Here is a 115,343-nt window from a genome sequence, read left to right on the forward strand (position 1 = left end):
AACTCGCCATACAACACCTACCTGTACAAAGGTTTGCCGCCGGGCCCTATCATGATGCCTTCTATAGCGGCTATTGATGCGGTATTGAACTATGAACACAACGACTACATTTACATGGTAGCGAAAGAAGACTTCTCGGGCCATCATAATTTTGCAAAAGATGAGGCCGGCCACAAAGAGAATGCCCGTAAGTATCATGAAGCACTTAACCAAAGGAATATTAAACGCTAATGTTCCAGAACGATACTAAGATTAGGGTGCGCTACGGCGAAACCGACCAGATGGGTTATATGTACTACGGCAATTATGCCGAGTTTTTTGAAGTTGGCCGTGTAGAGGTATTCCGCGCATTGGGCCTTACCTACGCAAGCATGGAAGAACAGGGCGTAATGATGCCCGTGCTGGAGATGAAGTGTAAATACCTTAAGCCCGCCCGTTACGACGAGGAGATCACTGTAAAGGTCACCATGGATAAAATGCCCGGCGTTAAGATCCATTTCCGCTATGATCTGTATAACGAGCGCGATGAGCTGATACACGTTGGCGAAACGCTGCTGGCCTTCATTAACATGAAAACCAACAGGCCATGCCTGCCACCTGTCGAATTTCTTGAAAAATTAAAGCCTTTTTTTGAGTAGTTTTAAGGCTGATGAAATGGCTGCATCGCTTTTTATTGCACTTTAAATTTTACCAATACCTTACCGACTGGACCAAAACGGTTTACATCCCCGGTTTCAGGCCATTGCCCCTGCATACAGTTATGGTATTTTTTGTGTCGGAGATCCAAAAAACATCGCTCACCAATCGGGCGGCTGCTTTGGCGTATAACTTTATGCTGGCGCTTTTCCCTGCCATTATCTTTTTATTTACGCTGATAGCCTATATACCGATAAAAGATTTCCAGGACTACCTGCTTAACCTGATAGAGCTGATATTGCCTAATAATGCTTATAATGCTTTTGAAGCTACTCTTAAAGATATTATTAAGATCCAGCATGGTCAGTTATTATCCATCGGTGTGATAACGGCATTGTACTTTGCAACAAACGGTGTAAGTAACCTCATGCAAGCCTTCAATAAATCATCATTGGTATTGGAGACGCGCAGTTGGGTTAAACGCAGGTTAGTGGCGATCCTGTTAACCGTTGTGATAAGCGTTGCGCTACTCATTGCTATCATCATTATGATAGCCGGGCAGGCAGTTATCCATTACATACAACGCAAGCTGCATAGCGATGCACATTTCTGGTTCTATTTAATAGCCTTCTCCAGGTGGATAATTATCCTGGCCATATTCTTTATCAGCATAAGTATTTTATATCGCTACGGGCCGGCAAATAAGAACCGCTGGAAGTTTGTTAACCCCGGATCGATACTGGCTACTTCGCTGGCTATTCTCACCTCTATCGGGTTTACTTACTACACCAACAACTTTTCATCATACAACAGTGTTTACGGTGCCATCGGAACTTTAATAGTGGTAATGATATGGCTTTACCTAAACTCGATGATTTTGCTCATCGGATTCGAATTAAACGCGTCCGTGGACCTTTCCAAACGCACAATTCGCATCGCAAAACCGCGGTTTAACACGTTTAAAGCCAAAAAATCCAACCCTAACGACTAATAATAATTTGGCTATCAATAGCTTACAATTATTTTAAAAAAAGTTAACATCGAATTTGCCAATTCGCTCCGGATTTGTACTTTTGTCCCCGGAGAGCTGGCAGAGTGGTCGATTGCGGCAGTCTTGAAAACTGTTGACTGTAACAGGTCCGGGGGTTCGAATCCCTCGCTCTCCGCAAGACATTAAAAAGCCTCTAAATCATCTGATTTAGAGGCTTTTTTGCGTTTAACACCATTCAACTTTATTACTTCGCTGCAGCTCTAACCTGCCAACTCGGGTTTCTTCAAATACATCAACGTAAAAATTCTGTATACAAATTTCATAACTGAGGTAAAAGCTTAGTTTTGCCAAACAGACAATCATTTATCTACCGGCAATATGTTAAGATCTTTCAAAAGATATAAATGCTCTCTTTTAACCTTCGCCCTTTTAACCTTTGCATTTGCGGGGCTCGCCCAACAGCATACGAGTATTGAACCCGGTGGCGTATGGACAGATAACCGTGGCAAACACATACAGGCGCATGGCGGTGGCATTATCAAATACAAAAACCATTATTATTGGTACGGCGAAGAAAGAGCGCAGGGCCTTGACACAGCTAAACGCTATGTAAGTTGTTACGAATCTACCGACCTGATGAATTGGACGTTTAAAGGTGATGCATTGCAACAAGCAGATCCCGAAAATCTTGGCAGCCATTGGGTGTTAGAAAGGCCTAAGGTGTTTTACAACAACAAAACCAAAAAATTTGTGATGTACTTTCATCTCGACGACCGCTCTTATAAGGTGGCCAGCGTTGGTATAGCTGTTAGCGACAAACCAGATGGCCCCTATCGGTATGTTAAAAGTTTCCGCCCGCTGGGGCACGAGAGCCGGGATATAGGCCAGTTTATTGATGACGATGGCACAGCCTACCTGGTTTTTGAAGATCGCCCCTATGGTTTCAGGATAGCGAAACTATCTGCCGATTACATGAACGTTGAAGAAGAAATGAGCCTTATACCTAAACACATGGAAGGTGGCGCTATAGTGCATTATAAAGGCCTGGATTATGCAATTGGTTCGGCCCTTACCGGCTGGGACCCCAACCCTAACTTGTATGCAACTGCGCCGTCGCTTAAGGGGCCATGGTCGGAGTTTAAAGACATTGCTCCACCAGCAGAAAGAACATACGGCTCGCAATCTACCATGATGCTGAAGGTTACAGGCACAAAAACAACTACCGTATTATTTATGGGCGATATATGGAAACCCAAAACACAATGGGATTCCCGTTACTTATGGATGCCCCTGGAGATAGGTGAAGGGAAACTTTGGCTACCATCACCACAATCATTCAGCATTGATGTAAAAACAGGTGAATCAAAAATAGTATCACAGAAATAAACCTGATGATTAAAAGAAGTCTTTGATGTAATGATCAAAGGCTTCTTTTAGGTTTTTACTCTACCTCGCTGGGTAATATGCCGAAATACTTTTTAAAGGCATCTGTAAGGTGTGTTTGATGGCGATAGCCAACCTCGGCCGAGATTTGACCGATGGTTTTATTTTTCTCAAGGATAAGGCGACGGGCCATCTCCATCCTTAAACGGGTTACATACTTGTAAACCGTGATGCTGAAATATTCTTTAAAGCCGCCTTTCAGTTTAAACTCGTTAAGGCCTACCATGCGTGATAGTTCTTTAAGCGTTGGTGGGTCATTAAAACGCTTATCAAGAATAGCGCGGGCTTCTTCAACCTTCTTCAGGTCATCGGGTTTCAACTGAAAGGTTTCTTCTTTATCAGCAAATTGGATCTGCTCTAACTGCAGCATCAGGAGTTCTAAAACTTTCGATTCGGTAAACAGGCGCTTCAGATCGCCGGAGCGTTTGCAGAGCAGGATATCATCAATAACACGGCGCATTTCATAGGTAACGGCCATATCTTCAACCGCCATTGAGGTGTAGCGGCCCTTGTCTATTTCCTTCACAAAATCGGCATGCAACATGGAGTGATGGTTAACCAGGTGAAAATAATACTCTTTAGAAAGCACCATTAAAAAGTAGTTATATCGCGTGCCCCGTGTAACTTCATGGGTCGATTTTATGGCCGGGATGTACCTTATGTTGTGCCTGTTATGCCCGTGGTGTACCACTTTGGTTGACTTCTTAGCATCGATAGGTTTCTCGGCAAAGATGAACTGCGAGGTAATGGTTTCCCCAGACACTTCTGAGAAGATCTTTACGGCTTCCTCAAAATGCATTTCGGCGTACATCAGAAACAACCCGCCCGAGCATACCTGGTAACTGTTCAATTGCACCGGATGCTTTTTTATGGCGATGCGTTTCTCAGACAATGGCCGCTCTACCGAATAGCGCGAGGGCACTTCCTCAATAAACAGCCACTCGTCAGATCCTTCTATTTTTGATGCAATGCGCATGCTCATAACAATTCTATTTTAGGTTAAACCTGTTTTCTGTCATCTCCCCTGTTAATGCCTTACTGCTTATCAGTTTCAAAGGCTGTGTGCCGGTTACTGCTCTTGTTCTTAAAGCTGTAATTGAGGCACTTTGGCCGCTGATAAGTGCCAGCGCTGTTGCCAGGCAGGCTTCCTGTGTATCGCCAAAGTTGTGGGTAACATCATCATACACCTCGTTGGTAGCAGGCATACCACTGTAATAGTCACCTTCTCCACTGGCATTTTTAATCTGAAAATTACTGAGGTAAAGCGAGTAGCTGTCAATGCTGAGAGGGAAAAAGCCCACCGGCTTGCCATAAGTAGTAGTGCCGATGAGTTTGACATCGAAATAAGGCTTAAAAATATTGATCAGTAACTCGGCGGCCGAGGCCGTGTTGGGCGATACGATAAAGTACAGTTGCTTTACACTTTGCAGGCTGCCTTTTTTATTAAAGGTGTGGGTGTTGGCCTTCACCGAAAAATCCACATCGGCGTAGGTTACCATTTTACCGTTGCTGTAAACCGGTTTGCCGTTACTATCTCTATAAGGCTGATTTTTGAGGATAGTTGCCTGCCCCTGCTGCATTTGGGTGTTAAAATGTTCGGCATAGCTTACTTTGCCCTGCAATGATGCGGGGGCTATCAGATCCGCCAGATATTCCGCCGATTCTACATATCCGCCGCCATTGTACCGCAGATCGACAATAAGCGAACTTACACTCTCCTTTTCAAAATTCTGAAAACTGGCTGTCACCGCGCTTTGCATCTGGCTCAGTACCGAAAAGCGCGCCAGCGCCAAATAGCCAACCTTAGCATTACCCTCAGTAAATATCGCATCCTTCAATACCGGCGAGCTTGCGTAAGTTGCCTTACTTAAATTCACCAAATGGTTTCCATTAGTTGCCTGCAAACCTAACTGGATGGCATTTGCATTAAGTGCCTGGTTCAAAGTGTTAGTCCCGGTGGTAACACTTGTGCCGTTTACCGTTAAAATGCGGTCGCCCCTTTGCATCCCGGCAGCAGCGGCCGGCGAGCCGGGGCTCACCATCGCCACGCGGACGTCGTTGGTACCGTATTCGGCTAAAAGCAGACCATAGTCGTCACCTGTATCATTAAGTGAAACGGCTGCCTGTTGTGCGCCGTTTTCAATGGCATTGGTAATGTATGAGTATTTGGCAACGTTGTTTAAGCCCCCTTTTTCATAAGGCATGCCCGTTGCAGGGTTTATCTTTAATTGGGAGATGGCAAGCACCTCTTTAGCGTATCCCGCTAAAGGCGCCGACGCGTTTTTGTATTGCTGCGTGTTAAATGCTTTAATGTCTGGCAGTGCATCGTTCCACAGATAAATTTGTTGCGCATAAAGGTATATCGAGTCAAGCGTGAGAACTTGCCTTTCATCGGCGGTAAGAACCTTTGGCGTGTTATCCTTTTTGCAGGAAAACAATACCAGCAGCGCTGCCATTACATATATACCTTTATGCCAACGCATTTATTAATCTGTAATGGTTAAAGGCGCAAATGAGCGTACGTAGCCCGCTATTTCATCCTCAAACGTAGCGTTGAAAGAACGCAATTCAAAAATGTAATGGTTGCCCAACTCAAAGTCGGCGGGTATTTTAACCTGTACGCCGGTTCCGTCGGCTGTAGGGCCAACAACTTCAAGTTCGCGGCCATCTATCATTACTCTTGTGGGTGTATTCTCCGGGCAACTTCTTATAGGCAATGTTATGGTAGTTCCGCGCTTGCCTGTCCAAGCTGCGGGGCCGGGGTTAAAAATGTAAGCTCCTTTAAAAAAGGGTTCCATGATATTAACAAAGGCGGTTTGGCTGGTCACTTTTTTATCACCGCTTATCACTTTTACTTTATACTTGCCCGGCGTAAGTGTAACAGAAGCATCAGCAGCATCAGGATAAGCGGTAATGCCAATTCGCGAAACATTCATTAACGGAAGTTGTATTTCTTTACCTGCAGCGTCAACAAGATAAACTTTAGTACGATCAAAATCTGGTATAATGTAATTCATCATACCGTTTAAATTCAATTCGATGTATGGGTAAACTTCAAGTTCCTGTTCGCTGGTAAATTGGGGCGGGGCCTGGTTATTTATAACATTTAAAGTATAGGTAACAGTTGTACCGTCCTGCGCTTTTACAGTGTAGGTAAGGCCATCTTTTAACGCTACTTTTTTGCCTGATGCAGGTGTGATGGTTGCTTTGTCTGATATTTTTATTACCGGTGTAATACTATCAGGCAAAGCAGATGTACCCGGCCAGTAAAGCGTAAGTGTACTATTATCAATGGCAATACCAAGGCTATCGCTACCGGCAACAGGCACGGTAAAAGATTTTATTTGTGTGAAAGGATAAGGTATTTCACGCGTTTCTTTTTTACAGGCAAAAAGGCAAAGAGACATCAACAAGGCGCCTATTCCCTTTATGTATATATTTCTTTTCATTTTTTCTTATTGTTGGGTAATTGTGATCTTGATAGGGTTTTTAAGACTTACAGTTTTGCTGTAAAAACGCACCTTCACCTTGTAAGTGCCTGAATTTAATCCCGGCGCTGCACTGCTGCTTAATACGAAGTACACAAAGTTTGTCCCGGCAAATAACTTAGCGCCCCTATTGTTATCAATTACGTATTCAGAACCATCCTGGGCAGTAAGTGTAATTTTAATAAGCTGCCTGTCAAGTTCCGTGTTGCCTGAAGGAAAATCGCCGCTAACAGAGAGATAAAGATCAGCAGATCCATTTTTTGTTCCGTAAGTTAGCTCGGTTATTTCTGTAGCGCTTGGGCTCAGTTCTTCTAATTCAAAGTTGCCCTGCTGTACAATCAGTTGCAAGGTGTAGGTGGCTTTAGTGCCATCCTTAGCTGTCACATTATATTTTATATCGCGCCCGTTATCAAAAACATCAAGCAGGTCATCTACAATAGTGCCGGTTGCAGGAGTTATCGTGGCGCCTTCTGATACTTTTATCTCAGGCTCAAGAGCAGTAAGGTAGTAGTAGTAAGGCAGGTAAACCTTAATGGTTTTAGCATCGTCGTTCACAACACCTTCAATAGGGTTGCCTTGTACGTTGGTTATCTTATAACTCAGTATCCTGTTTTGCGCCTGGGCAGGTACCGGCACCTCTGTTACTTTTTTGCACGATGCCATTATTGCTATAAAGCACATACAGCCCAATATTTTGAGTAGAAGTTTATTGTTCATGGTTTAGTATTTATCAATAGCATTAAATATTTAAAATAGCCGCCGGGCAAAATTTACCCGGCAGCTATAGTTCAATCAATCATATATCGCGGGTTTAACTACAGCGCCTGGTAATCTAAGCTGTAGTAAGGGTAATTAGCTGCAGGGCTGCCCACAGGTGTAGCATTGTAGTAAATGCTGTTGATCCTGATCTTGTATTTTGCAACACCTGTTTTGTTGGTAAGGATAATGGTACGGTTAGCTACAGCACTAACCTCGTGGGTTAAAATGTTGTAGTTATACCAGCCTGGTGTTAGGCTATTGTAACCAAATACGCCGCTTGATACAGCAGTTTTTGAAGTAGAAGCCGTTACCGAGCCAAATGCAACATCGGCATAGTACAGATTGTATTTAGTGGTATTGATCACAAAATCGCCGGTTGCGCGGCCTTCAAACCTGAAATCATAGCTGCTTGAAGTACCGCCATCGCTGTTGGCAATGTTGTAGTAGTAAGTGCTTGAGCGGGTTGCCCATTTAGTGGTATCGGTAAGATCTGCTACCGTACCCTGGTGAAAGTTACGTACATTGTATACGCCTGATACTAATGCAATAGTACCTTTGGTAGATGGCTCAACAAAGTTTGTAGGGGTGCTTGTTACCGGTGATACTGCTACAGTTTGTGTGTTTGCAGCAGGTGCTACGCCGTTCTCTTTTTGGCAAGATGCCATCAGGCCAAGCATGGCTACGCCGGCTGCTAAGCTTAAAATGTTAAATTTTTTCATTTTCGATGTAATTTTGCCACCTTTGACGCTTTAACGGTCATTAGTGGCGGTTAAAAAATAATTGAATTTGCATAAGCGGGTTCCGTGGCATAATCTTCATTTAGCGGTGTAGTTATGCGTTGGTGCTTGTTTATGCATTTTTTGTTTGGTGATATATGATGATTTAGTTGAACTCTTGTTATTTGATATCGAGGTTCTTGCTGCCATCTTTCTGGATAGCATATTTAAAGGTTAAATAACCGGCCTGGTTAGCTCTCGACGGATCTACCGGTGCATCTTTATACAAGCTGTAGATGATCATTTTTGCATAATGTCCTTTAGCGGTTTTCACGATGATAGTTCTTGGCATAGCATAAGCAACATGCTGCTTTGAATCGCCGGGAGCATTAGGGAACAAGTTTCCGTAGAAATCATACCATGCCCAGCCATCATCAGGGGTATTAAAGTGATCTAATACAAGGCTGCCGTTTGCAGTAAGCTGGTCATCAGTGAATGGAACGGTAGTTACCGCGTTAAATGCCTGATCGAACAAGTCTCTTGCCGGTACCGATTTTAGCTCATGTTTGGCATTATCGTAATAGTTAGCATCGATGGTTGAGTTGATAACCATGCTGATACCGCCTTTACCCGGCCCGCCGTAACCCAACGAGTTTTTGTTGGTACCGTTGTTTGGCGATATGCTGCTGTTATAAGTGCTGTAAAAAGCAATATCCCAATTGCTGGTAGAGCGCTGCGACTCGGGGATCTCTTTGTTCTCCTCTAAACTGTAGTAAAAAGTTTTAGCCGTAGTGTTACCGTTCGTACCAGGATCCATAGCTATGCTGGCTATGCTGTACACGCCCGTAGCCACACCTGTAGGTGTCTCCGTATCGGGCTTGGTAGGATCTACCGGCTTTACTTCATTTGATGAGTTTTTTGAGCAGCTGGCCAGCAGCAAAAATGCCGATGCCGTAGATAGCAATGTGATACGTTTTAGGCTGATGATATTCTTAAGGTACATGACTGTAATTTTGTATGATGTAAATGTTATTTGCTTGTTCGTAAGTTGCGGCTGCCATCCTGCTGCACAAAGTAGCGGAACGTGAAATATGGCGCAGGCCAGTTAAGATCTGTAATGGTTGGTGGCGCACCCTGGTACATGCTTATCAGCTCCAGTTTGGCATACTTGCCTGCGGCTGTTTTCAGCACGAACGTGCGGTTTTTAATAGGCTGTGCGATGTGGGTTGTGAGTGTATAGAAATACCAGCCCATGTTTGATAGTTGCGGATATTTATCCATCCCCACAAATGTGAGGTTGTCCTGCTCCATGGCCTCTGCTGTTGGAGCTTCGTTCACCTGGTCATAAGGGGTATCAATGCCTACGATTACGCCTTGCCCCTGCCCGCCAAAGCCGGGGCTTTTAGGATTAGTACCGCTGTTGATATAAACGAAAGAATTGTAGATGCCTGTAAAAGCGATATCCCAGTTAAGGGTGGTTTTATTGGCCGCGGTATCAGTTATCTGCAGTTTTTTATCAAAATTGTAATAGAAATCGCGGAAAGGCCTGTTCTCTTTACCCGGAACGCTGCCACCAACAGAAGCACCAATATCGCCCTGAAGGTCTTTGATCACGGTGCTCACACCATCCTCGCCCAAAGGGTTGGTCTGGTCTTTTTTACAGGCTGATGCAAACAGCACGGTAACGCATGCAGCTATTGCCATGATGCGTTGTGCCGGTTTAATTGTAGAAGTAATGTATTTCATAGGTAGATGGATCAATTAAAAATCTGTTTTAAAGAACCGCCAGGTAACTCCTGCAAGTATTTGCCTGCCCGGCTGCCCCGGCATCAGCATATCGGTATAATCAAATAAGTTATCTGCCGTGATTTGCACAGAGAGGTGTTTGTTGAACAGCACTTTTTCCACCGTGGCATAAGTAAGCACATAGCCGCCGATGAATATGTCGTACTCATCCAGAAAGCCGTTGTTATTGGCATCTGTATAACCGCTTTTGCTGCGGTAATTGGCACGTAGCGATGCATTGATACCTGCTTTTTCCCATTGATAAAACAGGCGGATGTTGGCCATGTGGCGCGATCGGTTTTCCAGCCCGTAATAGTCTGATACTTTAGAAGGGCGGGTTTCGCCGGTGGCCGAGTTGCGGATCTTATCATACGGCGCTACACCATCGCGGATATTGCGCTCAACGCCTTTATCTTTTGCGTAAAGCAACTGGTAACCGGCATTAACGGTAAGGTTTTTAACGGGCTTCCAATTGATGCTTGTCTCTAAACCGCTTAACGCGCTGCGATCTACATTGATGTATGAGAATACCTGTTGCCCGTTACTTTTGGTAGCTACCTGTACCGAGTTAATGAGGTTATGTACATCGTTATAATAGCCGCTGATGTTAAATGTAAAAACAGGGCTTGGTGCATAATTTAAACTCAGATTGTACGATACCGAGTTCTCGGCTTTAAGATTATTGGCTACCCTATCGGCAATGGGCCAAACCTGCGCCAGCTGACCGCCATCTCTTAATTGCTGCAATCCCTGCTGAAGCGCCTCTGCCCCTATCACCGTATAACCCGCCTGCGGGTTGGTAAAGATTTGGAAACGCTGTTTATAATCCGGTGTTTTATAGCCCGTGCCAATAGCTGCCTTAAAGGTTAAGCTGTTAACCGGTTTGTAGCTTAAGGCAAGTGATGGGTTTAAACGCGTACCGTAAGTATCGTGGTAATCCAGCCTCGAGCCGGCAATTACACCTATTTTTTGGTTCAGTTGCCAGTCGGTCTGGGCGTAGATGAAGGCTGCCCTCATCTGCTTATCGCCGGTAAAACCGCTGTTGTCCATGGTCTCCAGGTTGCCGCCTATGCCGCCGGTCATATTCAGGTTTTGGCCGTACTGTTTGGCAGCCTGCACCTCGGCACGGTGGAAATATTGGGTAAAGCGGGTATGCTCTACAGCGTAGTTATTTACGTTGGTGATACCCTGATCTGAGAAGTAGCGGGTAAGGTAGTATTGCGATTTTAGCTTCAGTCCGCTATCAAAATTGGTATTGAGGATAACCGAGCCGTTAAGGTCACGGTCGTCCAGCACATCGCTGAGGCGGGTATTTGTATTTGAACCGTAGACCTGGTTATTGGTTGAGGTACGCGATGCGTAGCGGCCCGATAAGCTCAACCAGTTATGATCATTCAACTGATAGCGGCCTCTTGCCTGTAGGGCTAAATTGGCATAAGGGGGCACCGTTGTACCGGCCGACTGGTATGGGTTTACATTAAAGCCATCCGTTCGGTAATAATTGGCCGTTACATCTGCCGAGCCGCGTTTGCCGGCGAATGGTGTTTCGCCCTGCAGGGTAGCATCGATAATGTTTTGCGTACCGTATCTTAACGTTGCCAGGCCCTGTGCATCCTGCACTGTGCGGCGGGTTACTATGTTTACCACACCGCCCATTGCCTCGCTTCCAAACAGGCAAGATGATGCCCCTTTAATGATCTCTATACGTTCGATGTTGGATACCGAAATGCGTGACAAGTCGAAATTGCCCGAGTTACGGCCTATCATGGGCTGCCCGTCAACCAGTATCATTACGTAGCCCGAGCCAAAGCCCTGCATCTGCAAGCCCACGGCACGCGAACCGTTACCGATATCATTCACTATAGCCAAACCCGTTTGCTCGCGCAGCACCTCGTCCAGCCTGCGGCTGCCCATTTGTTCAATGGTTTGGCGGCTGATGATCGTAGTTTGCATCGGCGTGCGCTGCATATCTATCAGGTTATCGGGATTATATTTTTTGGCTGATACGTTGACATCATTAAGGGCATTGGTAGATGTGATGAGCTTAACGGTGACGTCATTACTGCCGTTCTCTTTTATCTCCACATTTCCGCTGTGTGATTGGTAACCTATCGCCGTTACTGAGATGGCATAACTACCATAGTAAAGACCATTTACGGTAAACCTGCCCGACTTAGAACTGATAGCTCCGCGGTGATCGGGCTCGAGTGTTATGGTAGCTCCTTGCAGGGGTTTATCATGCTCATCATACACCACACCGGTTAACCTGGCTTTCGACTGGCCAAGCAACTGATTAACGAAAAGTGTAAAGATAACCGACATGTAAAATATCCTCATTAAGTAACGCTTCACTTATTTTTAATTAGTCTAAATAAAGTGTACAAATATGGATACTTTTTTTGGTTTCACATTAACGCAATCGGGATTTTGTTTAACTGTATTGGTATTTTATTTAACGAAAAACCGAAAAATTCTGCGTAAAAATATGGCAAAATGGTACATGATATAACTACGTAATAATTTAAAAATCAAATACTTATTACATAATAACCACATTCTTAAAATTGATTTATAATGAATACATAACATTTTATCAACAGTAATTATTATTTGTAATTAGTTTAAATAAACGTTTGTTTTGTACCGTCAAAGGATGCTTGCAAGGCACCATCCGGTAGCCTTCTGTCGCCTTTAAGCCGTTTAATTTTTACTATTTATTACAAATTCCGAATGAAAAACTCACTGTGGGTTATTGTTATACTAACCCTTTTCTCCCTCAATACATACGCGGCACCGTCGCGCATTATATGCCTTAACGGCGCCCTTACCGAAACGGTAGATGCCCTCGGTTTTGGCAAGCAGATAGTAGCCGTTGATGTAACCAGCACCTACCCTGCTTATGTAAACCAGTTGCCAAAAGTGAGCAAGAACCGTTCGGTATCCGCCGAAGGTCTGCTCTCCTTCTCTCCCGATCTGATACTGGCGCCCGAGAACACCGTATCAAAAGAAATTGAATACCAGTTGCAATCTGCCGGGGTTAAACTGGTGGTGTTTAAGCAGCAATACTCCTACCCCGGTTCAATAGCATTCATCAAAGCGGTATCCGTTGCGCTTGGCGTTCCTGAAAAAGGAAATGCGTTGGCCAAAGAGCAGGAAACCAAAGTGAATGCAGCGCTGAACAAGGTGAAACAACATCCCACCAATGCCAAAGTATTATTCATTTACGCACGCGGCACAGGCGTAATGATGGTGGCCGGTAAAAACACCAGTCTGGATGCTATTATTAACCTTGCTGGTGCCAAAAACGCGGTAAGCGAGTTCAGCGAATTTAAACCCTACACTACCGAGGCATTGGTAAAAGCCAATCCTGATGCTATACTGATGTTTGATTTTGGGTTCAGCAGTTTGGGTGGATTAGATGCCATATTGAAACTGCCGGGCATGCAGCAAACTAATGCGGGCAAGAATAAGAAGATCATCCAGATGGATGGCGACCTGCTTACCAACTTCAGCACCCGTTTAGATAAAGCCATCACCGACCTAAACGCCAAACTGTGAGGAACTGGATCTATCCTATTTTAATTATCGGACTAATTGCAGCGATCTGCTTTTCGCTGGGCCTGGGGGCTATGAAGATCCCTGTTGGCGAGGTGGTAAGCATCCTGCTCCAAAAAATGGGCCTGCTTAAAGATACCGGCGCATCGCCACAAAATGCTACGGTAATATTTGTGGTACGCTTGCCGCGCGTGGTACTTGGTGTATTGGTTGGCGCGGCTTTGGGTATCTCGGGCGCAGCTATTCAGGGTGTATTCCGCAACCCGCTTGCCGAACCGGGGCTGATAGGTATTTCGGCAGGTGCATCGTTGATGGCTGTGGTAATTATCGCTTTAGAAGCTGCCGTGTTTGTTGGCCTGAGCAATTTGCTTGGATATTATTTACTGGCGTTCGGCGCATTTACAGGAGCCTGCGTCGCGGCACTCTTAGTGTATCAGATCTCTAAAACAGATGGCAAGCCCAACGTGGCTACCATGTTGCTGGCGGGTATTGCTATCAATGCATTGGCAGGCGCGTTAACCGGCCTCATTACCTACATGGCCAACGATCAGCAATTGCGCAACATTACCTTTTGGCTGTTGGGCAGTTTGGGCGGCGCCACCTGGCAAACGGTTACTGTTTTATTGCCGTTTGTGTTGCTGCCACTGGTATTGCTGCCGCTTACCGGCAAAGCACTCAACACCTTCGCCCTTGGTGAGGTACAGGCAGAGCATCTGGGTATTAACACTGCTGCCGTAAAACGCAATGTAGTGATACTGGCTACTATGGCAGTTGGTGCATGTGTGGCGGTAACGGGTATTATCAGTTTTGTTGGGCTGCTGGTTCCGCATACCATCCGTTTGCTGATCGGGGTGGATAACAGGAAACTGATACCGGCATCTGCCCTGTTAGGCGGGTTGGTGCTTACCCTTGCCGATATGATATCGCGCACGCTCATCGCCCCTATCGAGCTACCCATCGGCGTGGTGACGGCCATACTGGGTACACCGGTGTTCCTCTACATTTTAATTAAGGATAAAAAGAAACTATCGCTGTAATGTTCATTGCTGAAAAAATAACCTATGAAACTGCCGGCCGCGAGCTGATCAAAGATTTTTCGATGAGCATGCACAAAGGCGAGCTAATTGCTGTGCTGGGCGCAAACGGAGCCGGTAAATCAACCCTGCTGCGTATGCTGGGCGGCGAAAAGCATCCCTCAAAAGGTGTGATACAACTGCACGGCCGTCCGCTTAAGCAGTATCGTGCTAAAGAACTGGCACTCGCCCGCGCGGTGCTGGTTCAGCATAATGTCATCAACCTGTCTTTCACGGTCGAAGAGATTGTAGCCATGGGTCGTTACCCGCATAACGGGCAATCAACGGCATTAAGCAACGGCAGGGTGATACAGGAAGTAATGGAGATAACCGGTATTGAGCATCTGGCTGAGCGCTCGTATTTATCCCTCTCCGGCGGCGAGCAACAGCGTGTGCATCTGGCGCGTACCCTTGCGCAATTGTGGGATATCCCCAATGCCTTATTGCTGATGGATGAGCCGGTTAACAGTATGGATATCCAGTACCAGCACCAAACTTTAGCCATTGCCCATGCGCTGGCACAAAAAGGGTTTATGGTAATCTGCGTGCTGCATGATATTAACCTGGCGGCACAATACGCAAGCCGCATCATCATGCTCAAAAACGGTCGCAAATGGTACGATGGCACACCTGCAGAAGTATTGAGCACCAAACAACTGTACGACATTTTTGAGATAGATGCCGATGTGTACACCAACCCCAAAACATTAAAACCTTACAGCCTGGCCAAACAGGTGATCATAAATTATAACATCATAAACAATACGATAATGGAAAATAACACACAGATGAGCCTTAAACAGCAATACCTCACATACAAACAAGAAAACCCTAAAAAGCGCATCCGCGAAGCCGCGCAGGACCTGAAAGTAAGCGAAGCCGAACTGTTAATGACCGGGCTCGGCGAAACGGTTACCAAACTGAAGGCCCTTTTGAAGACATCCTGAGCGACATCCCAAACCTGGGCCATGTAATGGCGCTTACCCGTAACGAGTATTGCGTTAACGAGCGCAAGGGTACTTATGAGAACATCTCGTTTAATCCGCATGCGGGTTTGGTTTTGGGCGAGGATATCGATCTGCGCCTGTTTATGAAATACTGGAAACACGCCTTCGCCGTAAACGAGAACGACAGGTTGAGCATCCAGTTCTTTGATGGTGCCGGTACCGCATTACACAAAATTTATCTGACAGATAAAAGCAACCACGCCGCTTACGACCAACTGGTAGCCAAATTCAAAGCCGACGATCAGCAAACTGCTACCGACATCAACCCTAATGCAACCCCACGTAAATCACCGGAGATACCCGATAGCGAAGTAAACCTTACCGAGTTCCACACCGCGTGGAACGAGATGAAAGACAGCCACGAGTTTTTTGGTATCCTCAGGAAATTTGCATTGGGGCGTACCCAGGCTTTACGCTTAGCGCCCGAAGGCCGCGCTACCCAAACCGATTTTGCCGCTTTCAGAAAAGTATTTGAGGCTTGTTCTGCAGATCAGATCCCTGTGATGGTTTTCACCGGTAACCATGCCTGTATCCAGATCCACAGCGGCTACGTGAACAAACTGGTTGACCACGGCCCCTGGTTCAATGTTTTAGATAGCGAATTTAACCTGCACCTGCGCGAGGATGCCGTTGCACAGGTATGGCGCGTAACCAAACCATCAACCGATGGTGATGTAACCTCGCTTGAACTTTATGACGCCGATGGCGAAATGATAGTACAGGTATTTGGCAAACGCAAGCCGGGCATCCCCGAATTGGAAACCTGGCGCCAGTTGGTTAATGCCGATCTGCAAAACGCTTAACTATCACCCCCCTTTCAAAAAATTCAAACACTATATAACAAACCGTTCTAATGAAACACACCACAAAAAAATCTGTATTCGTATTATTGATAGCTGCGCTTTCTTTTGCATCTTGCAGTAAAGACAAAACCGAGACCGTGACACCAGAAACACCAGCAACCGTAACAGTAAAAAATGATATCGATGCATCAGCCGGTATTGTTTATTATAACCTTACAACCGGAACCGTTGTAGATGCGGCAGACGCAGCAACCACCAAATGGGATGTAGCTTTCACCGGTACAAATAATATGCCTGTTATCACCGCTAACAAAACATCAGGCAGCGCTCAAATTGTAGCTTCTGCTTTTGATGATGTGAAAGAAGCCCCTGCTGACGGCTACCAGGCCGCAGGAACTGCTCTTGCTGATTTCCAAACATGGGCCACCTATACAGCCATGACTGCACCTATGCATGCTGTGCTGGCTAAAACCGATGCAACCATCGTTATCAAAACACCTGATGGCAAATACGCTAAATTACAGGTGATCAACTTCTACAGCGGCCACCCGGATACAACTACCCCGGAGTTTGCTAACCTGCAAACTCGCCCTAAATTCGGTTTTTACAGCATCCGTTATGCTATCCAAACAAGCGGATCGCGTAAGTTTTAATAAAACCATAACATAATAAAAAAGCCTTTAGATTGATCTAAAGGCTTTTTTATTATGTAGATAACAGTTACCCTTGAGTTACACTCCAGGTACCATCAACGTTGCAAGTAGCTGTCATTCTATCCGAAGAGAAATCAACCGCTATTGCATTTCGTTGCATATCATCATTCACAAACTCTCCTTTTCCGGCGTTACCGATGGCTATGTAAAATGCCGGCTGAGGCCTGAAAGAATAGTTACTACTTGGTTGTGGCGAGGAAGCTACTATCGCAGCATCGTCACCAACAGCTATACCAAAGGCTACATCGCGTGAATCCCTTGAAAAACCGGCACTCGTTTTTATACCTAATCCATTCCCCCCGCCGCTTTCAATTTGCCCAAAACTCACTTGATTATTATAATTATCTAAGGTCACAGTCTGGCCAGCTGTTAAATTACCAGAAGATGCAGATGGCTCAAAACGATTTCCTGCTTTGCCAACAATAGCCTTGTACTCTTTCTGAAAATTGAATTGGCTGACGCTTCCCATTGGGAGAAATGAGCTTGCAAGCGATATTAGGCGTACGTTCTGTAATCCGTACATGTCATCAAATCTCTTAAACACACAAACACTTATTGTGCCGCCAGAATTGTTCTTTACTGTAAGTTGTTGATTTCCCATTGTTTGAGTTAATTAGGTTTAATTATTTTACTGATATACAGCCAATTATTTATTGGCTATGTCAAAGGTATACCGGCCTGTCAGTCAACAAAAGGGTAAATACAGCTTACCGGGGAGTTAATGGGGCTTATTATGGTTAACCGGTGGTCTGGCTATTCAATTCTTCCCAAATGGAGCGTAATTCTTTCAAGGCGCGGCCATATTTGCTTCGGATATGCCATTCGGTGATCAGGTAGGCCACCAAAAGGCTACAGATTGTGGTTAGCACCAACCAAATAAACAGGCGGGGATTACTGGCAGAATCCAGCGCTTTTAATAAAAACGGTGTTATCCATTTGCCGCAAAATATCAGCAAGGCCACAATAACCGCCAAAGGGGTTGCACATAAATTATATGCGCGATAAAGCTCGATATTCAATTGAAGATCAAATACTACCTTAGCTATGCTTTCCTTTAAGCTTAGATCGTACCTGCTCATGCTCTTATAAAACACATAAAAGCGGATAAAATAGTAAGTATTAAGCGTTAATAAGACGAACAGAAATATGCAGCTGATATTAAAAATTATCAATGGCCGCTCATCTCTAAAAAGCACCCAAAATATTACGATATAGGTAAATACGGCAGCAATAAGCTCTGCCTGCATCCCCCGCCTTATTTTAGCAATGGGCGATTTTGACCGGCTGCCTATTTGTTCAGGATCTGGCATTGCGCCATCCGGCTGGTCTTGTTTCCAGGCATCTTTTAAATCATCAATATTCATAATTCAATGTTTTTATAATTTCTTTTAATTTGGTTTTTGCCCTGTTCATTCTTGTGCGGGCACTGCCCTCGCTTATGCCAAGCGCAAGGGCTATCTCACTATAAGGCTGGTCTTCCATGTAGAGTATAACCAACGCCTTATCCAGTTTATCCAGTTGTTTTACGGCCTGATAAAAAATAGCAAGTTGTTGCTCGGGCGTATCATCAAAGCCAACATAAGCCGCATCAAATTGCTCGGGCATAGGTGAGCTGTCGGGCCGGCGTTTTTGCTTTTTAAAATACATGATAGCGGTATTCAGTGCCACCCGGTACAGCCAGGTGCCTAATGCACTTTCGCCACGGTAGGTATCAAAGGCAGTCCACAGTTGCAGCATTATTTCCTGCATCAGGTCTTCGCGGTCGGTTGCATCATCCTGGTAAATGCGGCATATTTTATGCAACATTCCCGCATTTGCAGCAACGGCGTGTTTAAACCTTGTTTCCTTTTGTGCCTTATCCATACTTTTCAGAAAGTTAGTATCGTTTTCTGCTAAATGTTACATCATCCATTTACTTTTATTTTTACCTGTTAAAATTTAACAGGGATTTAATACTATCGAAGTATTTTCGCTCTTATAAAGATCTATCTATGGACAGAAGAATTGCGCTTAAAAGTATAGGTGTTTCGTTGTTAGCGCCGACATTGGCTAAGGCTAACGTTAGCACAGCCGGTAAACCCGTAATGCGCATTGCACATATTACCGATGTGCATTTGAAAGATAAATTTGGCGCACCTGCAAAGTTTGAGCGCTGCCTGCATCACCTGCAAAAGCAATCGCCTAAAGTTGACCTGATATTGAACGGTGGCGATATTGTATTTGACATGAACAAGGAGCAGCAAAGTACCATTGATGCCCAGTGGAAGTTATACAACAACATCATCAAAAACGAGTGCAGCCTGCCGGTAAAATACTGCCTGGGCAACCACGATATATGGTGGCAGGAAGATAAAAAAGACTTAGCCATCTATGGCAAACAATACTCCATGGGCCAGTTGCAGTTAACCAAACCCTACTATAGCTTTACCCAAAACGGCTGGAAGTTTATTATCCTAGATAGTGTGCATTTGGATGTTGACGGTACCTGGTACATTGGCAAACTGGGCGACGAGCAATTTAACTGGCTGGCAAACGAGTTGCATCAAACCGACGCAAAAATGCCGGTGCTGGTAATGTCACACATCCCTATCCTTACAGCCACCAATTTAATTGAGGATGATATTGTAAACAAATGGGTAATGCTTGGCGGCGATATGCATACCGATACCTCAAAGATCATCTCCTTATTTTACAAGTATCCTAACGTGAAGTTATGCCTTAGCGGGCACATCCACCTGCGCGAAAAACTGGTGTACAATAACGTTACTTACATTTGTGATGGCGCCGTTAGCGGTGCCTGGTGGGAAGGTAATCGCCGCGAAACTTTCCCGGGCTACGGGCTTATTGACCTGTATGCCGATGGCAGCTTTGATGAAAAATACGTGATTTATTAAATTATAGCCAAATAAGCGGGCATCTGTTTAAAGCGGATGCCCTTTTATAAAACTCCCCGCCCTCTCTTTACCGCAATGCGGGTCAAATGTCTTATCTTACGCATTCTGTGGCATTTTATTAATAATTATTCATAACTTTAAGTTATTGATTATTACATTTATTGATAAAAAACCATGCGATATGGTGATTAATTTTGGATCATCAAACCGCACAAAATGGCAGACCCAAACAACGAGAAAGACGTACATCAAACCTTATTCGGCGTGTCAAAAGCATTAATATACACCTGCATATTATTAGCCGTTTTTATTGCGATAATGGCTATCGGTGTATTCAAGGCCGATAAGATCACTCCACAAAAAAGCGACTCTACTACTACTGTAGCCGTTGCTAAAGAATGGCAAGCCCCTGCCCCGTCATCCATCCCCGCAGGGAAAGAGGGCGACGAGATCCGTTACGGGCGCGAACTCATCAGTCATACAGCAAAATACCTTGGTCCCAAAGGCTCGGTAGCGGCTATAAGCAACGGCATGAACTGCCAGAACTGTCATCTGGATGGCGGCAGTCGTTTGTTGGCCAACAACTACTCGGGCTTTATAGCCGGTTATCCCAAATTAAGCAACCGCAGCGGGCATGTTGAACCGGCATCAGAACGTGTTACCGAATGCTTTGAACGCAGCCTTAACGGCAAGGCCCCTGCCGAAGATAGCCGCGAAATGAAAGCAATACTCGCCTACATGACCTGGGTGGGCAACGGCGTTAAAAAAGGACAAAAACCTAAAGGCACAGCTACCGAAAGGTTGCCTTATTTGAATATTGCCGCCAGCCCGGCTAAAGGTAAACCGGTTTACGTTGCCAAATGCCAGGTATGCCATGGTGCTAACGGCGAAGGTATGCTGGCCGCAGATAACAAAACCTATGTAAACCCGCCTTTATGGGGCAAAAACAGCTTTAACGATGGTGCAGGCATGCACCGCATAAGCAACCTGGCGGGCTACGTAAAAAACAATATGCCCTTTGGCGTAACCTACAAAAACCCGCAGCTGACCGATGAAGAAGCCTGGAACGTGGCGGCTTATATAGAATCGAAACCACGCCCGCACAAAGAGCAGGCTGATGATTGGGCTAACCTCGATAAAAAACCTATCGACCATCCGTTTGGCCCTTATAAAGATCAGTTTAGTGAAGAACAGCATAAATACGGCCCGTTTAAACCTATACTGGCCGCGCAAAGCAGATAACATTATAACATAACCCACCATGAAAAAACACACATTCGTTATCGCAATTTTAGCCTTACTGGCTTTTGCAAAAACATCGCAAGCGCAAGAGACAGATCCGGCTGCATTTACCGGCGCCGTTGCCAGGAAAAAGCATTATGATGCACTGTATATCATCAACTCAAACGATGAAAAACGTATAAAAGGCGCCCTGCGTAACATGAACAATGCACTCGAAGACCCCCGACTTAAAGGCAAGCTGCATTTAGAGCTGGTAGCCTTCGGCGATGGCGTAGCCGTGTTCATGAAAAACGGCCAGTATGAGCAGGCCCTGAAAGATCTGCAGGCCAAAGGCGTAACGCTTGCTCAGTGCAGCAATACCATCCGCGAGCGTAAGATAGATAAAAGCGAACTGTTCGATTTCATTTCCTATGTACCCAGCGGCAACGGCGAAATTATACTGCGACAGTACGAGGGATGGGCAACTGTGCATCCGTAACATCTAACTAACACCTGATATGAAGAATATTTTAAAAGCAGGACTATTTGCAGCCCTGTTATGGGCAAGTACTGCCCAAGCCCAGGATCATCAGTTTGATGCGCCATGGAATACCTCGCCAAAAAGTGCCGTGATGTTTACCGTGCCCGGCGTTGATAACATACCCGACCTTTTTGGCGATATTGTAGACCCGCAATTGGTTATCTTTTTTGCAGGCAACCAGTTTATGTGTGTGGATGACCTGATAGCTGAGTTTAAAAAGCAGCACCCGCAATACCAGCGCGTATTTGCCGAGACCCTGCCCCCCGGCATACTAGCTAAGCAAATAGCAGGCGGTTCAATCACTATCGGCAACCTGCGCATTACCCATAAGCCGGATGTGTATACCGCAGGCAAAAGCCGCACCGACCAGATGCCCGAATATTTTAGCCGTACCGAACCGTATGCTTACAATAAATTGGCTATAATGGTACAAAAAGGCAATCCGAAGAAAATAAAGGGGCTGAAAGATCTTGGCCGTGCCGATGTAAGGGTAGCAATGCCCAATCCCGCGTGGGAAGGCGTTGGTCAGCGTATTGAAGCTGCTTATGTAAAAGCCGGTGGGGAATCGCTTAAACAAACCATTATGGATAAAAAAGTGAAGAATAAGACCACCTATCTTACCCAGATCCATCATCGCCAAACACCTATGCGGGTAATGTATAACCAAAGCGATGCCGGACCCGTATGGTACAGCGAGGCTTATTACCAAAAAATGATCAACCACCCTACCGATATGGTTACCATCCCCGATAATGAAAATATCGATGCTACTTATGTGGCCGGGCAGCTAAAAGATGCGCCACATGCACAGGCCGCTAAAGATTTCATGGACTTTTTGGTAAGCGATACTGCCAAAGCCATTTATAAAAAATACGGTTTTATCACTAAATAGTACCATGTTAGATTTCCGCTTACAGGTTTTTTATACCGTTGCCCGCAGGCTAAGCTTCACCAAAGCTTCGGCAGAGCTTTTTATCAGTCAGCCGGCTGTTACCAAGCATATCCGCGAGCTGGAAACACATTTTAAAACCTCACTTTTTGAGCGCAGCGGCAATAAAAAGATCTCACTCACCCCCGCCGGCCAACTGCTGTTTGAATATGCTCAGCAAGTAGGTTCACTATATAATGAGCTTGATTTTGACATCAACCTGCTCTCTAAACAATACGCCGGCACCCTGCGCATTGGTGGCAGTAATACTGTTGCCCAATATGTTATCCCGCGCGTGCTGGCCGCTTTTCATCAAAAATTTAAGGACGTAAGGATAAACCTGGTTGCCGGCAATACCGAACAAACTGAAAAAGCACTTTTAAACAAAGAAATAGAACTGGGGATTGTGGAAGGTATCCACCGCAATTCCCAACTCAAATATTCTGTATTTGTTGATGATGAGCTGGTATTGGTTTGTAATGCGGCCAATCCGTTGGTGAAGAAACAAACTATTAAACCTGAGGACCTGAAGACCCTACCCTTTATTTTACGAGAACCCGGATCAGGCACCCTGGATGTTATTGCGCATGCGCTGAAACCTGTTGATATAGAGCTCTCAGATCTTAAACCGGAGATGCAACTGGGTGGAACAGAAAGCATTAAATCATATTTACTGCATAGCAATTGTTTTGCGTTTTTATCGGTGCAATCTATTATCAATGAACTTAAAACCGGTGCTTTGCGTATCATTGATATAAAAGGCCTTGTTATTGAGCGCCCGTTCTATTTTATACAGCCACATGGGCAGTTACCTGCGTTGGCCGAGCTTTTTATCAGGTTTGCCCAAAATTACAAGGAGTAAGTCTACCTGGCACGCAGTTCTATTTCCTCTAATTTTCGGGAAATTAACAATGCATTAAACTTTGCATTAAAATTTACATAATCGTATATTGTGTAACCTAAAGTTTATGAAAATATACCTAATCCTTATCATCCTATTATTTCCGCCGGCATTGTTTGCCCAAATATCTATTAGTGGCCGGGTTTTAAACCAAAATGATGCTAAACCCATTGCCAACGCCAGTATTTTTATAAGTAATGCAACAACCGGTAGCAGTACCGATGCCGAAGGTAAGTTTTCGCTCCAAAACATAAAGCCAGGTAAATATGAACTGGTTATATCTGCCGTAGGTTTTGAGACCGATACCCGACCTGTTAATGTTTCGGGCACAGATGTCAGCCTCGGCGATGTAAGATTATTTGTAAAAACTAATTCGCTGAAAGAGGTTGTGGTTACTGCCAAACGCGACCCGAACCGGCAGCGAAACTATGAACTTTTTAAAGATGAGTTTTTGGGTTCAACCCCGTTTGCTAAAGATTGCGAAATAACCAACCCACAGCAATTAGACCTTGACTATGATTACAAAACAAATATTTTAACTGCCAGTACTTTTGACGCGCTGGAGATAAAAAACAATGCCCTGGGCTATAGACTGCAATACATCCTTAAAAGCTTCACTCTTGATTTTTCTAACCCGGCAAACAGGTCATTCAGCTATGCAGGGTCGGTATTTTTTAAAGAGATGGAAGGTTCGCCATCGCAGGTAAAGCAATGGCAAAAAAACCGGCAATTGGTTTATGAGGGCTCGCAGATGCATTTCTTGCAGGCTTTACTTAACAACAAGCTCGATGACGAAGGGTTTAGAGTATTACGCTTACCTGTAAACATGGCCCGCCCAACAGAAGCTACCATTATCTCGAAAATAAATGCATTTAACATCCTTAAAGACGATGATAAAAAGTATCGCGACTCGTTAGCGCATTGGAAAAAACTGTATGAGATGCCACGCTTTCAGCAAAAGTTATCCGTATTTCCTTTAACCGCCAATGACCTGGTTAGAGCTACTAAAGAAACCGGAATTTTCTCTTTGGGTTGTAACCTTGATGCCTTATTTATTACTTACAACAAATACCACCGTTTCCCTAAAAACATTCCTGATAAGCTATCTGATCCATCCAATACCGATAATACCGTTTTGATATTTAATGAACCCGAAGTACAGTTTGATAGCAACGGATCGTTGATAAACCCTGATGCTTTAGTACTCGATGGTGTGTGGCTTCGGCCGCGCATAGCGGGTTTGCTGCCGTTAGACTATGAGCCACCAAAAAATGAGCAGTTGATAGCTACGCAAAAATTATTGCAAAGCCTTTCTGAGAAACTTAGCACGTATACCGCCGATAATGTTACCGAAAAAGCTTATCTGCACCTTGATAAACCTTATTATGCCGCAGGCGATACCATCTATTTTAAAGCTTATGTAACGCAGGGCGAACAGCATTTGCTGAGCCAGATGAGCGGCGTACTTAACGTTGACCTGGTAGGCCCCAATGGCGAAACAACCCGTTCAATGAAACTTAACCTTAATGATGGCCTGGCCTGGGGAGATATAGCCATCCCGGATTCGGTTAAGCAAGGCACTTACCACCTATTGGCTTATACCAATTACATGCGCAATACGGGCAGCGATCATATTTTTAACAAAACAGTTCCTGTGCTAAACTCCCCCGCTGCAGTTGGGGCAATTGCTGATACCAGGCACACCCCACCTACCAAACCGGTTAATGCTACGTCACCGGCCAGGCCAAAATTCGATATACAATTTTTTCCGGAGGGCGGTAATTTGCTGGTAAATACCAAAGCGGTTATAGCGGTTAAAGCCATTAACAGCAGCGGTATGGGTATAAAGGTTAAAGGAATTATAACCGATAGTAAAGGCAAAGAAATAGCCGGCTTTACCACCGGGCATGCCGGCCTGGGTAGTTTTACACTTAATGCAGAAGATAACAAGGTTTATACTGCTATGGTTAACCTGCCTGATGGCAGCAGCCGCGAGTTTGCCCTGCCAAAAGCAGAAAACAAGGGTTATAGTATTATTGTAGATAACAGCGATGAAAAAGAAATAAAAATAACGGCAAAAGCCGGCACAGACAGTCCTAAAGATGCATTGCTGGTTGCACAAGCCGCCGGCGTTGTTTATTACAGCTCCCCTATCCACGCAAATAAGCCGTTAACCATCTCTAATGATAAATTCCCTACCGGCATTGTTCAATACACGCTGTTTTCTGCTGCAGGCGAACCTATTAATGAACGATTAGCCTTTGTTAAACACAATAACAACCTTAAAATCGGGCTTTTATCACAGCAACAAAAATATACACCAAGGCAGGCAGTGGTTATAGATGTTAAAGCAGGCGATCAATCTGACGAGCCTGTATCAGGTAGTTTCTCGATGGCTGTTGTAGACGAGAACAAAGTACCCGTGAATGAATCGGCAGAGAGTACTATCTTGTCTAATTTATTATTAACCTCAGAACTTAAGGGATATATTGAAGAGCCGAATTATTATTTCGCGAACAACACCACAGAAACCCGCCGGGAACTTGATCTGCTGATGCTTACACAAGGTTATCGCAAGTTTGTATGGAAACAGGTGTTAAGTGGTACGCACCCGGCCAACGCATTAAAACCGCAAAACGGCTTACAAATAGCTGGCTACTTAAAAGACCTTAAAGATAACCCCGTAGCCAACGGAAAGGTGCGCCTGATGTTGAGAGATAAGGGTACTTTAATACTGGATACGCTGGCTGATAGCAAGGGATACTTTGTGTTTGATAACCTTGCCTTTACTGATACTGTGGGCGTGGTTTTGCAAGGTTACAAACCTAATGGTGGGCGCGACATCAAATTTATTCTGGATAATGCTTCAACGCCTGTCCACTTAGACCATCTATCGCCCGATACCGCTTTTACGGAAGCAGAACTTGCGTACCTGCAAACCAGCAAGCAATTTCATACCGAGCAGCAAAGAACAGGCATAAACAGCCAGGTAAAAATGCTTAAAGCGGTTACAGTAAAAGCTCAAAAAAAGGCTCCCGAGTTAGAGTTCTCGCAAAATAAAAATGGCGCAGGCAACGCCGATTTTATCATAACATCTAAACAAATAGAAAACTCCGGCATAAGAAACCTTTACCTGTTATTATCATCGCGTGTGCCTTTTGTGGAATTTACCTCAGGCGGCGAAGTTTATTCGAGAAGAGCAACAGTGGGCTTTCAAAATGACAGGATGCAAATGCTGGTTGTATTAGATGGCACAGCTATGCCTAATTCAAAAGGATTTAATTATTTAAGCCAGCTGTATACGGATGATATTGAAAGCGTTGAGGTTTTAAACGGTACACATCTTGGTGCTGTGTATGGCCCCCTTGCCGCAGGTGGCGTGTTTGTTGTGACAACAAAAAAGGCCAAAAAAGGCGTTTATGAAAAATATAAACCGGGTACGTTCAGCTACCGGATACCGGGTTTTTACAAAGCGCGTGAATTTTACTCACCGCGATACGATGCTCCTAACATCAACAAACAAAACAAAGATCTGCGCAGCACCATTTACTGGAACCCCAACATCCTTACCGATGCACAGGGCAAAGCAAGCGTATCTTTCTTTAATGCCGATACCCCGGGCAACTACCTGGTAATAATGGAAGGTATTGATGGTAACGGCAACATTGGCAGGCAACAGTACCGGTATAAGGTTGAGTAATGCCTATATTGCGTTGCTTAGTTTTTTATGGATAAGAAGAGATCACTATCATTTTTATACAACGGGTTATTTATAGCCGCGATATTGGTTATATTATTTGTACCGCCGGTAAAAATAATGCTGATACAAGGGCTGATGAAAATTGGCTTATTTAGGCCAAATGTGAGTACTGCCAAAGCAACGGGGCAGCTTCCGGCCATCACCCTTCAATACCCCGACGGCAGCAAGGCCGAGCTGCAAAACCTAAAGGGTAAGGTGATTTTTATAAACTTTTGGGCTACATGGTGCCCGCCCTGCGTGGCAGAGATGCCGTCCATAAATAATCTGCATCAACAACTAAAGGCTGATAGCAATATCGTTTTCCTGATGATAGATGTGGACCACGATTTTAATAGATCAGGGCCATTTATGCGTAAACATACTTTCGATCTGCCCTTGGTACAGGCCAATTCTTCTATCCCCGATGAGTTGTTTGGAACCGCTATCCCTACTACAGTTATATTCAACAAAGCAGGCAAAATGGTTTTCCGCCACGAGGGCATGGCCGATTATGGCGGGCAGGAAATGGCCGGATATCTTAAACAGTTGGCTAAAACCAAGTGATCAGCGTGGTACGATACCTATATCCAGCACATTAAATTGTATAGCTATTATTTCGGTACTATAGCGTTTAACGCCTTGCTCATCTATCCAGCCTTTGGTATGGATCTTACCTTCTAAGTGAACAGTACTATCTCTACAGAGCTGGGTATTATGAGGCAGCAAATTAGCAGGCACGCGTACGTTGTGATATTCCAGATGCGCTATCTGCCCACCTCTTTTATCGTGTACTTCTCTGGTAACCAAAGTAAAAACATATTCACTAACTGCATTTTCTATAGTATGCAACTGAGGTTCCGTCTCTATCCGGCCTAATAAAAATATCTTATTTACTCCTGTATTGTCGCGCATATTGGTAATAAGAATTGAACTAAAATATTCCTATTTTGTTTAAAAATTAGAATATTTTAGTTCAAAAACCTTGCTACCGCGCTTCGTCTATCTTTAATATAACGCTGCTACGGCCCGATTCAATTACCGGATCAATGCCTATTTTCATCAGGAAATCGCCACTGTATGTACCCTCAGCTTTAACGCTGCTTTGGGTGCCCGGGTAAAGGTTAATTTCTTTAACGGTATATTTCTTAGCCGGGTTAAGCCCTTTCATGGTGGTGCGGGCGCGCGGGCCGGCATCATAACGGCTGCTCACCAGGTAGTTGAACATTACTGCCGATGATTTATTAGTGTCCACATACATTATCGAGGCTACTGGGTCTGTTTGCGGATCACTCAGGCGATACTGGTCGCCGTGCCAGATCACGGATTTAACAGCATTATAATTCACTACAGCATCTTTGGCAAATTGCAGGTCTTGCGGGCTAAGTTTGCTTACTACAATATCAAACCCAAGTTTGCCCATCATGGCTACGTCTGTACGATACTTTAGCGGTTGTTTACCCCAATCTGTAACATGGTTTGAACTGGTGATGGCCGGATAGAAATACGAATACTCCCACTGCATATAAATGCGCTCAAGCGGGTCGGTGTTATCGCTTGGCCAAAACTCGGTAAAGTATTGTAGTGCACCATAATCAACACGACCGCCACCGCCGCTGCATAACATCATAGGCACGCTTGGATATTTTTTGCGGATGCGTTGCAATACGCTGTAAAGCCCTTTCACATAGTCAACATATAACTGCGACTGATCTTTCTTCAAATGTGCCGAGTAAGCGTTATAGATAACCGCATTACAATCCCACTTAATGTAGGCCATCTTCGGGTCTTTGATAAACAAAGAGTCTACCACATTAAATACAAAATCCTGCACGGCGGGGTTGCTCAGATCCAACACCAGCTGGTTACGGAAATAGTATTCATCGCGCTTAGGTTGTTTAATTACCCAATCAGGATGCTTGCTGTACAAAGCGCTTTTAGGATTAACCATTTCCGGTTCAATCCAGATCCCGAATTTAACCCCATCTTTATCGGCTTCGCGGGCTATAGATGCAATGCCGTTAGGTAATTTTTTGCGGTTCTCTTCCCAGTCGCCAAGGCCGGCATGGTCATCATTGCGCGGGTATTTGTTGGCAAACCAGCCATCATCAAGCAAAAACATATCAACCCCAAGGGCTTTGGTATCTTTTAGCAATTCAAACAACTTTTGCTCGTTAAAATCAAAATAGGTTGATTCCCAGTTGTTGAGCAAAGTAAGGCGCTCACCTTTACCATCCATCAGCTTGTAATTGCGTGCCCAGTTATGTAGGTTGCGGCTGGCCGTACCTTTGCCTGTATTAGAAAAAGTGTAAACAAAAGCAGGCGTGGTAAAATCAACATTAGGCTTTAATTTGTAAGCCGATGCATAGTTGTTAATGCCCGACATGATGCGCAGGTTATCCTCAGGGTCAAGCTCCAGATCGGTGCGGAAGTTACCACTCCACTCCAGGGCTGCCATCATAACCTGGCCTTCATCCTCGGTAGCAGGCTTATTTAGCGATACCATGAACATAGACGGCATCAGCAGGTTAGCACGGGTACCCAGCTTGCTATCCAGCGTTTTAATGCCATGGGTTATCTGTGTTTCTTCGGGTCGCATTTCTTTAGCCCAATCGCCGTGGTATTGCCTTAGCCAGTAAGTTTTGCCATGCAGGTTCAAATTTGCCGACGCAAACTTTTGCAAAGTGATCTCTCCTTTTTCCTGATGGCGAATAACGCTCCATTGCTCTATCACATCATCTTTTAGATATGCCTTGTAAAACAGCGTTACCTGCACATTGTAAACAGGGTCTTTAAGCTGGATGGACGTGATGGTGATATCTGCCGATGGCTTATCAACCTTATGGCTCACGTACTGCAGATCTAACGATTGGTTACCATCAGCATGCTGTATGCTAATAGCCGGTTCAAGCAAATTCCTGGAACCCGAAGGCGTATAGGCCGACCTGTAAAGACCAGTATAATCAGAGGTACGGCCCGCGGTTATTTGTGCGTAATCGCCGGTTGCATTCAGTTTTTCGCCAAAATATGATTGAACCAGATCGTTCTTATCGCTCACCTGCAAAACCACAGCGTTATGTGCAGTTTCTACCGGGATAGTAACTTTTTGCGCGAATGCCCCGTTAGCCAACAAGCCCCCCGCCGACAATAGATAGATTAATGATCTTTTCAAGATTAGATGATTTTGGTTTATAATTTATAATGCTTTATAGCCTGCTACTTCTGCAGCTGAAATTTACGATAAAATTGCTGCCGGCTGGCTATCTTCTTTTATATATCCTCAATTGTTAAACAGCCATGCCAGATGGCGTTGCCAGCATTTGGTGCGCTTTGCTACCCAAATGTGATGTATTGGTATTAAGCACCTGTTCAAACAACTCATTCGCTTCGGCATAATTGCGCAGGCCTAAATGCCCAAGCCCTTGCAAGTAAATGCTATGTAACTTGTTGCGCAGGTTAAGATCATCATCAAATATCAGCAGATCGGGCAACGATACGGCAAAGTAATCTATCTTCACTTCATCATTGGCATGCTCGCGACCATAGGCGATCAGTTTATTGAACAAAGCATCAGCCTTATCCCGACTGCCAAGCTGTTGCAATGCCAATCCCTGGTAAAGCATCTTGTCGGGCTTTTGATCGTTATAAAAAACTGCAGCTTTAGGGTCTTCTAAACCTACTGAAGCCATTTGGAAATACTTAGCGGCGTTCTGCTCATCAAGCAAACCTTTGTAAGCGCAGCCCAGCCAGTAGAAGATATCATTCTCTTGTGTGCCAAATAGCTTGCCCTCGCCCAGGTTGTGCGGATACTCCTGCGCACGTTGCAACAGGTCAATGGCTGTAGCAAACTCACTATCATAATAGTGTTTTATGGCCAGGCCTAACAAGCTTTGAACATACTGCTCTGTTACCTTACCCTCGCCACCTTCCCACGGGTGAAATTTGCGATCCATGATCAATTGCAGCGCTGCTTGATACTCACCTGCAAGGTTGTACAGGGCTACGCGTTCCAGGTAAAGGTCATCACGCTCTGTAACGGTTGATAGGTACTGCTCCAGGAAAGCCAAACGTTCTTCGGGCGAACGGTTTAATCGTTTGTACAACTGGTCAAGTTCCATCAATACACGTGCATCTTTGGTATCTAAAGCAAACGCCCTTTCGTAGCAGGTCAATGCCTTTCCTTCATCATTACGCTTGTTAAAATACGCTATACCCAGGTTACGCAGCACAGTCGGGAAACTATTGTTAACATTGACAGAACGTTCCCAAAGGTCAATAGCTTTATCGTATTGGCGTTTATCGTAAAATAAATTACCCAGGTAATAAGCCGGCAGGCCATCGGCAGGGTTAGCATCCATAGCATATTCCAAAACGGCTATCTCTGCCAACCGGTTAGGGAAACACAGGTAAGGATCGGCCTTGGCAGCTTCTTTAAGCCACTCTCTCGCGCTATCTTCCTGCCCCAATTTGTGATTGAACCAAGCCAACGCATAGTATATCATCGGGCTTATTGCGCCATTATCAAGCGCAAGGGTCAGGAAATTTCTGGCTTCGGCAAATAAACCTGCGGCAGCATAATCAAGAGCGTATTCGATGAAGTTATGCGCCTCGCCTCTTGATAGCTGCACTAAAGTTTGCAAATGCTGCTCGGCTTCGGCAGTTTGTGATTTGGCCAGGTGGGCGTATCTCAATTCAAATAAAGCCCCCAAGTTAAAGCTATCACGGCGCAACGCTTCGTTAGCAACAGCGATAGCCTCATCATAACGGTCAAGTTCGCGCAAGGCTGCAGCTTTAATAACGTAGGCTTTATTATTGTTGGCGTTGTTGTCAATGGCTGCAGAAATATGCTCCAGTGCCGATTGATAATTACCGCGCATCATATCTATCTGCGCTACGGCAAAGTAGCCGTTATCTTTCCATGCACTGCTCCAGGTAGCTTTATAAAATAGCGGATAAGCTTCATCTGTCCTGCCCAGATATTTCAAACACAAGCCAAGGTTGTAGTAAGGCTCGCTATCGTAAGGGTTTGGATTACGGCTGATGGATGTTTCTATCGCTTTCCTGAAATAGCATTCCGACTTCGCAAAATCACCTCTGCGCAGGTACCATGCACCAAGCGCGTTGTTATTACGAATATCATTCGGATCGCGGCGAAGGGCTTCTTCATAATATGGCACGGGGCTATATGTAGCATGGCGATACTGCTCCAGGTGCTGCGCAGTCAAAAACAATTGCTCGTTGTTCTCCACATCAGCAGGTAACAGGGCCGGTTTTGCAGCTTGCGGGATGTCGTTCTTTTTATTTAAAGCCGGTTCGTAACGGATCAGTTCGCCTGCGGCAGATGAAATAGTTACGAATAACAGGCTTTCGTCATAAGCGCCGCTGATGGCTATCTCTTGCTCAAAAACATCTTCTGGCGATAAGCTTTGTTTAACCGATAGCAACTGCTCACCGTTGTACATCAGGTTGATCTGTGCGTTATTTTGCTGTGATGTTGCAAACACTTTCAGCATAATGCCGCCATCTGTTTCGGCTACAGAAAGCATTATATCCTTGGTAGCGTTTTTAACCACACCCAATTCGCGATAAGGCATAAAATACTGAGTGAAGGTTTTCTGCTCATGCGGCATCAGCCAGGTAAAATCGGGCTGGTTATCGGTAAACACGCCGGTCATCAATTCAATGTACGGACCGTCCTCATCGGTAAGGTTCCTGTCCCATGCTTTGCCGAAATCACTATGGCCCCACGTCCATTGTTTTTTACCCGGTGATACGTGGTGATTAGCCACGTGTAATAAGCCGCCTTTGCTGTCATGTTCGTATCCGCCCACAAAATCATATTCGGAATTAATGGCCATGTACGAGGTGGGCACAGGAATATTTTTATACCTCGAAATATCTGTACCCGGCGAATAATCAACTTTGTAATACGTGCCGGTAGCTATAGGAAAGGTAGATACATCCCGTTTGCCATGATCAAAAACGGCGTTCACATCCGGCGGAAAAACCGACTGGTAATCATCATTCACTTTAACGGCAGGATTGGCCCACCACAAGAAGGTTTGCGGCAGATCGCTGCCATTGTATAGTTTTGCTTTTATCTCGATAAAAGCCTTATCAGGGTATAATGTAAAGCCCGCCATACCCTTGGTATGGAACATTTTTTCTATCTCGTTAACCCATACTGTTTTGCTGCCGTCGGCATTTTCTTCTATCCTGAAATCAACCGGCTCAAAAGTACTTGGGCGATGATGCTGGGGCCAGTTAAACTCTATCCCGCCCGAGATCCAGGGGCCGGTAAGGCCTACCAGCGCAGGTTTTATCACCTGGTTATAGTACACAAAATGGCGTTGTTTAATTTTATCGTAAGCCATTTGTATGCGCCCGCCAAGCTCGGGCAGTATCATCACTTTGATGTATTTATTTTCCAGGAAAAGTGCGTTGTATTCCTTGTCTTCCTTCTCGTCAAATATCTTCTCAATAACCGGGTTGGGATACACCACACCGCTGCTGCCCTGGTAAACCCTCTTCTCAAAAAACATCGGGTTTTTATCGGGTTTGCCGATACCATAAGTTGGGATGCTTACTTTCTCTTCCCAGGCATTTACAGTTAAACTACTCATCTTAGCGTTTTATTAATGTCTTATTAAATTTTCTTCTAATTCTTCAAGGGTTTGGCCTTTGGTTTCGCGAACCTTGGTTTTCACAAATATGAATCCCGCCAAACAGATGGCCGCATACAGGTAAAACGGCCCAAATGTGCCCAATGCCTTAGCCAATACCGGAAAGGTGAACACCAGTATAAAATAGGCGCCCCATAACGATACGATGGCCACGGTTGATGCCTCGCTGCGGATTTTGTTAGGGAATATCTCGGCAATTAACACCCAGGTTACCGGGGCCAGCGAAATAGCATAGGTACTGATAGCCAGCAACACAAATATGGATACCAGCTTAGCCGGGAAATGCTGTTGAAGCATCACAGCCAGTATAATGTAAACAATGCTAAGACCAAGTGAGCCGATCATCATTAACGGGCGGCGACCAAGCTTATCAACCTGCCACATAGCCAGCAGCGTGAACAGCAGATTTACTATACCGATGGAAATGGTCTCGAACAATTGCTGGTTAAGGTTTGAGCCTACCGATTCAAATATGGTTGAGGTGTAATTGAACACCACGTTGATGCCGCAAAACTGCTGGAACACGGCCAGCGTGATCCCGATAACCACTGCACCGCGTACGCTCTTATCCCATACGGACATTTTGGTGGATGTTTTAGATGTATTTAAAGATCTTTCAATTGCCGATAGCGTTTCATCGGCAAAACCGGTACTGCCAATTTTTTCCAACACCTTCCTTGCCTTCTCATCCTGACCTGATTTTACCAGCCAGCGCGGACTTTCGGGCAGCCACAGCACACCAAGCAGGAAAATAACCGCCGGAACAGTACCCAGGCCAAACATCCAGCGCCAGGCCTCGCTGCCGCTATCGGCAAGCAAGTAGTTGGTTAGGTTGGTAATGAGGATACCGATTACAACCGTTAACTGGTTAATGGCCACATTACGGCCACGCACATTAGCCGGCGAGATCTCTGCAATATACATAGGGCACAGCATAGATGCCATCCCCACGCCTATACCGGCGATGAAACGAAGAATGATAAAGAAGGTAAGATTCCCGGAAAACGCGATAACTATTGATGATACCGCAAATACCAAAGCAGCCAGCATCAGCCCCGGGCGGCGGCCATAACGTTCTGCAATGCGGCCGGCTATGATACAGCCCACAATACATCCCAGCGCCAGCGAACCGGTTAGGAAACCCTCGCCTGCGGCAGATAGCTCAAACTGCTTGCGCAGAAAAGGCAGTGCGCCGGAGATGACGGCAAAATCGAACCCGAAGAGATAGCCCCCAAGCGCCGAAATAAAAGACAGGCCGAAGATATACGTGTTGTTATACTGCTTTGGCTGATTACTCATTGTATATTTTTTTGGATGTGATATTGCTTCTTTAACTTCCATATAATAGCCTATCTTACGTTAAAACGGAATTTAATAAACTGGTTGTATTGACCATCCGGCCTCAATATGGCCGACGGAAAATACTGGTGATTGATACCATCAGGATAATGCTGGCACTCCAGGCATACAGCGCTGAAAGGTTTGTATGCCTGCCCGCCTCGCCCCTCTGTATCTAAATATTGAGCGGTGTAAACCATTATACCAGGGTACGAGGTGAACACTTTCAGTTCACGACCTGTCGCCGGGTCATAAAGTTCGGCCTGTGCCTTTTCGGCGTTTTGATCTAAAAGGGTAAAATATCTGTTGAGGCCAGTTTCAATTGGCCTTGAAGAATCTAAAATATCACCCAGAAGCCTGCCGTTGATGAAGCCATCCGTATCAATAAAGATCTTGCCGGTTGGCAGGTAATTCTCATCACTCTCTAAATATGAACCTGCGCTGATACTCAACCTCTGATTCGTGACTAAATTATCCGTACCCGAGAGATTAAAGTACGCGTGATTGGTAAAATTGGCGATGGTTGGTTTATCCGTTTCCGCTTCATAACCAATGTACAGTTCGTTATCATCGTTCCAGGTGAAAGTTACTTTCAGTTTCAGGGTTCCGGGATAACCGCCGGTGCCGTCCTCATCAAGCAAGGTCATGCGAATTGTATCATCGCTCAACTCAAAATCAAACACCCGTTGGTGATAACCTGCAAAACCGCCGTGGTTAGAGTTTTCCCCGTCATTCTTGTCCAAATAATAATCTTTGCCATCGATTGTAAAAGAGGCGTTGCCTATACGGTTGGCAAAACGCCCTATAGTTGAGCCTATGTAGTATGTATCGTTAAGATAAGCCTGCAGATCATCATACCCTAAAATTACGCTGCCGGTATCGCCATTCTTATCAGGTACAACCACGTTTACAAGCGTTGCGCCGTAGTTGGTTAGCTCTACGTAATTTCCGTAGGCGTTGGTGATCCTGAAAAGATATACATCTTTCCCGCCGTGTTTGCCCCAGGGCTTTACCTGTATCTTTATTGCAGTTTCTGCTTGCATAATCATTACTTTACAGGTACTAACTTCACCATCAATGCATCAGCGGCATTAGTTTGCAGTTCAAAATGCTCATCGTTAGCCGCAATGGTTTTAATAACGGCATTGGTCATAAAATCTCTTAATTCGTAGCGCTGGCCTTGCTTCAGGTGAAGTGTATTGCGGTTAAAACTGGTTTTGTAACCTTGTTTGGTATCGAAATTAAATATAGCCAAAAGCCCTTTCTTTTCATGGTAAAAATCCATCTGTTGGTCAAAGGTTTCACCATCGGCAAATTTTAGTGGTGTAAAGGCTTCCGGCTTGCTGAAAAAATCGCAGATATACTTGTTATTCAGAAACTTTTGTGCGCGTACTGCTGCGGTTTTATCCCTAAAATCAGACCCATCGCCCAGGATACTCCCCATCACCATCATGGCGTAAAGGCGTACCTTTATTTCCTGCTCGTTCAGCTCAGGATTTTTCTGAAATTTCTTCATTATCGCCACATCCATGTTGGTGTACGGCCAAAGTGTGCCCTGCGCCCAGCCCATGTGCGATGCCGATGCCAACGAAGCCTCGGTACTGCCCCACGATGGGAAACCTTTCTGGTCATCGCGCAGGTGCGAGTACACATCCGTGCTGATGAAACGGGCATGGGCATACTGGTTAGGAAAGGTTGGCGAGATAGCCATGGTGATGAAAATATCCTTGCCCATAATAGAATCGGCCAGGGTTTTAAACATCTTCAGCCCGCGGTCATAAGCCTGCATGCCGGTACGTACTGTAGTATCATATCTTGTAGTAGACTCCAGCGAACCTGCCGAAAGGAAATCTATCTTGATAAACTTAGCGCCAATAGCTTTTGCTTTTTTTAACTGTGCAATGATGTTTTCGCGCACGGCCGGGTGCGTTGGGTCTAAGGCGTAGGCACCAAAGCTGTCGCCCTCTCCTTTATAGAAGATGGGTTTGTGATCTTTATCGGTCAGCACCACATCGCGCAGGTAATAATCTGTTTGGGCAAATTTGCCGTTCACAATGGCGTTGGCCCATGACCATTGTGCAAACAAACTGCAATAGAAACCTATCTGCTGGCCCTTTGATTCGGCATACTTGCCCAACTCGGCAAGTTTATCAACAGTGTAGATGTTCTGATCGTGCGAATCAATGCTAAGCACCGGTTTGCCATAAGCATTGAAATTCTTTAATCCGCCGATAAAATCCGTGATCTGTTTAACGCCCGGCGGGAACATTACCTTCTCGTAGCCCAGCACGCCCTCTACCCCGAAACTGTTCCAATAGAATGGTGGCGGGCCTTTCCATTCCAACTTGCCGTTTTGGTCTTCGTTTGCTTTGCCGAAACCCTTGAAATCGGCCAGCATATCACCGGTACAACCCAGGTATATGGTTGGCGACGATAATTCTGAACCTACCATAGTGCCGTGCAGTGCATGGTCATGCGTACCATCCTGCCCGCCGTGGCTACGCTCCAGTTTAGGAACGTCGGCTGTGGCTACGCCACCAAAAACATAAAGCGAATCGCCCTCGCCTGTACTGCCTTTAAAGCGGTAGGCAATACCCGTCTTCCAAAAATCGTGTTTGATAGAACCCAGCACAAAACCTTTTTGCGACTTATAATCATATAACGACGCAAACTCATAGCTGATGCCCGCGGTGGTACCGTTTGCATCTGCCGGTGGTGCCTGGGTAAGGATATTCACCCAGCTATCATTATCAAAGGGTACATCCAGTATCCTTGGTGCGCTGCCGCCTACTTTGAACGAGCCGTTTTGCTTTGGCGATACAGCTATTGGCGATATATCACGACTCTCCAGCCTTGCACCTTTTGTGCTAATTACTTTTGTATCGATGAAGAGTTCTTTACGGCCATTATAAACCGCAATACGTTGCTGCAAAGTGCAAGGTTTATCACCGCCGGTATGGTTAATAGTGATCAGCGCACCTTTGCCAAGCTTATCATTCAGCTCAGACAGTTTATAGCTGTGCAACGGAAAATCTGATGAATTGATGCGACCTGTGCCTACCAGGTCAGCGCTGATGATAGCATTATTAATGCTTGTGCCATTGCCCCAGGTATAATTGGTTTTGCCTGTCTTCAGATCGGCTTTTAAATGCAGGCTGCCACGGTTTACTACAACACTATCATCGTAAGTATGTATCTCCTGCGCCAATGCGTTCAGCGGCATGGCTAATGCAGCCATGGCAACCCATTTTTGGATATTAATACGACGACGGAGCACTCCCTTTGCAGGCGAATTAATGTTCTTCAGCATAAAGCATAACGTTGTATGATGGCCGCACCTAACCCTTGGGGTATACAATGGCAGCGCGTATCATAAGAGGTTTATAATGGCTTATTGATAAAATAAAAGTAACGGCTGGCAGGGGCTAAAAACATGGATAATGCTTTTAAAATTATGGATTATATTGTCATCACACGTCAGTTACATTTGCTATATTTATATTTCCGATAATAAACCTGGTTATCCCCTTATTGATATGGACTTTAATGCTGCGCAACGTAAAGGTGTGAAGGAAGGCTTCATAGGCCAAAAAATGATAGTTCTACCGCCGAACATTAAAAAGCGTTTGCTTGGCAATGCTCTTACCAGCGGTTTTTACTTAACGGCAATAGGTTTTTACCCCAAAGCCGAGAACCACGACATTTACCGCAAAACGGGCAGCGGCCAGTATATTCTATTGTACTGCATAGAGGGCGAAGGCCATATCGAGATCAACAATGCAGCGCACCATCTAAAACCTAATACCTACTTCGTTGTACCCAAAAACATTACCCACCGCTACTACAGTGATCCGCAAAATCCATGGACGATTTACTGGGCGCACTTTACCGGCCCGGTGGCGGATAATCTTTACCAGCGCTACCTTGATGAACAACCTGCACAGGTAAGGGATATCCCGCTAAACCAAAACGCCATCGAGGTTTTTGAACAGCTGTATAACATACTGGAGAATAGCTTTAACGATGAGTCGTTGGAGATTGTGAATATGAACTTTCAATATTTTATCAATTCGCTCATCTACTACCCTTACGTTAAAAAAATGATCTATGATAAGGACTCGGTAAGTAAGGCCATATCGTACATGAAACAGAATATAAACAGGCACTTTAGTTTGGAGCAACTGGCTAACCTGCAAGGCTTATCCATCTCACAATTTTCAAGACACTTTAAACAGAAAACAGGCTCAACCCCTATCCAATACTTTAACTTTTTAAAGATCCAGCACTCCTGCCAGTACCTTTATTTTACAGAGAAAAGCGTAAAAGAGATCTGTGTTGAGCTGGGTTTTGACGACCAGTTTTACTTTACCCGCCTGTTTACCGGGCTTATGGGTGTATCGCCAACGCAATACCGCAAAACCCATAAAAAATAAAAAGGCCTGCCAAAACAGGCAGGCCCACACTTTATATTAATCAAACGCAAACTATTTAACGGTACGTGCAAACGTGAACTCTATGGCGTGGAAATAGTTATCGCCACCCCATGTTTCTAACACTTTAAAGCGAATGTAGCGCACCGGCATTACGCCCGGCAAAAAGGTGAATGGTTCGCCTTGTGCATAATCAGCATCGGCCTGGGTGGTTTGCCCTTTTGGCAAGCCAGATGGTTTGATAGACTGGAATGAACCTAACCTCGTCCACCCGTTAAATGTGCCATCACTGTTAGGGCTGTTGGTTCCCCAAATCTCGAAACGCTTAACGTTGCCATAATTATATAAGCCCGACATACGTTGCCAGATGCGCAACCGCGCCAGTTCCTGCACGCTACCCAGATCAATGGTGATCCAGAAAGGAAGGCTTTGCCCCGGCGTGTGGAAACCCGGTTCGTTGTAATTATTATCCCACAAATAAGGCAACACCCAACCATACTCCGACCGGATATCAGACGGCAGCGACATGGCTTTCATCTGTCCCTTATTCACATCGGCAATAGGGTAAATTGTTGGATAAGTATCCGCATCCGGCACTTTAAAATTATCTATGGCATTTGCTACCGGCAAATATGATGAGCGGTAATTGATAGCTGTTCCGTATTTAAAGTTAGGCAACACCACTGCAGTATCAGCAGCTAAGAGCGTTCTCTCCTGCGCAGCACCTGCATTATCGGTATAAGTGATGGCGGTGCTCACATTGTTCGGATCGGCTTTGATAAAATTAAGCGTAACCGAGCCATCCAAATTGTACACGTAAGGATGTTGGGGGTTTGATGGCCTGTTAGTTAAACTCCCGGCAAATGATGACCCGTACACGCGTACGTTATCAAGGTTTTGCCCGATAGACCTGTTACCATCTTTATCCAGCGTGATGAGTTTAAAGCTGTACACATACTCCTTAAGATTATCGATCACAGTACTTATACTATCCGCCGGATCTGTGGTAGTAGCGGGCACTATGGCCGAATCAAGTCCGTTATTCCATTTTACTACATAGCTGGTAATTGATGGATCGGGGCTTGGTGTCCAAACCAGTTTTACCCTCAGGTTACCGGGATAATAACGGAACTTTGATGCCAGGCCTGGATAGACTTTCTCTTTGCCGGCCAGGAAACGTTTGTAATCGTCATCGTACCTTTTGCATCCCCAGGCGGCGAGGCAAATAAGCAGGGCAAATATGCCAATGTTGTATCTCTGTTTCATTTGAATACTTTTTACCTGTGTTTATAATGGGTTACCGTACAATGATATCTCCAACGCGTTCACGTAATTAAGCCCGCCCCAGGTTTCGGTACATACAAACCTGATGTATTTGGTGGCCGGTGCCTCAAACGGAATTTTGAAGTTTACGCCATCCTGTACAAATTTTGCGTCGGCGGCATTGGCCTGGTTTGGCGGTAAACCCGATGGCGGGTTAGGGAATGTAAAATTGCCCATGTTTATCCAGTCGCCCACAACGGTACCAGGTGCCGAGTTCTTCGGCAGTTCTACATCGGCGGGCAGGTCTTTATCGGTTCCCCAAAGCGTCATACGCTTAATGTTCTGATAGGCATATACCCCACCGTTAACACGCTCCCATAGTATAAAGCGGCTTAATTTGGCGCTAACACCCAGGCTAAAGGTACCCTGCATACGCGGAGCAGGGTCGGTATGCCAGCCCGGTTCGCCGGTGTTACCATCAAAGAAATTCTTAAACACCCAGCCGTAGCCAATAGGGCTGTCGGTAGGTTTAATGTATTCGCGAAATTTGCTCTTATCCAGCAGGGTCTCAAAATATGGCGTAAGTGTTTTGAACAAAGTGTCTGATACGTTGCCGAACCTGTCTGTAGTGTACACACCAAACTTGCGCGGCACCGCATCATAGCCCCTTACTGATACATTTACGGTATCGGTACTGATATAGGTTGGTTTTTCGTCTACGTACTTTTTAGCCGTTTCATCATAGGCAATAACATGCACTGCTATAGCTGCCTTATCGGGGTTAAGCGTAAAGAAATTAGCACCGCCAAAATCGGGCGTAATATCAATATTAGAGTTTACACGCTGATAATTTGGCGTAAGCGGATGCACTTTTACCGTTACCGGGTCTGATTTTACCTCGGCGCGACTAACAGCATATAAGGTTACTTCGTACTCCTGCTCGCGGGCGTAACCGTCAGTAAGAATGGTATCGGTATAATAGCTTGCCTTTGTTTCGCGTACGCGGCTGCCGTTTATCTTGTAGCTGGCTAAAACGTACAACAAGTTCTGCGAGTTAGGCAGTTTATAAGTGATCTTGGCGCTGCCGTTTTGGTTGATCACCTTTACATCGGTAACCACGCCCGGCTTTGTTTTATCGTCGGACACTACCGAAATGTTCGACTCGCTTTTTTTGCATGATGATGCAGCCAGCATCAACAGCAGCGATGTTATAATGACAGAAGAAAAGCTGTTTCTTCTTTTGATTTGATTTTTCATACCAAAATTTTTAAATGTCTGTTGCATCTTACCAGTATGGGTTTTGCGTAAGGTTATCGTTAATGATAAGGCTATTGGTGCTTATTGGCCACAAATAATCTCTAATACTGAATACCGGCTGATAAACCGTTTGCGGGCGATAGAAATTTGCCGGGTTTGATTCATAGATATTCCAGCCCTGTACCGGTTTGCTCAGCACATCCTGCAGCTCTTTCCAACGGCGCAGGTCCCAACCGCTTTGGCCCTCGAAACAAAGTTCGATACGCCTTTCCTGGTGGATTATCTGGCGCAAGCCATCTTTTGTACCCGGCTTGCCCGCATTTTTAGAATACATTGACCATGCTTCCTGCACACCTTTTAAGCCTGCACGGGCACGCACCCGGTCAATGTAGGTGTACACTTCTGTTGATGGGCCATTGGCTTCGTTCAAACACTCGGCATATAACAGGTATAAACCGGATAAACGGATCAAGGGCAGTTTAAAATCACTGGCGGTAAATACGTTATCATACACACTTAAATAATTGGCCAGCTTTTTGGGCCAGTAGGCAGTAGCATTGGTAGCATATAAACTTTTTGGGCCGGCCAAAGCAGTTTCGCCGCGGGCCTGTACGTAGTAGGCATCGGCCTCGTTTATTTTGCCGTTACCAAACCATATACCGCCATCAAAACCAATGTTTGCATAAAACCTTTTCTCGCGGTGAAAATGCAGTTTTGCGGTAGTGTAACCATTTTTTATGTACGAAGCATCCTCATCGCCGGCTACCTGCAGGTTGTACCTGCCATTGTAATCAAAGGTTTTGTCCTCATTCATCGGCACGCCGTTATCAGTGTAGTACAAATCGGCCGTACTTAATGGTACTGAGAAATTTGACGGCACCGACGATGCTAAGCCGGGCGATTTCTCCGTCATCCTTGGGATGGTAAAGTTTTGATAAGGGAAGCCATAGTTTAAAGCCCATATCAGCTCGGGGTTTTGCTCCCACCTATCGGTGATAAGGCCCTGCAGTTTCAGTATATCTTTCATCTTATCTGATACCGTACCCACACTTACGGCAGGCACTTTATCGTAAAGCTGCAGGCTCTGTTTTTCGGCTTCGGTTATGGCATCTTTACAGGCTGCAGCGGCCTTTTCCCAAAGTGTTGGGTCAACGGCGGTGCTGAAAAGGTTTTTACCTTCTTTATCTTTAAAGCTGGCATAATCGGGGTTGCCGTTAAACAGCGGACTGGCCTCTGTGGCCATTATCTCGGCCTTTAATGCCATGGCCATTACTTTGGTAGCACGGCCATACTCAAGCGTTTGGTTCTGGATCATTGGCGGCAGATCAGGGATGGCCTCGTCCATTAATGATAAAATATAATCAAAGCTTTCTTTAACCGATGCGCGTTTGCGTTTTATCACATCAACCGGCGCATCAATAGCGTTATTGTCTTTTATCAGTACAATTGGCCCGTACATCCGTACCAAATAATAATGGTAGAATGCTTTAAGAAATTTAGTCTCGGCTATCCATCTCAATTTTTCGGCAGCACTCAGGTCAATTGGTTTATCAATATTCTCTAACATGATATTGCATCGCCTTAAGGCTTGGTAAAGTGCCTGACCACCGTTCGATCCATCCCAGTAATTCAGTGATGGGTTAGCAGCTGTTTGTAAACCGCGCGGAAGGCTGAAGCCGGTCTCATCAAAAAAATGGAAATCGGTGTTGTTCACATAAACTATCTCTGTTGAGTAAACAAAGCCCGGGCTTTTCACCACCTCGTTAAGGTGTTGCATGGTTGAGTAACAGGTGAAAAGGTAGTCTTCCGTCTCGTTACGGTTCCTGAAAGTATAGTCCAACGTAGCCACATTATCGGGCACTATGTCCAAATACTTTTTGCACGACTGGCTAAGGGTACAAACCGCCGCCAGTATTATAATTCTTATGTATGCTTTCATTTCTATTAACCTTTATTGTTTAAAAAGTGGCGTTTACGCCCAGGTTAAATACTTTTTGTATAGGATAGGCAAAACCGTTACCGCCCAGTTCGGGATCCCACATTTTAAAGGGGCTCCAGGTAAGCAGGTTAAATCCATTGGTGTAAATACGCAGGTTGCTCATCCTTATAGATTTGGTTAGCCTTGCGGGCAAGGTGTAACCCAACTCAACCGATTTCAGCCTCAGGAAACTACCGTCGCGCAGCCACCAGGTACTTGGTTGCAGGTTGTTTTCAACCGTGGCGCGCGTAGTACCCAAACGCGGGTACAGCGCATACAGGTCCTGGTTCTCTTCAGACCAATGGCTGTTGGCAAACTCGGTTAACACCTGTGTATTTCCGTAAATGCCGGGCTCATCGCTTGGGATAAAAGGACTTACTTTATTAGGGTTGATAAAGAAGGATACCCTCGCCTGCCCCTGGAAGAAAGCCGAAAGATCGAAACCTTTATACCCGGTTGAGAAGCCGAAACCGTATACGATCTCCGGCGTGGTTGGATAGCCGATGAAAGCCATATCCAGGTAATCTATCTTACCATCGTTATTTAAATCGCGGTATTTTATATCACCGCCTTTTGGTGCGCCCACACTGTTGTTATTGCTAAAGATCTGCGTAGGCGAGTTGCGTGCTTCCTGGTCGTCAACAAAAAGGCGTTCGGCAATGTAGCCGTATCCTCTGCTGATGGGCTGGCCAACAAACTTGCGCCAGGTTTCGGCGTAGTTTGGCTCAAGCAGGTATTTGTAGCGATTGGTTGAGTACGTAAAGTTTCCGCGCATTGACGCCCATGCTCCGTTGCTGAAGTTCTGCTTATAATCAAGCGATAGGTCGATACCCTTTGAATCTACCTGACCAAGATTGGCGCTGGTGTTTACCTCTAAACCTTCGGTTGATGGGATACGGCCGTTATCCAAACTTTGTAGAATGTTGTAACGGTGATTGCGATAAAACTCTGCGATGATGTTGAAGTTCTTGAACAGCGTAGCCTCTATAGCAATATTGGTTTGGCGCGATGTTTCCCAAACCACGTTAGGGTTGGCATAATTACGGATGATAACACCTTTACGCTCGTACTGGTTGTTCATACCAAACTGGGCATAGTTACCGCCCTCGTTAAGGCCAACATCAGACTGGTAGAAAAACCTTTGCTCGCCAATGGCATCATTCCCCACTAAACCATAACTCGCGCGGATCTTCAGCCTGTCAATAACCGCTGGGTTCCAGAACGATTCGTTTGATATTACCCATGAACCACCAATGGTTGGGAAGAAACCGTAACGGTGTTCGGCAGAAAACCTTTCAGAACCGTTATAGCCAAAGTTAAACTCGGCAAAGTACTTGCTTTTGTACGAGTAGGTAGCCCTGCCAGCCAAACCGAGGTTACGGAACGGCAATGCATAAGGCAGTGTATAACCTTTTGTGCGCGGGTCTTGCGCACTTGAGTACAAAGTTTGCTGCGCAGTACCAATTAAGGTTGAACTAATGTTATGATCACCAAAGGCACGGTTGTAATCTATAGCCGTTTGCAGGTACATGAACGAGTTGTTATTAGGCTGATCGCGGTTGTACTGCAGGTATTCTGTAGCACCTGTACGGCCCGATGCTGCCGGCTGATTGTTTATCCATATCAACTTATAATCGGGGCTGGTTTTATCTACCGAATAATAAAACGGGTTGTAAGCCATCTGCGTTTGGAAGTACGAGTACCTGTTGGTATTAAATATGCTCCTGAACTTTAACCCCTGGGTAACAAAACGCAGGTCCTGGTTCAACTCTAACTGCGCCGACATACGCGACTCTGACGAATTTTTATGCCCTCTTAGCAAATTAGCGTAAGGGTTATTGTACAATACGCTGTTATCATTTGATGAGGTAGCCGTTGCCACGTTACCAAACAGGATATGTTGAGCATTGGCATTAGCAGCATCGGGCTCAAAATATGCCGGAAACAGCACCGGGCTGGTATGGATAGCCACATTATACAAGTCTGATGCAAACGATCCATCGGTAGTCATAGGGCCGTTGTACTCATTAAACAAACCGGAAAGGCGCACCACTATCTCTGTTGTTTTGGTAGCATTGATATTAATGTTTGAGCGTAACTGGTAAGTTTTAAAGTTTACGTTGTTGTTATTGTTGTTGCGAATATCCTCACGCAAAACACCATGATCTATATTATAAGCACCGGCTATGTAGTAACGCGTACGCTGGTTACCGCCACTGATGTTTAAATTATTACGCTGGGTAACCGCGGTTTTCTTGAATAATAGCCCAAGCCAGTCCACTGCCGGATACAGGTACGGGTTAGCGCCGGGTGCTTTGTTATAGGTATCGCGGGCGCCGTTAATATCTGTTGGGGTAAATGGTAGCGGTAAACGCGGGTCGCGGGTTAGCGAGGCCTCGTTGTACAGTTCCATGTAGCGTATCGGGTCAACAAGGTCAAGTGTTTGTGTTGACTGCGACATGGAGTATTCTGACCTGAAGCTTAACTTGGTAGTACCGTCTTTACCCTCTTTGGTGCTGATCAAAATAACACCGTTTGCCCCCCTTGCACCGTACAGGGCGGTAGCACTGGCATCTTTAAGGATAGAGAAGCTGGCAATGTCGTCAACGTTTAAACGGGCAAGATCATTAGCACCGTACTCAACGTTATCTATCAATATAAGCGGATCTTGTTTGTAACCAAACGTGGTAACACCACGGATAAAGAACTTTGCATTATCCTGCCCCGGTTGCCCGCTCGGCGTATAAGCAATAACACCCGCCGCCTGGCCCGCAAGTGCAGTAGTTAGGTTACTGGCAGGTATCTTCAGTTCGGCAGGTTTAACAGATGTTACCGAACCTACCAGGGCCTCTTTACGCTCCTTTTTACCAAAGGCCGTAATCACTATCTCGTCTGTTTGCAGCTTTTGCTCCTGCAGTTTAACATTAACTACTTTGGTTGAAGCCGTTACGTTTATTTGCTGTGCAACAAAACCCACGAATGAGATGCGCAGGATAGCGCCCGGGGCTACGTCTAAAACAAACTTACCATTCTCATCTGTACTGGTAGCAATGTTTTTTGAGTTGATAACCACTACCGATGCACCCGGCAAACGGGTACCCAAAGTATCGGTTACGCTACCCGTAATGGTTATTTTTGATTGCGACCATGCAACGCTGCTACACATGAGAAAAAGCAGCAGCAACAAGTAGCGCAAGCCAATACGTTGGCCGGGCGGTCGCTTTGTTGCTAAATTGACATCAAAGTAGACTTGTTTCATAAAATTGGGGTCATAAAGTATAATTAGGTTAGTTGATTACAATTGGTTGTGAAATACTTAGCCACAGAAAAGAGCATACTATTGCGGTTGCGTGCCGGGCACACATTAGCCAAAAGCTTGATAAACGTGGTTAAGAGATTCTAATTGGTTATCGTAAAACTATGCCAGCCCGCAAAATTTTAAAATGGATAAAACCAAAAAAAGTATGGACGATATGCGCATAACCAATAAGCAAATTTTGTGGTAAACAGCGGGTTAGCACAATGCCGTAGTTAAAACACTTTAAATTATATGTTACAACATCATAGAAATAACATTTTTTAAATACCTGTTGCACAGAAAAAGCCCCTTTAGTATGTTTGAAGACCAATTTTTAATGATGAACGATAAGCTGAACCTGGTAGAAATTGTCTCTAAACACGTGCTTTTACAACAAAGCCGCAAGGCTTTAAAAGGACGCTGCCCTTTTCATAAAGATGAAACAACCTCGTTAATGGTGATCCCTGCAAGTAATGTTTTTAAATGCTTTGGCTGCGGCGCAGAAGGCGGGCCGATTGAATTTTTAATGCACCTGGAAGGCAAAAGCCGCAATGAGATCGTAGGCAAACTTGCTAAATTGAATTTCCCGAAAGAAAAGATGGCAGTATAAGGAATCGGAACTTAGTCGTTCTCTTTTACCACCAGCATTTTCTGTAGCGATAGGCTGTCGCCTCTGAACACATCGAAATCAACCGTGTGGCCTATGCCATTGATATGCCCGGTCTCGGAGTGTTGCCAGAAACGCCAATTGGCATTTGCGCGCACTTTTAGTTTAGGCTGATTGTAATGGGCTATCCAAAGCGGATACTCGTCAAAATGCCCGCGCAGGTAATCATTATAAAAGCTAATGCCGGTGTAAATAATAGGCTGTACCCCTGTTTTTGATTCGATAAAGAGCACATAGTCTTTTAGTTCCTTGCGCATGGCTTCGGGCGTTTTGCCGTCGAGCCTTTCAATGTCAACCACGGGCGGCAGGTCACCTGCCTCAACCTGTACGTTCTGCAGAAAGAAACGCGCCTGCCATAAACCATTTTTCTTAGGCCTGAAGAAGTGATACGCCCCGCAACGGATGCCCACTTTGGCAGCCTCGCGCCAATTACGTTTAAAGTAAGGATCAACAGTGAGCAAACCCTCGGTAGCTTTGATAAACGCAAAACGCACGTTAACGCTATCCTCTTTCATACTAACCACCTTTTGCCAATCTATTTTACCCTGTGCATAAGAAACATCAATGCCATGTATGCTGTACCCTTCGGGGATGGCGATGCCGAAGCTTTTGTAGATACGCCCTGACGCCGGTGTGCCAATATCCTCAAACCAGCGCCATGTTGATGAGAACATTTTAAACACATAGCCATAGTAAAACGGCGAGAATAAAATAGCCAAGGCAAGTACCGTTATATACCATTTTAGGAATTGATACTTGCTTTGGCTTTTCTTTTTCTTACGCACCGCAGGCTTGCGCTTTACTGGTGTTGTTTTAGTGGCGGTTGTTCTTTTCTTAGGTGCAGGCACATGCAAATATAAGCGGTACGGGCGGCTTTAACCTTAACAAAAGATACTACGTTGAGCAGCTTAGGATTATCGTCTTTCAGGCGCCGTAGTTGACTCACCCGGTCTATGCTTCGCTGGATCACCCTCTCTTCGCTGCGCGAAAAGAGGGTAACAAAGTATTTTTTTCCTTACCCTCTTTACGCTTGCGTAGAGAGGGTCGACGATCCGCCGCGGCGGAGATGTCGGGGTGAGTCAACTCCACGAACGATATGAAAACTTACTTTTTCTTACTTTCCCCTACCTCGTCACTACCTCAATATTACCACCATTCTTAAACAGATCATGCGATACAAAGTAGCCTTTGATAGATTTGCCGTTCACCTTAATATCTTTCAGTGCGCGCCCTTTGCCCGGCTTTTTAATAGTTAACACTTTGCCGGTGTTGGTTGTCCATTTCACTTCATCAAATAAGGGAACGGTTACCAGGTATTCAGGGTCGGTAGCCGAAAAAGTGTACAGGCCCAGCGAAGTCAACACATACCACGACGACATTTCGCCGGCATCATCCATCCCACTCAGTTCCAAACCTTCTTTGCCAATACCGTACAGGTTTTTCATGATATAATCCAGTTGCTTTTGCGATTTCTCGGGCTTGCCTACAAAGTAGTAAGCAAACGGGGCCTCGTGATCCGGTTGGTTACCCTGGCAGTATTGGCCTATAAAGGTTTCTACGTTGCGGGCTTTATATTCAGGGTTCCAGGGCACGGTGAACAGCGAATCCAGCTTGGCCTCAAATTTCTTTTTGCCGCCGTATAGTTCTATCAGGCCGGGCATATCATGCGGCGCGTAGAACGATACCTGCCAGGCATTAGCCTCGCGGAACATATACTCATAATACGGGTACTGCGGATTGAAGTTTTTGATCCACTCTCCGTTTGGTTGCCTGCCCCTCATAAAATTGGTTGATTTATCAAACACGTTCTTATAATTTTTAGAACGCGCCATCAGTGTGCGGTAATTAGCTGTGTCGCCAAGGGCTTTGGCCAGTTGTGCCAGCGAATAATCATCATAAGAATACTCTAATGTTTTTGATACTCCTGCCTTGCCTTTGGTCTCTACATGAGGGTTTGGCTGCTCCGGCTCGGCGATGTAACCGTTCTTGATGTATTCGCTGATGAACGGGCGGGCACCACCTTCAACATTGGCATTGCGCAACAACAGGCGGTAAGTGTCTTTCACATCAAAATCAGTTAGGCCACGCAGGTAAGCGCCTGTTATGGATGATGCACCGTGATCGCCATGGAAAAATGTTGGAATAAAACCTGTTTTATCGCCATGGTCTTGCATAGATTTGATCACATCTATAGCCACTTTAGGCGACATCAAACCCAATAAAACATCTTTATTACGATAGGTGTCCCATAACGATGGCTCGGTGTAATAGCCAAAATTGCCTTTTACTACCTGGCGTTTAGCATCGGTATACTCGCCGTTAACATCGCTTCTTAAACAAGGCCACAGCAGCGAGCGGTAAAGCGAAGAATAGAACATCCGTTTATCCTTCTCCTCGCCGCCTTTAACCTGAATTTTGGAAAGGGTATTCTCCCAGATGTTAGCCGCATCCGTACGTACCTGCTCAAAGGTTTTGTTAGCCAATTCTTGTTGAAGGTTCAGCTTTGCATTGGCAACGCTGGTGAACGAGATACCTATCTTTACCTCTACAGGGCCTTTGCTGCCATCGGCAATGTGGGCTAAAGCATAGCCATCACGTTTACCTTCGTTATGTTTTTCAAGGCTATCTATTTTGGTGTTTACTACGGCGTAAAAATAAATTACCTCGCCAACGTTCTGGTAACCTTGCAAGGCGTTGCCTACTTTTTCAATCTCCCAGTCGTTTACGCGGTTGTTGGCTCTCGCGAGGTCGAATAGTATGCTGCGGTCTTTATTGTTATCAAACTCATACCGGTGGAAACCGCCGCGCAAAGTTGAGGTTAAGCTCACCTTTACTTTGTAATCATCCAGATAAACCTGGTAAAAACCCGGCGAGGCACTCTCCTTTTGGTGACTAAAATGCGATGCAAATTTATCGCCCTTGCCGGTAACCGGCATCAGCGGCACATTACATAAGTTCCAGTGGCCTTTGTTGGTGTGGGTAAAGCCTATAATGGTAGCGTCTTCGTACTGGTAACCCGCGCCTGATCCGTACAGGGTTATCGGGCTCAGCTGTACCATGGCGTTGGGTAATGAGCTGCCCGGGAAGGTTAGTCCCGCCCATGAGCGCCAACCATCGGGTAAAGTATAGCCAAGTATCTTAGGGTCGTTCATTGGTGCTGTGCCGATGAACGTGTTTACATAAGAGCTGAGTTTTTTCTGCTGCGCATTAACGCACGATGCCGACGCCAGCAGCAATGCTGCGGCAAGTTTTAAGGTAGTACGGGTTCTCATTATATAGGTTTATATCTGTAAGATGTTTAAAAGACATTTATCCCCCAAAACAATTTCACCTTTTATCCCGCCCCGACTTTTAAACAAAGCATATACGCCTTTTAAACAAAACCACCCGCTCCCAAACTGCCGACCTTTGTTTTATCAAAACATTTAACAAATGAGCACAGATAAAAACAACCAACAAACCGTACTGGTAACCGGTGGTGCCGGTTTTATAGCGGTGCATTGCACCATACAATTACTAAACGCTGGCTACAAAGTAAGAGCTACCCTGCGCAATCTTGATCGCGAAGCGCAGGTACGCAACATGCTGCTTGAGGGCGGAGTGGATGCCGGCGAGCGCATCAGTTTTATACAAGCCGACCTGTCATCAGATATCAACTGGGCCGAAGCCGTAAAAGATTGCACTTATGTATTGCACGTGGCATCGCCAACCCCCAAACTAAAATTTACACACGAGGACGAAATGATCATCCCTGCCCGCGAAGGCGTTTTACGCGTATTGCGTGCCGCAAGGGATGCGGGTGTTAAACGTGTGGTGTTAACATCGGCCATTGGTGCAATTGTTTACGGGCACCCTAACCAGAAAGAGCCTTTTGATGAAACCACCTGGACAGATACCACGGGTGATGCACCTGCTTACCAAAAATCAAAAACCCTGGCTGAGCGTGCTGCGTGGGAGTTTATTGAGAAGGAAGGTAAAGGGCTGGAACTATCTGCCGTGAACCCTGTGGGTGTGATGGGGCCGGTTTTGGGTGAGGATTACTCGCACTCTATCTATATCATCAAAAACATGCTAAGCGGCAAAACGGCTGCCTGCCCTAAAGTGAACTCCTGCTTTGTGGATGTACGCGATGTTGCCGACCTGCACCTACGCGCCATGACTCACCCTGCTGCCAATGGCGAGCGCTTTATTGCCACCGCCGGCGAAAGTATTTGGCTGGCAGAGGTTGCAAAAATATTGAAGAACAACTTGGGCGAAGTGGCTGCTAAAGTGAGCACCAAACAGATACCCAATACCTTGCTGCGCATTGCCGCACTTACCGACCCAATTGCCAAAAGCATTGTACCATTATTAGGCATTATTATGAATACCACAAGCGCCAAGGCGATAGAATTATTAGACTGGTCGCCACGCTCTACAGAGGAAGCCATTGTGGCCACTGCCGAAAGCCTGATTCGTTTGAACCTTGTAGATAAACCGTAACTTTACCTTATGGAAGTAGCCGATATATTTGTATCCTGCAAAAAAGAGGCACATTATAGCCGCGAACTTACGCTGCCGTACGCTGCGCTCGTGCATGTGCTATCGGGCGAGGTAAGAATAGCCGCTGCCGACCGCAGTTTCCGTTTCCTGCCCGGCGATACGGTACTTTTCCCGCGAGATCAGCTGGGCCGTATGAGCAAACTGCCTGCAAACGGTGAACCTTGTTTGGCTATATCGGTGATATTCCGTAAGGATAAGTTGCTGCAATATTATAATGCCAACCAAATAACGCCTGCAGCCGCGCGCAGTAACCTGCCGGTGATATTTGGCGAGCATGCGCTGCTAAAAAGCCTATTCAGTTCGTTGCAACCTTATTTTGAACTAACTGATGCCTTACCTGCAGATATTGCCGCTTTTAAAGTTGATGAGGCTATACGCGTGCTCCGCGCTATTGACCCGAAGGTTGACGGGCTGCTAAGCTATTTTGATGGCCCAGGCAAGCTGGATCTGGCAAGTTTTATGGAGACCAATTTCAGGTTCAACCTGCCATTGGAAAAGTTTGGTTATCTCACCGGCCGAAGCTTGACCACCTTTAAAAAGGATTTTAAACAGACCTTCAGAATTACGCCGGGCAGGTGGTTAACCCAAAAACGTTTAGAACTGGCGCATTATCTTATTGTGGAGCATAAACGCAAACCATCAGAAGTTTACCTTGAGGCAGGTTTTGAGGACCTCTCACATTTTTCGTTCGCTTTTAAAAAGCATTTCGGGTATAACCCAACAAGAGGGGCGCATTTGTAATATCAACTGAAACAAATTTGGTGATGGCAGCTTCTTTATTTATGAGCAAGCAGCACAGAACCATCCCCAACGAACCGGAAGAAATGCCGGCGCGCACTGAGGGCCCTGAAATAACAGAACCAACAGACCCTAAAACGCGCGAAGTACCCGAAGAGGCGCCGGATGAAATACCGCCGGAGATAACTCCTGATAAGGAAAAAGAGGGTGAAGGAACTGTACATCCCGGATAAACCTTATCCACCCTGTCATTTCGAACGAGGTACGAGGAGAAATCTTCTGAATCCGATACTTACAACGTAGAAGATTTCTCCTCGCTGTCGCTCGTTCGAAATGACATTGTAAGTTAGTTACAATCCAAACGCCCTTTTTATCCCCAACTCCAGTCCTCTCAGCTCTGCTAATCCGCGCAGGCGGCCGATGGCAGAGTAACCGGGATTTGTTTTCTTGCGCAGGTCATCCAGCATCTTGTGCCCATGATCCGGGCGAAAAGGCATGCGGGTATCTTTGCGACCCTCGGTTTTACGTTTCTGTTGTTCTTCCAGCAGGGCTTTCACAACTTCGTACATATCCACATCACCGGCAAGGTGGTCGGCCTCGTGAAAATTGCCCAGTTCATCGCGCTTAGTGCTGCGCAAATGGATAAAGTGGACCCTGTCGGCCAGGCGCTTTACCATGGCAGGCAGGTCATTGCTTTCTATCACCCCGAAAGAACCTGTGCAGAAAGTAAGGCCATTGTGACGGCTATCTACCGCATTGTAAATATCCAGTATATCCTGCTGGTTACTCACCACCCGCGGCAGCCCCAGAATATCATACGGCGGATCATCCGGGTGAATGCACATCAGGATGCCTGCCTGCTCTGCCGCGGGGATAACCTGCTGCAGGAAATAAGCAAGATTAGCTTTTAAAGCCTGGGCATCTATGCCGTCGTAAGCTGCCAGTACTTTTAAAAATTCATCAACCCTATAGCCTTCCTCGGCGCCGGGCAAGCCTGCAATGATATTTTTGGTGAGGAGTGCTTTTCCCGCATCATCCAAAGCATCAAAATATGTTTTTGCGCTATCGCGGATGGTATCGGGATAACCGGCCTCTGCATTCGGTCGGTTAAGGATATAAATATCGAAGGCAGCAAAAGCCACCATATCAAACCGAAGCGCCGTTGAGCCATCAGGCATCAAATAATCGAGATCGGTACGCGTCCAATCAAGCACGGGCATAAAGTTGTAGCAAACAATATCAATACCGCACTGCCCCAGGTTAAGCAGGGATTGCTTGTAGTTGGTGATGTATTGCTCAAAGTTACCTTTGCGTTTTTTAATATCCTCATGCACCGGCACACTCTCCACTACCGACCAGGTTAATCCGGCAGCTTCAATAGTATTTTTCCGCTTGATGATCTCCTCAACCGGCCAAACTTCTCCGTTAGGAATATGGTGCAGGGCCGTAACAATACCCGTAGCCCCGGCCTGTTTTATATCACTCAAGGATACAGGATCGTTGGGGCCGTACCAGCGCCATGTTTGTTCTAAACTCATGTATATATTATATCGGATAATTTAATTTTTCAGCTTACCGGTTGTATTGATGACCGGCTTTTTTTCTGCCAAACGCTTTTGCCTTAGCAATGCCTCAAGGTAGTAATAATCTGCATAGATGATCGGCACATCCACCTCGCTGTTGGCTGGCTTATGGCCGGTGCTGTGCAACAATAAAAATCCGCGGGCACTATCCGGTTTAGCCTGATAACCTTTGTGCAAACTGCTCAAGATCTTATCCGCAGTAGCTTTGTATTGCTTACCGTTCTTACTGAAGGTACTCAATTCGTATAATGCCGATGCCGCTATGGCCGCAGCAGAAGCATCGCGTGGCTGATTTTTCAGATCGGTTGCATCGTAATCCCAGTAAGGTACCAGGTCGGCAGGCATGTTGGGATTGGTGAAAATGAATTTAGCAATATTTTCCGCCTGTTGCAGGTAAACGGGGTTATGCGTTTCACGGTAGCATAACGTAAAACCGTAGAGCCCCCAGGCCTGCCCGCGTGCCCATGCAGAACCATCTGCAAAACCTTGTGCAGTTTGTTTATGGCGCACAGCACCTGTCTCCGGGTCATAGTCTATTACATGGAACGAGCTATAATTTGGCCGGTAATGATTTTTGATGGTGGTATTGGCATGCGTTATCGCCACTTTATAAAAAGTAGAATCGCCGGTTAGTTTAGTGGCCTCAAACAGTAACTCAAGATTCATCATGTTATCGATAATAACAGGAAATTTCCAGGTACCGTCCTTATTCCAATCCCACGAGCGGATGCAGCCAATCGTAGGGTTAAACCTTGTGATGAGCGTTTTGGCAGCTTGTACCACCACATCTTTATAATGAGCATCGTGCGTTAAGCGGTAGGCATTGCCCACGCTGTTGTACACCATAAAACCAAGATCATGCGTGCCTTTGTTATTCTGCTCTGCTTCCAGCAAAGTAGTATAAGGCTTGGCTTTTTCTGCCCATTGTTTATCGCTGGTTTGCTCGTATAAAAACCAAAGGTTACCGGGGAAGAAACCACTGCACCAATCGGCAGTGTTGATAAGGTGCAGGTCGCCGTTAGGTTGCAGGTTACGCGGTATCAATTCGTTTGGTTTGGCCGATGCCTTTGCGGCTTCGGTTTCCTTCAGCATCACGTCTGCCTGGTGCGCTGCAAAAGGAAATACCGCTTTATAATCGCTTTGCGCAAAAGTGGCGGTGCAGGCTGTTGCCAAAAGCAGGGATAATGTTAGTTTTCTCATCATATCAGTTGGCCACTTTAATTTTGATCACCATTTTTTTCACCACGTCAAATCCATCCACCTTAATATTAGGACGGTGTGCATCCTCAGGAAAAAACAAATAGAACGTACCGGGCTCTGCCACATAGTATTTACCATCGGCGGTGTAATTAGCAACATCTTTGGTGGCATCATAAGCGTTGGTCACTGTGGCTTTGCTTACATCGGCTACGCCAATTTTCTCTTTACCGCGTATCACATATTGGAAATCGATATAATTCTTATGCGATTCCCAGGTGGCTTTATCCTCTTCTTTAGACGGCGCTTCGGTAATGCTGGCAAAAGCATTATCGCCATCTATTGGGTATTTGCCGGGTGCAAGTGTATTCAGGTCTGTAGCTTTGATATAGGCGAACACTTTTTCCCAAACCGCTTTGTTGGCCTGGTATTGCTGATAAAAGGTGACCGCCTTTATCGACGGCGATGCCTTCAATTCGGTACCACCGCTCCATGTTCTGCTTTTAAGCCATTTTTCGGCTTGCTTTTTTGACACGGTTTGTGCCTGTGCTGCAGTAAACCACAGCAGGCATAAACCGGCCAGCAGCAATGTTTTCTTACTGATATTCATAGGTAATAATTAGTAATTGGTGATGCAGGGCCTTATAAAATTCAATTATACGAGGTTATGCAATATCTTAAGCCAAAAAGGCCCTTATATTTCTACGATAACGTTTGAGTAAGCCCCCTGCTACAACGTTTGCGTAGAAATTTGCCCTATTTTTCTTTCTAATAAAAATGCATTGTGTTACAATTGCCCTACCTTTACGATAAACCATTTACCGAAAAATTGAAAGTAATACATGCTGTGCATCCTGATGATTTCAGGAGCTATCAAACCGATACTATCCGCGAGCGCTTCCTGTTAGAGAATCTGGTGCAGAGAGATACCGTTAACTGCGTTTACACGCATTATGATCGTATGATCATCGGCGCGGCTAACCCTGTTGGCGATACGTTAAAGCTGGGCACCTACCCTAACCTGCGCGCTGATAATTTTCTGGATCGCCGCGAAATAGGCATCATCAACGTAGCGGGCAGCGGAAGAATAGTTGCGGACGGTAAAGCTTATAACCTCAACAAACTGGATTGCCTGTACATCGGTCGTGGCACAAAAGAAGTAACTTTCACAAGCCATGATGCCGCTAATCCCGCGGTTTTCTACCTGCTGTCGGCACCGGCGCATACTACGTATCCAACCCGTTTAATGACCATAGATGAAGCTGCCAAAGTAAAAGCAGGCAGCCCCGAAACAGCTAACGACCGTACCATCAACAAATACATCCATGCTGATGGTATCCAAAGCTGCCAATTAGTGATGGGTTTAACCATTTTGCATGGCGGCAGCGTTTGGAACACCATGCCCCCACACGTGCACGACAGGCGCATGGAAGCTTACTTTTATTTCGACATACCTGAGGGCCAGCGCGTGTTCCACTACATGGGCGAGGGACAGGAGACCAGGCATATTTTAATAGACAATTATGGCGCAGTGGCTTCGCCGCCATGGAGCATCCACTCGGGTGTGGGCACGGCCAGCTACAGCTTTATATGGGGCATGGGCGGCGAAAACCTGGACTATACGGATATGGACGCCATAAGAATTGAAGACATCAGATAAGCACCTATGAACAACTCATTTTCGCTTGAAGGGAAAGTTATTATAGTTACCGGCGGTACCGGCATTTTGGGTAATGCATTTATTAATGGCATTACCGAAGCGGGTGGCGCAGTAGGCATCCTCGGCCGTAACAAGCAGGTGGCCGACGAACGCGCCGCAGCCATCAACGCTAAAGGTGGTAAAGCCATTGCACTGATAGCAGATGCGTTAGACGAAGCCGCTCTTCTGCAAGCCAAAACACAGGTATTAGATAAATTTGGCCGTATTGATGGCTTGGTTAACGGCGCAGGCGGCAACATGCCAGAAGGCGTTGTTCAACCCGAAGATGATATCTTTAAGATGAATATCGACGGCATGAAAAAAGTGCTGGATATCAACCTCTGGGGTACCATTCTGCCTACCCAGATCTTTGGCGAGGCCATGGCCGCCACCGGCAAGGGCAGCATCGTCAATATCTCATCCATGAACTCCAAACAGGCCGTTACCAAAGTATTGGGCTACAACATGGGCAAGGCAGCGGTTGATTGTTACACCGAGTGGTTTGCGGTTGAACTGGCTAACCGTTACGGTGATGCTTTACGTATGAACGCATTGGCACCCGGCTTTTTCCTTACAGAACAAAACAGAAATTTATTAACCACTCCGGATGGCGGTTACACCCCGCGTGGCGAATCGGTGATCCGCAAAACACCATTTAAACGTTTTGGTCACCCTGATGAATTGATAGGCGCGCTGGTTTGGTTACTGAGCGATGCATCGGCATTTGTAACCGGCTCTATGATATGTGTCGACGGTGGTTTTTCTATATTCAGCGGCGTTTAATTAGATTAGCAGGGAATGACAGGCAATGTTTTAACATTTGGCGAATTGCTGCTCAGGTTTTGCCCCGATGCAAATGGCGACTGGCTGGGCAACAATACCATGACCTTCCACGTAGGCGGTGCAGAACTGAATGTTGCCACCGCGCTGGCCTTATGGGGCATCCCTGTAAAATATTTTACGGCTTTGCCGGATAACGGGCTTAGCGATCAACTGACCAACTATCTTCAAAAAAGGAATATCGATACCTCGGCCATCCACAAAAGTGAGGGCCGCCTGGGTACATTTTACCTAACCAAAGGTAAGGACATGAAGCACGATGCTGTGATATATGATCGTGCAGGCTCATCATTCGCCAAACTAAAAATCGGTGTAATAAATTGGGATGAGGTTTTGCAGGATGTAAGCTGGTTTCATTTCAGTGCTATTTGTCCGGCGTTGAGCCAGGAAGCTGCTGATCTTTGTGAGGAAGCTTTGAAAGCCGCATCAGCACGAAATATATTCATTTCTATAGATCTCAATTATCGCGCAAAGCTTTGGCAGTACGGCAAACAACCTGTTGAGGTGATGCCGCAATTAGCGCAGTACTGCGACTTGGTGATGGGAAACATCTGGGCTGCAGAAAAACTGCTGGGCATCCCCGTATTGGGCGATATACATGAATCGGGACAAAAAAGTATTTATCTGAAAGAAGCCCTGCGCTCATCAGAAGATATTATAAAGGCTTTCCCAAAATGTAAGGTGGTGGCCAACACCTTCAGGTTTGATGAAGGCAATGGCATCAACTATTACACGGCTATTTATACTGACGGCGGGTTCCACAGCTCGGCCGAGTACCACGCCGACCAAGTAACAGACAAAGTAGGTAGCGGCGATTGCTATATGGGCGGCTTGATCTATGGTTTCTATAATGAGCTATCACCAAAAGAAACGCTTGACTTTGCTACTGCCGCTGCATTTGAGAAACTTTTTATTGAAGGCGATGCCACGCAAAGCACCGTTGATGATATTTTAAACGCCATCCGCTATGAAGACTAAACAAGAAATAACCGAAGCTATCATAGAGCAAGGCATGTTACCACTGTTCTACCACGCTGATATGCAGGTTAGTTTAGATATAGCGCGCTCACTTTACAAAGCGGGCATCCGTGTAATTGAATACACCAACCGCGGCGAGGCAGCTCTGGAAAATTTTAAAGCTTTAAAAGATCTGCAACAAACCGAATTAACCGAACTGCTTTTGGGCATAGGTACCATAAAAACTACGCAGCAGGCAAACGATTACATTGCAGCCGGTGCCGATTTCATTATCGCCCCAATCGTAAATGCTGATGTAGCTAAAACAGTTACCGATGCCGGGCTGATGTGGATACCGGGCTGTATGACGCCTACCGAGATACACAATGCCACCCAACTGGGCGCCGAGTTTGTGAAACTCTTCCCGGCTAACATTTTGGGGCCGGGCTTCGTATCGGCAGTAAAAGAGCTGTTCCCTGGTGTTAAAATGATGCCGACGGGCGGTGTGGATATGAGTGCCGAAAACATTGCCGGCTGGTTTAAAGCCGGTGTGGTGGCTGTGGGGATGGGCAGCAAGCTGATAACCCCGGCAGTGCTTAATGAGAAGAATTATAACCAATTATATAACGATACTTTGCAGGCTTTAACACTGGTTAAACAAGCAAGGTAACGCCAACCTTACATCATGAGCCAACAAAGAACTAACTACCGCTGGACGGTGGTTGTGCTGCTGTTTTTTGCCACAACCATTAACTATCTCGACAGGCAGGTGATAGGCCTGCTTAAGCCAACACTTGAGAAACAGTTTGATTGGTCTGAAAAAGATTACAGCGATATTGTGATGGCTTTCCAAGCGGCGTATGCATTGGGTTTGCTGGTGTTTGGAGCGTTTATTGACAGGTTGGGAACTAAGCTGGGTTACAGCCTTTCGCTTATCATCTGGAGTTTGGCCGCCATGGCACATGCCGTGGTAAAAGGGACATTAGGTTTTGGTGCTGTGCGTGCAGTTTTGGGTGCAGGCGAGAGCGGTAACTTCCCCGCGGCTATTAAATCCGTTGCGGAATGGTTCCCTAAAAAAGAACGGGCGTTGGCGACAGGGATATTTAACTCGGGCGCAAACATCGGCGCTGTGGTAGCTCCTATTATGGTGCCGTGGATACTGGGTGTTTACGGCTGGCAAATGGCGTTCCTTATTACAGGTGCCATCGGTTTTGTATGGCTCATCTTCTGGTGGATCTATTATGAGGCGCCAAACCGCCATAAAAAGATCAACGCAGAAGAATTAGCCTACATCAATAGCGATGCTGAAGAAGAAGCTGCCGAAAGCAAATTGCCAACAGAGAAAGTAGCATGGGGCCGCCTATTCGGCATAAGGCAGACATGGGCATTTGTTGTGGGTAAGTTTTTAACAGACCCTATGTGGTATTTCTTCCTGTTCTGGCTGCCATCTTATTTTTCCAGCACATTTAACCTCGACTTAAAGAAGCCTACCCTACCCCTTATCCTTATTTATACGGCAACCACAGTGGGCAGTATCGGCGGTGGATACCTGTCATCCTGGTTCATCAAAAAAGGCTGGACAGTTTTCAGGGCCCGCAAAACGGCTATGTTCATTTTCGCGCTTTGTGTAGTGCCAATTTTTGCTGCACGATACGCTACCAATATCTGGCAAGCCGTAGCACTTATCAGTTTGGCTGCTGCGGCGCACCAGGCATGGAGTGCAAACATATTCACTACTGCATCAGATATCTTCCCTAAAAAAGCTGTTAGCTCAGTGGTGGGCATAGGCGGGATGGCGGGTTCAGTTGGTGGTATTTTGTTCCCGTTCTTTATAGGCTGGATATTGGACTCGGCTAAAGCATCAGGAAATATCACCGCGGGATATAATGTGCTGTTCACGGTTTGTGCATGCGCATATATTGTTGCCTGGCTGCTGATGCATTTCCTGGTTCCGAAACGGAAGGCTGTGGAGTTGTAAGTCGTCCGTTGGCTGAAGCCAACGGCAATGATGGTTTTTGCTACAATGCTCATCCTTTTCATTGCCGTCCCATTCATGGGACGGTTATCAGGAATATAGGCGGGCTTTAGCCCAAATTAATCGTTTGCGTTATTATGCAAATTCCCTATTCACCAAAAACTTTATATATTGGGAATGCTGATCAATAACACAGCGGTTTCACGCAGAATGAATTTTAATCCTATCACCATACGCGATATTGCCAAAGCCCTGGGTATTTCGGTATCAACGGTATCTAAAGCCTTGCGTGATAGTTACGAGATAAGCGACAAGACCAAAAAGCTGGTTAATGATTACGCCGAACAGAACAATTATCGCCCCAACCCTATTGCCCAAAGTTTAAAAAAAGGGCATAGCAAGTCTATCGGGATCGTTGTTTCCACCATCGAGAACCAGTTTTTCTCGCAAGTCATCAATGGCATCGAGTCGGTTGCTTACCAGGCAGGCTTCAATGTTATCATCACACAAACGCATGAATCTTACGAGATGGAGCTAAAGAACGTGGAGCAGTTAACACACCATGCTTTAGACGGTCTGCTCATCTCGCTCTCTACCGAAACCAAAGATGTCAGCCATCTTAAACACCTGCACCAGCAAGGTTTACCAATAGTATTTTTTGACCGTATCACCAACGAGATTGAGACCCATAAAGTAATAGCCGATAACTTTAAAGGTGGGTATGATGCAACGAGGCAATTGCTTAATGCAGGATATAAGAAGATAGCGCATATTACAAGTCCGCCAAATATTTCTATTACCAGCGAACGTTTTGCGGGATATGAGCACGCGTTAAAAGAGGTGGGTATGGATATTCCATCAGCCTATATTAAACACTGTGCACATGGCGGCCGCGATATGAGCGAGATAGAAAATGCGCTGAATGAACTGCTCTCTTTGAAAGATAAACCTGATGCAATTTTTACTACATCAGACCGTATTACCACCACAACGCTATACCTGCTCACCAAAATGGGTATCAAAATACCGGATGATATCGCGCTGGTGGGTTATACCAATACAACATTAGCCGATGTACTGAATCCGCCTTTAACCTCAGTTTATCAACCTGCATTTGAGATGGGCCGCAAAGCCGCAGAAATGCTTTTGAGCCTGATACTCAGCAAACACCCAGTTACCGAATTTGAGACCATCACCCTGCCAACCCAGCTTTTTGTACGGCGATCTACCCTGCCTAAAAAAGCCTTATAAAATCTACCTGCTATGAAGAAGACTTTATTAATTGCGCTATTTGGCTTACTCCTAACCACCGGACTAAAAGCTCAGACAGTAGCGCTCGACTACTATTTTAACCATGAGACCCGCAAAGCAAAAGACGGTTCAGCCGAGCGTTTCCATTATACATGGGAAGATACCACACAAACAGGTTTTTCTAAATGGGGCAACGAGTTTACAAAACTTGGTGCGAAGGTGACCTCGATTGATGCTGCGCCTACTGCCGAAAACTTATCAGGCGTTAAGGTTTATATTATTGTAGATCCGGATACCAAAAAAGAAAACCCCAGCCCTAACTACATTACCGAAACGGATGCCGACGTTATTGCCAACTGGGTTAAAAAAGGCGGCAAACTGGTAATGCTGGCTAATGACAGCGCCAATACCGAGCTACAGCATTTTAACGCACTGGCAGGCAAATTCGGGATGCATTTTAATGATGATATGCAATTGCATGTTATGGATGATGCACATTTTGAGGATGGCGCAATTCAACTATTCAATCACCTGGTATTTACAACCGCTAGAAAGATCTACTTAAAAGATGTTTGCAGCATCGGTTTAAAAGGCACTGCTAAGCCTTTATTAAAAGCTAAAAATGGAGCTGTAATAGCTGCAAAGGCTAAATATGGCAAAGGCATGGTGTTAGCCGTGGGCGACCCATGGTTGTATAACGAGTACGTAAATGGCCGCCTTCCTGCAGGTTTTGAGAACGATAAAGCCATGACCGACCTGGCAAGTTATCTTTTGAAACAACAATAAATCCGACTTCCTTTTAATTAATATTTATAATATTTAACTCAATCAAATATCAAAAGTCTGGCAAATGTTAAAAACTGTGAAATTATTCCACACTGGCTTATTTAACATTTGTTAGTTGCTATATTTATTTAAGCGAAGAGCATTTTGTGCAATTCGTTATTGCTGCAGATAGGAATCCCCTCCGCCCTAACGCGTTTCACCCTTATCATTTGCAATTAACACTATGACTACATCTACCCGAACACCGCTCTTAAAAGCACTTTTTGTTGCCGCTTTTGCGCTTAGCAGTTTCACGGCCAAAGCACAGCTATCCGCGGCCCTGCCTTATAAGCCCGGGCATACCGATTCTTTATCTATACCGAGTACCTATATTGATGAACAGGCGTTTACTGCACCCAAAACCACAAAAATTGCCAGCATATTTGATGATGCTAACGATAAATCGTTACAGCAAAAGGTTTCGGTAAGCTTGAATAATGCAAGCGAGCGCCGCCAACTGATGGATTACCTTAAACAACTTGAGGTAGATGACAACAGTCTTACCGGCAACGAATCAAAAAACAAAACCCTATTTAAGTTCGCCAATCTTTTTGCCCGTTTAAAGCTTTATCCGCTGGCGATGAAGTGTTTCTTTAAAACCCTGCAAAAAGATAAAAAGCACAGAGAGAACGAAGAATCGGCGTTAATAGATACTTTGCAGGATGACGACCAGCAGGCGTTTGATCTGCCTATTGATACTAAGGATGATTCGCTGGCTTATGTGCAAAGCGTACAGGTTAAAAAAGAAAAATCGCCACGTACTACCTACGAAAATATTTCTAAAACTTTTAACGATGGTAAACAGGCTGTAGCTTATGCATTGCTTTTCCATGTAAAGCAACCTGCCCCGGGGAAAGGCAAAGTGCATGTTTTGGCTTATACAGGGCATACTTACATTACACTTATTAAATACAATACAGATTCAACCTACGTATCCTGCTCATTTGGTTTTTACCCTAAGAAAGATCACCTGTTCTCGGCTACACCATGGTTCCCGTCAACATCATCGCAGTTTAAGGACGATGCCAGCCATAAATGGGATGAAGTGATCGGCAAATTTATCTCCAAACGAAAATTCGACAGGATACTAAAGCTAACTAAGGAGTATAACGATGTGGACTATCATCTGAGCTATAACAACTGTACTGATTTCTCATTACAAGCGGCAACGGTGGCAGGCATTAGTGTAAGTAAAACTGAGGGCAAATGGTTTATGGGCCACGGCAACAACCCCGGCACTACCGGCCAAAGCATTATCCATGGCGGTTACAGCAACACGGACGGCGAACCTGCCGCTACAATGTTTAAGAGCCTCAATACTTCGGTAACAGATAAGGAAGTAAAAATTCAAAATTAGGAAAACAACTTCTGTTATTTGAGAGCTTCCACCCACGCGTCATTGCGTGGTTTGTTTTAAGACTTAGAACTCAGGACTACCTACTCAACCGAAGCTGCCCAAAAAATAGCATTAGTAAACAACCTCACATAAGCCGGGTTATCGAACAGATTTGGTGAGTGCCCCATGAAGATGTAAACATTGCGGGCTTTGTATTTGGGGTTTGTCCAGATAACCGGATGGTCGCCCATTTTGATATTGCCGTTGGGTTGGTAGCTGTTCTCATCCACGCTGGCCAACACTTTCACATTGCCGCGCGGACTTTTATCGTAAGTGTACCACTCTTCCTGCTTCACTAAAAACTTTTGTGGTACGCCTTTCATTACGGGGTGATGCTTTTTTTCAACCTTAACCTCGCCTGAGGCAAAGGTTTCGATATAGTTTTTGAACCTGATATCGCCCATAAAACGGTAAAACCACTCCCACATCGGGAAGCCATCAAACTCACCAAGCAGTGTTGCGTGGTGGAAACCTATCCAACCGCCCCTGCCCTGTTCAATGTATTGTTCAAAGGCTTTTACGGCTTTATCCTTCCAACCGTAAGGCGGGTAATCTAACTGGATAAATAGCTGGTATTTGCTTAGATAAGTCGAATCGATATTATCGGTATTTTGAATGTAATCAATGGTGAAACCCCGCTTTGCGGCAAGTGCGCTCAGCCATACTTTGGCGCGTTTAGAGTATTCCACATGATGACCGCCGTTCTCATAAATGGCCAGCACTTTAAAACTCTTCTTTTGCGCATGCGCAATCACGCTTGTTAAAAGCAGGCAAAGTATGAGCAGTCGTTTCATTTAGCAATGATTGAGAGAGTGAACGAGTGACGGATTGATTCCTAATTATAAATACTAATCTACCGTCTTCATTAGAAAATCCCCAGGAATTTCTTGCGCTTCTTTTTTGGTGGAGCAGCATTGGTTGAATCAGTTACCGGCTTCTTTTTCCAAACTTTCTTTTTGGCGGCAATGGTTGCTAAACGTGCGTGCTCTACACTATCGTGGTTGTAGTTCTTAGGCACATAAGGCGGGCGAAGGTAATTTATCTCGGGCACATAAACCACATTTGGTGTACCGGATGGCTTCCGCAGGAAAGCATAGAGCGATATCGCCACAAAAACAAGCCCAACGGCTATAATAGTTGCCAGTGTTTTCTTAGGTAATATCACGTTTGATGGGTTGCGCTCGTAAATACCTTTATTGCCGTTATAACGTGCGCCTGTTTCTTTTGCAAGGACCTGCAGATCGGCTAATTGCCTGTTCTTGTCTGCCTCATCCTTTTCAAAACCCTCAACCAGCTTTCGCAAACGTTCATTCTCAGCAATTATAGCATCGTTATTGGCTTTGCTATCGCCAGAGAAGTTGGCATCAACAATGGCTTCCTGCAGTTCAACACCGCTGGCGTATCTTTCGGTCGGTTGTTTGCACAAACATTTTTCTATCACGGCAATCAACCAGCGTGGCAACTGCATTTCCTGATCGCGCTTTTCTTCTGCCCAGGTGCGGGGCAGGTTATTTTGGCGCATAATCCGCAGATCGGGCACGGGCGTTTCAATATGCGCCATCCTTACGTTATTACGGGCCGTTTCTCCGTTACCTTCAAGCGGGAAAGGCACATTGCCGGTAAGCATTTCGTAAAGGATGATGCCGTATGCATAAACGTCTGATTGTGGCAGCATGGTGCCATCCGTTTGCTCGGGGGCCATAAATTCAATGGCACCGGCATGACGGATACTGGTGCGGCGTTCCTCATCTGTAAGAATGGCCAGCCCAAAATCAATCAGCACATAGTTACCGGTTTGGGCATTGTATTTAACGTTATTGCTTTTTATATCCCCGTGGTTGATGCCAATTTTATGGCAATGTGCCAGTGCGCCGGCCAGTTGATAGGCCAGGCGAATGGTTTCCTTTACAGTAAAGATCCTGTCGCTTGGTGGCTGCAGCAGGTCGCAAAGGTCGGGGCCGTCAATGTATTCCATCTCAATGTACGGCAGCGACCCACTCTCGGTAATACCCGAACTGAGGATCTTTACCACATTGGGGTTAGGTACCTCGTTCACCTTTTGCAGCTTGGCAACCTCGTTCATAAAGTTGCGGTAGTTGCGGTCATCGGCATTTTCGGCATAAATGGGCGTTGGCAATATCTTCACCGCGGAGATAACAGGCCCCATGCGCTTGCCTTTATAGACAGATCCCTGCCCGCCCGTTCGCAGCGCGCCCAGATTCTCTAATCCTTCGGTTATGGTGAACACTTTACTCATTGCCTGCCGGTTGATAGCTAAACTCCAATACTGCCGATTCGCCCAGGATGATCTGGTCGCCCTCTTGTAATTGATGACCTATATGAGTAGAACTTAGTTTAATGATATCCTCACTTTTTTCTGAGCGGATCTTCACTTTATTTCTTGGCGGCACGCCGCCTTCATCGGCATAGATATAAAACTTACCAGCCTCATCGCTCCACTCGATGTGAGCATGCTGGCGGCTTACATATTTGTTAGCCTCATTGGCGGTATCGCTCGGGAAAGCAATATGGTTGGTACGGAAAAAGCCATCATCGCCTTGCGCTTTTTTATCCCTGCCGATATGGATCTTATCCTTGCCCGATTGGATATGGTACTCCTGCTGATCGGTCTCGCCACCCAAAACACGGATGTATGCAGATGCCGATTGCTTAATAAAATTACTGCCCGTTTTGATGAAGAATGCAGCATCAACCTTTTTGGCTGGCACGGCTTCCTCGGGTAATTCCTGATCGAATATTACATCCAGCTGCCAGGTTTGCGGCAGGTTAACGGCATAATCATCGGCAATGCGTTGTACTTCGTCTTTAAATTGCTCGGGGGCTTCTATATAAACGGCAGCCTCGTAAAGCGACTTGTCCGCCGCAGGCGCATTGATATACAGGTTAAGGCCACGGATGTTGCCACCCTCGCCACCTTCGGCCTTTTGCAGTTCATGCTTGATGAATTGCAGCAACTCGTACCTTATACCCTTAACATCAGACGGACGGTCTGGCTTATCGCTTTTGAAAAAATTGAACATTATATTGTGAATGTGGCGTACCTACGGCACGCAAAATCATATTACTTTTTTATTCTACCGATCTGATGCACCGACGGTGCATTGGATGCTTTTAACCGTAGCCCCGCTTTGATGGCGATATTTTCTTACCTATAAACCCTTGTGTTATTCAGTTGTTTGTTCTTCTTTATTTTCTCTGATACTTTTGATGTATCCCTTCTCTTTCAGGAACGGAATAACATGTTCGCCGGCCAGTTTAACCGCGTCTGATGAGCCTTTTGTAGACTCGATACGGATGCAAACCACCATTGCCCCCGGCCCGTTCGCCTTCGGTGCGAAAAAAACGTACCAGCCGTCGTTTATCTGCTGGCCCTTCCAGATACGTTCCGGTGTACCGGTTTTACCTGCAACAGCAAGGTGTAACCGCCATTCTTTAGGCGCACTTTGCTCTATCATGTACCTGCGAAGCAGTTGTGCATACCTCGGATCGTTAGTGATCTTGGTGCCCGGCTTAACTTTAGTGGTAGAGTCGCTTACTTTTAGTACGTAGCGGTTCTGCAACATAGTGCCATTGTTGGCTATACCCGCAGCCATACGTGCCACCGCAGCCGGCGTAGCGATCAGCTCGCCCTGGCCCCACGCCATACCCGAGATACCCTTTGCCCTCGTTTTACGGATATCATTAGGATTGTAGCGTGGCTTGGTATTGAACTCTGTTTTACGCCATAGCTCGCGCCATTTCTCTTCCTGTTGGGCATTCTCCTTATCGCGGCCATAATAGTAGCCACCTACGCCATGCAGGAACATACCCGTTTTCAGATATACCGTTGCCATATCTTCCTGCAGGTGTTCCTCGTTGGCCAGCTTAATAAAGTACACGTTGTTTGATTTGGCAACTGCCGCTTCTAAAGTGATTAAACCTGTTTCATCAGGCTCAAAGCCTTTGGTACGGATACGCTCATAACTGGCCACGTTAAATTTGCGGTTTGCTGCCGCCATACCCAGTTTATTGAACGATGCGATGGATGTTGCAAGCTTAGCTGTAGAGCCTGGCTGCGTGGCCAGGGTAAAGCCCAGATCCTGCGTGGTCATCCAGCCTGCCAGTTGGTTTTGGTCGGCGTAGCTCATGGTGAGTTTTTCCCAGTCGTGTACCGGTGGTAGCGGGTAACTGGCTGAGGTCAGCACATCGCCGGTATTTGATTCCATTACCACTACAGATACCCGGTTATCCAGCAGCGACGTATCCTGCGCTATCGAGTTTTGTATCTCGGTCTGCAGCTGCGCATCCATGGTGAGTTTAACATCACGGTTGCGCTTCTTAAATGCTTCTACTTCTTTACTGTTGATGCCTGCCAGTAGCAACGGCGCAATGGCACCGTAATCGCGTTTTACCACGGTCATTTCCTTAACGCCGCGGGCCAGGAAGCGGTCTTCCTGGTAACGGTTGGCCGTGATGTTGATCTTCTCCGTAGGCATCTGGAAACCGCGTAACTCAGCGGCGTGCTCGTACTCGGCAAAGTAACCATTCGGGCTGCCATTGAATACACCGGTGTTGGCATCCCCTGTCCAGAAGAACATTTGCTCATCAAACGGGTAATACCTGTCCAAGCGTTTATGCATGGCCGAATCGATATTGTAATTCCCGGCACCGGCTATCACCAGTTTACGGTGTTGTTGTTTTACTAACTCAGGGTCGCTGGTGGCCAGGAGTACTCCTTGCCTATCGTAAAGGTTACCCGCTTCCAGGCGGTTCATTAATATGGCAATGCGCGGGTTGTAGCTGAACATCCTTGCGCCGCTTTTATCGGCTACTAATGATGGCTTTACCACCCACTTTTTATTATTGAACGAATATCTTGATACACTTACCGAAAGCAGCATCACACCGCTCAAAGCAGCCATCAGCGCGGGCACCAGGTTTTTATCCTGTTGGCGCGATATATAGCTCATCTGCACCGGAGTTCCTCTTACTTTTGATGCCGAGAACAAAAAGCCCGAGGCCAGTAAGTTGGCCACCAGTGATGAGCCACCATAACTTTGGAACGGCAGTGATACCCCTGAAAGTGGCAATGCCCCCGTTGAGCCACCCGCAATGAGCAGGAATTGCACAAAGGTGGACACCCCTATACCCGCACATATATAAAAGAGGAAAGGCGTACCCGTTCGCCGGCCAATGATGATGGAACGGTGCAGGTAAAGCAGAAACAGGATAAAGATACAGGTCATGCCCGCCCAGCCAAACTCTTCGCTCATGGATGGCAATATCATATCCGTATGCGCCTCTGGAATGGTTTTGGCAAAGCCCTCTCCCACACCCTGACCTGCAACACCACCGCTCGACATGGCCCAAAGGCCGTTAGCCACCTGGTCGCCGCCATAAACTTCGTTATTCCAGGCATCCTGCCAGATGGCTTTCCTATCAACCAGTCGCTGTACCGGTCCCGGAAATAGTTTCCCAAGCAACGGCACCTGGTCTATGGTAACAAAGGCTGCCATGATCACCAGCACCATCACCGCCGATTCGCTGAGTGACCGGCGTTTGAACAACATCATGATGGCAACCAGCGCAGCTGTTATCAATGCCGCCAGCCAAACATTTTTCACAAACCAGCTTACCAGTACATACAGTACTACGGCGATGGCCATAAACATAAAATCGCCTCGCGAAAAGGAGAATAGCACAATGAAGGTAAACAGCACCACCATTGCCGGTCCCAAATCGCCCAGGATAAGGAACAGAAACAGCGTTACTAAAATGGCTATCAGCGCAAAGGAGAAGAATTGCCAGCGCTTGCTCCAACTGCTGTATTCGCTGATGAGCTTTTCGTTAGCGGCAAAAAATCCTGCAAGAAAAAGTATAATGAGGTATTTAACGATCTCGCTGGGTTGAAAGCCGAACAGGTTAACCTTAACACCGCTCCCCTCGGGGCCGGTACCAAATTTGATAGTTAATGCCAACAATGTTGCCGCCAAAACTACCCAGGGCCAGCCATCGGCAGCGCTGCGTACCTGTTTAAATACCAGCATACGGTAGATCCATGAATCGGGCGTAAAGCGGCGCAGTTTCAGGAATAACATCACCAGCATAGCGCCCAGGCCAATGCCAAGGTACATCAGCATATCCTTAGCCAAAAAGCGATCTCGCAGTGGATCCTGCAGGCTCAATAGTGTGATGAACGATAAGCCGGTTAAGGTCATGATGACCGGTAATATCAGCTGGTCGGCATCTTTGAAACCTATCGAAAGGACAATATGCACCAACAGAAACGCGCCCAAAAAGCTGCCAACGATGATATAGAACCAATGGTTAAAATCATCAACGGTGCGGATGGTGAGTGATTTTTCTTTCTTAAGGATATTGAAATCCCGCGTAGAGAACAACCTGATAGTATGCGGCTGTTGTGTGAAAGTAAAGGCGGCATCGTCCTCTAACATTTGTACGCCTTGCGATGTACCGAACTGGTAGCCCGGCTGCAATGGCAATACTTTGAATGCTTTACCTGAGGGCAAATGTGTAAACTGCGCTACCCCTTGTTCGTTTGTGCGGGCATAGGCTATTAATGCTTGTAAGCGGCGTTTGCCTGCACTATCGGGCAAAAATGTTTTAGTGAAACCGTTTCCAGCCTCTGTTACGCGTTTAATCTCTCCTATCTCCTCATCGGTGCTGATGCTATCCTGCGGCAACACCATTTGCAGGCGCACAAGTACACCGGCTACGGATTGCTTCTTGTTAACGATGTTTACAGCGATGGTTCCACTGCCCATGTTCACATTAGTTGCCTGCGGGACTTGCTTGGGATTTTCTTTCTCGCTTACAAACAGCAATGAATCGGCACCGGTGTAGCCCAACAACATCCTTGAAGCCGTAACACGGCTTTTGAATGATTTGCCACCCTGCGCAAAAGCATCATCGGCAACGATAAAATACTTGCGTTTATTCAGCTCGCCGATGTTATCTATCTGCTCTTTAGCATCCGTAGCGCTGGCAACGGTTGAGGTGATCAGATCGATATCTTTTGAGTCCTCAAAATAGTAGCCTTTGGTAAGCAAGCGTTTCAACTGACCAGCCGGATCACCTGCATTAAGGTTGATCATGGTGCCATCCTGCAGGCGTTTATCTACATCGGTAAAGCGGGTTTGCAGCACGGTATGTAGCCTCAGAAAAAGGCAAATGAACAATGCGCCTAAGAGTACAATGAAGATCCGCTCCGTCCACCTGCCGGGTGTTTGCACTTTATCTGCTTCCATTTGGCTTGGCAGGGGTTTTAGGTTTAGCGGTATCGGCCTGTGGTTTAACAGCCGGTATGCGGGTGGTTATATTCTTATCAGCGCCTAACATTAAATTGTTCTGCACCGGCAGTTTGCAATTATTGAACTGCACGTTGCACAGCGTAAGGTCGGTGTTACCGAGGTTAATAGCCACATCAAAATCCTTAAACTTTATATTCTCCAGGCCAATGATCTTGGTATCTTTTCCCAATACCACAGCAGGGCCTTTATATGAAGTATCGCGCTGCAAAACAAAGTTACCTTTTGCTTTGATGTAAAGCGTATCCTGATCAATGTGCAGGGTATCGCTCAAAATAACAGGCTGCTTAAAAGCGGTATCGGCTAACACCAAAGTATCGCCTTTAAAGGCGTCTATTGCATCCTGCAGTTTAACTTCGTTATCGTTACGCAATCTGGCACTATCGGCAACCGGCAGTGCCGCTTTATTAACCGACTGCCCTTTCATGAACAGCCATACGGTTGTACCTAAAAACAACAGGCATAGCAGCCCTAATATAACGGTCAGTCCGCTGTTTCCGCTTTTGCGCATTTGGGGTTCGGGTTTTGTTTTCGGTTGGTCGGTATGTTGGTGATGTGATCTTTCTTTTTGTTCATCATCCTCTTCTGCGCGTTTTACCTGGTTGGTTACGGGTGCCACGGCTTGCGGTTGGTTTCTTTGCTTATCATTTTGCACCAACACCACGGTCACGTTATCGCGGCCACCGTTATTGTTGGCAGCAGTGATGAGTTCGCGGGCTTTTTCCTGCAGAGATACGTTAAGTGTCAGTATCGAGAGGATGCCTTCTTTATCCACTAAATCGGTCAAACCATCGCTGCAAAGCAGCAGCAGGTCGCCGGGCAGGAATGGCGATTCGCCGGTCTCCACAAAGCTGTCGTCAGTCTCGATCATGTTACTGAAACCTAAGGCCTTGTTGATCTCGTTACGTTTTGGATGGTTCATGGCAGCGTCCTCAGTCAAACGGCCGCTATCCTCCAGAAAACCCACAAAAGAGTGGTCTTTAGAAATCTTTACCAATGATTGATCGCGCAGCAAATACAAACGAGTGTCGCCTACGTGGGCATAATAAAAGCGGTTATTCTCCACATCGGCGATAGCCATGGTGGCTACGCAGGCCATGCTTTCCAGCTCTTTATCCTCAGCCTTTTTATCGGCGATATTACGGCTGGCTTGCTTAAAAGCCTCTATCATGCTTTCGATGATATTGGTTTGCGGGTTGCTCAATCGCTCCACAAAAACATCGTGTGCAATTTGGGCAGCCACTTCGCCGCCATTATAACCGCCTACGCCATCGATAACGGATGCGAGCACCAGTTTATCGCGCATAATTTTGCGGGCAATAAAAGTATCCTCGTTATTGCTGCGTACGCGGCCGGTATCAGTTTGTCCAAAATAGTTTTCAGCCATTGCGTTTACCTGATCGTTTTATATCGATAAAATGGGTAAGCAGCATTAGCCCCCCAATCACCAATAAGCCTATAGATAATATTTGTGACATGCCTTATGCTTTAAACAGGTTTAAGCCGATGATGCCATTGAGCAACATGCGCGAGTTAACAGGCAACTCTACCCATTTTGGTGCGTTAATGTCGCTGCGTTCTATTTTCACTTCGTTCAATGTGGTCATCTCCCCGAACGATGCGAGGTAGAATTTACCATCAGACCGGTTATAGCGAATCTGCAAATGCGGCGCGTTAACCCAATCTGACGGGATAGTAAATATGTTGGAATCCTCGCGGGTTTCCTCGCTGCCCGATACAATGATCTCGTCATCTTTCATCAGGTACTCCACCTTTTTACCGGCAAATTGCTGATCGGGAATAATGGTTTCCAGTTTGGCGATGCTGTCTTTTGGTAGTTTGGTTGATGTTGCAGTTGCAGCTTCCTCAGCAGCCTGCAGGTTATCTTCGTAAGGGATCTCAAAATATCCTTCGCTGTAATAGTTAAAGCCTTTCAGCACATCCTGACTCACATCAAAGGTTTGCGCTATACCCGTTTGGCGCGGGATGAAGGTTACACGCAGGTTTTGCTCCTTTAAAGGCTCATTATTATCAGGTAATAATTTACCAATGAAACCTTTATCGCCGCGGGCATAATCGGGGTGCGACACCAAACGGAATACCCATTTAGAGCCGGATGGCTTCACGGTTTTACCCGCATCGCGATACTCTTTTAGTATCTCATAGAATTTTTCTACGGTTTCCTGTACTATCAAACCGAAAATACCTTGTTTATCGGCAATAAACTCCTTATAATCTTCGGGGTTAAAGCTGATGATAAACTCGTGGTAAAACACCACCCTATCGGCAAAGGAAAGCTGCTTTATGGAGTCGCGAAATTTCTCCACGATATAACTGTAAACGGTATCGGGCGTAAGGGCTTTGGCTTTAGCCTTTTCGGTGGTCTCGTTGGTCAAAAACCAATCCTGTATACCTATGCGTTGCCAAAAATTAGGTGTAGATGCCATTTATGGTAAATTCAAAAGTCAAAATTAAAAATTCAAAATGCTCTCTTTCAAGCTATACTGAACACGGTTTGCAGGCAGATGTTTTACTGCTGCATTATGGTGTCAGGCTGTGTGCTTGTAGAATCGGGCTTGGTTCTTTGCGGTTCTGTAGGCTGTTGCCTAAGTACCGTGGTATCTAACCTCACCGGCGTATCAGCTTTGCTTTGTCCCTCATCAGGATATTTAGATCCATAATCTATTTTACCTGTATCTGGTTTGTTCTGTACAGAATCCTGCTTTACCTGCTGGGTTGAGCCATCTTTTTTCAGGAAAGTTGCGTATACTGAAAAGCCCATGAACACTACTATCAAAACCATCAGCGTATAGTAATATGGTTTTGACAACGAAATACGCGATTCATCCTCAACGGGTTCGGCAGCAACAGGCTCGGGCGGCGGGCCGGTTTGCTGGTATTGTAGTAACAGGTTATGCAAACGTTCATTCTCGCTGCGCAGGGCGGCATTGCTCAAGCCGCCGTTAAAATCATGGCTTTCAGCCGATGCCAGGCTGCCACGGATAATGGCATCATGCAGTTCGGTACCGTTCTGGAACCTCAGCTCAGGGGCTTTCTGCAAACATTTGTCAATCAGCTTAAGCAGCCACTGCGGCACCTGCATTTCCTGCGCTTTCTTCTCGTCGCTCCAGGCGGCAGGCATAGCGGCTCGGCGGGCAGTAAGCAGGTCTGGTACTTTTGATTCGATATGGGCCAGCATAACGGCGTTACGGGCGTTGTCTCCTGCTCCGCTAAGCGGGAAAGGCACCTCGCCGGTCAGTAGTTCATATAAAATAATGCCATAGCTGTAGATATCGGTCTCTAACAACATCTTGCCATCGTGCTGCTCGGGTGCCATAAACTCAACCGCGCCTGCGTGGCGGATACTGGTACGGCGCTGCTCTTCTGACATGATGGCCAGTCCGAAATCCAGCAACACATAGTTGCCGGTATTAACGTTGTATTTTACGTTGTTGCTTTTAACATCGCCATGCTTTACCCCTACACGGTGGCAGTGCGCCAATGCGCTTGACAGCTGATCGGCCACGCGGATGGCCTCTTTCAGCATGAAAATTTTATCGTGGGGATCTTTCAGGAGTTCGCAAAGATCAGGACCTTCAATGTACTCCATCTCGATGAAGGGAAATGATCCGCTATCCGTCAATCCCCAGCTTAGTATCTTAACCACATTGGGGTTAGGCTCCTCGTTTACCTTTTGCAGTTTGGTTACCTCGTTACGGAAATTGCGGTAGTTGCGGTCGTCCTCGCTCTCGTTAAGGATAGGCGTAGGCATCAGCTTGATGGCGGTAAGCACCGGCCCCATGCGGCGGCCTTTATAAACGGAACCCTGCCCGCCGGTGCTCATGGCACCCAAATTCTCCAAACCTTCGGTTATTGTAAAAACTTTGCTCATTAGTAGATAGTTTACCGTTTAAGGTTAACGGCAATTTACAGACTAATGTACATTTTATACGGCCACTTTGTTGTGATATTTTATTAAGATTTTCACATCTATCCACAAAAAAACCCGCCACCTTTACAGGTAACGGGCAACACAACACATTTAAACCTATTGGTTTAAAGGCGCATAAGCCGACTTACGAATAATATCGGCAAATAGTTTTACCGAGTACATGCGCGACTGCTGATCAAATATTGGCGACGTAGCCATTACCTCATCAACGCCGGTTTGTTCTATAAAGCTGGTTAATTTGTTCTTGATGGTTTCGGCACTGCCTACAAACAGGTAGGCCAGCATTTGCATTACGGCCTCTTGCTCGTACGGCGACCATATCGCATCCATATCTTTAACCGGTGGCGGTAACAACTGGCGGCGACCGGTCACCACACCCAAAAACATTTGCTTAAGCGATGTTGCCAAATGCTCTGCTTCTTTATCGGTATCGGCAGCTACTACGTTAACGCAAGCCATTACATAAGGCTCTTTCAGATAATCTGAGGGACGGAAGTTATCGCGATAGATCTTGATAGCTTCCATGAAGTATGTTGGTGCAAAGTGGCTGGCAAAAGCATAAGGCAAACCCATAGCGGCGGCAACCTTGGCGCTATCGGTACTTGAACCTAACACCCAGATAGGAATATCTAAACCCTCGCCCGGGATAGCGCGTACTTTACTGGTTGCATTATCTGCCGAGAAATAGGTTTGCAGCCTGATGATATCTTTAGGGAAATTATGAACGGCATTAAAGTTCTCGCCACGGATAGCCAAAGCGGTCAATTGATCGGTACCCGGCGCACGGCCGAGGCCCAAATCTATCCTACCCGGATAAAGTGATTCAAGCGTACCAAATTGCTCGGCAATAACCAACGGGGCATGGTTGGGCAGCATAATACCGCCCGAGCCTACACGGATCTTTGATGTTCCGCCGGCCACATAACCTATCAGTACCGACGTGGCAGAACTGGCCACACTGATCATGTTGTGATGCTCGGCAAACCAGTAACGTGTGTAGCCAACCTTCTCTGCCAGTTGGGCAACCTCAAGGCTTGCCTTAAAACTGGTGCCAGGTGTGCCGCCCTGTACCACAGGAGCCAGATCAAGAACAGAATATTTTATATCGGATAGTTTCTTTGCCATAACTCAATTTTGGTTACGAGGACATGTTTTTAAAACGGATGTTTCACAAATTTACGGCGAAAGCAGCGCGTATGAATGGCTTTTGATGTTATATGACGTTTGGAGTACATTGAGACATGAGGGTGACAGAAAGCCCTCCCATTTAAGAGGCCTCTCCCCATCCCCTCTCCGAGGGAGAGGGGCTTTTAATAAAGTCTCCCCTTTCGGGGGAGATTTAGAGGGGGCTTTTTCTCTTAAATTAATATCTTAGCACCATGATCAATAGCCCCGAAGGACAGCATATTTTAAGCAGACTCAAAAACGAGCTGCCGGGGCATTTCCATTATCATAATGCTGATCATACTATCGATGTTTATAACGCCGCCAAAGGCATTGCCGAAAAAGAAAGCATTAATGCTGAAGATGCCCGTCTGTTATTAGTAGCTGCGCTTTATCACGATAGTGGTTATCTTAACCGTGTTAAAGAACATGAGCGTGCATCATGCGATATTGCGAGGGAGACTTTGCCTGACTTTGGTTATACTGAGGATGAGATCAACCGCATCTGCGCCATTATTATGGCCACCCAATTGCCGCAACAACCGGCGGATCATCTGGAACAAATTATCTGCGATGCCGACCTGGATTATTTGGGTCGCGCTGATTTTGTGAGTACCGGCGATAACCTGTTTGCCGAGATGAAGGCCATGGGCAGTATCCATGATAAAAAAGCATGGGATGCGCTGCAAATTACTTTTCTGGAACAGCACCGGTATTTCACCAAAACGAGTGTTGAAAACAGGGAGCCTAAAAAACAAGAAAATTTAAGAGATTTACAGAACACAATACCTATTGCCGAAATGAGTACAGCGCCAACCGCCAAATCAATCATTACCGACACTATTTATACCATTGCAGGTATCCTGTTCTGTGGTTTTGCCTTAAAAAGTTTCCTGATACCAAATGCTTTCTTTGATGGCGGCGTTACCGGTATCTCGCTTTTGATACACGAGCTTTACCACTTCAATATTGCTTACGTTATTATCCTGGCAAATATTCCTTTCATTATTATGGGGATGTTCCAGGTGAATAAAACCTTTGCGCTGCGTACATTATTGGCCATTATAGGTTTGGGATTGTGCATTTTGTATGTACCCTATCCTGATAAGATCACTTCTGATAAACTGCTGGTATCTATCTTTGGCGGGGTGTTTATGGGTACGGGAATCGGCATGGCTATCCGTGGTGGTTGTGCCCTCGATGGTATCGAAGTATTGGCCCTTTACACCGGCAAACGCATTAGCTTTACTATCAGCGAGATCATTCTGGGCATCAATATCGTTATCTTCCTGATAGCAGCTTTTGAGGTTGGTTTTACCACTTCTTTATACTCTATTATCACTTACTTCACGGCCTCGCGCATGATCAACTTTGTGATAGAGGGCTTGGAAGAATACACCGGTGTTACCATCATTTCGGGCCAAAACCAAGCCATTAAAGAGATGCTGGTAATGCAACTTGGCCGCGGTATTACCATCTACAAAGGCGAACGCGGTTTTCTGAAAGAGAGCTTTGATGTGCACCATCCTGTTGATATTGTTTTCACCGTTGTAACCCGCCTGGAACTACGCCGCTTAAAGGATATGGTGCATGAAATAGACCCCAAAGCTTTCATCTTCACCAGCATTATTAAAGAAGCTGCGGGTGGGGTGCTGAAGAGAAGAGCGAGACATTGATTTAAGTCTGAAGTTAGAAGTCGGGAGTCTGAAGTCACACCATCCCTTTGTCATGCTGAGGAACGAAGCATCTATCAGCTGTACAGAGAACGCGGTTAGATTCTTCGCTATCCCTCAGAATGACAAGGGTCTTTTTTTGACTTTTTAATTTTGACTTTTGACTTAAGACCCCAGACTTAAAGTCTACTCCACTACTTCATAAGTTACAACCGGCAATGCCTTATTCTTCAGCGTAAACTCGCCATTTTCCTTGCATTGGAATGATTCTTTGGCTTGCTGGTAAACGGCTTCAGTGATGATGATCTGGCCGGCTTTGGCAATGCCTTGCAGGCGTTGGGCAAGGTTTACAGAGTCGCCGATTACGGTATAGTCGAGACGTTTTAGTGATGCGGAGCCGATATTGCCTGATACCATCTCGCCCGAGTTGATACCTACCGAGATCTCCGGTTTAAAGGTTTTACCGTTACCTGCATCTATATCGGGCTCGTTAGCTAATTGCTCTCTAACAGCTAATGCGGTATCTATAGCTCTATCCAGGTGGTACTCACCTCGGAATACAGCCATGATGGCATCGCCCATAAACTTATCTACGTGGCCGCCCTGATTAATGATCTCTTTTACAATTTTATCAAACAAGCCGTTCAGCAGGTTTACAACGGTATTGGCTGCCACGTGCTCGGTAATGGCGGTAAAGCCGCATACATCAACAAACATTACCGTAGCTTCCAGCAATTCGTTTTTCATGAGGCTATTCTCGGCCTCTTTGTGGGTCATAAAGTTGAGCACATTCTCATCTACGTACATTTTAAGGATATTGTTCTCCTTAATAGCACGCAGAGTTTCCTGCAACTGGCGCACGTGGGTGATGGTCTTTTGCATGGTGAGGTCGAGATCATCGAAATCAACCGGTTTCATCACAAAATCAAAGGCACCGCGGTTCATGGCGGTGCGGATGTTTTGCATATCGCCATAGGCCGATACCACAACAGCTTTAACCGTTGGATTAGCCTCGGGCAGGCGCGAAAGCAGGGTAAGGCCATCCATCACCGGCATATTAATGTCAGACAGGATAATATCCAGATCGGGGTGTTCTTTGATGCGGTCTAATGCTTCGGCACCATTCTGTGCAAAAATAAATTCGTATTCGTTCTCCCTTATCTTACGGCGAAATTTTTGCTTTACCAGGATCTCCAGATCAGCCTCATCATCTACTACCAGTATCTTGGCCATTACTCGCTTATTGTTTTTAGTTTTTCTTTCAGTAAGTTAAAATCAAGCGGTTTGGTCAGGAAATCATTTGCTCCTTTGTCCATAGCTTGTTTATAGTTTTCTTCGTCGCCGTAGGCAGTAATCATCATTACCACAGGTGGTGGCGGCATTGGGAAATCCTCGCGGATATGGCCAAGCAGTTCGATGCCGCTCATGCCGGGCATATTGATATCTGAAAGGATCAATACCACTTCAGAGTGTTTCTCTTTCAGGTAATCCAGTGCTTCCTCGCCCGAGCGTGCAAAATCAAGTTCTATCTCGTTATTGCGGATCTCTTTGCGGAAACGCTGCAAAAACAAGGGTTGCACATCCTCTTCATCGTCGACTACTAATATTTTCATTTGCGAAAATAAATATTGATTTGTTGAATTTGAATTTTAATTAGCCTAAAGGCAGAGTGATGATAAACTCCGAGCCCTCGCCCTCTTTACTGTTGATATTGATGGTACCTTTATGCGCCTTCACGATGATATCGTAGCTTAACGAAAGGCCCAAACCAGTACCCTCGCCTGCCGGCTTGGTGGTAAAAAAGGGCTGCATGATCTTGTCTTTGATAGCATCAGGGATACCGGTGCCGTTATCGCGGACGATGATCTCTACGTTGTTACTAGGCAACACTTTTGTAGATACCTCAACCTTTGGCCTGAAATCCCCGCCAATAGTTTTTTGTTTCTGATGGACGGCGTAGAATGCGTTGGTGAACATATTCAGCAATACGCGGCCAACATCCTGCGATACCATATTTACCATCGGCAGGCTCTCATCAAAATTTGATACCAGTTCGGCGTTAAATGATTTATCTTTTGCCCTTAAACCATGGTAAGCCAGGCGGAAATATTCATCTGCAATGGTGTTGAGGTTGGTTGGTTCTTTTACATTGCTGCTTGCGCGGCTGTGCTGTAGCATGCCTTTCACAATGCCATCGGCGCGTTTGCCGTGGTGGCGTATCTTCTCCAGGTTTTGTTTAATATCGGCAGCAATGGCGTTGGCTTCTTCCATATCGCCTTTGGCAATCTCGGCTTCCATTTCTTCCAGCAGTTCCACACTTACTTCAGAAAAATTGTTAACAAAGTTTAAAGGGTTCTGGATCTCGTGGGCAATACCTGCGGTTAATTCACCTAACGATGCCAGTTTTTCCTGCTGGATCAGTTGTGCCTGGGTGGCTTTCAATTCTTTTACGGTTTCCTGTAACTCGTTGCGTTGCTGAGTTATCTCGGCGGTACGTGCAGCTACCAATTCCTCTAATTCGTCCTTACGTTCATTAATGCGACGAATCTCTTGCTGTTGTTTTTTAGATGTAGATACTCTTATAAATATCCATACAAAGGCAGCCATCTCTGCTGAGACAAAAAAACTGCCATTATTATCATAAAACTTAGGTACAATTAACTCAGCAATTCCGCTTAACAATACAGCGGCAATAAGCGGCAGATGCGCATTCAACAATACCATAAACGATTTAAAATCATCTTGTCGTTTAAGATATTCTATAACTCCCAATAAATACGCAGCAGCGATAATGCTTGATACGGAATCCTCAAAATGATCGTCGCATAAAACGAACAGGCCAACAGACAGGGCCATCATTCCATAAAGAGGCCATCTCCATTTAAGACGAAGATCTGTGAACTTTATGTTCCTGTTCAGCCTTAAAGTAAGCAGAAACACCGCGAGGAAAGGAAAAAAATGCATACGTATGCTTACGGTTTAAATTTAACCTAAGGTAGCTATTTATGCTGAACCTTAATTTGTATTATTGATATTTAGTTAACCTTACCTTAAATGTACACCAGCAAAGAGATAGTCCAGATCATATTTTTCTTAGGCAGCTGCCTGCTTTCGGCAAACCTGGTGAGCCTTTACAGGCATACTTTTATTTCGCCTTATGTAGTCCCTGCAATTTATATACTGACAGGTGTTGCTGGGATATGGATCTACTTTAAAAGGATGCCACAACAGCATAAGAATAAGTTAAAGGATACGTTTATAAAACTTACTTTTTGCTTTGTTGTGGGCGGCGGCATTAGTACCTGGACTTTTATGGGGTTAAACTATTACGCTTCCGTACACCCTTTAACTGAGATATTCCATATTGCAGAACGGGGCGGTTACATGAACGATTCGAGAACCGGCCCTAATCATTTATATGTTGCTATTAAGTACTACGGTAAACTGAAGGAAATACCATTTGACAGCAACGACCTTAACGGCACATCAGGCTATAAACTTGTAAGAATAGAGATATCTAAAGGCTTTTTTGGCTTCGATGTATTCAAAAACGAAGCGTTAGTTGAATAACAATAACGCTAAAACTTCGTAAAATGCACAATCACCTGCAATACGATATTGCCATAAACACCCGCCAGCACATCATCCATCATTACACCTGTGCCACCCTTTAAGGCTTCCATTTTACGGATACCCAGAGGCTTTACAATATCAAAAAAACGAAACAGCACGAAACCTATTAACAGGTAATAAATATGAGCGGGTACAAACAGCATGGTCACCATCATGCCCGATACTTCATCTATCACCACACGGTAGCTATCCTTGCCCCAAAAAGGTTCAACTTTATCGCCTACATAAACGCCTAACAGCGTAACAACAACGGTTGCCAATACCAGCCATATAGGGTTTACCGCCCATGGCTGCAACCATAGCAAATAAATAAACGGACAGGTTACCAGCGCGGCCAGCGTACCGCCACCCTTTACATACCCTATACCAAAGATGGATGCAATTAGCTTATTTACAGTACTATTCATCAGCTTTTATCTAAAACATCTTCGGCAGCTTCGGCTACTTCGGGCTCAATTAAGTTTTTTTTTGGAAAGTTGAAGAATATTGAGGTCAGCACCGGGATAATGAATACTGCTACCGTGAAGATAGATACTGCGGCGTCAGCAACTTCACTTTTAAGAAACAATCCGATCTCTGAATTTGGAGCAAAATGCTCAAACAGGGAAGCAGTGAGCTTAATACCCAAAACACCTATCACCATAAAAGCAACGGTTTCCAGGAAACTGAATTTTTCCATCAGTTTAACAAATGCTTGCGCCACAAAACGCATGGCCAATATACCGATGAACACACCAGTGTAGATCAAAAACTTATGATCGGTAAAGGCTACGGCGGCAAATACGTTATCGATAGAGAAAGCAAGGTCCATCAGCTCTACCAGGGCAACAGTCGCCCAAAAGTTGCCTATTAAGCCAACGGTTGATTTATACAGCCAGTTCTTGTTCTTGTCTACAGATTCCTCTTCGCCTTCTTCTCCTTCTTTCTTTTTAGAAAGTTTGCCTTTGAAATAATCAAATGCGAGGTACATGAGGTATAAACCACCAAGCGGTTTTAGCCACCAGATAGTTACCAGCCAGGCTGCTAAAAACAAACACAAACCACGCAATACGTAAGCGCCTATTATACCATAGCGTAAAGCACGGGCACGTTGCTCTTTTGGCAGATCGAGCACCATGGTTGCCAGTACGGCAGCGTTATCTACAGATAAAAGGCTTTCGATGACAATTAAGTTAAGAATGATAAGCAGGCCGGCCTTAATGTCTTCGCCAAGCAGCGTGTGTAAAATATCCATTGGTGGGTTTAAATAATATCTGTATTTAACATTGTTTTTAAAATATTGGCCTGAACGTCAAAAGCATTGATATGCTCCAGGAAATTCACATCTGATATCTTTTTATAGTTATCAGCCAGCAGGGCCGTAATATTTTCGGGCAGGTTGGTTTTTATTAAACCGGCCTTGCCCGTTAGCTGTATGTTCTTGTCGCGCAGTTCACGCATCATACGTTCGCGTTTGCTGATGGTGTTTTTAAGATCTAAATCTCCCAGTTTGGCTATATCGCAAAACAGCAGCACGTTATTAAGCGGCGAAAATATAAAATGCCGGTTAACATCGGCAAACTTATATACCTCAAGCACCAGGTCGTTGGCCCGTAGGCCCGCATAAAACTCAATTTTAAAATCGTACTTGCAAAGCGTCCCCATCAGCTTGCGCCCTATGGTTGCATACTCGTTGCTGTACACATCAGCCGCATCATAAGCCAGCAGCTCATAAACCAGCTCAGTCGAGATATTAAAAAAGTAATCGCCCGAGTAATGCAGACTAAACTTATTGATGTTACCCGTAAAGGGATAATCTGAAGCATTATCTGACAGTACCTGGAACAACTTCCTTAACGACTGGCTCATTTTCAAAGCCTGCCTTTGCTTGTCGTTGATAAAAGTATGCTCCGTATAAGCCGAATCTTCCATCTGCTCTATCAGCTGGTTATTCAGCGATACCTCATCAAGCAACAGGTCGGCGTTGGCCTCGTTGCCTTTTTTGATCTTTTTGAGCAGGTCTATCAAGGTTTGTGTAAACTGGAGATGAAACATCTCCAGTTGGTTAATATCAAGCTCGGGATTGGTCTGAAAAAGCTGGTGAAGCACTTGTGTGCGCAGGTAGATCTTATAAATAACGTCGTTATTAAAAAATACTGATAGCAGCTGTAGTTTGCTGATTATCCGTGTCGACGCATTTAATATTTCTAACCTGTTCTCATCCATATTTTAATTAACGTGTATTCGTCACGTTCTTTTTCAGCTCGGTCTCTAAATTCTGTAATTCAGTATTTAGCACCTTCCTGTTCTGTGTACCCTCATCATGGATACGTTTAACCTCGTTAAGGGTTTCAATTAATGATGATGTTGTACGTTTAAGCGTATCTATAGAAACAACGGTTTTCTCGTTCTCCCTGGCAACATCAATACTGTTTTGCTTTAATAGCTCGGCGTTTTTCTGCAAAATGGTATTGGTGGTATCCGATACCTTCTTCTGCATCTCAACGTTAGCCTTTTGCCTGTTTAAAGCAACTGCTAAGGTAAGCTGATTTTTCCAAACAGGAATAGTGGTTGATACAATTGACTGTGCTTTTTCTGCAATGGTGGTATTGTTATTTTGCACCACGCGGATCTGCGCCAATGATTGCAGCATAATGAAACGCACAACCTTCAAATCGGCAAGGCGTTTATCCAGGCGGTTCACATAATCGCGCAGGTCGGCAATTTCGTAATCTTCGTAGCCTGATGGGTTGCCATCCATTACGGCCAGCTTCTCGTTCAGCTCGTTGTATTTTAACTGACCGGCTATGATCAGTTCTTCCATCTGCTTAATATAATCCACGTTGTTATCAAACATGGTTTGCAGCGAAGCATTATCTTTCAACGAGTTTACACGACCGGCTTTTATTTTGTTTACGATCTTATCAACGTTGTTTACTACCAGGTCATACTTGGCAAAGATCTTTTTGGTATCCATTACCAAAGTGCGGATAAGCGGTATGCGCGATAGCACACGCACAAAAGCGTTCTGATCAAGCTCATCCACATCAATGTAGTTAAGCTCGTGCAGCAAGTCGGTTATCAGCGTACCTACTTCGCCGGCATCAAACGTACGTACTGATGACAGGAAGCTGTTGCTATAACGCTCCATATTCTGCTGAAGATCTGAGCCATAGTTAAGGATCGAGTTCACATCGCCCGGATTAAGGTCTTTGCTTTTCTCGCCATATTTGGCAACTTCTGCCGTGGTGATGTTGCTCAGGTCAACATTACCTTCTTTATCTAATTTAACCGGAGTGGCTGCATTAACCGGCGCAGGTGTTGGCGCAGGGTTAGTTAGTTCAGCTCCGTCGTTAATTGGGTTAGTTTCCATGGTTGTTTTTGGGTTTAGAGGCCTCTCCCCAAACCCCTCTCCGAGGGAGAGGGGCTTCAAGAGTATTCTTTCCTTAAGTCTCCCCTTTCGGGGGAGATTTAGAAGGGGCTCAAGTTTTTCTTACAAGAAATTACGTTCTACAGTGTTTACTGTCTCTTCCAGTTTGCGGTCTTTGGTTGGTTCGCCAAGGGCGTTAAACTTCCATTCGCCGTTCTTTTGGTAGAAAATACCCATCACCATTGATACGTGGCCTTTAAAGGTTGAGTCATGGGCGATATCGTATTTGGCAAACACTTCAGTTACGCGTTTAGGCGTACCCTCATAAATGCGGATAGATGCAAACGGGATAGTACCAAAATCATGACCACGGAAACTGTTCAAAACGAAAGCTACGTGCTTTACTTTCGGATCGAGTTTAGCCAAATCAACGGTGATCACCTCGTTATCCAGGCCATCATCGCCGCCCATATCGCCGGTAAGGTCATCACCGCTGTGGCGGATAGCACCGTCTTTTGATTTAAGGTGGCCAAAGTATACCACATCTATCAAATTCTTGTCATCATCAAACAACGCACAGCTGGCATCTAAGTCAACCGCCTCTTTTGATGAGCCAAAACCAAACAGGCCTTTCTTTTCGATAGCGCCCCAGTTAATGCCCACACAAACGTTCTGCAGCTTGTTGCCATTTTCTTTCTCCAGGCTTATGCGTTGCCCTTTTTGCAAGTTAATTGCCATAATATTATGTTTTAAGGTATTAGTTGTATTTGTTTAAGTAATCCTGTAAGCCACCCTTCATACCGGCGCCAACTGCTTCAAATTTCCATTTGCCATCGCGTTTATAGATGCGACCAAACTCTACTGCTGTCTCGATAGAGAAATCTTCTTCCAGTTCGTATTTCAGGATATCGGCATTGGTTACAGGGTCAAAAATGCGAACGAAAGAGTTACGCACCTGCCCAAAGTTTTGCCTGCGGCTTTCGGCCTCGTGAATGGTTACCACCACGCAGATCTCGGTAACACGAGGGTCGATCTTGGTTAGATCTATTTTGATCTGCTCATCATCGCCATCGCCGGCACCGGTAAGGTTATCGCCTGTGTGCTCAACAGCTTCATCAGGGCTTTTTAAGTTGTTATAAAAAACAAAGTATTCATCAGCAATAAGCTTTTTGTTATCGCCCATTACAAATACCGAAGCATCTAAGTCGAAAGCAGAACCGGTTGATGATGCATTGGTATCCCAACCCAATCCTATAGTAAATTTAGGTGCGTCAATTGCTTCACGCTGACCTTTTTGCAGATTAATTGCCATATTGTACGAGTTTATAATTATCTAAATTAAAAGTTTTTCACCTAAAAGCCCCCTCTAATCTCCCCGCCAGCTGGCGGGGAGACTTTTTTTAAAACCCCTCTCCCTCGGAGACGGGTTTGGGGAGAGGCCTTTTTAAGTTCTCAAATACTCAACGCCTTCTGTTGAGGCGATTCTAAAAGTAAAAGTTTTTTTATAAAGCCAAGGTTTTGCTGATAAGCTTCAATGGTATGGTAACCATTACCCAAAGCCATGTTATACATCTCCTCTAAAAACGCGGTCGACTGGTCTTCAATAAACACCCTAAACTGATCATGATCGTAGTTGAGGATATACTTAACCAACCTTGTGTTGATACAGAAACTGCTATCATTAATGATCTTGTGCAGGTCAAATATCGATTTCACCTCATGGTAATTCAAGTAGTTCTCAATGTTTGGGTGGATGTTGTTATTCACCAGTTCGGCAAAGTAGAGCATGTAGATATCGCTTCTTAAGCCGTAAGCATCTACCATTTTCATGATCATACGCTCGTGGCTACCTGTGATGCGGATATCATCCAGAAAGATCAAGGTCTTGCCTTCCAAAAACGCTTTATCGATATGGAAACTATCGTTACCTATCAGCTTCATGCGTTGCTCAGCATCCAGCTCGCCGTAATCTTCTTTGTAGGTAATGGTACGGTGTACTTTAGTCTCCTGCACCACAGGTAAACCATACTCTGCCAGCCAATGGTTAAGTGTGTACACAAACCAGTTCTTCATGGCGAAGGTGGCTGTTGGGATGAATGAGTACGGGCTGGAGATCACTACCAGTTGTTTTATATTTTCGGCTTGCGCCAGATGTTTTTCAATAAAACCGTTGGCCAGCGCCACGCCAAAATCGCGCGATACTATGCCATCGCCAAACTTAAAGCGACTATAATCCGCAGCCTCGAAACCGAAATGGGTTTCGCTGTTAATATGATGGAGTGAATAGGTTAGTGCTTTCATAGGTGTGAGATATATTAGCCAATAAGGCTCAAAATTGTTTGCTGATTTGAATTAATTAGCGCTGCCTTAAGGCCCATCGCCTCGGCCGCAGCCACATCGTTCTTGGGGTTATCGCCTACATGCAAAATACCGTTGCGCGGGATGTCCTTACCCACATTGCAGATGTCGATATTCTTTAGCATTACCTCAAAAAATTCGGGGTTGGGTTTTGACATACCTGCCTCATCAGAGTACAGCTGAAAGTCAAAAAAAGTATCCAGTTGGTAAAGTGCAAGCACCTTACGCAAGGTTTTTCCGATGATGTATCCTGTATTGCTCAACAAACTAAAAGTTGCTCCGCTTTTTTCTTTTAGACTGATGAGGGTATTATATGTTACATCCGAATATAGTTGAGGCGGATGTTTAAAAAGTAATACTTCCATATCGTTATGGAGTTGCTGATAATCAATTTCATCAATATCAAGGCTATTGCCGTTAATGAGGTGGATCACCATCAGGTACATCTCGTCGGCATCGATATTTTTGCCGCTTTTTTCGTTCACGGCGTTGCACATCAGATCAACCTGCCGGAATATCAGGGCTATTTCGTCAACAGACTTACCTGATTTATTAAAATGTTGGTGGAAATATCTGGCACGCTCGGGCTTAAATTGCGGATCGGATTTAATGAGCGTTAACCAAAGGTCGAACGAATAGTGTTGATAATAAGGCATTAGATCTTGATAGATGTCAGTTAAAAAGCCTTTTTACAGGCTAAACAAGACCACAAGATATAAAATAATGCTTATTAGTTTAATAAGTTAAGATGAAATTTATGTAAACAGCTTACCTGCTGCTTAACACGCTGCGGTAAGTTGTTATAGAGCGAATAATAGACTGCACAATGGCTGTTTGCCCTTCGTCAGAGTTCAGATATTCTTCCTCATCGGGGTTATTGATAAAGCCTGTTTCAATCAGCACAGATGGCATGGCACTGTTGGCTAAAACGTATACACCCTGCTCGCGCACCCCTAATGATGTACGGCCATCGGTATCGGTAAACTCTCGCATCAGGTAATCGCCAAACATGATACTTTGCCTGCGGTATTTTTTAGTAAAGGCATCAAGGATGATCGCATTAGAAGGATCACTATCATCAAGCGCCTGGTAGTTTTGCTGGTAGTTTTTCTCCTCAAAGATGGAAGCATTTTCGCGCATGGCCTCTGCCTGCTCTTTGGCTCGGTGCAAACCGTAAACCAATACCATTACGCCGCTTTGCTTGTGCGCACGGTAAGCTGTTCCCTCAGCAGACGAGTTGCAGTGGATAGAAATAAACAAATTCCCTTTTGATTGATTGGCAATAGCCGAGCGGCGGCGCAACTCGATAAAAGTATCATCGCTGCGGGTAAGTACCGTTGTAAGATCGGGCAGTTGGGCGTGGATGGCGGCATCCAGCTTTTTGGCGATAGCAAGCGTTACATTTTTCTCGTACGAGAAAGTACCGCGGGCACCTGCATCCTTACCGCCATGGCCGGCATCAATAATAATGTTCTTGATTTTATAGCCGCCGGTAACGATGGTATCTGCCGGTGTGAACGAACAAAACAAGATATAGAAACATAAAACGCCGATGCTGAACAGCGGCCCTAAGTATTTTTGTTGCATTGAATTAATCAGAGAGACACAAATTTATCTACCACACATCAAACTGCAAACGCAAATTAAGGTTTGCTATTGTTTGCTTTTTTGACGGTAATACGGGGCAATGGATTAACAGGTTTTAAATTTTGCAATACTGTTGCAAATTAATTGGCCATTACGTTGCTCTTTTTGCTGCATTTAGGGCAAAGGCCCGATGCATAAAGCGTAAAGCTCTCAGCCTTAAAGCCATCGGGCAAGGTTAGCCGTGGCATGTGCAGGTCATCAAGGCAATACACGTTTTTGCAATTGGTGCAGTTAAAATGCAGGTGCTCGTCGTGGTGGTGGTTTTCGCCGCAATCCGAGTGGCAAACGGCATAATTGGCCGTGCCGTTAAGGTCAAAAACTTTATGGATAATACCTTTTTCCTCAAACACGTTAAGGATACGGTAAAGGGTAACGCGGTCAATATCACTCATCACGCTTTCCAGATCGGGCTGTGAAGTAGCCGTATTTTTTGAATACATCATAGAAAGTACGCGCAGGCGGGCACCGGTCTTTTTAAGATGGTGCTTATCCAGCAGTTCCTCGAAACGAAAATTCTTTGTCTGTGCCATTTAAATCCAAATTTAAGTAAAATTCAGTTAAGCAGCTTGTTTATTATCGTGTTTGTGTGGGTGTTTAAGGTGCAGGAAGCTCTCGCCGGCATCACAAGAACCGGCCAGTTTGTAGTTGATAAAATGCGCAGCTGCTATAGTAAGGCCGCCAAGCGGGGCAACAATGGCCTCAACCCAGTTATGCAGAAACAGATGCCCGCCAATGATTAACGCGAAACCCACAACCAGCATCACTAAAGGCAAAGCGTTACGATGGTTTTTATACTCTCCGCCAATTGACCATACGCCTATTACCAACGCAAAAACGATCATGCCCCAATCTAACCATGGGTTGGCCAAAAAACTCAATCCCAACAAAGGTAAACTGGTAAAAAACACCGGCACAGCAGCACAATGTATAGCACAAAGTGTAGAGGCGGTCATACCAATATTGTCAAGCTTAAAGGCTTTACGGGGTGATAACATGCTGCAAAGATAAACATAAATGCAACATTATTACATTTAGATTTGTTTATGTTTTGTCAGGAATGAGCGACACTATTAGTAGATGTCATTTCGAACGATAGTGAGAAATCTTGTTATTCCAGAAAAGCGACCATGCTGTAATAACAAGATTTCTCGTCGCCCCTTTCCACCATCCCGCCCTTCTGCTCGCTCGAAATGACACGATGATTTATTGTTTTCTCTTCCTCACCCTCTTTTCGCGCAGCGAAGAGAGGGTCGCGCACGAAGTGCCGCGGGGTGAGTAAAATCGCAGAGCGACTCACCCCCATCCCCTTTCTGCTTCGCAAAGAGGCGAGCTTTCCTGCTTTATCTCAACACAAGTAAAAAATCATCTTAATCCTAAAATCAATAAAATCAGCGGTCAGCTTTTTGTACATTTAGCTGCCAATTATTTTTTATGAAGAAGTTTTTCCTGCTGATGTTGCTGCTGCCGGCCATTGCCCGCGCACAGCAAAGCCCAACCAATCAAAACCTGTTTGATACTATTCCTTTTATTCCTGATCATACTGTGGCCCGATTAAAAGTATTTGCATCGCAGCCGGTAAAACAGGTGAACACCATTTTCTTTGGCGATAGCATCACCGAGATGGGTAACTGGGGCAGCTTGCTTGGCGATACTACCGTACTTAACCGCGGCATAGGCGGTGATATTACTTACGGGGCCTTAAAACGCGTGGACGATATCATTGCCCGCCAGCCTAAAAAATTATTCATTCTTCTTGGCATCAATGATATCGGCAAGGATATTCCTGACGCCGTAATTGCCGATAATTACTTTAAGATCATCAAACGCGTGCATGCTAAAAGCCCGCAGACCAGCATCTATGTGCAAAGCGTTTTGCCGGTTGATGCTACCCACGCGCACTTCCCGCAGCATTATGATAAAGGCCAGCATGTGCCGGCAGTTAACAAGTTACTGAAAGCCAAAGCACAAGAACTCAATTTTACCTGGGTGGATATTGCGCCACTCTTTACCGATAAACGCGGATTACTGGACAGCCGCTACACACTTGAGGGTTTGCACTTAAATGCCGATGCTTACAAAGTTTGGGTAGCTTATCTTAAAAAAATGAACTACCTGTAACATGAGAAAGACGTTTACCGGCCTTGCCCTGCTCCTTTTGGTTTGTGTATCGGCATCGGCACAACAAACATCCATCAGTAAAAAGGTTGAGGTATTGTTAGCCAAAATGACTTTGGACGAAAAGGTTGGCCAGCTAAACCAGCTAAGCGGCGATTGGGAAGCTACCGGCCCTGTTACCAAAAATACGGGCGATAAACTGCAACAGGTACGCGATGGCAAAATTGGTTCGGTGCTTAATATTATGGGCGAGAACCATACCCGTACTTTCCAGGATGCAGCTATGAAATCTCGCCTGAAGATCCCGCTGCTTTTTGGGCAGGATGTGATACACGGTTACAGCATTACTTTTCCTATTCCGCTGGCAGAGGCGGCAAGCTGGGATCTGCCGGCCATTGAACGTTCGGCCCGCATTGCCGCCACCGAGGCATCTGCCGCAGGCATCAACTGGACGTTTGCACCCATGGTTGATGTAGCGCGCGACCCGCGCTGGGGCCGCGTAATGGAAGGTGCCGGCGAGGATACTTATTTAGGATCACTGATAGCCGCAGCACGCGTGCGTGGTTTCCAGGGCCGTGGCATTGGCAGTACTGATGCGGTAATGGCCTGCGTTAAACATTTTGCAGGTTACGGTGCAGCTATAGGCGGCCGGGATTACAACAGTGTGGATATGAGCCTGCACGCTCTTTGGCAAACCTATTTGCCGCCATTTAAAGCTGCGCTTGATGCAGGTGCAGCCACCTTTATGAATGCTTTTAACGATTTGAACGGCACACCTGCCACCGGCAACGCCTACCTGCAACGCGATATACTAAAAGGTAAATGGGGCTTTAAAGGCCTCGTGGTAAGCGACTGGAATTCCATCGGCGAGATGATACCGCACGGTTATGCCAAAGACTTGAAACAGGCCGCCGAAACAGCCATTAAAGCAGGCAACGATATGGATATGGAAAGCCGCGCCTACATCGGCCATCTGGCGGTTTTGGTGCGCGAAGGCAAGGTACCCATTGCAACAGTAAACGAAGCTGTTCGCCGTATCCTCACCAAAAAATTTGAACTGGGTTTGTTTGATAATCCTTACAAGTTCATCAATGCTGCGCATGAGAAAGCCACGCTCAACCAACCAAAGAATATTGAAGCCGCACGCGATATGGGTCGCAAGAGTATTGTGCTGTTAAAGAACGAGAAGAACCTGCTGCCGTTATCAAAAGATGTAAAAACCATCGCACTGATTGGCCCGCTGAGTAAAGAGAAATGGTATTTGAAAGGTGCATGGTCAACCAATGTAGATCCCAACGACAATGTGGTTAATATATATGAAGGCCTGCAAAATCACGCCCCTAACGCTAAGATACTTTATGCCCAGGGTTGCAACATAACCGACAGCGTGGCTACTGATTTTAAAGAAGCCGTAGAGACCGCCCAAAAAGCCGACGTAGTGGTAATGGCTGTTGGTGAAGACATCTTCATGACCGGCGAGGCACGCAGCAAAGCCAACATCCATATCCCCGGCGTGCAGGAAGATCTGATAAAAGCTGTTGTTGCTACAGGCAAACCCGTTGTGGTATTGCTGATGGCCGGCCGCCCAATGATATTCAACTGGACGGCAGAGCACGCCCCCGCCATTGTTTATACATGGTGGCTGGGCAGCCAGATGGGTAATTCTGTTGCAGATGTGTTGTTTGGCGACTATAATCCTTCCGGCAAATTGCCGATGACCTTCCCGCGCAGCGAGGGCCAGATACCGCTTTACTACAATTACATGAACACCGGCAGGCCCGCAACCGGCGACAATGATGCCTTTTATCGCTCATCATATCTGGATGTGCCTAACACGCCGCAGTATGCCTTTGGTTTTGGCTTAAGCTACACTACTTATAGCTACAGCAATATCAGCATCAGCAAAACGGCCATCCGTAAAGATGAAACCATTACCGTTTCCTTCGACCTGAAAAATACCGGTAATGTTGCCGGAGAAGAGGTGGCACAATTATATATTCGCGATATGGTGGCGCAGCCTTTGCGGCCGGTTAAGGAGCTTAAAGATTTTGCAAAAGTGAAACTGGCTCCCGGCGAAAGTAAGCGCATCAGCTTCAAACTGGACAAGGAAAAACTCTCATTTTATAATGATAAGCTGGAATGGATAACGCAGCCCGGCGATTTTAAAGTGATGATAGGCCCGGCATCAAACAATATTAAACTGGAGAAAACATTTCAATTGATAAACTAACACCTATTTATGAACAGAACTAAAGTGGCCATCATTGGCGCAGGTTTTATATCAGACATCCACCTCGAATCGTACCACCGCTTTGTACCCGAAGCCGAGGTTGTGGCCGTTTATGCCCGTAATATTGATAAGGCAAAAGCTTTCGCCGATAAATATCATATCGCAACATGGTTCAATGACGTTGACCAGCTCTTAGCCCAAACCGATGCTGAAGTGATAGATATCTGCGTACCCAATTACCTGCACGCCGAAGTTTGCATTAAAGCAGCAAAAGCAAAAAAGCATATCATTATTGAAAAACCGCTGGCCGTTACCATTGAGGAAGCCGACGAGATGATAGCTGTTTGTAAAGCCAACAACGTTAAACTGATGTACGCCGAAGAACTGTGCTTCGCCCCAAAATATGAGCGTGCCCGCAGCCTGGTTACCGAGGGTGCCGTTGGCGAAGTGTACATGCTAAAGCAAGCCGAAAAACATTCAGGCCCGCATACCGACTGGTTCTATGATATTGACCTGGCAGGTGGTGGTGTTTTGATGGACATGGGTTGCCATGCCCTGGGCTGGTTCCGCTGGGTGTTGAACCACGCCAAAGTGAAAGATGTTTACGCTACTATGAGCACTGTTCTGCATAAAGAACGTACCAAGGGCGAGGATAATGCAGTAGTGATAGTGGAGTTTGAGAACGGTGTTACCTGCGTCGCCGAAAGCAGCTGGGCCAAACATGGCGGCATGGACGACCGCTGCGAAATATACGGCACCGGCGGTGTAGTTTACGCTGATCTGTTTATGGGCAACTCGGCCCTTACCTACAGCAAAGAGGGTTATGGCTACGCGATGGAAAAGGTAGATAGCTCTGCCGGCTGGACGTTCACTATTTTCGAGGAAGCGTTTAACCAGGGATATCCGCAAGAATTAAAACATTTCATCGAGTGCGTACGCGAGGACAAAACGCCTATCGTTACCGGCGAGGATGGCCGTGTGGTATTGGAGATAATTTACGCGGCTTATGCTTCAGCCGGTCTGGGCAAAAAGGTAGCCCTGCCTTTTACCCCTAAAGTTGAAAAACCTGTAGATCTTTGGTTAAACCCGCAACAAAACTAAAAGCATAATGGAAGTAAAAATATATAGCAATTACGACGAAATGTCAAAAGCAGCCGCCGAACTGGTTGCTGGTCAATTAGCCGAAAAACCTGAATCAGTTTTGGTTTTCCCTTCCGGCGATTCACCGACCGGCACCCTCAACTGCTTAGTTGACTGGGCGAACGATGGCCGCATTGATCTTACCCAAGCCTTCATCATCGGTCTGGATGAGTGGGTTGGTATGGATGAGAACGATAAAGGGAGCTGCAAATACTATCTTAAAAATACCTTTTTCGATAAGCTGAATACTAAGCTTACCAACGTCACCCTTTTCAATGCCAAAGCTGATGATCTGGAAGCAGAATGCGAGCGCATGAATAACTTTATTGCCTCAAAAGGCGGCTTAGATATCATGATGGTTGGCATCGGCATGAATGGTCACCTGGGTTTAAATGAGCCGGGCACACCGTTCAACCTTTACGCCCACCCTTCTGAGCTGGATCCTGTCACAGTTGAGGTCGGCCAGAAATATTTTGATACAGCAACGCCACTTACCGGCGGCATTACGCTGGGCCTGCAACACCTGGCCGAGGCCGGCAAAGCTGTCCTGATCGCATCAGGCGCTAAAAAAGCAGATATCATTGCCAAAAGCCTGCAAGGCGAATTAAGCACTGCGGTACCTGCATCTATCCTGCAAACATTGGATAATGCAGTGGTTTTGTTGGATGAGGATGGAGCTGGGAAATTGAATAAATAGACGTTCTCTCCATAACGTCATTGCGAGCGATATCGTGGCAATCCCCGACTTACAGAACGGCTCTGCAAATCGGGGATTGCCACGTCGCTGTCGCTCCTCGCAATGACGTACTTTAGTTTGTCACATCAATTATTTATCGCATCTTTAGTTACCAATTACAAACTAAAAATGCTTACTGATACGCCTGAAAACAAAGCAGCGGCTTCTGCTGCGCAAACTTTCGATGCAATAGTTATAGGATCCGGGATAAGTGGTGGATGGGCTGCAAAGGAGCTTTGCGAAAAAGGCCTTAAAACGCTGGTTCTGGAACGTGGCCGTGATGTTAAACACCTTAAGGATTACCCTACCGCCACCAAAGCGCCATGGGAATTTCCGTATCGCGGGCGCATCAATCTGAAGCAACAGAAAGAGAACCCGCTCATCAGCAAGGCAGCCGGCTATGGCGATGATTGCGACCATTTCTTCGTTAAAGACGCCGACCATCCCTACGTTCAGGAAAAACCTTTTGATTGGATACGCGGGTACCAGGTTGGTGGTAAATCGCTTACCTGGGGACGTGCCACACAACGCTGGAGCGATTTTGAATTTACTGCACCTCATCGTTACGGATATGGTATTGAATGGCCTATCGGTTACAAAGATGTGGCCCCATGGTATTCGCACGTGGAAAAATTCATTGGCATCTGCGGCAGCAAAGATGGCTTGGAAGCTATGCCCGATGGCGAGTTCCTGCCACCATTCGAGATGAGTGCCCCTCTGAAATTTATGCGCGATAACATTAAGCAGAATTTCGGCAGGCATTTGGTACACGCGAGATGGGCGCATTTAACCGAGCCAAAACAGATACACCTTGATCAGGGCCGCGGCAAATGCCAGGCACGTAATATGTGTATGCGTGGCTGTCCGTTCGGCGGTTATTTCAGTTCGGTGAGTTCTACCCTGCCCTGGGCGGAGAAGACGGGCAACTTAACTATCCGCCCGCATTCGGTAGTACATTCTATTATTTATGATGAGCAAACCGGCAAGGCATCGGGCGTAAGAGTTATTGATGCTCAAACCAAAGAGACTATCGATTTTCACGCAAAGGTGATCTTCATGAACGCCTCGGCTTTAAATACTAACCTTATCCTGCTCAACTCCAAATCAAAGCGTTTCCCTAATGGTTTGGGTAACGATAACGGTTTACTGGGCAAATACATCGCGTTCCATAACTACCGCGCATCGGTAAGTGGCACGCTGGATGGCTACGAGGATAAATATTATTTCGGCCGCAACCCTACAGATCTTATCCTGGTGAACTATAAAAACCTACACAAGCGGGAAACAGATTACTTTGGCGGATACACTACTTTCCTGAATGCCTATCGCCCGCAACACCCTGAAGATACTGCCAACGGGCAGGTTGGTGCAGCATACAAAGATGGCCTTTCAGAACCCGGCGGCTGGCATGTGTTTGCTTACCTGCAGGGCGAGACCGTTCCTGTTGAGGAAAACCATGTGCGCTTAAGCGATACCGAAAAAGACCAGTGGGGCATCCCGCTGTTGGTTACTTCGGTAGCCTATCATCCAAACGACGATAAAATGACCGAGGACTTCCTGAAAGAAACCGCAGCCATGTTCGAGAAAGCCGGTGTAAAAAACATCGACACCAATAATAACAAACAAGCCCCGGGACTTGATATTCACGAGATGGGTGGCGTACGCATGGGTAAAGACCCTAAAACATCGTTACTGAACGAGTGGAACCAGTTACACCTTTGCCAGAATGTTTTTGTAACCGATGGTGCCTGCATGACCAGTACCGGTAATCAAAGTCCGTCTATATTATATATGGCATTAACCGCAAGGGCCGCTAACTATGCGGCAGAGCAGGTGAAAGAAGGCAAATTATAAACATCATACCTCATGAAAAAACTATCGTTTCTACCAATTTCGTTATTGGCGCTGGCAGCATGTCAGTCGCCTGCTAAAAAAGCCACGGGTGATAGTGTTGCCGCTACCGACAGCGTAGTTAAAGACAGTTCGGCATCGGCATTTGTACCCCTGCTTACGGATAGCACTATGAGCAACTGGCATAATTACGGCAAAACCGGCATAGGCAAAGCCTGGCATTTAAAAGATGGCGTGCTGCATCTGGATGCCTCTAAAAAAGCCGACTGGCAGAGCAATGGTGGTGGCGACATTGTTAGCAATGATGAATACGAGAACTTCGACCTTAAGGTAGAGTGGAAAATATCACGTGCGGGTAACAGCGGCATTATGTTTTACGTGCACGAGGATACTACCAAATACAAGTATCCTTGGCAAACCGGCCCCGAAACACAAATTGCCGATAACAAAGAGAATGAAGATGGCAAACTGATCAAACACCGAGCAGGCGACCTTTATGATCTGATATCTATCTCCAAAGAAGTAATTAAACCAGCCGGCGAGTGGAACAAAACCGAGGTAGTAGCTAACAACGGCAAACTCGACATTTTAGTGAATGACGAAAAAGTACTATCAACCACGATGTGGGATGAGAACTGGAAAAAGCTTGTGGCTGGCAGCAAATTTAAAGAATGGCCGGGCTTTGGCACCTTTAAAAAAGGCCACATAGCCTTACAGGATCATGGCGCTGATGTGTGGTTCAGAAATGTGGAGATAAAGAAATTATAGAACATAATACCATCCAAACAATTGTCATTCTGATAGAGGGAAAATCTGTCCGACTAAATAGTAAGCGGACAGATTCTCCGCTATCGCTCAGAATGACAAAATTTAAGAGATGATCAGCCACTGACGTCCGTCACATTTTATTCGCTGTACAATCCTTAACTTTGCCTTATGCAGGCACAACAGGACATCTTATCGCTCGCGGATATCAAATTACTGGTAGATACTTTTTATAGCCGCATCCAAAAGGATGAACTGCTGGGCCCGATATTCAACGGGCGCATAAAAGATAACTGGCCCGAGCATCTGGACAAGATGTACCGTTTCTGGCAAACTGTTCTGCTCGAGGAATACACCTACAATGGCCGGCCTTTTCCCCCGCATGCGCAACTACCGATAGACGCTAAGCATTTTGATCAGTGGCTTACACTTTTCACTCAAACAATTGATGAACTGTTTACCGGCGATAAGGCCACCGAAGCTAAATGGCGCGCCAATAAAATGGCAACCATGTTCCAAAGTAAACTGGCTTATTTTAGGGAGAATCCGTTTAATATAATTTAACTAATTGTCATTTCGAGCGAGGTACGAGGAGAAATCTTCTGTGAGCGATACTTGCGGTGTAGAAGATTTCTCCTCGCTGTCGCTCGTTCGAAATGACAGAGGTTTAAACCTACAACGTCTCTATCTCTTCCGGATGCTTTGGGTGCCATATTGCGTAGTAGAACGCCAGGCAAAACACACCTAACAGAAAAGGGATCAGTGCAAGGTGTTTGTAGGTGAACCAGCCGTGGATAGTAAGGTGGTCAAAGTTCATAAACTCGCTTATCATCCAGTACGAGTTGGCGCTTATCCAAAAGGTGATGGCCAGGTTGTGGCAAAGTTCAGACATCAGCTGCCTTGTGCGCCAGGCAATCACAATAGAGATCACCAGTGTAGGGATGATCATAATGATGCCCAGCGGTTTCCATATCATACACCAGCCAATATCTTTAAACAACCAGAAAACGATATGGAGATTCTCCATTTTGCGGTACTTGAGCGGGATGATATACTGTGACATGCGTAGCTAAAATAAAAAAATTCGCGGGTTTTTAAAACGCATCGGTAAGGCCAGTATACCAGTTATCGATCTGATACTGATAACCCAATACAGACGGTACATTCCTGCTTTCCACTATCTTCCAGTTGTCCAGTTTCAAAATAAAACCAGGTAAGGCTAAGCCGGCTTTGTCTGTTGCTTGGGTATAAAAATCGGCACGGGTTGGGTGGTGTGGGGCCACGGCATTAAAAGTATGTCCGTAAGCTTCACCATCTATAATACTTTGGGTGATGCCGATGCAATCGTCCAGATGGATAAGGTTAATGGGTGCCAGTCCGTTAGCAATATCCTGCTTACCGGCAAAGAAACGGCCCGGATGCCGCTCTGGCCCTACTAATCCCGCAAAGCGGATAATGGTTGTTTTAAGATCAGTTTGATTGCGGAACAGCTCCTCAGCCTCAAATAATATTTTGCCCGCTGCGGTATCCGGTTCGGGTGGTATATCTTCGTTCACAACGCAATTTCTATCAGCATAAACCCCTGTTGAGCTGATGAGGATAACACGTTTTATCTGGTGTCTGCGGATGCGTTCTACAACCTTTTGCAATTTAGACAGGTACTCTGCTCCCTCTGCCGAACGGCTTTTTGGCGGTATGGCGATGATAAGCAGATCGGTATCAAAAAACAGATCGGGAAAGGTGGCTTCTTCTGCCGAAAGATTTATAAGAAAAGGTTCAACGCTGGCTTCTTCCAAAAGCGTCAGTTTATCAACAGATGTGGTGCTGCCTTTAACTTTATGTTTATCGTTTACCAATGCCTTCGCCAGAGGTAAACCATACCAGCCGCAGCCTAAAATACTTATTGTCATAATCGCGGCTTAAAGATAATATAAATGCAAATAATATATTTGCTGTATGGATACGCCGCAAACTTTACCCGTTTTAACCGATACTGAACTAAGGGTATTAGGTTCACTGATGGAAAAAAGCAAAACTACGCCCGATTATTACCCCATGACCGTTAACGGCCTTACCGCTGCCTGCAACCAAAAAACAGCACGCAAACCGGTGGTAGAGTACGACGAGCAAACGGTTATACTTGCTTTAGATACGCTTAAACGTAAAGGTTTGATATCAACGGCAACAGGCGGCTCCAGCCGTGCTATCAAGTATAAGCATAACTTTGGCATTGTATTTCCGGTAGTTCCGTCTGAAGTGGCAGTTATTTGTTTGCTGATACTGCGCGGACCACAAACACCCGGCGAGATCAATACCAACTCGGGCCGTTTGTATGAATTTGAAAACCTTGATGAGGTTACTGAAATGCTGGATAAACTGGCAGGCGGCGACTTACCATATATTGAACAAATGGCTAAACGCCCCGGCCAGAAAGAAGTGCGCTACCGCCATCTGTTAGGCGGTACGGTGCCCGAAGATGATACCTACGATGAACCGCAACGCCGTTCATCAAACAGCGAACTGGAAGAGCGCCTGAGCAAACTGGAAACAGACTTCGCCGAACTGAAAGAAGCCTTTGATAAGCTGATGAAAGAATTGTCTTAAGCTACCGGCTATATCGCTCTCGGTTACTTATTATTAAAGCTTTACGTTGATATTGAAGATATCTTTCAAGGCGCGTTTTGCCGCGTTATAGCCACACATACCATGCACACCACCGCCTGGCGGCGTAGAGGCCGAGCAGATGTACAAACCTTTCTCAGACGTTTTATAAGGCGACATCCGCAATGCCGGCCGCGTAAACAGCTGCCCTAAGTCGATAACACCGCCGTTGATATCGCCGCCTATGTAATTGGGGTTGTACTCCTGCATTTCGGCAGTGTTTAATGTATGTTTGGCAAGGATGGTATCTTTAAAACCAGGCGCGTAACGCTCTATCTGTTTCTCGATGGCTTCACTCATATTTTTAGTTGAACCATTAGGCACATGACAATAAGCCCAGGCAGTATGTTTACCTTCGGGAGCGCGTGTTGTATCGAAAAGGCTTTGCTGAGCCAGCAGTACAAATGGCTTATCAGGATGCTTACCTGTCCAGGTTTGTTGCTCGGCGTCACGGATCTCGTTAAGGGTATTGCCTATATGCACCGTCCCCGCTTTGCGACAGGCTTCGGGGATGAATGGGATGGCTTCGCTTAAGGCAAAATCCATTTTAAATACACCCATACCATAGCGATAGCGTTCCAGCTGCCATTTGTATATTGATGAAAATTTATGCCCGGCTATCTCCAGCAATTGCTTAGGTGTAACATCAAATAGTACCGCATGTGCCGATGGCAATTGCTCCAATGACGTTACATAAGTATTGGTCTCTATCTTACCGCCTATCGATACAAAATAACCTGCCAGCGCATCAGCAATACTTTGCGAACCACCTTTTGGTACGGGCCAGCCCTGCAAATGCCCCGCGGCCATCAGCACTAATGTAATAGCCGATGTAGCTGTATTGGTAAGCGGCTGCATACTATGCGCTGCCATGCCCGCCAATAAAGCTTTGGTTTGTCTGGTTTTAAATTGTTTGGCCAACATGGTAGCCGGTTTCATGGCATCTAATCCAAATGCTGCAAGCGCCAGCGGGTGTTGGGGTATATGCAATGGACCGAGCACATCAGCGTCTATCAAAGGCCAGTTTTTGGTAACCGATGTCATCAGCTTTATATAGGCTTCCTCATCAGCGCCCAAATGTTGTGCAGTAAGGTTAATATCCCTGCATAAAACTGCAGAATTATGATGTTCTAAAGGGTGTGCGGCATCTATCTCCGGATAAATATACTCAAGGCCGTATTGTGCCAGCGGCATGGTTTTAAAGTACGGCGATGCTGCAGCCAGCGGATGCACGGCCGAGCACACATCGTGCTTAAAGCCGGGCAAAGTAAGTTCTTTGGTACGCAGGCCGCCACCAATGGTATCCTTAGCTTCGAGCACCAATACCGAAAGGCCCTGCTGCTGCATCAGAATAGCAGCTGCCAGTCCGTTTGGGCCACTGCCCACTATAATTGCATCGTAATCGCGTTTTTCAAGCGCCATAGGCTATTTTTCAATAGTCGGAATAAGCGGTTGGGTAAAGAAATATAATATCTCCTTTTGATACGTTGTTCTTATACTGCGCGTCGCCCGTTAATCCTTTCCACTGTGCATCCGCATCAAAAGCCTTCCAGTGCTCGTCCCGGCTTTGTTTATCATTAAACGTTGTGAGGTACATTAGGTTAGGCATCCTACCACCTGCAATAACGCTGCCATAAAATACCGGGTTAAAGCCAAGGCGCTCAAAAATATCGGTCTCGCCACTGTTAAACATCTTTACTTTGCTGTAATGATAGGCTTCTGTAGGGCTTTCGTAACTACGCAATTCGTAAACACGTTTACTACGATCACCTGTGAGTTTGGGCAACATCAAATGCGGGCGGGTGATGAACGGACTGAGCCAAATGGTCTCGATACGCGAGTATGGTGCATCATTATAAACTGCTGATGCATAATCTTTATTTTCAGGTGTAACAACAACCGGTTTCCCGGCCGATACATTGTCCGGTTCGGCATCTTTCCATGATGCGTAAGGGATCAATAAGTAGATCTTCCTGTCAGCGGTATCCGCCTCAATCGGTTTAAAAACGCCTATGTTTTTGATGCCTTTTTTATGCAGAGCCGGTACAAAGCTTTTCTGCAGATACGCATCAAGTACAGCTTCTTGTTTTTCGGTTTTATAGTGATAGATCTTTATCTGATAATAATCGCCTTTAATGGTTTGCGCGAAGATATCACAACTAAAAATTGCTAACGCAGCGATAAAAACGGCTGTAAGCGTACGTTTTTGTGGGATAGACATTCCTTTAGGGTTTACCGGCTAATTTAACGCGAAAAAAGGAATAAACAATGGAGACGCGGAGGGTAAAAAGCAGCGCTCCGTAGGAGCTTAAGGTCGGTAGAAACAATCCAACAATTAAAATTCGCTCCGTTAGGTGCGATACCTGTTAGAGTTGCATACCTACGGCATGCTATTGTTACGAATTGTAATTTCTACCGACCTTTTGCACCGATGGTGCAATCGTCTCTCACATTCCGAGATTGCATTCCGAGACGCGAAGTATCGCATCTCTACAAAAAAATCATGATACCGCTTTACTGCCGTCAAACGCCACCAGCGTATCCATCAGCTCCTGCAATTTAAGGGGTTTGCTCAGGTAGGCATCCATACCGGCGGCAAGGCATTCCTCTTTATCCTCAACCATGGCATTGGCCGTCATGGCAACTATAGCCGGCTGGTATTCCATATTCTTACGGATAAAACGGGTTGCCTCGAGGCCATCCATCTCCGGCATTTGCACGTCCATTAGGATGAGGTTGTAACGTTTGTTCACCATGGCGTTCAGTGCTTCGTGGCCGTTACCCGCAATATCTGGCTTATAGCCCATTTTATTGAGGATGTATTTGGCCAACTTTTGGTTAATGGCATTATCCTCGGCAATCAGGATATTCATTGGGTGATGACGGGCAAAATCTTCAGAGAACGGTGTCTGTACAGGCACTACCTCAGCGCTTGGCTCAGTACTTAGTTTTAATTGTTCGATGATATGCTTGTATAGCACCTGGTGCTTAGTCGGCTTAGACAGCGCCACATTGAACAGGTGTGTGTACTTTTTACTCTGCTCGTTACCCATTGATGTAAGCAGTATGATAGGCACCTGGCTATTAGCGCGTATTTTACCGGCAAGGCCCACGCCGTCCAATTCAGGCATGTTCATGTCTGATATCACCAGGTCTACCTTGTCTGCGCCTGATAAAATATTCAAAGCTTCTTCGCCGGATGCTGCAACGGCCGGTATAAAGTTCCACTGGCGCAGTTGCTCTTCCAATATCTCGCGGTTGGTGGCATTATCATCAACCACCAGTACGCGTTTGTTCTTCACTTCTTCGGTGTTCAGGTGTACATAATTGCGTTGCGACCTGATGCCTTCTTTTGCTTTTATGGTGAACGAGAAGGTACTGCCCTGCCCTATTTTACTTTCCACGCCAATTTCGCCGCCCATCAGTTCAACCAGTTTCTCGCTGATGGCCAGCCCAAGGCCTGTACCGCCATATCTGCGCGTAGTGCTTGAGTCTACCTGCGAGAAGGCTTTAAACAGTTTGTTGATCTTATTATGCGGAATGCCTATACCGGTATCGCGTACCTCAAAAAGCAGTTCAAGTTTATCATCTGTGCTGCCTTTTAGTTTTACGCAGATAAACACCTCACCACGGGCGGTAAACTTCACTGCATTACCTACCAAATTAATGAGGATCTGCCTCAGCCTGTAAGCATCGGCAATGATCTGGGCCGGTATCTTGTGGTCTACCTGGTAAACCAGATCCAGGTTGGCGCGGGCGGCACGTTCTGCAAAAACATCCAATACGCCCTCAATACAATCGCGCAGGTCAAAATCGTGTTCATCCAGCTCCATGTTGCCCGATTCTATTTTGGAGAAATCCAAAATATCGTTGATCACATTCAGCAAGCTGTCACCACAATTTCTGATGGTTTCCGTGTACTCCCGCTGCTCATTGCTGAGGCTGGTATTGGCAAGCAAAGTGGCCATACCCATTACGCCGTTCATAGGCGTACGGATCTCGTGACTCATGGTAGCCAGGAATATACTTTTGGCTTTGTTGGCTTTCTCGGCTTCCTCACGGGCTTTTTCGGCATCCTGGCGCAATACGCGTTCATCATTGCTCATTTTGGCCAGTTGAACGGTACGGTCTTCTACCTGCCGCTCAAGTATAGCTTTCTGTGCCTTTATTGATCTTACCCTCAGAATAAACACCAGGTAAACCAGCCCTGCTATAAACAGCACTGTTAGTGTTTTAAACCACCAGGTAAGCCACCAGGGCGGCGTAGTGGTGATCACCAATGCCTCAGTAACCGGCGACCAAAAGCCTGCCGAGTTTTGATATTTTATCTTCAGCGTGTAAGAACCGGCAGGCAGGTTGGTGAACGTTGCCGAATTGCGGTTGCCTATGTAGTTCCATTTTTTATCAAAGCCTTCCAAAAAATAGGCGTAGTTCTTTTTATCCTTAGATGTAAAATCGAGCGCGGCGAAATCAAACGAAATAACCGATTGCTTGTGGCTAAGCGTTATGGCGTGGGTATCAGATATCTCATCCTTTAACGGCGATTTATCATGCTTATCGCGCGCCGGCAATACGGTCTGGTTAAACAGCCTGAAAGCCGTTACCACAAGCGGCGAAAAACCCTCGGGTTTTAATATCTGTTTAGGGGTAAATGCATTAAAACCGTTTATCCCCCCAAAATACAACCGGTTGCCATTTCCTTTGAATGCCGAATGTGATTTAAACTCGATATCCTGCAAGCCATCCTCAATGGTAAAATTGCGGAATTGGAGTTTCTCAGGATCAAACCTCGATAGGCCTTTGTTGGTGCTTACCCAAAGTACACCTTGCTCATCCTCGCGTACGGCATAGATCACATCGCTGGGCAGTCCATCTCTTTTACGGTAAACGGTAAAACGGCGGGTAACCGGGTCAAACTTATCCAAACCCGAGAATGTACTTAGCCAGATAAAACCCTTACTGTCTTCAAACATATCGGGTATGTTATCATTGCTCACGCTGTTTTTGGCAGGGTTATAGGTAAAGCGGGTAAACTTATTGGTCTTTCTGTCCAATAGGTTAAGGCCGCCGTCAAAAGTGCCCACCCAAAGGTTACCGCGCTTATCTTCCAGTACAGAATACACCCTATCGCTGCTGAGGCTGTTAGGGTCGTTGGCAGCGTAACGGTAATTTACAAACTTTCCCGTTTTTTTATCGAAATGGCTTAAGCCTGTATTGTAAGTGCCTATCCAGGCTGTTTGATCACGCGAGAGGGTAAGCGCATAAATATTATTGCCCGGCAGGCTGTTGGCATTATCAGGGATGTTGGTGTAATTGCTGAACCTGTTCGTTTTGGGATCAAATATGCTTAAGCCATCGGCCCAGGTACCCATCCAGTAATTGCCTTCGGCATCCTGCGTAACCGTTAACACGTAGTTACCTGTAATGCCACTGTTATTTTTAGTATAAGCATTAAACTCGCCGGTTTTTCGGTTAAAATGGTTAAGTCCGCCGCCGTCGGTTCCTATCCAGATATCTTGTTTCTTGTCTTCAAAAAGAGCCAGCACAAAATCGTTTGAGAGGCTCCCCGGTTTGGCGTTGTGCCTGTAATGCGTAAAGCTTTCGGTACTGCGTTTATAGAGATTTATGCCGCCGCTGTATGCACCCAGCCACATGTTGCCCACCCTGTCGCGGCAAATAGCGTTAACTGTGTTACCGATAATGCTGTTCTTGTCTACATCATCGTGCTGGTAATCTATCACCTTATTGGTTTTAGGGTCGAGGATGCAAAGCCCGCCGTTATCGCTGCCTATCCACAGCTTACCGTTAAGATCCATGTTTAAGCAGTAGATGTTGTTACTGCTAAGCGATGCCGCCCCAAGCGCCTTATCATTACGATAATGAATAAATTTACCTGCCCTGCGGTCAAAATAATCCAATCCGGCATCAATTGTGCCCACCCAAAGGCGTTTATCAGTATCCTCAAAAATACAGCTTACACCGTTGCTTGTTATGGTTTGCGTGTTTTGTACATCGTGCTTGTAAACTGTAAAAGTACCGGCAGCTTTGTTCAATAAAGATAAACCACCCGACGCGGTACCCACCCAGATCTGGTTGCCCGAGTCGCGGTAAACAAAACTTACATTATTATCGGGCAGGCAGCCGGGTTTACCATTGTATGCGTAATGGGTAATGTGGCCGCTGCTTATCTCCATGTAATCCAACCCGCCCTGGCTTGCTATCCAGATGTTGTTCTTCTCATCAATCACCAGTTTGTTAAGGATATTATTGGCGATGGAATTGCGGTTCTTATCACTATGGATAAACCTGATGATATTACCGGTTTTACGCTCAATTTTATTGAGGCCGATGATGGTGGCTACCCAAATGTTGCCATCCTTATCTTCAACCATATCAGATATCATGTTACTGCTTATGGTAGCGGGGGCGGCTTCATCGTGCTTGTAGTTGGTAAAGTTGTAGCCGTCGTATTTGTTGAGGCCCTCGCGGGTACCTATCCACATAAAGCCCAGCTTATCCTGCAGGATACAGGATACGTTTATTTGCGATAAACCGTCGGCCGTGCCAATATGCTCAAACTTAAGGCTTTCGTTTTGCCCAAAGCTCAGCGTAGCGTACAGCAGTGTAATTAAAGTGCAAATGTACTTATGCATTCAAATACCGGTGGTTAATCGTAAATTTTAATTAATAGGTGTAATTGGTAATAAGTACTTATACGGGAGCACTTTACAATAAGTTCATAATTTAGTAAAACAAATGATGATAGCGTTGGCTAAAAACAAAAAAAGCCCGCTTTTTAAGCGGGCTTTTTTTATCTGATTAAAGATGAGTTATTTAATTTCTCTCACCCAAATATTGCGGAAGCTAAGCGGCTCGCTTTTATCGCCGTGAGCCTGCAATTTAATAGGGCAATCGCCGTGTGCCTTTCTGTAACCCGGTTTGCCAATATATTGGGTTGGGCCAAGCAGTTCAATATTATTCTCAACTAAAACGCCGTTGAAAATTACAGTTACACGTGCAGGGGTTTTAACCTGGTCGCCATCAAAAGTTGGCGCAGTCCAGATCACGTCATACACGTTCCAGGTGCCCGGTGGGCGGGTTGGGTTAGCTAATGGTATAAACTGCTTGTAAATACTGCCAGCCATACCGTTGGTGTAGGTTTTGTTATTGTATGAATCTAACACCTGTAGTTCATAACCATCATCGCCTTTACCTGTTGATGCCAAAAACACACCGCTGTTACCGCGGCCCTGGCCTTCGCCGGTGATGTTTGCAGGCACTTTCCACTCGATGTGTAACTGGTAGCTGCCAAATTTCTTCTTGGTTTGGATGTTACCCGATTTTTTGTTCACGGTCAGTACATCGCCTTTAACATCCCATTTTGCAGCATCGCCACTGGCAACGTCTTCCCATTCAGAAAGGCCTGATTTACCATTGAATAACACGATGGCATCAGACGGTGCTTCGCCCATTACTTTGCCGGCAGTTACTACGGGCGGTACAGGCTCCCATTTTTCGGTATCCTCGGGTTTGCTTTGTGCGTTTGCCATATAAATGCCTCCGCTAAGCAAAGCGGTTAAAATCAGTTTATGTTTCATTTTTTAGTTAATTGGTGCCGTTTATAAATACAGTTTAGTTTTTAGATAGGTAGCGCTTTTTGCAATACTTACATAAGGGTCTATATTGGTGAAGTTTTCCTGCTCAACAATATAGTGTTTGATGCCAGCCAGCTTAGCCTGACCAAGGATAGTTTTGTAATCGATACCGCCACTACCTATCTCGGTGTTCAACTCGTGGTTGCCTTTGTCCATGTCTTTAACGTGTACTAATGCAAAGCGACCCGGATGTTTTTTGAAGATCTGGATAGGATCCTGACCAGCACGTACTACCCAGTAAATATCCATTTCCATGGCAACCAGTTTAGGGTCGGTATATTTTAAAACGGTATCGTAGAAAGTAGTACCGCCTACATCCTGCCACTCAAAGTTGTGATTGTGATAGCCCAGTTTTAAACCGTGCTGTTTGCAGATAGCAGCAGCCTTGTTCATTTTCTCGGCAATTGATTTACAATCCTCGGCCGTTTTAATAAAATCGTGGTTAAGACCCGGAATAACAATATAGGTTTGGCCTAAGATCTTAGCCGCCTCGATGTAACTGTTCAACTCGTCCATTTTACCTGTACCGAAGTATTCATCGATACCATAATGGCCGCTCGGGCTTTTTAAGCCATGTTTTTTAAGCAAAGCAGCAAATTCCTGCGCGCTTAAGCCCCAAAAGCCACCTTGTTTTGAGTAGCCAAAGGTTTCAACTTCTTTATAGCCGGCTTTTGCAACCTCGGCAATAACGCCTTTAACATCTTTAGGTAACTGATCGCGCAGCGAATAAAGCTGCAGGCCTACGCCGTTTGCGCTTTTTGCCGATGCCAGTTTTGGTGCAAGCATAATACCTGCCGCAGCCATACCGGCCTGCGCTAAGAAAGTTCTTCTGGTAGTAGTCATGTTAGATTTATAAAAGTTTTATTGCCGTTATAGACCAGCTACAACGGCAATAGTTTAAACATCGCATATATGCACCGCTTTACGAAGCGATGCCAGCTTATCTTTTTGTTTAGGAATAAACTCCTGTGCTACGAAGCCTTTATGGCCCACCTCGAGCACGGCACGCATAATTGCGGGGTAAAACAATTCCTGCGTTTCATCAATTTCGTTACGGCCAGGTACACCACCTGTGTGGTAGTGGGCAATGTACTGGTGATAGGTACGAATGTTACGGATCACATCGCCTTCATCTATCTGCATGTGATAAATATCATATAGCAGTTTAAAGTTCTCTGATCCCAAACGTTTGCAAAGTTCGGCACCCCAGGCTGTGTGATCGCACTGGTAGTCTTTGTGGTCTATCTTGCTGTTCAGCAATTCCATCACCAAAACTACGCCGTGTTTCTCGGCCAGTTGTACCATTGGTTTAAGGCCTTCCACGCAGTTTTTCCATCCTTCCTCGTCAGTTTTGCCACGGCGGCTACCGCTAAAGCAGATGAGGTTTTTATAACCTGCAGCTGCAACTTTCGGTATCATATCCGTGTACTGCTTATGCAGTTGCGCATGGAATTGTGTATCGCCAAAACCATCGGTCAGGTTAATCTCCGCACCGTTGCACATTGATGAGTACAAACCATACTTTTTCAAAGTAGGCCAATCTTCGGGGCCAACCAGGTCGATACCTTTTATGCCTATCTCTTTGGCAGCTTTACAAAGCTCCTCAACCGAGATACTATCATAACACCAGCGGCAAACCGCATGGTTAATGTTGCCTTTGAGTTTATCGCTCATTTGTTCTGTTGGGTCGGCTTTATAAGATGACAAAACGCCGCCTGCGCCAATAGCCGCAGTGCCTGCAATAATGCCCTTAATAGCCGATCTTCTGTTAGTGCCTGCCATAATATTAAGCCTTTGCTTCAACAGCTGTTTTCTTCTCGTTAAATAACAAGATGAACAATACAAATACTACTGCTGCAATACCCGCCGGGGTTAGCCATACCATATTCCAGTTATGACCGTCAGCTGTTTTGTACGCATCAGATATTTTACCTGCTACAAAGAAGCCGATCAACATACCTACACCGTAAGTTGCCAGAGTGATCATACCCTGAGCAGCGCTTTTGTATTGCTCGCCCGCTTTTGAGTCGGTATAGATCTGGCCTGATACGAAAAAGAAATCGTAACATACACCATGTAATGCAATACCTATCAGCAGCATAAAGCTTAAATCGCCTGCGTTACCGTAAGCGAACAAAGTATAACGTACTGCCCACGCTAACATACCTACCAATATTGTCCATTTGAAACCAAATTTCTTGAAGAAGATTGGAATACATAGCAGGAACAATACTTCTGATACCTGGCCAATGGTCATTTTACCGGTCGGGTTATCCATCTTAACCTCGGTTAAGAACTGGCTTGCATTTTGGTAATAGAAAGCCAAAGGGATACAGATAAGGATAGATGCTATGAAGAAGATAAGGAAGTTTTTATCCTTCAATAACTTCAATGCATCTAAACCAAGCATTTTAGATACGCTTACTTTACCCTCAGTAGCCGTTGGCGGTGTTGCAGGTAATGTAAAGCTGAATACACCTAAAATTGCAGAAGCAATGCCCGACATCAGGAATGTTTTTTGCAATGCACCTGCTGCTATACCTTCAGGAGAATCCCAATGGAAAATGAAACTAATTATTAAACCTGCGATGATCCAGCCGATAGTACCGAAAATACGGATTGAAGAAAACTCTTTCTCCGGATCGCCCATCTGGTTAAATGATACCGAGTTTACCAATGCCAGCGTTGGCATGTAAATGATCATGTATCCTAAAACATAAGGATAAAACACTGTAATATCAGTTGCCTTATACATCTGGTACATCAGTATTGCACCAACAATATGCAACACACCCAGTATCTTCTCTGCGTTAAAATAACGGTCGGCTATCAAGCCAATAATGAATGGTGCGATGATAGCACCCCATGATTGTGTAGAAAAAACTTCGCCTGATTGTGCACCGGATGCCTTTAATGTTGCAGCCAGGAATGGGCCGAGCGTTACAAACCATCCACCCCAGATAAAAAACTCCAGGAACATCATGGTTGATAGTTTAACGCGTGTTGTTACGTTCATAATTAGTATTGGTTTAAATTAGTTTGGGTTGGTTAGCAAGTACTTATTTTACGGTTAAAATGTATTTAACCATTTCTTTAGCGTCGTCTAATGAAAGGTCAGGGTGAGCTGTCATAGGTACAGTGCCCCAGTTACCGCTGCCACCTGCAATAACTTTTTTAGCAAGTGTTTCTACGTCGCTTTCTTTGTATTTTTTTGCGATATCAACCAAAGCAGGGCCAATTACTTTGCTCTCTGCATTGTGGCAGGTGTTACAGTCAGCAGCAGCCATTAGCTCTTCGCCTTTGTTACCGGTTGTACCACTGTTGCTATCAGTACCAATTTTATTTGCTGATGTATCGTTAGCAGCGTTTGTTTGTTGTGCTACCGCGCTGTTATTGCTTGATGATGCACTATCTGCGTCAGCTGGTTTATTGCTACCGCCGCCACAAGCTGTTAAGAAGGCTACGCTGATACCTAATATGAAGAATACTTTTTTCATGATGCGTTTGTTGTTGTATTATTAGTTTTTAATAGATTATAGTCCTAAAAGTGATCTGTTAAATGCTTCGTCGCTGCCTGATGCTGCAAAATCGTCAAAAGCTTTGTCAGTTACGCGGATGATGTGGTCTTTGATGAACTGAGCACCTTCGCGTGCGCCATCTTCAGGGTGCTTTAATGCACACTCCCACTCCAGTACTGCCCAGCCTTTGTAATCGTACTGTGTCAGTTTGCTGAATACCGATTTAAAATCAACCTGACCATCGCCCAATGAACGGAATCGGCCGGCACGCTCAACCCAGCCACTGTAACCGCCATAAACTCCCTGCCTGCCGGTTGGGTTAAACTCAGCATCCTTAACGTGGAACATTTTGATGCGTTCGTGGTAAATATCGATGTACTCCAGGTAATCCATAGCCTGCAGTACAAAGTGCGATGGATCGTAAAGCAAACAAGCACGTTTGTGATTGTTTACCGCCTCAAGGAAACGCTCGTAGCTTACGCCATCGTGTAGGTCCTCACCAGGATGGATCTCGTAGCAAAGGTCGATACCGTGCTCATCGTAATAGTTAAGGATAGGTTCCCAGCGTTTAGCCAGTTCGCCAAAAGCGGTTTCAACCAAACCTGCAGGCCGTTGCGGCCACGGGTAAACCATGTGCCATATCAGCGCACCACTAAAGGTTACCGAGGCATTTAAGCCCAGGTTTTGCGAAGCCTTAGCAGCAGCCTTAACCTGCGATACTGCCCACTCCTGCCTTGCAGCAGGGTTGTTCTTGTAAGCCTCGGGCGCAAAAGCGTCAAACAGCGTATCATAAGCCGGATGCACTGCTACCAACTGGCCTTGCAGGTGCGTAGAAAGTTCGGTGATCTCTAAACCTGCTTCAGCTACTATGCCTTTAATTTCATCGGCATAAGTTTTACTGTCTGCAGCTTTTTGAACATCTATAAAACGAAGGTCGTTTGTTGGCAGTTGCACACCTTTGTAACCTAAACCTGCTGCCCACTGGCAAATAGATTTAAGATCATTAAAAGGGGCTGTATCGCCAATAAACTGGGCTAAGAAAATAGCCGGGCCTTTAATCGTATTCATTTAGATAGTATATTTTGTCCACTTCTCGTTGCTCTCGTTTGAGGCAACTACGTTGTTTATAAATGCCATACCGCGTATACCGTCATCAACAGATGGAAAATCGATCCACTCAGGTACTTCGCGGCCTTCAATTTTAGCGCTAAGCGCCAAAGCGAAGTTGCGGTAAAGGTTACCGAAAGCTTCTAAATAGCCTTCAGGGTGGCCACCAGGTGTACGGCAGTTTGAAGTTGCAGCAGCAGATAAATGACCTGTGTAACCTGCACCTGCGCGTAAGATCTCGGCAGGCTTATCCAGCCATCTAACGATAAGAGTGTTTGGTTCCATCTGGTTCCACTCCAGGCCGCCATTCTCTCCGTATACACGAATTTTCAAAGCGTTCTCCTCACCTGCTGCAATTTGCGATGCAGTAAGGGTGCCGGTTGCGCCCTGGTCAAAACGAAGCAATACAGCACCGTCATCATCAAGCATACGGCCATCAACAACGATGTTTAAAGCCGCGCTAAGCTCGCTGATCTTCTGACCAGAGATATACTCGGCTAAGTGAGCTGCGTGCGTACCGATATCGCCCATGGCACCTGCTTTACCCGATTTTGACGGGTCGGTACGCCATGAGGCCTGTGCATTACCTTCGCGTTCTGAAAGACGGCTTAACCAGCCCTGCAGATACTCAACATATATTTTTCTTACTTTACCTAAAGCGCCGCTTTTTACAACTTCGCGTGCCTCTTTTACCATAGGGTAGCCGGCATAGGTGTGGGTAAGCAATAGCATCAAACCTGTTTCCTCAACTTTAGCTTTCAGTTGCTTAGCTTCTTCAAGCGTAAAAGTTATAGGTTTTTCAATTACTACGTTAAAACCATTCTCAAGCGCCTGCATTGCCGGGGCAAAGTGTGCAAAGTTTGGCGTAACGATGGTTACAAAATCCATACGGTCATCAGCCGGGCGTTGTGCCTCGGCTTTAAACATTTCATCGTAGGTATTGTAAGTACGATCAGGGGATAAAAAAAGCATACGGCCGCTTTCTTGCGCAACATCGGGGTGCATGCTTAAAGCACCACAAACCAGTTCAACCTGACCATCCATGTTGGCAGCAATACGGTGGATAGCGCCAATAAATGCATCTTTACCACCGCCTATCATGCCCATGCGTAATTTTCTGTTACTCATAATTGCTAAAAAAGTATAACCGGAACACGCCCGGAATAACCTTTGTTTTTAAGATTAGATAAATGTGTAAAAACCGCTCCGTTGTTAACGGAGCGGTCGCTGTTTAATTTTAAACGTGTTTTTTATGATAAAGCCCAGGCTTTGTCACCCTTTTTGTAAGGGTAATCGCCAATGTATTTGCCCGGAACAGGCAGATATCTAAGAGCTTTGGTTGCACCTGGTTCTG

General features: G+C 45.7%; 100 protein-coding genes and 1 tRNA gene (2 of these 101 running past the window's edge). 40 read left to right on the forward strand and 61 right to left on the reverse strand.

Annotated features, from left to right (window positions below; genetic code table 11):
* From mltG to D0C36_RS03525, 5 genes are all read left to right on the forward strand, one after another.
* A protein-coding gene (mltG, locus tag D0C36_RS03505; RefSeq protein WP_117390184.1) for an endolytic transglycosylase MltG crosses the window boundary here: on the forward strand, nt 1-231 show its final stretch. Its footprint begins 789 nt before the window's first position; the window shows 231 of its 1,020 coding nt (coding positions 790-1,020); its start codon lies beyond the left edge, outside the window; the stop codon is at nt 229-231.
* Nucleotides 231-638 (forward strand): acyl-CoA thioesterase, encoded by a 408-nt coding sequence (locus tag D0C36_RS03510; RefSeq protein WP_117390185.1) that lies wholly within the window; start codon nt 231-233, stop codon nt 636-638. The genes mltG and D0C36_RS03510 overlap by 1 nt, the downstream gene beginning before the upstream one ends.
* An 11-nt stretch (nt 639-649) precedes the next feature.
* Nucleotides 650-1,627, forward strand: coding sequence for a YihY/virulence factor BrkB family protein (locus tag D0C36_RS03515; RefSeq protein ID WP_117390186.1), 978 nt, complete (start codon nt 650-652; stop codon nt 1,625-1,627).
* A gap of 90 nt (nt 1,628-1,717) precedes the next feature.
* Nucleotides 1,718-1,802: transfer RNA gene (locus D0C36_RS03520), tRNA-Ser, on the forward strand.
* Nucleotides 1,803-2,005: 203 nt separating this feature from the next.
* On the forward strand, nt 2,006-3,013 hold the full coding sequence (locus D0C36_RS03525; protein WP_117390187.1) for a family 43 glycosylhydrolase: 1,008 nt from the start codon (nt 2,006-2,008) through the stop codon (nt 3,011-3,013).
* A 55-nt stretch (nt 3,014-3,068) separates the two neighbouring features.
* Here the strand turns inward: D0C36_RS03525 and D0C36_RS03530 are convergent, their stop codons facing one another.
* From D0C36_RS03530 to D0C36_RS03565, 8 genes are all read right to left on the reverse strand, one after another.
* Nucleotides 3,069-4,052, reverse strand: a complete 984-nt coding sequence (locus D0C36_RS03530; RefSeq protein ID WP_117390188.1) for a helix-turn-helix transcriptional regulator — start codon at nt 4,050-4,052, stop codon at nt 3,069-3,071.
* Between the two features lie 7 nt (nt 4,053-4,059).
* Nucleotides 4,060-5,553 (reverse strand): S41 family peptidase, encoded by a 1,494-nt coding sequence (locus D0C36_RS03535; protein WP_117390189.1) that lies wholly within the window; start codon nt 5,551-5,553, stop codon nt 4,060-4,062.
* A 3-nt stretch (nt 5,554-5,556) separates the two neighbouring features.
* Nucleotides 5,557-6,519 (reverse strand): hypothetical protein, encoded by a 963-nt coding sequence (locus tag D0C36_RS03540; RefSeq protein ID WP_117390190.1) that lies wholly within the window; start codon nt 6,517-6,519, stop codon nt 5,557-5,559.
* Nucleotides 6,520-6,525: 6 nt separating this feature from the next.
* Nucleotides 6,526-7,275: a hypothetical protein gene (locus D0C36_RS03545; RefSeq protein ID WP_147321922.1), complete on the reverse strand. Its 750-nt coding sequence runs from the start codon at nt 7,273-7,275 to the stop codon at nt 6,526-6,528.
* A gap of 98 nt (nt 7,276-7,373) precedes the next feature.
* Entirely contained in the window at nt 7,374-8,036 is a 663-nt protein-coding gene (locus tag D0C36_RS03550; RefSeq protein WP_117390192.1) for a hypothetical protein, read from the reverse strand.
* Nucleotides 8,037-8,214: 178 nt separating this feature from the next.
* Entirely contained in the window at nt 8,215-9,036 is an 822-nt protein-coding gene (locus tag D0C36_RS03555) for an HmuY family protein (protein ID WP_117390193.1), read from the reverse strand.
* A gap of 26 nt (nt 9,037-9,062) precedes the next feature.
* Entirely contained in the window at nt 9,063-9,779 is a 717-nt protein-coding gene (locus tag D0C36_RS03560; protein ID WP_233524394.1) for an HmuY family protein, read from the reverse strand.
* Nucleotides 9,780-9,794: 15 nt separating this feature from the next.
* Nucleotides 9,795-12,155 carry a TonB-dependent receptor gene (locus tag D0C36_RS03565; RefSeq protein WP_117390194.1) on the reverse strand — a complete coding sequence of 787 codons (2,361 nt, stop codon included), beginning with the start codon at nt 12,153-12,155 and terminating at the stop codon, nt 9,795-9,797.
* 393 nt (nt 12,156-12,548) lie between these two features.
* Between D0C36_RS03565 and D0C36_RS03570 the strand changes: the two genes are divergently transcribed.
* The 5 genes from D0C36_RS03570 to D0C36_RS03585 are packed head-to-tail and all read left to right on the forward strand — an operon-like array spanning nt 12,549 to nt 16,909.
* Nucleotides 12,549-13,376, forward strand: coding sequence for a heme/hemin ABC transporter substrate-binding protein (locus tag D0C36_RS03570; protein WP_117390195.1), 828 nt, complete (start codon nt 12,549-12,551; stop codon nt 13,374-13,376).
* Complete coding sequence (locus D0C36_RS03575) at nt 13,373-14,410, forward strand: FecCD family ABC transporter permease (RefSeq protein ID WP_233524395.1); 1,038 nt, start codon at nt 13,373-13,375, stop codon at nt 14,408-14,410. The genes D0C36_RS03570 and D0C36_RS03575 overlap by 4 nt, the downstream gene beginning before the upstream one ends.
* The gene (locus D0C36_RS24740; protein ID WP_233524397.1) at nt 14,410-15,393 is read left to right on the forward strand and encodes a heme ABC transporter ATP-binding protein; all 984 of its coding nucleotides are present in this window, start codon (nt 14,410-14,412) and stop codon (nt 15,391-15,393) included. The genes D0C36_RS03575 and D0C36_RS24740 overlap by 1 nt, the downstream gene beginning before the upstream one ends.
* Nucleotides 15,387-16,256, forward strand: a complete 870-nt coding sequence (locus D0C36_RS24745) for a hemin-degrading factor (RefSeq protein ID WP_394339840.1) — start codon at nt 15,387-15,389, stop codon at nt 16,254-16,256. The genes D0C36_RS24740 and D0C36_RS24745 overlap by 7 nt, the downstream gene beginning before the upstream one ends.
* A 50-nt stretch (nt 16,257-16,306) precedes the next feature.
* Entirely contained in the window at nt 16,307-16,909 is a 603-nt protein-coding gene (locus D0C36_RS03585) for an HmuY family protein (RefSeq protein WP_117390197.1), read from the forward strand.
* A 67-nt stretch (nt 16,910-16,976) separates the two neighbouring features.
* Here D0C36_RS03585 and D0C36_RS03590 read toward each other — a convergent pair whose 3' ends face one another.
* The 3 genes from D0C36_RS03590 to D0C36_RS03600 all read right to left on the reverse strand — a co-directional run bounded on the left by D0C36_RS03590 (nt 16,977) and on the right by D0C36_RS03600 (nt 18,832).
* Nucleotides 16,977-17,570, reverse strand: a complete 594-nt coding sequence (locus D0C36_RS03590) for a hypothetical protein (protein WP_117390198.1) — start codon at nt 17,568-17,570, stop codon at nt 16,977-16,979.
* Nucleotides 17,571-17,706: 136 nt separating this feature from the next.
* A complete protein-coding gene (locus tag D0C36_RS03595; RefSeq protein WP_117390199.1) occupies nt 17,707-18,333 on the reverse strand; it encodes an ABC transporter permease in 627 nt (208 codons plus the stop codon).
* Nucleotides 18,323-18,832, reverse strand: coding sequence for an RNA polymerase sigma factor (locus D0C36_RS03600; protein WP_117390200.1), 510 nt, complete (start codon nt 18,830-18,832; stop codon nt 18,323-18,325). The genes D0C36_RS03595 and D0C36_RS03600 overlap by 11 nt, the downstream gene beginning before the upstream one ends.
* A gap of 128 nt (nt 18,833-18,960) precedes the next feature.
* Between D0C36_RS03600 and D0C36_RS03605 the strand changes: the two genes are divergently transcribed.
* The 7 genes from D0C36_RS03605 to D0C36_RS03635 all read left to right on the forward strand — a co-directional run bounded on the left by D0C36_RS03605 (nt 18,961) and on the right by D0C36_RS03635 (nt 27,757).
* Nucleotides 18,961-19,863 (forward strand): metallophosphoesterase family protein, encoded by a 903-nt coding sequence (locus tag D0C36_RS03605; protein ID WP_117390201.1) that lies wholly within the window; start codon nt 18,961-18,963, stop codon nt 19,861-19,863.
* A 216-nt stretch (nt 19,864-20,079) separates the two neighbouring features.
* A complete protein-coding gene (locus tag D0C36_RS03610; RefSeq protein ID WP_117390202.1) occupies nt 20,080-21,105 on the forward strand; it encodes a c-type cytochrome in 1,026 nt (341 codons plus the stop codon).
* Between the two features lie 19 nt (nt 21,106-21,124).
* Nucleotides 21,125-21,583 (forward strand): DsrE family protein, encoded by a 459-nt coding sequence (locus tag D0C36_RS03615; protein WP_117390203.1) that lies wholly within the window; start codon nt 21,125-21,127, stop codon nt 21,581-21,583.
* A 19-nt stretch (nt 21,584-21,602) separates the two neighbouring features.
* The gene (locus tag D0C36_RS03620) at nt 21,603-22,517 is read left to right on the forward strand and encodes a molybdate ABC transporter substrate-binding protein (RefSeq protein ID WP_117390204.1); all 915 of its coding nucleotides are present in this window, start codon (nt 21,603-21,605) and stop codon (nt 22,515-22,517) included.
* 4 nt (nt 22,518-22,521) lie between these two features.
* Nucleotides 22,522-23,415: a LysR family transcriptional regulator gene (locus D0C36_RS03625; protein ID WP_117390205.1), complete on the forward strand. Its 894-nt coding sequence runs from the start codon at nt 22,522-22,524 to the stop codon at nt 23,413-23,415.
* A 106-nt stretch (nt 23,416-23,521) separates the two neighbouring features.
* Nucleotides 23,522-27,154: a carboxypeptidase regulatory-like domain-containing protein gene (locus D0C36_RS03630; RefSeq protein WP_117390206.1), complete on the forward strand. Its 3,633-nt coding sequence runs from the start codon at nt 23,522-23,524 to the stop codon at nt 27,152-27,154.
* 27 nt (nt 27,155-27,181) lie between these two features.
* A complete protein-coding gene (locus D0C36_RS03635) occupies nt 27,182-27,757 on the forward strand; it encodes a TlpA family protein disulfide reductase (RefSeq protein WP_117390207.1) in 576 nt (191 codons plus the stop codon).
* On the opposite strand, the gene D0C36_RS03640 is transcribed toward D0C36_RS03635, so the two are convergent.
* The 6 genes from D0C36_RS03640 to D0C36_RS03665 form a co-directional block, all read right to left on the reverse strand.
* Complete coding sequence (locus D0C36_RS03640) at nt 27,758-28,105, reverse strand: single-stranded DNA-binding protein (RefSeq protein ID WP_117390208.1); 348 nt, start codon at nt 28,103-28,105, stop codon at nt 27,758-27,760.
* Between the two features lie 73 nt (nt 28,106-28,178).
* The gene (locus D0C36_RS03645) at nt 28,179-30,362 is read right to left on the reverse strand and encodes an alpha-galactosidase (protein ID WP_117390209.1); all 2,184 of its coding nucleotides are present in this window, start codon (nt 30,360-30,362) and stop codon (nt 28,179-28,181) included.
* Between the two features lie 115 nt (nt 30,363-30,477).
* A complete protein-coding gene (locus D0C36_RS03650; protein ID WP_117390210.1) occupies nt 30,478-33,813 on the reverse strand; it encodes a DUF5107 domain-containing protein in 3,336 nt (1,111 codons plus the stop codon).
* Nucleotides 33,814-33,825: 12 nt separating this feature from the next.
* Nucleotides 33,826-35,172, reverse strand: a complete 1,347-nt coding sequence (locus tag D0C36_RS03655; protein WP_117391355.1) for a sugar porter family MFS transporter — start codon at nt 35,170-35,172, stop codon at nt 33,826-33,828.
* A 50-nt stretch (nt 35,173-35,222) separates the two neighbouring features.
* Nucleotides 35,223-36,254, reverse strand: coding sequence for an aldose epimerase family protein (locus D0C36_RS03660; protein WP_117391356.1), 1,032 nt, complete (start codon nt 36,252-36,254; stop codon nt 35,223-35,225).
* A gap of 5 nt (nt 36,255-36,259) precedes the next feature.
* Nucleotides 36,260-38,521 carry an alpha-amylase family protein gene (locus D0C36_RS03665; protein ID WP_199501960.1) on the reverse strand — a complete coding sequence of 754 codons (2,262 nt, stop codon included), beginning with the start codon at nt 38,519-38,521 and terminating at the stop codon, nt 36,260-36,262.
* Nucleotides 38,522-38,747: 226 nt separating this feature from the next.
* Between D0C36_RS03665 and D0C36_RS03670 the strand changes: the two genes are divergently transcribed.
* The gene (locus D0C36_RS03670; RefSeq protein WP_117390211.1) at nt 38,748-39,644 is read left to right on the forward strand and encodes an AraC family transcriptional regulator; all 897 of its coding nucleotides are present in this window, start codon (nt 38,748-38,750) and stop codon (nt 39,642-39,644) included.
* Nucleotides 39,645-39,695: 51 nt separating this feature from the next.
* On the opposite strand, the gene D0C36_RS03675 is transcribed toward D0C36_RS03670, so the two are convergent.
* From D0C36_RS03675 to D0C36_RS03690, 4 genes are read right to left on the reverse strand one after another with little or no spacing between them, the layout of a single operon-like run.
* A complete protein-coding gene (locus D0C36_RS03675; protein ID WP_117390212.1) occupies nt 39,696-40,907 on the reverse strand; it encodes a DUF4998 domain-containing protein in 1,212 nt (403 codons plus the stop codon).
* 21 nt (nt 40,908-40,928) lie between these two features.
* Complete coding sequence (locus D0C36_RS03680; protein WP_117391358.1) at nt 40,929-42,161, reverse strand: DUF4959 domain-containing protein; 1,233 nt, start codon at nt 42,159-42,161, stop codon at nt 40,929-40,931.
* Nucleotides 42,162-42,189: 28 nt separating this feature from the next.
* A complete protein-coding gene (locus D0C36_RS03685) occupies nt 42,190-44,100 on the reverse strand; it encodes a RagB/SusD family nutrient uptake outer membrane protein (RefSeq protein WP_117390213.1) in 1,911 nt (636 codons plus the stop codon).
* Nucleotides 44,101-44,119: 19 nt separating this feature from the next.
* Nucleotides 44,120-47,398: a SusC/RagA family TonB-linked outer membrane protein gene (locus D0C36_RS03690; protein WP_117390214.1), complete on the reverse strand. Its 3,279-nt coding sequence runs from the start codon at nt 47,396-47,398 to the stop codon at nt 44,120-44,122.
* A 355-nt stretch (nt 47,399-47,753) separates the two neighbouring features.
* On the opposite strand from D0C36_RS03690, the gene D0C36_RS03695 reads away from it, so the two are divergent.
* Complete coding sequence (locus D0C36_RS03695; protein ID WP_117390215.1) at nt 47,754-48,047, forward strand: CHC2 zinc finger domain-containing protein; 294 nt, start codon at nt 47,754-47,756, stop codon at nt 48,045-48,047.
* Nucleotides 48,048-48,058: 11 nt separating this feature from the next.
* Here the strand turns inward: D0C36_RS03695 and D0C36_RS03700 are convergent, their stop codons facing one another.
* Both D0C36_RS03700 and D0C36_RS03705 read right to left on the reverse strand, forming a co-directional pair.
* A complete protein-coding gene (locus D0C36_RS03700) occupies nt 48,059-48,952 on the reverse strand; it encodes a glycoside hydrolase family 25 protein (protein WP_233524398.1) in 894 nt (297 codons plus the stop codon).
* A 276-nt stretch (nt 48,953-49,228) separates the two neighbouring features.
* On the reverse strand, nt 49,229-51,376 hold the full coding sequence (locus D0C36_RS03705) for a GH92 family glycosyl hydrolase (protein WP_117390217.1): 2,148 nt from the start codon (nt 51,374-51,376) through the stop codon (nt 49,229-49,231).
* A 160-nt stretch (nt 51,377-51,536) separates the two neighbouring features.
* On the opposite strand from D0C36_RS03705, the gene D0C36_RS03710 reads away from it, so the two are divergent.
* Genes D0C36_RS03710 through D0C36_RS03720 form a run of 3 tightly spaced genes read left to right on the forward strand, consistent with a single transcriptional unit; the run spans nt 51,537 to nt 53,617 of the window.
* The gene (locus D0C36_RS03710; RefSeq protein ID WP_117390218.1) at nt 51,537-52,586 is read left to right on the forward strand and encodes an SDR family oxidoreductase; all 1,050 of its coding nucleotides are present in this window, start codon (nt 51,537-51,539) and stop codon (nt 52,584-52,586) included.
* 9 nt (nt 52,587-52,595) lie between these two features.
* Nucleotides 52,596-53,387 carry an AraC family transcriptional regulator gene (locus D0C36_RS03715; RefSeq protein ID WP_117390219.1) on the forward strand — a complete coding sequence of 264 codons (792 nt, stop codon included), beginning with the start codon at nt 52,596-52,598 and terminating at the stop codon, nt 53,385-53,387.
* A gap of 23 nt (nt 53,388-53,410) precedes the next feature.
* Nucleotides 53,411-53,617, forward strand: a complete 207-nt coding sequence (locus tag D0C36_RS03720; RefSeq protein WP_117390220.1) for a hypothetical protein — start codon at nt 53,411-53,413, stop codon at nt 53,615-53,617.
* A 117-nt stretch (nt 53,618-53,734) separates the two neighbouring features.
* Here the strand turns inward: D0C36_RS03720 and uxuA are convergent, their stop codons facing one another.
* Genes uxuA through D0C36_RS03735 form a run of 3 tightly spaced genes read right to left on the reverse strand, consistent with a single transcriptional unit; the run spans nt 53,735 to nt 56,774 of the window.
* Nucleotides 53,735-54,922, reverse strand: coding sequence for a mannonate dehydratase (gene uxuA, locus D0C36_RS03725; RefSeq protein WP_117390221.1), 1,188 nt, complete (start codon nt 54,920-54,922; stop codon nt 53,735-53,737).
* Between the two features lie 21 nt (nt 54,923-54,943).
* Nucleotides 54,944-56,170, reverse strand: coding sequence for a glycoside hydrolase family 88 protein (locus tag D0C36_RS03730; protein ID WP_317126750.1), 1,227 nt, complete (start codon nt 56,168-56,170; stop codon nt 54,944-54,946).
* A gap of 1 nt (nt 56,171) precedes the next feature.
* Nucleotides 56,172-56,774 (reverse strand): YhcH/YjgK/YiaL family protein, encoded by a 603-nt coding sequence (locus D0C36_RS03735; RefSeq protein WP_117390222.1) that lies wholly within the window; start codon nt 56,772-56,774, stop codon nt 56,172-56,174.
* Nucleotides 56,775-56,948: 174 nt separating this feature from the next.
* On the opposite strand from D0C36_RS03735, the gene kduI reads away from it, so the two are divergent.
* The 8 genes from kduI to D0C36_RS03775 all read left to right on the forward strand — a co-directional run bounded on the left by kduI (nt 56,949) and on the right by D0C36_RS03775 (nt 65,068).
* Complete coding sequence (gene kduI, locus D0C36_RS03740; protein WP_233524400.1) at nt 56,949-57,824, forward strand: 5-dehydro-4-deoxy-D-glucuronate isomerase; 876 nt, start codon at nt 56,949-56,951, stop codon at nt 57,822-57,824.
* A 6-nt stretch (nt 57,825-57,830) separates the two neighbouring features.
* Nucleotides 57,831-58,646 (forward strand): SDR family oxidoreductase, encoded by an 816-nt coding sequence (locus tag D0C36_RS03745; RefSeq protein ID WP_117390223.1) that lies wholly within the window; start codon nt 57,831-57,833, stop codon nt 58,644-58,646.
* A 15-nt stretch (nt 58,647-58,661) separates the two neighbouring features.
* On the forward strand, nt 58,662-59,681 hold the full coding sequence (locus tag D0C36_RS03750; protein ID WP_117390224.1) for a sugar kinase: 1,020 nt from the start codon (nt 58,662-58,664) through the stop codon (nt 59,679-59,681).
* The gene (locus D0C36_RS03755) at nt 59,671-60,330 is read left to right on the forward strand and encodes a beta/alpha barrel domain-containing protein (protein WP_117390225.1); all 660 of its coding nucleotides are present in this window, start codon (nt 59,671-59,673) and stop codon (nt 60,328-60,330) included. The genes D0C36_RS03750 and D0C36_RS03755 overlap by 11 nt, the downstream gene beginning before the upstream one ends.
* 15 nt (nt 60,331-60,345) lie before the next feature.
* Nucleotides 60,346-61,638, forward strand: coding sequence for an MFS transporter (locus D0C36_RS03760; RefSeq protein ID WP_117390226.1), 1,293 nt, complete (start codon nt 60,346-60,348; stop codon nt 61,636-61,638).
* Nucleotides 61,639-61,812: 174 nt separating this feature from the next.
* Nucleotides 61,813-62,886, forward strand: coding sequence for a LacI family DNA-binding transcriptional regulator (locus tag D0C36_RS03765; RefSeq protein WP_233524402.1), 1,074 nt, complete (start codon nt 61,813-61,815; stop codon nt 62,884-62,886).
* Nucleotides 62,887-62,898: 12 nt separating this feature from the next.
* A complete protein-coding gene (locus D0C36_RS03770; protein WP_117390227.1) occupies nt 62,899-63,672 on the forward strand; it encodes a DUF4350 domain-containing protein in 774 nt (257 codons plus the stop codon).
* Between the two features lie 223 nt (nt 63,673-63,895).
* Nucleotides 63,896-65,068 (forward strand): hypothetical protein, encoded by a 1,173-nt coding sequence (locus tag D0C36_RS03775; protein WP_117390228.1) that lies wholly within the window; start codon nt 63,896-63,898, stop codon nt 65,066-65,068.
* A gap of 80 nt (nt 65,069-65,148) precedes the next feature.
* Here the strand turns inward: D0C36_RS03775 and D0C36_RS03780 are convergent, their stop codons facing one another.
* From D0C36_RS03780 to D0C36_RS03815, 8 genes are all read right to left on the reverse strand, one after another.
* Nucleotides 65,149-65,901: a ThuA domain-containing protein gene (locus tag D0C36_RS03780; RefSeq protein ID WP_117390229.1), complete on the reverse strand. Its 753-nt coding sequence runs from the start codon at nt 65,899-65,901 to the stop codon at nt 65,149-65,151.
* Between the two features lie 71 nt (nt 65,902-65,972).
* A complete protein-coding gene (locus D0C36_RS03785) occupies nt 65,973-67,364 on the reverse strand; it encodes a serine/threonine protein kinase (RefSeq protein ID WP_117390230.1) in 1,392 nt (463 codons plus the stop codon).
* Nucleotides 67,357-68,148: an FHA domain-containing protein gene (locus tag D0C36_RS03790; protein ID WP_117390231.1), complete on the reverse strand. Its 792-nt coding sequence runs from the start codon at nt 68,146-68,148 to the stop codon at nt 67,357-67,359. The genes D0C36_RS03785 and D0C36_RS03790 overlap by 8 nt, the downstream gene beginning before the upstream one ends.
* 144 nt (nt 68,149-68,292) lie before the next feature.
* On the reverse strand, nt 68,293-72,375 hold the full coding sequence (locus tag D0C36_RS03795; RefSeq protein ID WP_117390232.1) for an FtsW/RodA/SpoVE family cell cycle protein: 4,083 nt from the start codon (nt 72,373-72,375) through the stop codon (nt 68,293-68,295).
* Nucleotides 72,362-73,822, reverse strand: coding sequence for a PP2C family protein-serine/threonine phosphatase (locus D0C36_RS03800; protein WP_117390233.1), 1,461 nt, complete (start codon nt 73,820-73,822; stop codon nt 72,362-72,364). The genes D0C36_RS03795 and D0C36_RS03800 overlap by 14 nt, the downstream gene beginning before the upstream one ends.
* Before the next feature lie 94 nt (nt 73,823-73,916).
* A complete protein-coding gene (locus D0C36_RS03805; protein WP_117390234.1) occupies nt 73,917-74,882 on the reverse strand; it encodes a hypothetical protein in 966 nt (321 codons plus the stop codon).
* A gap of 83 nt (nt 74,883-74,965) precedes the next feature.
* Nucleotides 74,966-76,327, reverse strand: a complete 1,362-nt coding sequence (locus D0C36_RS03810) for a serine/threonine protein kinase (protein ID WP_117390235.1) — start codon at nt 76,325-76,327, stop codon at nt 74,966-74,968.
* Nucleotides 76,328-76,483: 156 nt separating this feature from the next.
* Entirely contained in the window at nt 76,484-77,512 is a 1,029-nt protein-coding gene (locus D0C36_RS03815; RefSeq protein WP_117390236.1) for an LLM class flavin-dependent oxidoreductase, read from the reverse strand.
* 254 nt (nt 77,513-77,766) lie between these two features.
* Between D0C36_RS03815 and D0C36_RS03820 the strand changes: the two genes are divergently transcribed.
* The gene (locus tag D0C36_RS03820; RefSeq protein ID WP_117390237.1) at nt 77,767-79,227 is read left to right on the forward strand and encodes a YitT family protein; all 1,461 of its coding nucleotides are present in this window, start codon (nt 77,767-77,769) and stop codon (nt 79,225-79,227) included.
* 183 nt (nt 79,228-79,410) lie between these two features.
* Here the strand turns inward: D0C36_RS03820 and D0C36_RS03825 are convergent, their stop codons facing one another.
* The 3 genes from D0C36_RS03825 to D0C36_RS03835 are packed head-to-tail and all read right to left on the reverse strand — an operon-like array spanning nt 79,411 to nt 82,188.
* Nucleotides 79,411-80,457, reverse strand: a complete 1,047-nt coding sequence (locus tag D0C36_RS03825; RefSeq protein WP_117390238.1) for an adenylate/guanylate cyclase domain-containing protein — start codon at nt 80,455-80,457, stop codon at nt 79,411-79,413.
* Nucleotides 80,457-80,837, reverse strand: coding sequence for a response regulator (locus D0C36_RS03830; RefSeq protein WP_117390239.1), 381 nt, complete (start codon nt 80,835-80,837; stop codon nt 80,457-80,459). The genes D0C36_RS03825 and D0C36_RS03830 overlap by 1 nt, the downstream gene beginning before the upstream one ends.
* A gap of 40 nt (nt 80,838-80,877) precedes the next feature.
* Nucleotides 80,878-82,188, reverse strand: coding sequence for a sensor histidine kinase (locus D0C36_RS03835; protein ID WP_117390240.1), 1,311 nt, complete (start codon nt 82,186-82,188; stop codon nt 80,878-80,880).
* A 90-nt stretch (nt 82,189-82,278) separates the two neighbouring features.
* Between D0C36_RS03835 and D0C36_RS03840 the strand changes: the two genes are divergently transcribed.
* Nucleotides 82,279-82,794, forward strand: coding sequence for a hypothetical protein (locus tag D0C36_RS03840; protein WP_117390241.1), 516 nt, complete (start codon nt 82,279-82,281; stop codon nt 82,792-82,794).
* 8 nt (nt 82,795-82,802) lie between these two features.
* Here D0C36_RS03840 and D0C36_RS03845 read toward each other — a convergent pair whose 3' ends face one another.
* The 11 genes from D0C36_RS03845 to D0C36_RS03895 form a co-directional block, all read right to left on the reverse strand.
* Entirely contained in the window at nt 82,803-83,264 is a 462-nt protein-coding gene (locus D0C36_RS03845; protein WP_117390242.1) for a phosphatidylglycerophosphatase A family protein, read from the reverse strand.
* Nucleotides 83,264-84,091 carry a TerC family protein gene (locus tag D0C36_RS03850; RefSeq protein ID WP_117390243.1) on the reverse strand — a complete coding sequence of 276 codons (828 nt, stop codon included), beginning with the start codon at nt 84,089-84,091 and terminating at the stop codon, nt 83,264-83,266. The genes D0C36_RS03845 and D0C36_RS03850 overlap by 1 nt, the downstream gene beginning before the upstream one ends.
* 8 nt (nt 84,092-84,099) lie before the next feature.
* A complete protein-coding gene (locus tag D0C36_RS03855) occupies nt 84,100-85,062 on the reverse strand; it encodes a hypothetical protein (protein ID WP_117390244.1) in 963 nt (320 codons plus the stop codon).
* 7 nt (nt 85,063-85,069) lie between these two features.
* Nucleotides 85,070-86,209, reverse strand: a complete 1,140-nt coding sequence (locus tag D0C36_RS03860; RefSeq protein ID WP_117390245.1) for a toxic anion resistance protein — start codon at nt 86,207-86,209, stop codon at nt 85,070-85,072.
* Between the two features lie 120 nt (nt 86,210-86,329).
* Nucleotides 86,330-86,944 carry a TerD family protein gene (locus D0C36_RS03865; RefSeq protein WP_117390246.1) on the reverse strand — a complete coding sequence of 205 codons (615 nt, stop codon included), beginning with the start codon at nt 86,942-86,944 and terminating at the stop codon, nt 86,330-86,332.
* Between the two features lie 19 nt (nt 86,945-86,963).
* Nucleotides 86,964-87,518 (reverse strand): TerD family protein, encoded by a 555-nt coding sequence (locus D0C36_RS03870; protein WP_117390247.1) that lies wholly within the window; start codon nt 87,516-87,518, stop codon nt 86,964-86,966.
* Nucleotides 87,519-87,658: 140 nt separating this feature from the next.
* Entirely contained in the window at nt 87,659-88,507 is an 849-nt protein-coding gene (locus tag D0C36_RS03875; RefSeq protein ID WP_117390248.1) for a phosphoribosyltransferase family protein, read from the reverse strand.
* Between the two features lie 14 nt (nt 88,508-88,521).
* Complete coding sequence (locus tag D0C36_RS03880) at nt 88,522-89,220, reverse strand: HAD family hydrolase (protein ID WP_117390249.1); 699 nt, start codon at nt 89,218-89,220, stop codon at nt 88,522-88,524.
* 112 nt (nt 89,221-89,332) lie between these two features.
* The gene (locus D0C36_RS03885; protein WP_117390250.1) at nt 89,333-90,151 is read right to left on the reverse strand and encodes an N-acetylmuramoyl-L-alanine amidase family protein; all 819 of its coding nucleotides are present in this window, start codon (nt 90,149-90,151) and stop codon (nt 89,333-89,335) included.
* 140 nt (nt 90,152-90,291) lie between these two features.
* The gene (locus D0C36_RS03890) at nt 90,292-90,741 is read right to left on the reverse strand and encodes a Fur family transcriptional regulator (RefSeq protein WP_117390251.1); all 450 of its coding nucleotides are present in this window, start codon (nt 90,739-90,741) and stop codon (nt 90,292-90,294) included.
* 27 nt (nt 90,742-90,768) lie between these two features.
* Complete coding sequence (locus D0C36_RS03895; RefSeq protein WP_117390252.1) at nt 90,769-91,206, reverse strand: MerC domain-containing protein; 438 nt, start codon at nt 91,204-91,206, stop codon at nt 90,769-90,771.
* 436 nt (nt 91,207-91,642) lie between these two features.
* Between D0C36_RS03895 and D0C36_RS03905 the strand changes: the two genes are divergently transcribed.
* From D0C36_RS03905 to D0C36_RS03935, 7 genes are all read left to right on the forward strand, one after another.
* Nucleotides 91,643-92,329: a GDSL-type esterase/lipase family protein gene (locus tag D0C36_RS03905; protein WP_117390254.1), complete on the forward strand. Its 687-nt coding sequence runs from the start codon at nt 91,643-91,645 to the stop codon at nt 92,327-92,329.
* A 1-nt stretch (nt 92,330) separates the two neighbouring features.
* On the forward strand, nt 92,331-94,556 hold the full coding sequence (gene bglX / locus D0C36_RS03910) for a beta-glucosidase BglX (protein WP_117390255.1): 2,226 nt from the start codon (nt 92,331-92,333) through the stop codon (nt 94,554-94,556).
* Nucleotides 94,557-94,565: 9 nt separating this feature from the next.
* Nucleotides 94,566-95,657 (forward strand): Gfo/Idh/MocA family protein, encoded by a 1,092-nt coding sequence (locus D0C36_RS03915; protein WP_117390256.1) that lies wholly within the window; start codon nt 94,566-94,568, stop codon nt 95,655-95,657.
* A gap of 7 nt (nt 95,658-95,664) precedes the next feature.
* Entirely contained in the window at nt 95,665-96,393 is a 729-nt protein-coding gene (locus D0C36_RS03920) for a 6-phosphogluconolactonase (RefSeq protein ID WP_117390257.1), read from the forward strand.
* 168 nt (nt 96,394-96,561) lie between these two features.
* On the forward strand, nt 96,562-98,286 hold the full coding sequence (locus D0C36_RS03925) for a GMC oxidoreductase (protein WP_117390258.1): 1,725 nt from the start codon (nt 96,562-96,564) through the stop codon (nt 98,284-98,286).
* A 12-nt stretch (nt 98,287-98,298) separates the two neighbouring features.
* A complete protein-coding gene (locus D0C36_RS03930; RefSeq protein WP_117390259.1) occupies nt 98,299-99,051 on the forward strand; it encodes a 3-keto-disaccharide hydrolase in 753 nt (250 codons plus the stop codon).
* 168 nt (nt 99,052-99,219) lie between these two features.
* Entirely contained in the window at nt 99,220-99,612 is a 393-nt protein-coding gene (locus tag D0C36_RS03935) for a group III truncated hemoglobin (protein ID WP_117390260.1), read from the forward strand.
* A 109-nt stretch (nt 99,613-99,721) separates the two neighbouring features.
* Here D0C36_RS03935 and D0C36_RS03940 read toward each other — a convergent pair whose 3' ends face one another.
* Together D0C36_RS03940 and D0C36_RS03945 are read right to left on the reverse strand one after the other, a co-directional pair.
* On the reverse strand, nt 99,722-100,111 hold the full coding sequence (locus tag D0C36_RS03940; RefSeq protein WP_199501961.1) for a hypothetical protein: 390 nt from the start codon (nt 100,109-100,111) through the stop codon (nt 99,722-99,724).
* Between the two features lie 31 nt (nt 100,112-100,142).
* Nucleotides 100,143-100,958, reverse strand: a complete 816-nt coding sequence (locus D0C36_RS03945) for an SDR family oxidoreductase (RefSeq protein WP_117390261.1) — start codon at nt 100,956-100,958, stop codon at nt 100,143-100,145.
* Nucleotides 100,959-101,004: 46 nt separating this feature from the next.
* On the opposite strand from D0C36_RS03945, the gene D0C36_RS03950 reads away from it, so the two are divergent.
* Nucleotides 101,005-101,652 (forward strand): YceH family protein, encoded by a 648-nt coding sequence (locus tag D0C36_RS03950; protein ID WP_117390262.1) that lies wholly within the window; start codon nt 101,005-101,007, stop codon nt 101,650-101,652.
* A gap of 33 nt (nt 101,653-101,685) precedes the next feature.
* Here the strand turns inward: D0C36_RS03950 and D0C36_RS03955 are convergent, their stop codons facing one another.
* From D0C36_RS03955 to D0C36_RS04005, 11 genes are all read right to left on the reverse strand, one after another.
* Nucleotides 101,686-103,131, reverse strand: coding sequence for a phytoene desaturase family protein (locus D0C36_RS03955; RefSeq protein WP_117390263.1), 1,446 nt, complete (start codon nt 103,129-103,131; stop codon nt 101,686-101,688).
* Nucleotides 103,132-103,141: 10 nt separating this feature from the next.
* Entirely contained in the window at nt 103,142-103,930 is a 789-nt protein-coding gene (locus tag D0C36_RS03960) for an NIPSNAP family protein (RefSeq protein WP_117390264.1), read from the reverse strand.
* Nucleotides 103,931-104,210: 280 nt separating this feature from the next.
* Entirely contained in the window at nt 104,211-108,362 is a 4,152-nt protein-coding gene (locus D0C36_RS03965; protein ID WP_117390265.1) for a hybrid sensor histidine kinase/response regulator, read from the reverse strand.
* A gap of 177 nt (nt 108,363-108,539) precedes the next feature.
* A complete protein-coding gene (locus D0C36_RS03970; protein WP_117390266.1) occupies nt 108,540-109,307 on the reverse strand; it encodes a 3-keto-disaccharide hydrolase in 768 nt (255 codons plus the stop codon).
* A 21-nt stretch (nt 109,308-109,328) separates the two neighbouring features.
* A complete protein-coding gene (locus D0C36_RS03975; RefSeq protein WP_117390267.1) occupies nt 109,329-110,207 on the reverse strand; it encodes a sugar phosphate isomerase/epimerase family protein in 879 nt (292 codons plus the stop codon).
* Between the two features lie 54 nt (nt 110,208-110,261).
* Complete coding sequence (locus tag D0C36_RS03980; protein WP_117391363.1) at nt 110,262-111,146, reverse strand: hydroxypyruvate isomerase family protein; 885 nt, start codon at nt 111,144-111,146, stop codon at nt 110,262-110,264.
* Nucleotides 111,147-111,150: 4 nt separating this feature from the next.
* The gene (locus D0C36_RS03985) at nt 111,151-112,380 is read right to left on the reverse strand and encodes a nucleoside permease (protein WP_117390268.1); all 1,230 of its coding nucleotides are present in this window, start codon (nt 112,378-112,380) and stop codon (nt 111,151-111,153) included.
* A gap of 43 nt (nt 112,381-112,423) precedes the next feature.
* A complete protein-coding gene (locus D0C36_RS03990; RefSeq protein ID WP_117390269.1) occupies nt 112,424-112,861 on the reverse strand; it encodes a c-type cytochrome in 438 nt (145 codons plus the stop codon).
* Nucleotides 112,862-112,897: 36 nt separating this feature from the next.
* A complete protein-coding gene (locus tag D0C36_RS03995; protein WP_117390270.1) occupies nt 112,898-113,950 on the reverse strand; it encodes a sugar phosphate isomerase/epimerase family protein in 1,053 nt (350 codons plus the stop codon).
* Nucleotides 113,951-115,117 (reverse strand): Gfo/Idh/MocA family protein, encoded by a 1,167-nt coding sequence (locus tag D0C36_RS04000; protein ID WP_199501962.1) that lies wholly within the window; start codon nt 115,115-115,117, stop codon nt 113,951-113,953. It abuts the gene before it with no gap.
* 122 nt (nt 115,118-115,239) lie between these two features.
* A protein-coding gene (locus D0C36_RS04005; RefSeq protein ID WP_117390272.1) for a gluconate 2-dehydrogenase subunit 3 family protein crosses the window boundary here: on the reverse strand, nt 115,240-115,343 show its 3' portion. It continues 469 nt past the right edge of the window; the window shows 104 of its 573 coding nt (coding positions 470-573); the start codon falls outside the window, past its right edge; its stop codon occupies nt 115,240-115,242.

Origin of the sequence: Mucilaginibacter conchicola (genome assembly GCF_003432115.1) — a bacterium.
Lineage (GTDB): Bacteria > Bacteroidota > Bacteroidia > Sphingobacteriales > Sphingobacteriaceae > Mucilaginibacter > Mucilaginibacter conchicola.

Bases quoted from the DNA above. Each gene is read 5' to 3' on its own strand.
- D0C36_RS03510 (WP_117390185.1), top strand. From the start codon at position 231: ATGTTCCAGAACGATACTAAGATTAGGGTGCGCTACGGCGAAACCGAC.
- D0C36_RS03515 (WP_117390186.1), top strand. From the start codon at position 650: ATGAAATGGCTGCATCGCTTTTTATTGCACTTTAAATTTTACCAATAC.
- D0C36_RS03525 (WP_117390187.1), top strand. From the start codon at position 2,006: ATGTTAAGATCTTTCAAAAGATATAAATGCTCTCTTTTAACCTTCGCC.
- D0C36_RS03530 (WP_117390188.1), bottom strand. From the start codon at position 4,052: ATGAGCATGCGCATTGCATCAAAAATAGAAGGATCTGACGAGTGGCTG.
- D0C36_RS03535 (WP_117390189.1), bottom strand. From the start codon at position 5,553: ATGCGTTGGCATAAAGGTATATATGTAATGGCAGCGCTGCTGGTATTG.
- D0C36_RS03540 (WP_117390190.1), bottom strand. From the start codon at position 6,519: ATGAAAAGAAATATATACATAAAGGGAATAGGCGCCTTGTTGATGTCT.
- D0C36_RS03545 (WP_147321922.1), bottom strand. From the start codon at position 7,275: ATGAACAATAAACTTCTACTCAAAATATTGGGCTGTATGTGCTTTATA.
- D0C36_RS03550 (WP_117390192.1), bottom strand. From the start codon at position 8,036: ATGAAAAAATTTAACATTTTAAGCTTAGCAGCCGGCGTAGCCATGCTT.
- D0C36_RS03555 (WP_117390193.1), bottom strand. From the start codon at position 9,036: ATGTACCTTAAGAATATCATCAGCCTAAAACGTATCACATTGCTATCT.
- D0C36_RS03560 (WP_233524394.1), bottom strand. From the start codon at position 9,779: ATGAAATACATTACTTCTACAATTAAACCGGCACAACGCATCATGGCA.
- D0C36_RS03565 (WP_117390194.1), bottom strand. From the start codon at position 12,155: ATGAGGATATTTTACATGTCGGTTATCTTTACACTTTTCGTTAATCAG.
- D0C36_RS03570 (WP_117390195.1), top strand. From the start codon at position 12,549: ATGAAAAACTCACTGTGGGTTATTGTTATACTAACCCTTTTCTCCCTC.
- D0C36_RS24740 (WP_233524397.1), top strand. From the start codon at position 14,410: ATGTTCATTGCTGAAAAAATAACCTATGAAACTGCCGGCCGCGAGCTG.
- D0C36_RS03585 (WP_117390197.1), top strand. From the start codon at position 16,307: ATGAAACACACCACAAAAAAATCTGTATTCGTATTATTGATAGCTGCG.
- D0C36_RS03590 (WP_117390198.1), bottom strand. From the start codon at position 17,570: ATGGGAAATCAACAACTTACAGTAAAGAACAATTCTGGCGGCACAATA.
- D0C36_RS03595 (WP_117390199.1), bottom strand. From the start codon at position 18,333: ATGAATATTGATGATTTAAAAGATGCCTGGAAACAAGACCAGCCGGAT.
- D0C36_RS03600 (WP_117390200.1), bottom strand. From the start codon at position 18,832: ATGGATAAGGCACAAAAGGAAACAAGGTTTAAACACGCCGTTGCTGCA.
- D0C36_RS03605 (WP_117390201.1), top strand. From the start codon at position 18,961: ATGGACAGAAGAATTGCGCTTAAAAGTATAGGTGTTTCGTTGTTAGCG.
- D0C36_RS03610 (WP_117390202.1), top strand. From the start codon at position 20,080: ATGGCAGACCCAAACAACGAGAAAGACGTACATCAAACCTTATTCGGC.
- D0C36_RS03615 (WP_117390203.1), top strand. From the start codon at position 21,125: ATGAAAAAACACACATTCGTTATCGCAATTTTAGCCTTACTGGCTTTT.
- D0C36_RS03620 (WP_117390204.1), top strand. From the start codon at position 21,603: ATGAAGAATATTTTAAAAGCAGGACTATTTGCAGCCCTGTTATGGGCA.
- D0C36_RS03625 (WP_117390205.1), top strand. From the start codon at position 22,522: ATGTTAGATTTCCGCTTACAGGTTTTTTATACCGTTGCCCGCAGGCTA.
- D0C36_RS03630 (WP_117390206.1), top strand. From the start codon at position 23,522: ATGAAAATATACCTAATCCTTATCATCCTATTATTTCCGCCGGCATTG.
- D0C36_RS03635 (WP_117390207.1), top strand. From the start codon at position 27,182: ATGGATAAGAAGAGATCACTATCATTTTTATACAACGGGTTATTTATA.
- D0C36_RS03640 (WP_117390208.1), bottom strand. From the start codon at position 28,105: ATGCGCGACAATACAGGAGTAAATAAGATATTTTTATTAGGCCGGATA.
- D0C36_RS03650 (WP_117390210.1), bottom strand. From the start codon at position 33,813: ATGAGTAGTTTAACTGTAAATGCCTGGGAAGAGAAAGTAAGCATCCCA.
- D0C36_RS03655 (WP_117391355.1), bottom strand. From the start codon at position 35,172: ATGAGTAATCAGCCAAAGCAGTATAACAACACGTATATCTTCGGCCTG.
- D0C36_RS03660 (WP_117391356.1), bottom strand. From the start codon at position 36,254: ATGCAAGCAGAAACTGCAATAAAGATACAGGTAAAGCCCTGGGGCAAA.
- D0C36_RS03665 (WP_199501960.1), bottom strand. From the start codon at position 38,521: ATGCTGAAGAACATTAATTCGCCTGCAAAGGGAGTGCTCCGTCGTCGT.
- D0C36_RS03670 (WP_117390211.1), top strand. From the start codon at position 38,748: ATGGACTTTAATGCTGCGCAACGTAAAGGTGTGAAGGAAGGCTTCATA.
- D0C36_RS03675 (WP_117390212.1), bottom strand. From the start codon at position 40,907: ATGAAACAGAGATACAACATTGGCATATTTGCCCTGCTTATTTGCCTC.
- D0C36_RS03680 (WP_117391358.1), bottom strand. From the start codon at position 42,161: ATGAAAAATCAAATCAAAAGAAGAAACAGCTTTTCTTCTGTCATTATA.
- D0C36_RS03685 (WP_117390213.1), bottom strand. From the start codon at position 44,100: ATGAAAGCATACATAAGAATTATAATACTGGCGGCGGTTTGTACCCTT.
- D0C36_RS03690 (WP_117390214.1), bottom strand. From the start codon at position 47,398: ATGAAACAAGTCTACTTTGATGTCAATTTAGCAACAAAGCGACCGCCC.
- D0C36_RS03695 (WP_117390215.1), top strand. From the start codon at position 47,754: ATGTTTGAAGACCAATTTTTAATGATGAACGATAAGCTGAACCTGGTA.
- D0C36_RS03705 (WP_117390217.1), bottom strand. From the start codon at position 51,376: ATGAGAACCCGTACTACCTTAAAACTTGCCGCAGCATTGCTGCTGGCG.
- D0C36_RS03710 (WP_117390218.1), top strand. From the start codon at position 51,537: ATGAGCACAGATAAAAACAACCAACAAACCGTACTGGTAACCGGTGGT.
- D0C36_RS03715 (WP_117390219.1), top strand. From the start codon at position 52,596: ATGGAAGTAGCCGATATATTTGTATCCTGCAAAAAAGAGGCACATTAT.
- D0C36_RS03720 (WP_117390220.1), top strand. From the start codon at position 53,411: ATGGCAGCTTCTTTATTTATGAGCAAGCAGCACAGAACCATCCCCAAC.
- uxuA (WP_117390221.1), bottom strand. From the start codon at position 54,922: ATGAGTTTAGAACAAACATGGCGCTGGTACGGCCCCAACGATCCTGTA.
- D0C36_RS03730 (WP_317126750.1), bottom strand. From the start codon at position 56,170: ATGATGAGAAAACTAACATTATCCCTGCTTTTGGCAACAGCCTGCACC.
- D0C36_RS03735 (WP_117390222.1), bottom strand. From the start codon at position 56,774: ATGAATATCAGTAAGAAAACATTGCTGCTGGCCGGTTTATGCCTGCTG.
- D0C36_RS03745 (WP_117390223.1), top strand. From the start codon at position 57,831: ATGAACAACTCATTTTCGCTTGAAGGGAAAGTTATTATAGTTACCGGC.
- D0C36_RS03750 (WP_117390224.1), top strand. From the start codon at position 58,662: ATGACAGGCAATGTTTTAACATTTGGCGAATTGCTGCTCAGGTTTTGC.
- D0C36_RS03755 (WP_117390225.1), top strand. From the start codon at position 59,671: ATGAAGACTAAACAAGAAATAACCGAAGCTATCATAGAGCAAGGCATG.
- D0C36_RS03760 (WP_117390226.1), top strand. From the start codon at position 60,346: ATGAGCCAACAAAGAACTAACTACCGCTGGACGGTGGTTGTGCTGCTG.
- D0C36_RS03765 (WP_233524402.1), top strand. From the start codon at position 61,813: ATGCTGATCAATAACACAGCGGTTTCACGCAGAATGAATTTTAATCCT.
- D0C36_RS03770 (WP_117390227.1), top strand. From the start codon at position 62,899: ATGAAGAAGACTTTATTAATTGCGCTATTTGGCTTACTCCTAACCACC.
- D0C36_RS03775 (WP_117390228.1), top strand. From the start codon at position 63,896: ATGACTACATCTACCCGAACACCGCTCTTAAAAGCACTTTTTGTTGCC.
- D0C36_RS03780 (WP_117390229.1), bottom strand. From the start codon at position 65,901: ATGAAACGACTGCTCATACTTTGCCTGCTTTTAACAAGCGTGATTGCG.
- D0C36_RS03785 (WP_117390230.1), bottom strand. From the start codon at position 67,364: ATGAGTAAAGTGTTCACCATAACCGAAGGATTAGAGAATCTGGGCGCG.
- D0C36_RS03790 (WP_117390231.1), bottom strand. From the start codon at position 68,148: ATGTTCAATTTTTTCAAAAGCGATAAGCCAGACCGTCCGTCTGATGTT.
- D0C36_RS03795 (WP_117390232.1), bottom strand. From the start codon at position 72,375: ATGGAAGCAGATAAAGTGCAAACACCCGGCAGGTGGACGGAGCGGATC.
- D0C36_RS03800 (WP_117390233.1), bottom strand. From the start codon at position 73,822: ATGGCTGAAAACTATTTTGGACAAACTGATACCGGCCGCGTACGCAGC.
- D0C36_RS03805 (WP_117390234.1), bottom strand. From the start codon at position 74,882: ATGGCATCTACACCTAATTTTTGGCAACGCATAGGTATACAGGATTGG.
- D0C36_RS03810 (WP_117390235.1), bottom strand. From the start codon at position 76,327: ATGAGCAAAGTTTTTACAATAACCGAAGGTTTGGAGAATTTGGGTGCC.
- D0C36_RS03815 (WP_117390236.1), bottom strand. From the start codon at position 77,512: ATGGCAAAGAAACTATCCGATATAAAATATTCTGTTCTTGATCTGGCT.
- D0C36_RS03820 (WP_117390237.1), top strand. From the start codon at position 77,767: ATGATCAATAGCCCCGAAGGACAGCATATTTTAAGCAGACTCAAAAAC.
- D0C36_RS03825 (WP_117390238.1), bottom strand. From the start codon at position 80,457: ATGGCCAAGATACTGGTAGTAGATGATGAGGCTGATCTGGAGATCCTG.
- D0C36_RS03830 (WP_117390239.1), bottom strand. From the start codon at position 80,837: ATGAAAATATTAGTAGTCGACGATGAAGAGGATGTGCAACCCTTGTTT.
- D0C36_RS03835 (WP_117390240.1), bottom strand. From the start codon at position 82,188: ATGCATTTTTTTCCTTTCCTCGCGGTGTTTCTGCTTACTTTAAGGCTG.
- D0C36_RS03840 (WP_117390241.1), top strand. From the start codon at position 82,279: ATGTACACCAGCAAAGAGATAGTCCAGATCATATTTTTCTTAGGCAGC.
- D0C36_RS03845 (WP_117390242.1), bottom strand. From the start codon at position 83,264: ATGAATAGTACTGTAAATAAGCTAATTGCATCCATCTTTGGTATAGGG.
- D0C36_RS03850 (WP_117390243.1), bottom strand. From the start codon at position 84,091: ATGGATATTTTACACACGCTGCTTGGCGAAGACATTAAGGCCGGCCTG.
- D0C36_RS03855 (WP_117390244.1), bottom strand. From the start codon at position 85,062: ATGGATGAGAACAGGTTAGAAATATTAAATGCGTCGACACGGATAATC.
- D0C36_RS03860 (WP_117390245.1), bottom strand. From the start codon at position 86,209: ATGGAAACTAACCCAATTAACGACGGAGCTGAACTAACTAACCCTGCG.
- D0C36_RS03865 (WP_117390246.1), bottom strand. From the start codon at position 86,944: ATGGCAATTAACTTGCAAAAAGGGCAACGCATAAGCCTGGAGAAAGAA.
- D0C36_RS03870 (WP_117390247.1), bottom strand. From the start codon at position 87,518: ATGGCAATTAATCTGCAAAAAGGTCAGCGTGAAGCAATTGACGCACCT.
- D0C36_RS03875 (WP_117390248.1), bottom strand. From the start codon at position 88,507: ATGAAAGCACTAACCTATTCACTCCATCATATTAACAGCGAAACCCAT.
- D0C36_RS03880 (WP_117390249.1), bottom strand. From the start codon at position 89,220: ATGCCTTATTATCAACACTATTCGTTCGACCTTTGGTTAACGCTCATT.
- D0C36_RS03885 (WP_117390250.1), bottom strand. From the start codon at position 90,151: ATGCAACAAAAATACTTAGGGCCGCTGTTCAGCATCGGCGTTTTATGT.
- D0C36_RS03890 (WP_117390251.1), bottom strand. From the start codon at position 90,741: ATGGCACAGACAAAGAATTTTCGTTTCGAGGAACTGCTGGATAAGCAC.
- D0C36_RS03895 (WP_117390252.1), bottom strand. From the start codon at position 91,206: ATGTTATCACCCCGTAAAGCCTTTAAGCTTGACAATATTGGTATGACC.
- D0C36_RS03905 (WP_117390254.1), top strand. From the start codon at position 91,643: ATGAAGAAGTTTTTCCTGCTGATGTTGCTGCTGCCGGCCATTGCCCGC.
- bglX (WP_117390255.1), top strand. From the start codon at position 92,331: ATGAGAAAGACGTTTACCGGCCTTGCCCTGCTCCTTTTGGTTTGTGTA.
- D0C36_RS03915 (WP_117390256.1), top strand. From the start codon at position 94,566: ATGAACAGAACTAAAGTGGCCATCATTGGCGCAGGTTTTATATCAGAC.
- D0C36_RS03920 (WP_117390257.1), top strand. From the start codon at position 95,665: ATGGAAGTAAAAATATATAGCAATTACGACGAAATGTCAAAAGCAGCC.
- D0C36_RS03925 (WP_117390258.1), top strand. From the start codon at position 96,562: ATGCTTACTGATACGCCTGAAAACAAAGCAGCGGCTTCTGCTGCGCAA.
- D0C36_RS03930 (WP_117390259.1), top strand. From the start codon at position 98,299: ATGAAAAAACTATCGTTTCTACCAATTTCGTTATTGGCGCTGGCAGCA.
- D0C36_RS03935 (WP_117390260.1), top strand. From the start codon at position 99,220: ATGCAGGCACAACAGGACATCTTATCGCTCGCGGATATCAAATTACTG.
- D0C36_RS03940 (WP_199501961.1), bottom strand. From the start codon at position 100,111: ATGTCACAGTATATCATCCCGCTCAAGTACCGCAAAATGGAGAATCTC.
- D0C36_RS03945 (WP_117390261.1), bottom strand. From the start codon at position 100,958: ATGACAATAAGTATTTTAGGCTGCGGCTGGTATGGTTTACCTCTGGCG.
- D0C36_RS03950 (WP_117390262.1), top strand. From the start codon at position 101,005: ATGGATACGCCGCAAACTTTACCCGTTTTAACCGATACTGAACTAAGG.
- D0C36_RS03955 (WP_117390263.1), bottom strand. From the start codon at position 103,131: ATGGCGCTTGAAAAACGCGATTACGATGCAATTATAGTGGGCAGTGGC.
- D0C36_RS03960 (WP_117390264.1), bottom strand. From the start codon at position 103,930: ATGTCTATCCCACAAAAACGTACGCTTACAGCCGTTTTTATCGCTGCG.
- D0C36_RS03965 (WP_117390265.1), bottom strand. From the start codon at position 108,362: ATGCATAAGTACATTTGCACTTTAATTACACTGCTGTACGCTACGCTG.
- D0C36_RS03970 (WP_117390266.1), bottom strand. From the start codon at position 109,307: ATGAAACATAAACTGATTTTAACCGCTTTGCTTAGCGGAGGCATTTAT.
- D0C36_RS03975 (WP_117390267.1), bottom strand. From the start codon at position 110,207: ATGACTACTACCAGAAGAACTTTCTTAGCGCAGGCCGGTATGGCTGCG.
- D0C36_RS03980 (WP_117391363.1), bottom strand. From the start codon at position 111,146: ATGGCAGGCACTAACAGAAGATCGGCTATTAAGGGCATTATTGCAGGC.
- D0C36_RS03985 (WP_117390268.1), bottom strand. From the start codon at position 112,380: ATGAACGTAACAACACGCGTTAAACTATCAACCATGATGTTCCTGGAG.
- D0C36_RS03990 (WP_117390269.1), bottom strand. From the start codon at position 112,861: ATGAAAAAAGTATTCTTCATATTAGGTATCAGCGTAGCCTTCTTAACA.
- D0C36_RS03995 (WP_117390270.1), bottom strand. From the start codon at position 113,950: ATGAATACGATTAAAGGCCCGGCTATTTTCTTAGCCCAGTTTATTGGC.
- D0C36_RS04000 (WP_199501962.1), bottom strand. From the start codon at position 115,117: ATGAGTAACAGAAAATTACGCATGGGCATGATAGGCGGTGGTAAAGAT.